The sequence below is a fragment of the Pseudomonas putida genome (assembly GCF_002741075.1).
In the GTDB taxonomy this organism is placed as follows: domain Bacteria; phylum Pseudomonadota; class Gammaproteobacteria; order Pseudomonadales; family Pseudomonadaceae; genus Aquipseudomonas; species Aquipseudomonas putida_T.
On sequence record NZ_CP016634.1, the window covers coordinates 56,778 to 170,652 of the forward strand.

The 113,875-nt window shown below is 62.2% G+C and carries 102 protein-coding genes and 2 pseudogenes (2 of these 104 only partly in view); 53 read left to right on the top strand and 51 right to left on the bottom strand.

What is annotated here, in order from left to right; all coding sequences use genetic code 11:
* On the top strand, nt 1-892 hold the 3' portion of the coding sequence (locus IEC33019_RS00610; RefSeq protein WP_011953109.1) for a hypothetical protein. The gene continues 134 nt to the left of window position 1, outside the view; only the last 892 of its 1,026 coding nucleotides appear in the window; its start codon lies beyond the left edge, outside the window; the stop codon is at nt 890-892.
* Nucleotides 893-1,019: 127 nt separating this feature from the next.
* A complete protein-coding gene (locus tag IEC33019_RS00615; RefSeq protein ID WP_010951451.1) occupies nt 1,020-1,244 on the top strand; it encodes a hypothetical protein in 225 nt (74 codons plus the stop codon).
* Nucleotides 1,245-1,336: 92 nt separating this feature from the next.
* Here the strand turns inward: IEC33019_RS00615 and IEC33019_RS00620 are convergent, their stop codons facing one another.
* From IEC33019_RS00620 to IEC33019_RS00640, 5 genes are all read right to left on the bottom strand, one after another.
* Complete coding sequence (locus IEC33019_RS00620) at nt 1,337-3,334, bottom strand: heavy metal translocating P-type ATPase (protein WP_010951452.1); 1,998 nt, start codon at nt 3,332-3,334, stop codon at nt 1,337-1,339.
* 202 nt (nt 3,335-3,536) lie between these two features.
* Nucleotides 3,537-3,860: a DUF2790 domain-containing protein gene (locus IEC33019_RS00625; RefSeq protein WP_003253432.1), complete on the bottom strand. Its 324-nt coding sequence runs from the start codon at nt 3,858-3,860 to the stop codon at nt 3,537-3,539.
* 162 nt (nt 3,861-4,022) lie between these two features.
* The gene (locus tag IEC33019_RS00630) at nt 4,023-7,184 is read right to left on the bottom strand and encodes a CusA/CzcA family heavy metal efflux RND transporter (RefSeq protein WP_010951454.1); all 3,162 of its coding nucleotides are present in this window, start codon (nt 7,182-7,184) and stop codon (nt 4,023-4,025) included.
* 24 nt (nt 7,185-7,208) lie between these two features.
* The gene (locus tag IEC33019_RS00635) at nt 7,209-8,459 is read right to left on the bottom strand and encodes an efflux RND transporter periplasmic adaptor subunit (protein WP_010951455.1); all 1,251 of its coding nucleotides are present in this window, start codon (nt 8,457-8,459) and stop codon (nt 7,209-7,211) included.
* Nucleotides 8,460-8,527: 68 nt separating this feature from the next.
* The gene (locus tag IEC33019_RS00640; protein WP_010951456.1) at nt 8,528-9,799 is read right to left on the bottom strand and encodes a TolC family protein; all 1,272 of its coding nucleotides are present in this window, start codon (nt 9,797-9,799) and stop codon (nt 8,528-8,530) included.
* Between the two features lie 403 nt (nt 9,800-10,202).
* Between IEC33019_RS00640 and IEC33019_RS00645 the strand changes: the two genes are divergently transcribed.
* Both IEC33019_RS00645 and IEC33019_RS00650 read left to right on the top strand, forming a co-directional pair.
* Nucleotides 10,203-11,546: an OprD family porin gene (locus IEC33019_RS00645; RefSeq protein ID WP_003253422.1), complete on the top strand. Its 1,344-nt coding sequence runs from the start codon at nt 10,203-10,205 to the stop codon at nt 11,544-11,546.
* A 488-nt stretch (nt 11,547-12,034) separates the two neighbouring features.
* A pseudogene (locus tag IEC33019_RS00650) lies at nt 12,035-12,169 on the top strand (DNA-binding response regulator); the annotation flags it as partial.
* Nucleotides 12,170-12,188: 19 nt separating this feature from the next.
* Here IEC33019_RS00650 and IEC33019_RS00655 read toward each other — a convergent pair.
* A protein-coding gene (locus IEC33019_RS00655; RefSeq protein WP_087535084.1) for an IS3 family transposase occupies nt 12,189-13,339 on the bottom strand; the annotation gives its coding sequence in 2 pieces (ribosomal slippage) (nt 12,189-13,105 and nt 13,105-13,339; 1,152 coding nt in all).
* Here IEC33019_RS00655 and IEC33019_RS00660 point away from each other — a divergent pair.
* Nucleotides 13,312-13,944 (top strand): heavy metal response regulator transcription factor, encoded by a 633-nt coding sequence (locus IEC33019_RS00660; RefSeq protein ID WP_437436783.1) that lies wholly within the window; start codon nt 13,312-13,314, stop codon nt 13,942-13,944. The genes IEC33019_RS00655 and IEC33019_RS00660 overlap by 28 nt on opposite strands.
* Before the next feature lie 117 nt (nt 13,945-14,061).
* Entirely contained in the window at nt 14,062-14,385 is a 324-nt protein-coding gene (locus IEC33019_RS00665) for a hypothetical protein (RefSeq protein WP_010951457.1), read from the top strand.
* A gap of 101 nt (nt 14,386-14,486) precedes the next feature.
* On the opposite strand, the gene IEC33019_RS00670 is transcribed toward IEC33019_RS00665, so the two are convergent.
* Nucleotides 14,487-15,014 (bottom strand): hypothetical protein, encoded by a 528-nt coding sequence (locus tag IEC33019_RS00670; RefSeq protein ID WP_012269855.1) that lies wholly within the window; start codon nt 15,012-15,014, stop codon nt 14,487-14,489.
* 1,683 nt (nt 15,015-16,697) lie between these two features.
* Nucleotides 16,698-18,002, bottom strand: coding sequence for a sigma-54 interaction domain-containing protein (locus IEC33019_RS00680; RefSeq protein ID WP_250169334.1), 1,305 nt, complete (start codon nt 18,000-18,002; stop codon nt 16,698-16,700).
* 338 nt (nt 18,003-18,340) lie between these two features.
* On the opposite strand from IEC33019_RS00680, the gene IEC33019_RS00685 reads away from it, so the two are divergent.
* Genes IEC33019_RS00685 through IEC33019_RS00695 form a run of 3 tightly spaced genes read left to right on the top strand, consistent with a single transcriptional unit; the run spans nt 18,341 to nt 21,354 of the window.
* Nucleotides 18,341-19,225, top strand: coding sequence for an MBL fold metallo-hydrolase (locus tag IEC33019_RS00685; protein ID WP_070091304.1), 885 nt, complete (start codon nt 18,341-18,343; stop codon nt 19,223-19,225).
* A gap of 33 nt (nt 19,226-19,258) precedes the next feature.
* Nucleotides 19,259-20,539 carry an NAD(P)/FAD-dependent oxidoreductase gene (locus IEC33019_RS00690; RefSeq protein WP_070091305.1) on the top strand — a complete coding sequence of 427 codons (1,281 nt, stop codon included), beginning with the start codon at nt 19,259-19,261 and terminating at the stop codon, nt 20,537-20,539.
* Nucleotides 20,536-21,354, top strand: coding sequence for a sulfite exporter TauE/SafE family protein (locus IEC33019_RS00695; protein ID WP_070091306.1), 819 nt, complete (start codon nt 20,536-20,538; stop codon nt 21,352-21,354). Before IEC33019_RS00690 ends, IEC33019_RS00695 begins: the two co-directional genes overlap by 4 nt.
* On the opposite strand, the gene IEC33019_RS00700 is transcribed toward IEC33019_RS00695, so the two are convergent.
* Complete coding sequence (locus IEC33019_RS00700) at nt 21,343-22,230, bottom strand: LysR family transcriptional regulator (RefSeq protein ID WP_070091307.1); 888 nt, start codon at nt 22,228-22,230, stop codon at nt 21,343-21,345. The genes IEC33019_RS00695 and IEC33019_RS00700 overlap by 12 nt on opposite strands.
* Nucleotides 22,231-22,468: 238 nt before the next feature.
* On the opposite strand from IEC33019_RS00700, the gene IEC33019_RS00705 reads away from it, so the two are divergent.
* Both IEC33019_RS00705 and IEC33019_RS00710 read left to right on the top strand, forming a co-directional pair.
* Nucleotides 22,469-24,115, top strand: coding sequence for a GMC family oxidoreductase (locus IEC33019_RS00705; protein WP_070091308.1), 1,647 nt, complete (start codon nt 22,469-22,471; stop codon nt 24,113-24,115).
* 96 nt (nt 24,116-24,211) lie between these two features.
* The gene (locus IEC33019_RS00710; protein WP_070091309.1) at nt 24,212-25,834 is read left to right on the top strand and encodes an MFS transporter; all 1,623 of its coding nucleotides are present in this window, start codon (nt 24,212-24,214) and stop codon (nt 25,832-25,834) included.
* 231 nt (nt 25,835-26,065) lie between these two features.
* On the opposite strand, the gene IEC33019_RS00715 is transcribed toward IEC33019_RS00710, so the two are convergent.
* From IEC33019_RS00715 to glyQ, 4 genes are all read right to left on the bottom strand, one after another.
* Nucleotides 26,066-26,836: a lysophospholipid acyltransferase family protein gene (locus tag IEC33019_RS00715; protein ID WP_070091310.1), complete on the bottom strand. Its 771-nt coding sequence runs from the start codon at nt 26,834-26,836 to the stop codon at nt 26,066-26,068.
* Nucleotides 26,837-26,900: 64 nt separating this feature from the next.
* Nucleotides 26,901-27,428 (bottom strand): D-glycero-beta-D-manno-heptose 1,7-bisphosphate 7-phosphatase, encoded by a 528-nt coding sequence (gene gmhB / locus IEC33019_RS00720; protein ID WP_070091311.1) that lies wholly within the window; start codon nt 27,426-27,428, stop codon nt 26,901-26,903.
* Nucleotides 27,429-27,431: 3 nt separating this feature from the next.
* Nucleotides 27,432-29,486, bottom strand: coding sequence for a glycine--tRNA ligase subunit beta (gene glyS / locus IEC33019_RS00725; RefSeq protein ID WP_070091312.1), 2,055 nt, complete (start codon nt 29,484-29,486; stop codon nt 27,432-27,434).
* A complete protein-coding gene (gene glyQ, locus IEC33019_RS00730; protein WP_070091313.1) occupies nt 29,483-30,430 on the bottom strand; it encodes a glycine--tRNA ligase subunit alpha in 948 nt (315 codons plus the stop codon). Before glyQ ends, glyS begins: the two co-directional genes overlap by 4 nt.
* Nucleotides 30,431-30,517: 87 nt before the next feature.
* Between glyQ and IEC33019_RS00735 the strand changes: the two genes are divergently transcribed.
* Together IEC33019_RS00735 and IEC33019_RS00740 are read left to right on the top strand one after the other, a co-directional pair.
* On the top strand, nt 30,518-31,069 hold the full coding sequence (locus IEC33019_RS00735) for a DNA-3-methyladenine glycosylase I (RefSeq protein ID WP_070091314.1): 552 nt from the start codon (nt 30,518-30,520) through the stop codon (nt 31,067-31,069).
* A 41-nt stretch (nt 31,070-31,110) separates the two neighbouring features.
* Entirely contained in the window at nt 31,111-31,998 is an 888-nt protein-coding gene (locus IEC33019_RS00740; RefSeq protein ID WP_070091315.1) for a lysophospholipid acyltransferase, read from the top strand.
* Nucleotides 31,999-32,095: 97 nt separating this feature from the next.
* Here the strand turns inward: IEC33019_RS00740 and IEC33019_RS00745 are convergent, their stop codons facing one another.
* The 5 genes from IEC33019_RS00745 to def are packed head-to-tail and all read right to left on the bottom strand — an operon-like array spanning nt 32,096 to nt 36,625.
* The gene (locus IEC33019_RS00745; protein WP_070091316.1) at nt 32,096-32,410 is read right to left on the bottom strand and encodes a tetratricopeptide repeat protein; all 315 of its coding nucleotides are present in this window, start codon (nt 32,408-32,410) and stop codon (nt 32,096-32,098) included.
* 12 nt (nt 32,411-32,422) lie between these two features.
* The gene (trkA, locus tag IEC33019_RS00750; protein WP_070091317.1) at nt 32,423-33,796 is read right to left on the bottom strand and encodes a Trk system potassium transporter TrkA; all 1,374 of its coding nucleotides are present in this window, start codon (nt 33,794-33,796) and stop codon (nt 32,423-32,425) included.
* A 22-nt stretch (nt 33,797-33,818) separates the two neighbouring features.
* Nucleotides 33,819-35,129: a 16S rRNA (cytosine(967)-C(5))-methyltransferase RsmB gene (gene rsmB, locus IEC33019_RS00755; protein WP_070091318.1), complete on the bottom strand. Its 1,311-nt coding sequence runs from the start codon at nt 35,127-35,129 to the stop codon at nt 33,819-33,821.
* The gene (gene fmt / locus IEC33019_RS00760; RefSeq protein WP_070091319.1) at nt 35,126-36,058 is read right to left on the bottom strand and encodes a methionyl-tRNA formyltransferase; all 933 of its coding nucleotides are present in this window, start codon (nt 36,056-36,058) and stop codon (nt 35,126-35,128) included. The genes rsmB and fmt overlap by 4 nt, the downstream gene beginning before the upstream one ends.
* Before the next feature lie 60 nt (nt 36,059-36,118).
* Nucleotides 36,119-36,625: a peptide deformylase gene (def, locus tag IEC33019_RS00765; RefSeq protein ID WP_003253111.1), complete on the bottom strand. Its 507-nt coding sequence runs from the start codon at nt 36,623-36,625 to the stop codon at nt 36,119-36,121.
* 208 nt (nt 36,626-36,833) lie between these two features.
* Here def and dprA point away from each other — a divergent pair, with 208 nt between their 5' ends.
* The 3 genes from dprA (at nt 36,834) to IEC33019_RS00780 (ending at nt 39,189) form a co-directional block, all read left to right on the top strand.
* Nucleotides 36,834-37,931, top strand: coding sequence for a DNA-processing protein DprA (dprA, locus tag IEC33019_RS00770; protein ID WP_070091320.1), 1,098 nt, complete (start codon nt 36,834-36,836; stop codon nt 37,929-37,931).
* Nucleotides 37,932-37,968: 37 nt separating this feature from the next.
* On the top strand, nt 37,969-38,526 hold the full coding sequence (locus tag IEC33019_RS00775; RefSeq protein WP_070091321.1) for an L-threonylcarbamoyladenylate synthase: 558 nt from the start codon (nt 37,969-37,971) through the stop codon (nt 38,524-38,526).
* Nucleotides 38,527-38,880: 354 nt separating this feature from the next.
* On the top strand, nt 38,881-39,189 hold the full coding sequence (locus IEC33019_RS00780; protein ID WP_070091322.1) for a hypothetical protein: 309 nt from the start codon (nt 38,881-38,883) through the stop codon (nt 39,187-39,189).
* Between the two features lie 126 nt (nt 39,190-39,315).
* On the opposite strand, the gene IEC33019_RS00785 is transcribed toward IEC33019_RS00780, so the two are convergent.
* Nucleotides 39,316-40,293, bottom strand: coding sequence for an NADPH:quinone reductase (locus IEC33019_RS00785; protein ID WP_070091323.1), 978 nt, complete (start codon nt 40,291-40,293; stop codon nt 39,316-39,318).
* A gap of 133 nt (nt 40,294-40,426) precedes the next feature.
* On the opposite strand from IEC33019_RS00785, the gene hemF reads away from it, so the two are divergent.
* Both hemF and aroE read left to right on the top strand, forming a co-directional pair.
* Complete coding sequence (gene hemF, locus IEC33019_RS00790) at nt 40,427-41,338, top strand: oxygen-dependent coproporphyrinogen oxidase (RefSeq protein WP_070091324.1); 912 nt, start codon at nt 40,427-40,429, stop codon at nt 41,336-41,338.
* Between the two features lie 24 nt (nt 41,339-41,362).
* Nucleotides 41,363-42,187: a shikimate dehydrogenase gene (gene aroE / locus IEC33019_RS00795; RefSeq protein WP_070091325.1), complete on the top strand. Its 825-nt coding sequence runs from the start codon at nt 41,363-41,365 to the stop codon at nt 42,185-42,187.
* 87 nt (nt 42,188-42,274) lie between these two features.
* Here aroE and IEC33019_RS00800 read toward each other — a convergent pair whose 3' ends face one another.
* The 3 genes from IEC33019_RS00800 to betC all read right to left on the bottom strand — a co-directional run bounded on the left by IEC33019_RS00800 (nt 42,275) and on the right by betC (nt 46,424).
* Nucleotides 42,275-43,840: a SulP family inorganic anion transporter gene (locus tag IEC33019_RS00800; RefSeq protein WP_070091326.1), complete on the bottom strand. Its 1,566-nt coding sequence runs from the start codon at nt 43,838-43,840 to the stop codon at nt 42,275-42,277.
* Nucleotides 43,841-43,965: 125 nt separating this feature from the next.
* Nucleotides 43,966-44,892 carry a choline ABC transporter substrate-binding protein gene (gene choX / locus IEC33019_RS00805; protein WP_099592762.1) on the bottom strand — a complete coding sequence of 309 codons (927 nt, stop codon included), beginning with the start codon at nt 44,890-44,892 and terminating at the stop codon, nt 43,966-43,968.
* Nucleotides 44,893-44,906: 14 nt separating this feature from the next.
* Nucleotides 44,907-46,424 carry a choline-sulfatase gene (gene betC / locus IEC33019_RS00810; protein ID WP_070091328.1) on the bottom strand — a complete coding sequence of 506 codons (1,518 nt, stop codon included), beginning with the start codon at nt 46,422-46,424 and terminating at the stop codon, nt 44,907-44,909.
* 109 nt (nt 46,425-46,533) lie between these two features.
* Here betC and IEC33019_RS00815 point away from each other — a divergent pair.
* Nucleotides 46,534-47,432 (top strand): annotated as a pseudogene (locus IEC33019_RS00815) (choline sulfate utilization transcriptional regulator).
* Nucleotides 47,433-47,445: 13 nt separating this feature from the next.
* Here IEC33019_RS00815 and IEC33019_RS00820 read toward each other — a convergent pair.
* Nucleotides 47,446-48,063, bottom strand: coding sequence for an NAD(P)-dependent oxidoreductase (locus IEC33019_RS00820; RefSeq protein ID WP_070091330.1), 618 nt, complete (start codon nt 48,061-48,063; stop codon nt 47,446-47,448).
* A 54-nt stretch (nt 48,064-48,117) separates the two neighbouring features.
* Here IEC33019_RS00820 and IEC33019_RS00825 point away from each other — a divergent pair, with 54 nt between their 5' ends.
* Nucleotides 48,118-48,447: a DOPA 4,5-dioxygenase family protein gene (locus IEC33019_RS00825; protein WP_070091331.1), complete on the top strand. Its 330-nt coding sequence runs from the start codon at nt 48,118-48,120 to the stop codon at nt 48,445-48,447.
* Between the two features lie 81 nt (nt 48,448-48,528).
* Here IEC33019_RS00825 and trpA read toward each other — a convergent pair whose 3' ends face one another.
* Together trpA and trpB are read right to left on the bottom strand one after the other, a co-directional pair.
* Complete coding sequence (gene trpA, locus IEC33019_RS00830; RefSeq protein ID WP_070091332.1) at nt 48,529-49,338, bottom strand: tryptophan synthase subunit alpha; 810 nt, start codon at nt 49,336-49,338, stop codon at nt 48,529-48,531.
* Complete coding sequence (gene trpB / locus IEC33019_RS00835) at nt 49,335-50,552, bottom strand: tryptophan synthase subunit beta (RefSeq protein WP_070091333.1); 1,218 nt, start codon at nt 50,550-50,552, stop codon at nt 49,335-49,337. The genes trpA and trpB overlap by 4 nt, the downstream gene beginning before the upstream one ends.
* A 210-nt stretch (nt 50,553-50,762) precedes the next feature.
* Between trpB and IEC33019_RS00840 the strand changes: the two genes are divergently transcribed.
* Complete coding sequence (locus IEC33019_RS00840; protein ID WP_070091334.1) at nt 50,763-51,659, top strand: LysR family transcriptional regulator; 897 nt, start codon at nt 50,763-50,765, stop codon at nt 51,657-51,659.
* Here IEC33019_RS00840 and IEC33019_RS00845 read toward each other — a convergent pair.
* On the bottom strand, nt 51,656-51,979 hold the full coding sequence (locus tag IEC33019_RS00845; RefSeq protein WP_070091335.1) for a DUF883 family protein: 324 nt from the start codon (nt 51,977-51,979) through the stop codon (nt 51,656-51,658). The genes IEC33019_RS00840 and IEC33019_RS00845 overlap by 4 nt on opposite strands.
* 155 nt (nt 51,980-52,134) lie before the next feature.
* On the opposite strand from IEC33019_RS00845, the gene IEC33019_RS00850 reads away from it, so the two are divergent.
* The gene (locus IEC33019_RS00850; RefSeq protein ID WP_070091336.1) at nt 52,135-52,350 is read left to right on the top strand and encodes a dodecin; all 216 of its coding nucleotides are present in this window, start codon (nt 52,135-52,137) and stop codon (nt 52,348-52,350) included.
* Between the two features lie 106 nt (nt 52,351-52,456).
* A complete protein-coding gene (locus tag IEC33019_RS00855; RefSeq protein ID WP_070091337.1) occupies nt 52,457-52,678 on the top strand; it encodes a DUF1161 domain-containing protein in 222 nt (73 codons plus the stop codon).
* A gap of 78 nt (nt 52,679-52,756) precedes the next feature.
* Here IEC33019_RS00855 and IEC33019_RS00860 read toward each other — a convergent pair whose 3' ends face one another.
* Nucleotides 52,757-53,761: an LLM class flavin-dependent oxidoreductase gene (locus IEC33019_RS00860; protein ID WP_070091338.1), complete on the bottom strand. Its 1,005-nt coding sequence runs from the start codon at nt 53,759-53,761 to the stop codon at nt 52,757-52,759.
* Nucleotides 53,762-53,911: 150 nt separating this feature from the next.
* Here IEC33019_RS00860 and IEC33019_RS00865 point away from each other — a divergent pair, with 150 nt between their 5' ends.
* Together IEC33019_RS00865 and IEC33019_RS00870 are read left to right on the top strand one after the other, a co-directional pair.
* Nucleotides 53,912-54,337, top strand: a complete 426-nt coding sequence (locus IEC33019_RS00865; RefSeq protein WP_070091339.1) for an OsmC family protein — start codon at nt 53,912-53,914, stop codon at nt 54,335-54,337.
* Between the two features lie 70 nt (nt 54,338-54,407).
* Nucleotides 54,408-54,641: a DUF1161 domain-containing protein gene (locus IEC33019_RS00870; RefSeq protein WP_070091340.1), complete on the top strand. Its 234-nt coding sequence runs from the start codon at nt 54,408-54,410 to the stop codon at nt 54,639-54,641.
* A 94-nt stretch (nt 54,642-54,735) separates the two neighbouring features.
* Here IEC33019_RS00870 and IEC33019_RS00875 read toward each other — a convergent pair whose 3' ends face one another.
* Nucleotides 54,736-55,149: a hypothetical protein gene (locus tag IEC33019_RS00875; RefSeq protein ID WP_070091341.1), complete on the bottom strand. Its 414-nt coding sequence runs from the start codon at nt 55,147-55,149 to the stop codon at nt 54,736-54,738.
* Nucleotides 55,150-55,227: 78 nt separating this feature from the next.
* Entirely contained in the window at nt 55,228-55,644 is a 417-nt protein-coding gene (locus IEC33019_RS00880) for a hypothetical protein (protein WP_070091342.1), read from the bottom strand.
* An 84-nt stretch (nt 55,645-55,728) separates the two neighbouring features.
* Here IEC33019_RS00880 and IEC33019_RS00885 point away from each other — a divergent pair, with 84 nt between their 5' ends.
* On the top strand, nt 55,729-56,802 hold the full coding sequence (locus tag IEC33019_RS00885) for an aminopeptidase (protein WP_070091403.1): 1,074 nt from the start codon (nt 55,729-55,731) through the stop codon (nt 56,800-56,802).
* A 28-nt stretch (nt 56,803-56,830) separates the two neighbouring features.
* On the opposite strand, the gene IEC33019_RS00890 is transcribed toward IEC33019_RS00885, so the two are convergent.
* Together IEC33019_RS00890 and IEC33019_RS00895 are read right to left on the bottom strand one after the other, a co-directional pair.
* Nucleotides 56,831-57,481, bottom strand: coding sequence for an HAD family hydrolase (locus IEC33019_RS00890; protein ID WP_070091343.1), 651 nt, complete (start codon nt 57,479-57,481; stop codon nt 56,831-56,833).
* Between the two features lie 89 nt (nt 57,482-57,570).
* A complete protein-coding gene (locus IEC33019_RS00895) occupies nt 57,571-58,119 on the bottom strand; it encodes a gamma carbonic anhydrase family protein (RefSeq protein ID WP_070091344.1) in 549 nt (182 codons plus the stop codon).
* 103 nt (nt 58,120-58,222) lie between these two features.
* On the opposite strand from IEC33019_RS00895, the gene prlC reads away from it, so the two are divergent.
* The 4 genes from prlC to IEC33019_RS00915 all read left to right on the top strand — a co-directional run bounded on the left by prlC (nt 58,223) and on the right by IEC33019_RS00915 (nt 63,820).
* Nucleotides 58,223-60,274, top strand: coding sequence for an oligopeptidase A (gene prlC, locus IEC33019_RS00900; protein WP_070091345.1), 2,052 nt, complete (start codon nt 58,223-58,225; stop codon nt 60,272-60,274).
* A complete protein-coding gene (locus IEC33019_RS00905; protein WP_043207663.1) occupies nt 60,271-60,552 on the top strand; it encodes a YheV family putative zinc ribbon protein in 282 nt (93 codons plus the stop codon). Before prlC ends, IEC33019_RS00905 begins: the two co-directional genes overlap by 4 nt.
* A 127-nt stretch (nt 60,553-60,679) precedes the next feature.
* Complete coding sequence (locus IEC33019_RS00910) at nt 60,680-62,695, top strand: M3 family metallopeptidase (RefSeq protein WP_099592764.1); 2,016 nt, start codon at nt 60,680-60,682, stop codon at nt 62,693-62,695.
* A gap of 66 nt (nt 62,696-62,761) precedes the next feature.
* Nucleotides 62,762-63,820: a PA0069 family radical SAM protein gene (locus IEC33019_RS00915; protein ID WP_070091347.1), complete on the top strand. Its 1,059-nt coding sequence runs from the start codon at nt 62,762-62,764 to the stop codon at nt 63,818-63,820.
* Between the two features lie 124 nt (nt 63,821-63,944).
* Here IEC33019_RS00915 and IEC33019_RS00920 read toward each other — a convergent pair whose 3' ends face one another.
* Nucleotides 63,945-69,950, bottom strand: a complete 6,006-nt coding sequence (locus tag IEC33019_RS00920) for a S8 family serine peptidase (protein WP_157765859.1) — start codon at nt 69,948-69,950, stop codon at nt 63,945-63,947.
* A 204-nt stretch (nt 69,951-70,154) separates the two neighbouring features.
* Between IEC33019_RS00920 and IEC33019_RS27245 the strand changes: the two genes are divergently transcribed.
* Entirely contained in the window at nt 70,155-70,445 is a 291-nt protein-coding gene (locus tag IEC33019_RS27245; protein ID WP_139139861.1) for a hypothetical protein, read from the top strand.
* A 95-nt stretch (nt 70,446-70,540) separates the two neighbouring features.
* Here IEC33019_RS27245 and IEC33019_RS00925 read toward each other — a convergent pair whose 3' ends face one another.
* The 5 genes from IEC33019_RS00925 to IEC33019_RS00940 all read right to left on the bottom strand — a co-directional run bounded on the left by IEC33019_RS00925 (nt 70,541) and on the right by IEC33019_RS00940 (nt 76,733).
* On the bottom strand, nt 70,541-71,062 hold the full coding sequence (locus IEC33019_RS00925; protein WP_070091348.1) for a hypothetical protein: 522 nt from the start codon (nt 71,060-71,062) through the stop codon (nt 70,541-70,543).
* A gap of 389 nt (nt 71,063-71,451) precedes the next feature.
* Nucleotides 71,452-71,613: a hypothetical protein gene (locus tag IEC33019_RS27250; RefSeq protein WP_157765860.1), complete on the bottom strand. Its 162-nt coding sequence runs from the start codon at nt 71,611-71,613 to the stop codon at nt 71,452-71,454.
* A 24-nt stretch (nt 71,614-71,637) separates the two neighbouring features.
* A complete protein-coding gene (locus IEC33019_RS00930; RefSeq protein WP_070091349.1) occupies nt 71,638-73,053 on the bottom strand; it encodes an HlyD family type I secretion periplasmic adaptor subunit in 1,416 nt (471 codons plus the stop codon).
* A 31-nt stretch (nt 73,054-73,084) separates the two neighbouring features.
* Complete coding sequence (locus IEC33019_RS00935) at nt 73,085-75,211, bottom strand: type I secretion system permease/ATPase (protein WP_070091350.1); 2,127 nt, start codon at nt 75,209-75,211, stop codon at nt 73,085-73,087.
* Between the two features lie 115 nt (nt 75,212-75,326).
* Nucleotides 75,327-76,733 carry a TolC family outer membrane protein gene (locus IEC33019_RS00940; RefSeq protein WP_070091351.1) on the bottom strand — a complete coding sequence of 469 codons (1,407 nt, stop codon included), beginning with the start codon at nt 76,731-76,733 and terminating at the stop codon, nt 75,327-75,329.
* A 438-nt stretch (nt 76,734-77,171) separates the two neighbouring features.
* Between IEC33019_RS00940 and IEC33019_RS00945 the strand changes: the two genes are divergently transcribed.
* Both IEC33019_RS00945 and IEC33019_RS00950 read left to right on the top strand, forming a co-directional pair.
* The gene (locus IEC33019_RS00945) at nt 77,172-77,891 is read left to right on the top strand and encodes a carbonic anhydrase (protein ID WP_070091352.1); all 720 of its coding nucleotides are present in this window, start codon (nt 77,172-77,174) and stop codon (nt 77,889-77,891) included.
* A gap of 186 nt (nt 77,892-78,077) precedes the next feature.
* On the top strand, nt 78,078-79,613 hold the full coding sequence (locus tag IEC33019_RS00950) for a SulP family inorganic anion transporter (RefSeq protein WP_170831719.1): 1,536 nt from the start codon (nt 78,078-78,080) through the stop codon (nt 79,611-79,613).
* A 41-nt stretch (nt 79,614-79,654) separates the two neighbouring features.
* On the opposite strand, the gene IEC33019_RS00955 is transcribed toward IEC33019_RS00950, so the two are convergent.
* On the bottom strand, nt 79,655-80,296 hold the full coding sequence (locus IEC33019_RS00955; protein ID WP_070091353.1) for a hypothetical protein: 642 nt from the start codon (nt 80,294-80,296) through the stop codon (nt 79,655-79,657).
* Nucleotides 80,297-80,672: 376 nt separating this feature from the next.
* Between IEC33019_RS00955 and coxB the strand changes: the two genes are divergently transcribed.
* Genes coxB through IEC33019_RS00975 form a run of 4 tightly spaced genes read left to right on the top strand, consistent with a single transcriptional unit; the run spans nt 80,673 to nt 84,914 of the window.
* On the top strand, nt 80,673-81,800 hold the full coding sequence (gene coxB / locus IEC33019_RS00960; RefSeq protein WP_070091354.1) for a cytochrome c oxidase subunit II: 1,128 nt from the start codon (nt 80,673-80,675) through the stop codon (nt 81,798-81,800).
* Between the two features lie 43 nt (nt 81,801-81,843).
* Nucleotides 81,844-83,433 (top strand): cytochrome c oxidase subunit I, encoded by a 1,590-nt coding sequence (ctaD, locus tag IEC33019_RS00965; RefSeq protein WP_070091355.1) that lies wholly within the window; start codon nt 81,844-81,846, stop codon nt 83,431-83,433.
* Between the two features lie 10 nt (nt 83,434-83,443).
* Nucleotides 83,444-84,010, top strand: a complete 567-nt coding sequence (locus IEC33019_RS00970) for a cytochrome c oxidase assembly protein (protein WP_070091356.1) — start codon at nt 83,444-83,446, stop codon at nt 84,008-84,010.
* Nucleotides 84,011-84,026: 16 nt separating this feature from the next.
* Nucleotides 84,027-84,914 (top strand): cytochrome c oxidase subunit 3, encoded by an 888-nt coding sequence (locus IEC33019_RS00975; protein WP_070091357.1) that lies wholly within the window; start codon nt 84,027-84,029, stop codon nt 84,912-84,914.
* 66 nt (nt 84,915-84,980) lie between these two features.
* Here the strand turns inward: IEC33019_RS00975 and IEC33019_RS00980 are convergent, their stop codons facing one another.
* The gene (locus IEC33019_RS00980) at nt 84,981-85,184 is read right to left on the bottom strand and encodes a twin transmembrane helix small protein (RefSeq protein ID WP_070091358.1); all 204 of its coding nucleotides are present in this window, start codon (nt 85,182-85,184) and stop codon (nt 84,981-84,983) included.
* 63 nt (nt 85,185-85,247) lie between these two features.
* Between IEC33019_RS00980 and IEC33019_RS00985 the strand changes: the two genes are divergently transcribed.
* Genes IEC33019_RS00985 through IEC33019_RS01005 form a run of 5 tightly spaced genes read left to right on the top strand, consistent with a single transcriptional unit; the run spans nt 85,248 to nt 89,134 of the window.
* Nucleotides 85,248-85,988: an SURF1 family protein gene (locus IEC33019_RS00985; protein WP_070091359.1), complete on the top strand. Its 741-nt coding sequence runs from the start codon at nt 85,248-85,250 to the stop codon at nt 85,986-85,988.
* Entirely contained in the window at nt 85,954-86,538 is a 585-nt protein-coding gene (locus tag IEC33019_RS00990; protein WP_070091360.1) for a hypothetical protein, read from the top strand. The genes IEC33019_RS00985 and IEC33019_RS00990 overlap by 35 nt, the downstream gene beginning before the upstream one ends.
* A gap of 9 nt (nt 86,539-86,547) precedes the next feature.
* Nucleotides 86,548-87,621 (top strand): COX15/CtaA family protein, encoded by a 1,074-nt coding sequence (locus IEC33019_RS00995; RefSeq protein ID WP_070091361.1) that lies wholly within the window; start codon nt 86,548-86,550, stop codon nt 87,619-87,621.
* Nucleotides 87,606-88,505 carry a heme o synthase gene (cyoE, locus tag IEC33019_RS01000; protein ID WP_070091362.1) on the top strand — a complete coding sequence of 300 codons (900 nt, stop codon included), beginning with the start codon at nt 87,606-87,608 and terminating at the stop codon, nt 88,503-88,505. The genes IEC33019_RS00995 and cyoE overlap by 16 nt, the downstream gene beginning before the upstream one ends.
* Nucleotides 88,502-89,134: an SCO family protein gene (locus IEC33019_RS01005; RefSeq protein WP_070091363.1), complete on the top strand. Its 633-nt coding sequence runs from the start codon at nt 88,502-88,504 to the stop codon at nt 89,132-89,134. The genes cyoE and IEC33019_RS01005 overlap by 4 nt, the downstream gene beginning before the upstream one ends.
* A 120-nt stretch (nt 89,135-89,254) precedes the next feature.
* Here IEC33019_RS01005 and IEC33019_RS01010 read toward each other — a convergent pair whose 3' ends face one another.
* From IEC33019_RS01010 to IEC33019_RS01020, 3 genes are all read right to left on the bottom strand, one after another.
* Nucleotides 89,255-90,025, bottom strand: a complete 771-nt coding sequence (locus tag IEC33019_RS01010) for a MetQ/NlpA family ABC transporter substrate-binding protein (protein WP_070091364.1) — start codon at nt 90,023-90,025, stop codon at nt 89,255-89,257.
* Nucleotides 90,026-90,089: 64 nt separating this feature from the next.
* Nucleotides 90,090-90,761: a methionine ABC transporter permease gene (locus IEC33019_RS01015; RefSeq protein ID WP_070091365.1), complete on the bottom strand. Its 672-nt coding sequence runs from the start codon at nt 90,759-90,761 to the stop codon at nt 90,090-90,092.
* The gene (locus tag IEC33019_RS01020) at nt 90,761-91,768 is read right to left on the bottom strand and encodes a methionine ABC transporter ATP-binding protein (RefSeq protein WP_070091366.1); all 1,008 of its coding nucleotides are present in this window, start codon (nt 91,766-91,768) and stop codon (nt 90,761-90,763) included. The genes IEC33019_RS01015 and IEC33019_RS01020 overlap by 1 nt, the downstream gene beginning before the upstream one ends.
* 206 nt (nt 91,769-91,974) lie before the next feature.
* Here IEC33019_RS01020 and katE point away from each other — a divergent pair, with 206 nt between their 5' ends.
* Nucleotides 91,975-94,137, top strand: coding sequence for a catalase HPII (gene katE / locus IEC33019_RS01025; RefSeq protein WP_256815322.1), 2,163 nt, complete (start codon nt 91,975-91,977; stop codon nt 94,135-94,137).
* Nucleotides 94,138-94,252: 115 nt separating this feature from the next.
* Here katE and IEC33019_RS01030 read toward each other — a convergent pair whose 3' ends face one another.
* The 4 genes from IEC33019_RS01030 to zur form a co-directional block, all read right to left on the bottom strand.
* On the bottom strand, nt 94,253-94,960 hold the full coding sequence (locus tag IEC33019_RS01030) for a PA5502 family lipoprotein (protein ID WP_070091368.1): 708 nt from the start codon (nt 94,958-94,960) through the stop codon (nt 94,253-94,255).
* A 129-nt stretch (nt 94,961-95,089) separates the two neighbouring features.
* Nucleotides 95,090-95,872 (bottom strand): zinc ABC transporter permease subunit ZnuB, encoded by a 783-nt coding sequence (gene znuB / locus IEC33019_RS01035; protein WP_070091369.1) that lies wholly within the window; start codon nt 95,870-95,872, stop codon nt 95,090-95,092.
* The gene (gene znuC / locus IEC33019_RS01040; protein WP_070091370.1) at nt 95,865-96,638 is read right to left on the bottom strand and encodes a zinc ABC transporter ATP-binding protein ZnuC; all 774 of its coding nucleotides are present in this window, start codon (nt 96,636-96,638) and stop codon (nt 95,865-95,867) included. Before znuC ends, znuB begins: the two co-directional genes overlap by 8 nt.
* Nucleotides 96,635-97,120, bottom strand: coding sequence for a zinc uptake transcriptional repressor Zur (zur, locus tag IEC33019_RS01045; RefSeq protein WP_070091371.1), 486 nt, complete (start codon nt 97,118-97,120; stop codon nt 96,635-96,637). The genes znuC and zur overlap by 4 nt, the downstream gene beginning before the upstream one ends.
* 66 nt (nt 97,121-97,186) lie before the next feature.
* On the opposite strand from zur, the gene IEC33019_RS01050 reads away from it, so the two are divergent.
* Nucleotides 97,187-98,092, top strand: a complete 906-nt coding sequence (locus IEC33019_RS01050) for a zinc ABC transporter substrate-binding protein (RefSeq protein WP_070091372.1) — start codon at nt 97,187-97,189, stop codon at nt 98,090-98,092.
* A gap of 110 nt (nt 98,093-98,202) precedes the next feature.
* On the opposite strand, the gene IEC33019_RS01055 is transcribed toward IEC33019_RS01050, so the two are convergent.
* Nucleotides 98,203-99,153, bottom strand: a complete 951-nt coding sequence (locus IEC33019_RS01055; protein ID WP_070091373.1) for a homoserine kinase — start codon at nt 99,151-99,153, stop codon at nt 98,203-98,205.
* Between the two features lie 69 nt (nt 99,154-99,222).
* Entirely contained in the window at nt 99,223-99,510 is a 288-nt protein-coding gene (locus tag IEC33019_RS01060) for a DUF2782 domain-containing protein (RefSeq protein WP_043207720.1), read from the bottom strand.
* A 75-nt stretch (nt 99,511-99,585) separates the two neighbouring features.
* On the opposite strand from IEC33019_RS01060, the gene polA reads away from it, so the two are divergent.
* The gene (polA, locus tag IEC33019_RS01065; protein WP_070091374.1) at nt 99,586-102,351 is read left to right on the top strand and encodes a DNA polymerase I; all 2,766 of its coding nucleotides are present in this window, start codon (nt 99,586-99,588) and stop codon (nt 102,349-102,351) included.
* A gap of 420 nt (nt 102,352-102,771) precedes the next feature.
* On the opposite strand, the gene yihA is transcribed toward polA, so the two are convergent.
* A complete protein-coding gene (yihA, locus tag IEC33019_RS01070) occupies nt 102,772-103,404 on the bottom strand; it encodes a ribosome biogenesis GTP-binding protein YihA/YsxC (RefSeq protein ID WP_070091405.1) in 633 nt (210 codons plus the stop codon).
* 208 nt (nt 103,405-103,612) lie between these two features.
* On the opposite strand from yihA, the gene IEC33019_RS01075 reads away from it, so the two are divergent.
* The 8 genes from IEC33019_RS01075 (at nt 103,613) to IEC33019_RS01110 (ending at nt 111,312) form a co-directional block, all read left to right on the top strand.
* On the top strand, nt 103,613-103,915 hold the full coding sequence (locus IEC33019_RS01075; protein WP_070091375.1) for a c-type cytochrome: 303 nt from the start codon (nt 103,613-103,615) through the stop codon (nt 103,913-103,915).
* A gap of 31 nt (nt 103,916-103,946) precedes the next feature.
* On the top strand, nt 103,947-104,564 hold the full coding sequence (locus IEC33019_RS01080; RefSeq protein ID WP_070091376.1) for a c-type cytochrome: 618 nt from the start codon (nt 103,947-103,949) through the stop codon (nt 104,562-104,564).
* A gap of 195 nt (nt 104,565-104,759) precedes the next feature.
* Nucleotides 104,760-105,392: a thiol:disulfide interchange protein DsbA gene (gene dsbA / locus IEC33019_RS01085; protein WP_070091377.1), complete on the top strand. Its 633-nt coding sequence runs from the start codon at nt 104,760-104,762 to the stop codon at nt 105,390-105,392.
* Nucleotides 105,393-105,404: 12 nt separating this feature from the next.
* Nucleotides 105,405-106,259: an endonuclease/exonuclease/phosphatase family protein gene (locus tag IEC33019_RS01090; protein ID WP_070091378.1), complete on the top strand. Its 855-nt coding sequence runs from the start codon at nt 105,405-105,407 to the stop codon at nt 106,257-106,259.
* 28 nt (nt 106,260-106,287) lie between these two features.
* Nucleotides 106,288-108,258 (top strand): GGDEF domain-containing protein, encoded by a 1,971-nt coding sequence (locus IEC33019_RS01095; RefSeq protein ID WP_070091379.1) that lies wholly within the window; start codon nt 106,288-106,290, stop codon nt 108,256-108,258.
* Between the two features lie 97 nt (nt 108,259-108,355).
* Nucleotides 108,356-108,751 (top strand): hypothetical protein, encoded by a 396-nt coding sequence (locus tag IEC33019_RS01100; RefSeq protein WP_070091380.1) that lies wholly within the window; start codon nt 108,356-108,358, stop codon nt 108,749-108,751.
* A gap of 81 nt (nt 108,752-108,832) precedes the next feature.
* On the top strand, nt 108,833-109,609 hold the full coding sequence (locus IEC33019_RS01105) for an N-acetylmuramoyl-L-alanine amidase (protein WP_070091381.1): 777 nt from the start codon (nt 108,833-108,835) through the stop codon (nt 109,607-109,609).
* A gap of 101 nt (nt 109,610-109,710) precedes the next feature.
* Nucleotides 109,711-111,312, top strand: coding sequence for an EAL domain-containing protein (locus tag IEC33019_RS01110; RefSeq protein ID WP_070091382.1), 1,602 nt, complete (start codon nt 109,711-109,713; stop codon nt 111,310-111,312).
* A gap of 94 nt (nt 111,313-111,406) precedes the next feature.
* Here the strand turns inward: IEC33019_RS01110 and IEC33019_RS01115 are convergent, their stop codons facing one another.
* Both IEC33019_RS01115 and algB read right to left on the bottom strand, forming a co-directional pair.
* Nucleotides 111,407-113,185, bottom strand: coding sequence for a KinB sensor domain-containing domain (locus IEC33019_RS01115; RefSeq protein ID WP_099592769.1), 1,779 nt, complete (start codon nt 113,183-113,185; stop codon nt 111,407-111,409).
* Nucleotides 113,182-113,875 carry the 3' portion of a sigma-54-dependent response regulator transcription factor AlgB gene (gene algB, locus IEC33019_RS01120; protein ID WP_070091384.1) on the bottom strand. 653 nt of this gene lie beyond the right edge of the window, so only the last 694 of its 1,347 coding nucleotides appear in the window; the start codon falls outside the window, past its right edge; its stop codon occupies nt 113,182-113,184. The genes IEC33019_RS01115 and algB overlap by 4 nt, the downstream gene beginning before the upstream one ends.

The window sequence follows — 113,875 nt, forward strand, 5'->3', positions numbered from 1 at the left end:
TGCCATCCAAGACAAGCTGCCAATTCAGGTCTGTCGTGACAACGAGACACGGCAGTACAACCTCTACGCGGCGGTCGAGCGGGCGAAAACGTGCTTAGGATTGACCGATCTTCAAGCAGTCGGTGTGGCTGAAGAAGTCATTGAGGTGCTACGAACTGCGGGAATCGGCGTGAACCAGGTTCGCCTGCTCCTTGACCCCTCCTTCAGCTCGAAGACTCGCAAAAAGGCCTTCAAGGCTCTCTGCAAGAACCTGGATCTGAACGAGCTAGGCGATCGCTTCGTCCCCAAGACTGCCACGTTGGCCATCGCTGCTGGTATTGCGCCGCCTCCCAAAATGTCGTGGAAGGATCGCTTCGCCCTGGCTGCAAATTCCCCCATGCGGGGGCCAAGCGAGCTCATCAGCATGGTCAACCGGGATGAGTGTTATCTGTGGGTATTCCCACCGACTGACCATCATGCGACGGCTCCAGCGACGCATGACCGTTTCTTTGGTGAAAAGACCCACCCGAGCGCAGAAATGGGCATGGGGTTCAGCATCATCGATTCCGGCTGGACCCGCCCCAAGTACCCGCTATCCAGGCAGTCACAAGAGACCTTCATCCAGTATTCGCTTTCTGCGCCGATGTGGTCCTGGCGCGCACAAAGTGACACCTGGCGCCTGGGAAACATCCTGCGTTCAAGAATCCTTGACGGGGCTCCTTGGCATAACGAGCCTCTGAGTGACGTGCTTCCGAGCGGCCTTAAATCCCTGCCCCGGATCTATGGGTGCGAAACCTGCCGAACGCTGTTCATTGAGAATCACAGCGACTACCCGGATGTACCCACTCAGTGCCAATGCGGTGAGGCGAGCAGCACGGGTGACCAAAACGAGTCATCTGCTCTCAATAGCTGATTTTCCTTACGGTGGCGGGCTGAGCCCCCCGTTAGGGATTGGCTATGGGAGCGGGATTCGCTCACCCCAAACCTGAAGGCGCCGCCACCTAACCGAGCGATATGAGCTGAATGCTCGCGGAGTAGATATGCAAAAGAGTAAAAACAAACAGGACACCCTGGCGGCGATCAATGCGCTTGTCGAGATTGCGTATGATCAGGGATTTGCGGACGGACACGGAGTCGGCAATCAAGTCGGTTTCGTAGCCGGTGTCATGAGCCTCAAAGCTGCATTGGCCTGCGGCTTACGGCATGGCTCACCTGAGTGCGGAAAGGCCCTTGAAAGCCTCAAGCGCATCGGGATCGACGAGTGAGAGAAAAGTACGGGTCGTGCGCTGATCGCGCACGACCCGTACTTCTACTTCAGGTCATTTCCCTGCTTAGCTTCATGATTGAAGCTCAGGGATCAGGTGCTTCTGCGGTAGGCCAACAGGCGCAAGGCGTTGAAGACGACCAACAGTGTGGAGCCCTCATGGATCGCAACAGCGGCACCAATGCTCAAGCCCATGATGGTGGACGGAACCAGGATGGCCACAATCCCCAAGCTGACGAACAGATTCTGGTGGATGATCGATCGCGTGTGACGGCTCAGCCCCACCGCAAATGGGAGTTGCCTGATGTCGTCAGCCATAAGCGCGATATCAGCCGTTTCCAGGGCAACATCAGATCCAGCAGCCCCCATTGCGATACCAACGCTCGAACTGGCCATGGCAGGGGCATCATTGACGCCGTCACCCACCATGGCCACCTTGGCGCTAAGGCGCAGGTTTTTGATGGCCTTGACCTTGTCTTCCGGCATCAGGTCTCCCCACGCTTCATCTAAGCCAACTTGTTTGGCTACAGCCTCTGCAACGCGGTTGTGGTCTCCAGAAATCATGACCATGCGTTCGATGCCCATCTCTCTAAGCTTCTGGAGTGCCTCTTTGGCCCCCTCCCGGGGTGTGTCCAATAGCCCGATAGCGCCCAGATCCTTGTCAGCACGCCGTACCACCATGGTGGTACGGCCTGACTGACGTAGACGCTCCGCAGCCTCCAGGGCTGCCTTGCTGAGTGCGGGAATACCATTGGTACCGAACATCTCGACCTTGCCAATCCAGACGAACTGCCCATCAAGCTCAGCACGCACGCCGCGGCCAATCATGTTGCTCATGTTCTTGGCTTGGAATCGGCGCCGTGTGCCAATCATCTCTTCACCGTCACGCACAATTGCCGCAGCCAGCGGATGGTCGCTCATCGACTCCACAGCGATGGCGACGTTTAGCAGATCCTCGATCTGCGTGCCGCCTATGGGTATTACATCGGTGATACGTGGGCGCCCTTCGGTCAGGGTACCGGTCTTGTCGAATGCCATGGCATTCAATGATCCAAGCTCTTCAAGTGGCGCACCGCCCTTGATCAGCACGCCACCTCGGGCTGCCCTGGCGATGCCAGAGAGAATGGCGCTTGGTGTAGCGATCGCGAGCGCGCAGGGGCTGGCTGCAACCAGTACGGCCATCGCCCGGTAGAACGAGTCACGGAACGGCTCGTCAAGGAAAATGCCGGCAAATAGCAGCCCGACTACCAGCAGTAAAACCAACGGGACGAATATGCGTTGGAAGCGGTCCGTGAATCGCTGGGTCGGTGACTTCCTGACTTCGGCTTCACTGACCATCTTGATGACCCGCGCCAAGGTACTCTCCGTAGAGCGCCGTGTTACCTCAACCTCGATGAGCGTTTCGCCATTGATGGTACCGGCGAAGACTTTCGAGGCTGCATCCACTGCATCTGGCTTGCTGCGTGCGAGTTCGGCATCAGGAACAGGTTGCTTGTCCACGGGGACGCTCTCACCGGTTACTGGCGCCTGGTTGATACTTGAGGAGCCTACGACTACAAAACCATCGGCCGGCAGGCGGTCATTGGGGCGCACGATGACAACGTCACCGGGAACCAGCAGCTCCACGGGCATCTCCACCGTGCCATTTGCTCTGCGTACGATCGCGGTGGCTGGTGCGAGCTTGGACAGTGCCTCAATCGCTTTCTTGGCCCGCCCCATCGCGTAGCTTTCAAGGGAATGCCCCAGACTGAACAGGAACAGCAGCAGAGCCCCCTCCGCCCAGGCGCCGATGCTCGCGGCACCGACTGCGGCGAGAAGCATCAGCGAGTCGATCTCGAAGCGTTTCTGACGGATGTTGGTAACCGCTTCCTTAGTGGTGAACCATCCACCGAACACGTAGGCCGACACGTACAGAATCAGAGGCAGACGATCAATCAGGCCAAGTTTTCCTGCGAGAGCTCCGGCACCCAGGAGAGCACCACAGATCAGCGCGAAAATCAGCTCTGTGTTCATTCCAAAAATGCCGCCATGCTCATGGCTATGACCTTCATGCCCCGCTTGGTCATCAGGGCGTTCAAGCAAACTCTTCATAACTCGTCCCTTCTGGGGTCAAGGCTTCCAATTGCCCTCTGCAGTTGGGGAGCCGTCTCTGTTGGTTGGCTAAGATCTATTGCACGGTTTGCCCGAGCCCAGGCGTTAACATTTCGAAGCTATGGGGTATCGGGCGTAATAAAAAATGCCAGGCACTGCCTGGCATTTATGAATTCTCTAATTGTTCTGTTCAAATCGTTTACTACTTGTTGTTGATGCATTGCGAATACATCGAGTAACGAACAGTCTTGAGCGTGCCCTGGGAGTCCTCGAAGGTCATCAACCGTGGATAGACCTGGCAGGTACGGGGGTCCTGCGACTGACGTACGAATTTCGCAACGTCTATCTTCATGCCATATTTGTAATCCTGAATCTCTGGCATTGGCTTGCCATTTTTCTCCGCGTACTTGGCCACTGCGGTCTGGTGTTCCTTGGTGTATTGAAGCTGCTTGCTCTCGGAGAAAGTGTTGGCCTGCGAAGCCACCGAGAAAACAACAAGTGCAGCAGCGATAATTAGCTTTTTCATAAAACCCTCTCAATTTCAAAACTTCTCGGGCGTAACCTTAGCAATGCATAGGCATCACCGGCATGACGAGAAACTTACAATTTTGAAAGGTAAGTGCATCTACTTCACTTTAAACAAAAAAGCCCACAACACGTGTTGTGGGCTTCTCTTTAGCGGAGGCTGTTAGCTAACCACTTCGGCCTCGTCGCCGTCTTCATCCTTGCGGTGTGCCCAGTGATACAGGGCAGGCAGTACCAGCAAGGTCAGTGCGGTGGAGGACAGGATCCCGCCAATCACCACCGTCGCCAATGGCCGCTGAACTTCGGCACCGGTGCCGGTGGCCAAAGCCATCGGGATGAAGCCCAGGGACGCTACCAAGGCTGTCATCAGAACAGGTCGCAGACGGGTCAATGCACCTTCATCGACTGCCTGTCTGAGCGTTCGTCCCTCCTCCCTTAGCCCGCGGATGAAGGCAATCATCACCAGGCCGTTCAGTACTGCAACGCCGGACAGTGCAATGAAGCCGACACCTGCCGAGATCGACAGTGGGATGTCCCGCAGCCACAACGCCACAACACCACCGGTGAGTGCGAATGGAATACCGGTGAAGACCAGCATGCCGTCCTTCAGGTTGTTGAACATCAGGAACAACAAGGTCATGACCAGCAGCAAGGCGACTGGAACAACGATCTGCAGGCGTTTGGCAGCCGACTGCAGCTGCTCGAACTGGCCCCCCCAAGTCGTCCAGTAGCCCGCAGGGATTTGCACCTTCTTGTCCAGCGATGCGGTCGCCTCCTCAACGAAGGACCCCAGATCGCGGCCTCGAACGTTGGCGCTGACGATAACCAGACGTTTGCCGTTCTCGCGGCTGATTTGGTTCGGGCCCAGTTGCAGGTCCAGATTGGCGACCTGGGACAGCGGGATGAAGCCGATCTGATTGGCACCCTGTGCCGCATTGGCAGGTACCGGGATCAGCAAGCTGGACATACCCGCTACGTCGGTGCGAACGGTCTCTGGTAGGCGTACTACCATGTCGAACCGACGGTCGCCCTCATACAGCGTGCCGGCCTGACGGCCACCCACGGCGATAGCGATCGAGTTCTGAACATCCGCGATGTTCAGGCCGTAGCGTGCTGCTTTTTCGCGGTCAATGTTGATGGTCAGCACCGGCAGGCCGGATGTCTGCTCAACTTTCACTTCCGATGAGCCCGGGACCGCTTTGAGCGCTGCCGCGATCTTGTTGGCGGTGTTGTTGAGCACGTCCATGTCATCGCCGAAGACTTTCACAGCGACGTCACTACGCACGCCCGAAATCAGCTCGTTGAAACGCAGTTGGATTGGCTGCGACAACTCGTAGTTGCTTCCTGGAACACCCGCTGCGGCCTTCTGCACTTCAGCAATCAGCTCATCACGAGGCTTCTTCGGGTTAGGCCACTGATCCTGAGGCTTGAGCATGATGTAGGCGTCAGAGGCGTTCGGCGGCATCGGGTCAGATGCAATTTCTGCGGTACCCGAGCGTGCGAACATCCGCTCAACTTCAGGCACCTGCGCAATCACCGCTTTCTCCAGACGCTGCTGCATCTCGACAGATTGAGTGAGGCTCGTTCCAGGCACACGCATGGCCTGCATCGCAAAGTCACCCTCACTGAGGCTTGGGATGAACTCGCTACCCATACGACTTGCCAGCAAACCACTGAGCACGACCAAGGCTACTGCGGCCGAGAAAGCGATGTTCCGATGTCCCAGCACCCATTGCAGAACCGGTTCATAGCGCAGTCGAGCTGTGCGCATGACCACGCCTTCCTCTTCCTTCACCTTGCCAGTGACGAACATGGCAATAGCTGCAGGAACAAAGGTAACGGACAGGACCATTGCACCCAGCAGCGCCATCACAACGGTGAAGGCCATCGGGTGGAACATTTTGCCTTCGACGCCGGTGAGGGCGAAGATCGGCAGGTACACCACCATGATGATCAGCTGACCGAAGATCAGCGGCCGGCGAGCTTCTCGCGCCGCGGCAAAGACCTCGTGGAAGCGTTCGGTTTTGGTGAGCATGCGGCCATGCTTATGTTGCGCATGAGCCAGTCGACGGATCGCGTTTTCTACAATAACCACGGCACCGTCGACGATGATGCCGAAGTCGAGTGCCCCCAAACTCATTAAGTTGGCACTGACCTTGTTGTTGAACATGCCTGTGAAGGTGAACAGCATGGACAGCGGAATCACCATCGCGGTGATCAGAGCCGCACGGATGTTGCCGAGGAACAGGAACAGAATGGCGATAACCAGGATCGCGCCTTCCACCAGGTTCTTCTTCACCGTCGCGATGGCTTTTTCAACCAGGTTGGTACGGTCGTAAACAGTCACAGCCACCACGCCCTTTGGCAGGGTGCGGTTGATGTCCGCCAATTTGGCGGCGACAGCTTGAGATACGGTGCGGCTGTTTTCACCAATCAGCATGAACACGGTACCGAGCACGACTTCGCGGCCGTTCTCAGTAGCAGCACCTGTACGGAGCTCTTTACCGATGCTGACGTCAGCAACGCTGCTGATGCGAATCGGTGCACCATCCACACTGGTGATCACGATGTTGGCGATGTCTTCGATATTGCCTACCTGACCCGGTGCACGGATGAGCAACTGTTCACCATTACGCTCGATGTAGCCGGCACCGACGTTGGCGTTGTTACTTTCCAACGCTGCGACCAGGTCATTGAGTGTCAGCTTGTAGGTAGCCAGGCGCTTTGGATCCGGCGCAACCAGGAACTGCTTGGCATAACCGCCGATGGTATTGATCTCGGCCACACCCGGGACGTTACGCAGCTGAGGCTTGATGATCCAGTCCTGGATCACGCGCAGGTCGGTCGGGGTGTACGGCGTACCGTCCTCTTTGACCGCGCCATCTTCGGCTTCAACAGTCCACAGGAAGATCTCGCCGAGGCCGGTAGATACCGGACCCATGACGGCCTCTACACCTTCTGGCAGCTGTTCCTTCGCAACCTGCAGCCGCTCGTTGATCAACTGGCGGGCAAAGAAGATGTCAGTGCCATCCTTGAAGATCACGGTGACCTGAGACAGGCCAGAGCGAGACAGGGAACGGGTCTGCTGAAGGCCCGGGAGACCGGCCATGGCCGTTTCAACTGGAAACGTGATCCGTTGTTCGGTTTCCAAGGGCGAGTAACCAGGCGCTGCAGTGTTGATCTGCACCTGGACGTTGGTGATATCGGGTACCGCATCGATGGGCAGCTTTTGATAGCTGTAGATACCGATACCCGCCATGATCAGAACGGCGATCATTACTACGATGCGCTGCTCGATGGCGAATCTGATGATACGTTCAAACATGAGAAATCATCCTGTCAGTTCGCATCAGTGACCGTGTTCGGCAGAAGCTTTGCCGAGCTCGGACTTGAGTGTGAAGCTGCCACTGGTTGCTACCTGGGCGCCGGCTTCAATACCGTCGATGATTTCCACGTACCCATTGTCGCGGCGACCCAGTTTTACCGGGCGGGTGTCAAAGCCATCTGGGGTGCGTACGAATACCGAAGGTTTGTCTTCAACGGTCTGCACAGCGTGCTCAGGGACCGCTACGGCAACTCGATCGGTCTGGGAGGTGACCGCAATGTTTACGAACAGGCCTGGACGCCAGGCGCCGTTGGGGTTGGTCAAGGTGACGCGGACAGTAGCTGCACGGTTTTGCTCGCCCAGCAGGCTGCCGACATAACCCACCTTCCCTTCGACCTCGACGTTCATGTCAGGCGAAGAGACTTTCACTGCACGGCCAGTCGTGACCTTGCCCAGATCTGTCGGCGGAACTGCGAAGGTCGCCCAGACCTGATTCAGGTCGGAAAGGATGAAGGCGTTGGTCGCCTCGCTGACGACTTCGCCGACGGTCAGGTGTTTCTCCACTACCACGGCGTCGAAGGGAGCGCGGAGCTCGTAACGATTACCGCCAACGGAGTTAACCGAGGCACCGATTGCGCCGACCTTCTGCTTGGCGTTGGCCAAGGAGATCTCCGCTTCTTGCAGCGCTTGGCGTGCTTGGAGGTAGTCTTGCTCTGCAGAGATCTTGTCCTGCCACAGTTGCTTCTCACGTTCGAAGGTCACACGCGCCAGTTCGACGCGACGCTGTGCGGCCTGTTGTTCGCTGCGCAGGTCAGAGATCTGCTGGCTGGCGATTACCGCGAGGACTTGCCCTTTCTTGACCGTCTCGCCCAGGTTGGCCTGGACAGCCTCAACAACGCCAGGAACACGAGGAACCACGTGGGCAGTACGATCTTCGTCGAAGCGAATTTCGCCAGGGAAGCTCACGACGGTACCGAGGTCACGAGGCGCTGCAGCTTCCAGGGCAACACCAGCGGCCTTGATCTGTTCAGCGCTGAGCGTCAGCTTGCCCTCTTCTTCACCGCCCTCTTCGCTGTGGCCTTCTTCACCATGGCCCTCATCACCTTCCTCTTTGGCGGCAGATGCGGCTTTCTTTTCGTCGCCATGGCCATCGTTAGCGCCATGCTCGGCAGTACTGGCGGCCTGCTGTCCGGAACTGTTGTTCCAGGCAAGGCTGCCAAATCCGAGGGCTGCCACAGCGGCTACCGCGAGGGCGATCTTGCGTTTGTTATCCATTGCTACTCCTGCTGATCGTAGGCACCGGCTTGTTCAAGGCTGTGTGCCGAAGAAAATGTTTGGCCCGTTCAGCGAGTGCCGGCGGTTGAGCCGACTTCGCCATAAACCCTTTCCACCTGCGCACGCGCATTGGTCGCCGCTGCCAACGATTCGAGGTATTGGCCACGAGCGACGATCAAGGTGCGCTGGGCATCCAGCACTTCGATGAAACCGAATTTGCCCATCTCGAAGCCGCGGGTTGCGGTCTCTACGGCTTGTTGGGCTGAAGGCAGAATGGTCTTGTCGTAGGACTCGACCTCCTGCATGGCGGTGGACCATTGGTTCAACGCGGTTTGGGTTTCGGTGCGCAGGCGCAGCTCAACAGCATTGCGCTGGTCCCGGGCCTGATCTGCACGACGAGAAGCGGAAAGAATGTTGCCCTGGTTACGATCGAACAGCGGCAAAGGCATAGACAGGCCCACAGTGTTGACCCGCTCGCGCACAGAGCGGTCGTACTGGCTACCTACACTGACAGTAAGGTTCGGGATACGCTGAGCTTTCTCTGAGCCGAGCGAGGCATCGCTCTTGTCTATCTGCACCACGGCCTGACGCATTTCTGCTGTTTGGTCGAGCTTAGCCAGCAGATCTTCAGTGCGAGGTGGCAAGCCCGGGGAGAGGGTTGGCGATTCGAGTCGATCAAACACGGTGACTGAGCTCCCGGTAATTTGAGCGAGCTGTTGGTAAGCGGTCGCTTTTTCCGTTTCTGCACGTCGAACTTGCAGCTGGGCTTCGGCCAGTTGCACTTGAGCGCGGGTCGCCTCCACTGGGGACGACTTACCTGCGCGAACACGGCCATCGACGATGCGAAGACCGCGCTCAGTCAGTTCGAGAGATTGCTTGGCCAGGTCGAGACCTGTCTGGGCCCGCAACGCGGCGTAAAAGGCTTGGACGACATCTGCACGCAGGCCGTTAACGCGACGGTCTAACTCAAGCTGTGCGGCGGTCTGCCCGTATGTGGCGACGTCAACACGAGCCCCCCGCTTACCGCCCAGCTCAAGGGTCTGGCTGAGAGAGACAGTCGTCTGGCTGGTGTTACGACGGGTGTCTTCCACGTCATACGAGATTGTGGGGTTGGGGATAAGCCCGGCCTGCTTGCGAGCACCATCAGCGATCCCAATTTCTTGCCTGGCCGCGGCCAGGTCTGGGTTGGCATCCATGGCCGTCGAAAGCGCCTGGGGCAAGCTGATGCTTTGGGCAAGGGCTGCAGGCGCCATCAACCCAGAGATGACTGCACAGAGTGCAGCGATCTTCCAGGGCGAGACGGGGGTCTTGGGTAAGACATTGCGGTTATACCGGGGCACTTTGATGGTCCTCGTGCACAAACTTCGATAAAGCTTGGCGAGAACGCCGAAACAGCTGCCAAGCCCCACTTGATTAGGTGATGGCACTCTAATGAGCGGTAGCTATCAGAGGGGTGGCTAGAAAATTACAATTCCGTAAGAATGTCCTGTAATGCCCGAAAATACTGGGAAACCAAACCCGACACGATGATTTCGTTACAAGCAACGGAGATGGCAAACACGCGGTGCGAAGGCCCGAACAACAGGTAGATGACGAAATTGTAATTTTCCTATCACCCCCCCGTTATCTTCGGCCTGCAAATATGAGCTCGCGCTACGCTAGGCGCGCCGCCTGGTCAGAACAATTAACGACACCCGCGCCGGTAAACATAATAAAAACTGCCGTGAATCAAAGGAGCATCGGATGAAAATCAAAGTACCACTGTATTTGGCGGCAGTTTCTGCGCTGTCTGGAAGCTATGCTATTTCGGCACAGGCAGAAGACAAGCCAGAAGGCTTCATTGAAGGCAGCAGCCTTACAGTGCTGAACCGTAACTTCTACTTCAACCGTGATAACCGCGACAGCACTGCCCCCACTTATAACAGTGGCAAGGGCAACACCAACGGCTACTCCGAAGCCTGGGCGCACGCGATCATCAGCAAATTCAACTCTGGGTTTACCCAGGGAACCGTTGGCTTTGGCGTTGATGCCTTCGCCATGATCGGCCTCAAGCTCGACACCGGTGATGGGCGCAACGGCGGCCGTAGCTCCTTCGACGTGCTACCCGTTGATAACAAGGGCGAAGCTCGCGACGAATACACCAAGGTCGGCGGCGCAGCCAAAGTCCGCTTGTTCGATACCATCGTGAAAGTAGGTGATGTTTTCCCATCGACTCCGGTCGTTGCATCCGGCGACTCTCGCCTGCTGCCAGAAAGCTTCCGCGGCGTGACCGTTGAGAACACCAGCATCCAAGGCCTCACCCTGCAGGGTGGTCGTCTGCATGCGATGAGCCAGCCGGTCTCAAGCAACCTGAACGACAACTTCGTGACGTTCTACGGCGGCCCGGTCAACTCGCCATGGATCGGTTACGGTGGCGGTGACTACTCGATCAACGACAACTGGACTGTGAGCGTCTACGCCAGCCAGCTGAAAGACGTCTGGAATCAGTACTACGCCGGCACCAGCGTGGTTTACCCGCTGAGCGACGATCTGGCGCTGATCGGTGGCTTCAACTACTACAAAGCCGTAGATGAAGGTAAGAAGCGCCTGGGTGAATTCGACAACAACATCTGGAGTGCCAAGGTCGGCGTGCGTTACGGTGCCCATACCCTAGCCCTGTCGCACCAGCGCAACAACGGCGACGACGATTTTGACTACCTGCGTCAGTCGGACTCGATTTTCGTCGACAACTCCATCCAGTACAGCGACTTCAACTCGCCGAAAGAGCGTTCCTGGATGCTGCGCTATGACCTGAACTTCACCAGCTACGGCATTCCAGGCCTGACGTTCATGACCCGCTACGCCAGAGGCTCGGGCGCGGATTACTCGAACGCTAACCAGTTCTACATGCGCACTGATGACAACGGCAACCCGCTCGACAATCAGAAGCGTTGGGAGCGTGACGTCGAAGTCAAATACGTTGTCCAAACCGGTCCAGCAAAAGATCTGTCCTTCCGGTTGCGCCAGGCAACCACACGTGCCACTGCATTCGAATCGGATCTGGATGAAACCCGTGTGATCATTGAGTACCCGCTTTCGATTCTGTAATTCGCTAACTGGACCAGTTATTCATTAACTGGTCCTATTAGTAAAACGAGCATTACGAATTCACCTTGAGTGGCTTAAGTGCTCCTTTGGTAAAAGGTGGATATTTGGCGCCCATTGGGCGCCTTTTTTTGCCTAAAATTCAAGTAGGCGTTCGATTGTACGCATCGCATGCCGGTGAAGTTCATGACTACACCAATGACCAGTCTCTTCAATGTGAGCGACCTCGCCGTCATCTGAGCGGAACGAAGCCAGCACAAAGAAGAAAATAACCCAATACTTCATAAGGTCAAATCACCTGCTGGAGAGAGGGCCCGCAACTGTCAAACCCAAACCGCGACAAGATATACCGCCAGACTATCAACTGTATTACCTAGAAATTACAAATCCGTCATTTGAGCCCCGGCACGCTCATTTTGATTTACCATCCCTTTCAATAATGCCGGCGCGCGTGCGCGGTTAATTGCTCAGTGATATCGAGACAAAATCCCATGCGAATTCTGGTAATTGAGGATGAAGTAAAAACTGCGGAGTATGTGCGTCAAGGTCTGACGGAATGTGGCTATGTCGTAGATTGCGTCCACACCGGGTCAGATGGATTATTCTTGGCTAAGCAGCACGAATATGTGAATCGCCCCTGGTTTTCTAGACACTCTCCAAGCTCAGGAAATAGCGTTTCTCATACTCTACTGGAGACAGCTGCATAGCACTGCTGTGTCGGCGTTTAGGGTTATAGAACATCTCGATGTAATCGAAAATATCACTTCGGGCTTCTTCACGGGTTGTGTAGATCTTTCGTCGGATTCGCTCTCGCTTCAAAAGCTGGAAAAAGCTCTCGGCTACAGCATTGTCGTGGCAGTTTCCCCGCCGGCTCATGCTGCTGATTACATTGTTGGCCTTCAAAAAGCTTTTCCAATCCGAGCTACTGAACTGACTGCCTTGATCTGAGTGAATCATAACTTGCTGCTGAGGCTTGCGTCGCCAAACAGCCATCAACATCGCGTCGATAGCCAGGTCGCTGCACATCCTTGGCTTCATTGACCAACCAATTACTTGGCGTGAGAACAGATCCAGCACTACCGCGAGGTAGAGCCACCCTTCATAGGTGCGGATGTAAGTGATATCTGTCACCCAGACCTTGTTCGGCTCACTTACCTTGAACTGCCGCGCGAGGTGGTTGGGCGAGGCCACTGTTGGTTTTCCACCATAGAACCCTGGACGCCGCCGATAGCCCGTTTGAGAACGCAGCCCCTCCGCCTGCATCAAGCGCCTGACTCGATTTCGGCCGCATTCCTCTCCCAGCTCACGCAGGTCATCGTGAATTTTGCGGTAGCCGTATACACCTCCGCTTTCCAGCCAAGCGTGTTTGATCAAGCCAAGCAGACGTTGATCTTCTTTTGCTCGGGCAGATTGAGGCTCGGCCAGCCAGGCGTAATAGCCGCTGGGGTGCACCTTGAGGGTTTGGCAAAGGCGCCGCACCGGGTAATCAGTCGAGTGCTTCTTGATGAAGGCGTACTTCAGCCGCACTCCTTGGCAAAGTACGCGGCGGCCTTTTTTAAGATGTCTCGCTCTTCCGTCACGCGCTTGAGTTCAGCGCGTAGCTTGCGCAGTTCGGCCTGCTGATCGTCGTCTTGCTGACGCTGCTCTTGGGGCTTGCTGTAGACCTTGATCCAGGCGTAAAGACTGTGCACGGACATGCCCAGGCGCTGGGCGACATCGGCGACAGGTTTGCCTTTCTCGGTCACTTGCTTGACCGCTTCGATCTTGAATTCTTCGGGGTAACGCTGACGACTCATGGCACCTCCTATTTGGGCCTCATTATGAGGCTTGGAGGTGTCTACGAAACCAGGGGCGATTCAATGAGCTGATTATCCTGGATATAAATCTGCCAGAGATGGACGGTTGGCAGGTCCTTGAGTTGTTGCGTCGTAAAAACTGCCCTTCCCGTATCATGATGCTGACGGCGAGAAGCCGGCTGGCGGATAAGGTCCGGGGGCTGGAGAACGGAGCAGATGACTACCTGATCAAGCCATTTGAGTTCCCTGAGCTGCTGGCCCGGGTTCGCGCCTTGATGCGCAGGTCAGATCACCCTGCATCCGTAGAGGTCATTCGCGTCGCTGACCTGGAGCTTGATCAGAGCCGGCACAGGGCATTCAGGGACGGTCAGCGCATTGACCTGACCACGAAAGAATTCGCGTTACTGCATTACCTGATGCGTAATACCGGTGTGGTGCTGAGCCGCACCCAAATTATTTCGCAGGTTTGGGATATGAATTTTGACTGCGACACAAACGTTGTAGAGGTGTCGATTCGAAGACTCAGAGCCAAGATAGATGACCCTTTCGAGACCAAACTGATACATACGCTTCGGGGCGTAGGGTATGTGCTTGAAAAACGATAGTTGCCAAGCTCTCTAGTACCGAAAATCCGCTACATGCTCCCGTCGCTTGCGAACTTGAGGTTTCTGTTTACGATCCGCGGCGCTGATTCCTCACTCAACAAATGAGGTAGGCTGTACATGAGGTATAGCATTGATTATCAGCAGGTTTCGCAAGGACAATCCGATGCCAGCATTGATGCCTGTCCAGCTGACATTGTCTTCAACAGCGACCATGGCCTAGCTCTTATCCCGTGCGTTGGCGATGTTATCAACCTCCCCTCTACGGCGGTCAAAGAAGGGGTTTGCGGCATCGTTAGATCAAGGATTTTCAATTATCTCAGAGGTCCTGAAGAGCTGTACTGTCACGTCAATATTCTCGTTGAGGAGGCGGACATCAATTTCGAAAGTCTCATCTCGGAATACATGCGCAATCAGTCACGTGCTCGCTCGCCTTCTTCATAAAGTCGAAGGCGGGCCAGTCCATTAATGGTTGTGTATGGGTGAGGGTTCAGCAGAGCGAGCGCCTACTGAGCACCAGAGATGAATAGTCACAGCCTAGTGGTTTAACGCGGTACTGCTGGTGTACGCAGGGCCGGACTCATTGTTTTTTGAATGGCGCATTGCAGCACATAGAAATATAAAACCCCGGAAGCAAATACGATTGCGGACAGATAAGCAAACTCAGAGTCTAAAACCCCGGAAACCATATACAATTTAATCGTGATAGAACCCATAATAATTCCGGTACAGTACATGACGCCTGTGAACTGATTGCCCAAAAAACTCAGTATGCCGCTGAAGGCATTGTTCGCACTCAACAGCATTGCTTTCAGTATCGTCCAGCCGAGAACTGGCAGAAAAGCCTTGATCATGAAGGCGAATAACATCGACGATGCAAACAGTTTTATCGGGGTTTCTGCCCACGGCTTGATGGTGCCGTCTACTTCAACGCCGGTATACAAGATGATATTCAGAATAATCGCCATAAGGGTGCATATGCCGAGGCGTATCATTTCCCGCTTAAGCGGGGCCATCATTATCACTGCGTGAATCTTGTTTCCAAAGTATCGTTTTAGTCCTTGGATCGACATTTTTCTTCCTATGCTCTCGGGTATGACGCTGTTGTAGCGTTGTATGACGGTCATGCTTTTACCCGAAGAGAGGTGACGCTTCAACGGTCCTGAATTGCGCAGGGGATCTCATGTCCTTCCCCTGGCTGGGTAGCTTGCTGAGAAATTCTCATCTACCTGCGTGGCAACGATGCGGCCACCCCGCCGCCGTCAGAGCTCTGGAGGACTGGCTGCTGTCAGCAACTCATCGAGTGACGGAACCTTAGCGTTTGCACTGAGGACGAGTGTTCTGGATCGGAGTATGGATACATCAAAGAAAGATTCGCACTCGACTCTTCCGTTTACTTCTCTCCAGTGGGTGACTTCTGGTATCAACTCATTAGGCACCGGGTATAGTGCCATAGGGTTATGGAATACCTCCACTTCAGCAGACCACGGCTCGTAGCCATATTGCGGCCAGAGCTGACCGTAGTCGCTGGACGCTACATCCAACAGAAATGGGATACCTCGTGATGCTCCCGGAGAACGGTCGAAAAACTCACCAAACCGCAAGTATCGGTACCCGTCTAGATGAGCTCCACCTGAGATCGGCACTCGGCTGAGCTTTGGCACTGTGCAGGCATTGGTGAAAATGACCGCTGAAAGATGGGCATTTTCCATTAGCGTAAATAGGCCGTTGGGGCGCCCTGATAGCAGAGATGTCTCTTCCTCCACAGTTATCAGGTGCGTACCACGATGCGCAGATGAGTGAACTGCAAAGCCATAGAGATAGCTGATGAGCGACTCCCTGCTCCACAGCATTGAACTGGGCGCATGGAAATCGGCTAAGGCCAGAATGAGCGGCTTACCCTCCACGTGCGGTAGGGATTCGTAACGCTTGTCCAATTTGTTTTGGATGGTCCTCGCAAACCTTTCTGCAGCCGCTCCTAAGAAACGCTCATGTCGGTCAGCGGGTGGGGGGACCGGCGAGGCGCCAAAATGCTCATACCGCTCTTCCGGGTTGGCTGTCACTGCTTCAACCCAGGCCTCATCTCCCAGCCTATTCTCGATGTGAAAATCGGGTGATTTGAATCGCCCCGAAACCTGTAGATACAAAATGACCGCTTCTCGCCGTTAGCTGCCTTTCTTGAAGGACAGCTTTGGGTCGATAGCGGCCTTCGTGGAGGTTGGTGTCTACGGGGTCGGTTTAGTCAATCTGAATCTCCGGTTTCACCTCCGTGAGGCCGGCCATCGTCATGCATCAGATCTTGATTGACACGCGTGCCGCTTTGGATAGCCTTGCAATTGAGGGCTGCAACTGCGCATTTGTCGGGCCTGGGTACCAGCATGAGCCCCCCGCAATTTTGGCAGCAGAGGAAGCTGGTTCCTCTGAAGTAGTGACGGCGGGCATTGCCAGTCGGATTCTGAACCCAAGGTCGCCAGACTAGGAGCTAAAGGATCGCTGCGACTACTCCTCATCCCTTACCGAAAAGTCACGCGTCGGTCGTAAACGGCCCTTTCCAGGCCAATCAACTTTTGTGATTGGTGAGTAGGGATTTCTCGGCTTTTCTGTGAAAAGCACCCCTTCATTTCACAAAAAAAATGGCGAAGATTCCAATTTCACGGGGTCTGGCCTATCACCTATTTTGTGAACCTACATCAGGAAGCACCGCACAAACAAAAAGCCCCGGCATTGCCGGGGCTTTTTGTTTTTACACGTCTAAGTCACAGGCCCAGTTCCCGCAGGCGTCGATACAGCGTCCTCTCACTCATGCCGAGATGGCGTGCCAGCTCACTGCGAGACCCCCGAAAGTTTTCCAAGGCCTGCGCCAGATCGCCCAGCTCACTGCGACCACGATGACGTGTGCCCTGGAGAGCCGATGGCTCGATGTCTTCAGGCAGGTGCTCCGGGCGAATCACACCTTCATCGGCAAACAGGCGTGCCCGCTCGAGGATGTTGCGCAGCTCGCGGATGTTCCCCGGGAAAGGATGCAAACTTAGTTGGTCTAGGGTTTCGGGTAGCAGTTTAGGTGCTTGCTTGCCCATGCGCTGCAGCAGGCTCTCGGCCAGCAACGGCAAGTCTTCTATTCGCTCCCGCAGTGCGGGCAAGCGGATCGGGAAGCCACTGATGCGGTAGTACAGGTCCTCGCGGAAGGTACCGGCGGCGGCCATTTCCTTCAGCGGCTTATGGGTCGCCGAGACCAGACGGAAATCGGAGTGGACTGTACGGGTACTGCCCACAGGCCGGAAGCTGCCGGACTCGATCAGGCGCAACAGTTTCACCTGCATCGTCAGCGGCACTTCGCCAATTTCGTCGAGGAACAAGGTACCGCCATGGGCTGCTTCAGCCAGGCCGATCTTGCGCTGGGTGGCGCCGGTGAAGGCGCCCTTCTCGTAACCGAACAGCTCGCTCTCGAACAGCGATTCGGTGAGGCCCGTGCAATCGACCACCACCAGCGGCCCATTGGCCCGGGGGCTGCCCAGGTGCAAGGCACGGGCGAACAGCTCCTTGCCGGTACCGGATTCGCCCTGCAGCAGTACCGGGATCTGCGCTGGTGCCGCTCGCTGCAGGCTTGCCAGGGCTGTCTTGAATGCTGCGCAGCGGCCGACAAGCCCTTGCTGCTGAGGTTGCGCGGAGGCGAGTGTCACGCTGGTGAGCCGTTCGACGAAGGCCACTACCCTGCCCTCGTCATCGAGGATCGGTCGCAGCTCCACATCCACATGCTCAGGCCCGCGTGGAGTGTGATGGATGTGCAGCACGCGCTCCGGCACCTTGCTGTCCCAAGCCTTGCGTAGGGGGCAATGCTCACCGGCCTGGTCACACGGCACCGCATAGTGGTGGGACACCCGGTGACATTTCTCACCCACGGGGGCGTGATCATCCGTGCCGAACTGGCGGCGGTATGCGGCATTGGCAGCCAGGATGTTGTAGTCGGTGTCCAGGATGATGCTGGGTAGCACATCGTGTTCCAGATAGGACACCAGGGCGACGATGGCGGGATGCTGGAGTGACACACAAAGCGCGGACATGACGGTGACCGATGGAAAGTACCCGGCGAGGTTAACAGGGACTGCCAAACACTGCCATTGACTGACAGTCGACTGCCAGGTCGTGCTGCCAGAGAAGCCTTTGGCAGCGCCAGTGAGGATGGTATTGAAGCGGCGCTGCGCCGCAGGGCCAAGCCGTTGGCGCGGCCAAACCTCAATAAAACCAGGCCCTAGAAGTCGCAGCTTGCATCGCGGAGGAGGTAATGGGGCGCTACGCAATGGCAGCCGTTTGGATGAAGAACGCTGGCATGCATCTTGATAAACCTCCAAACACTGCCTACGCCTCTAGGAGGCGCGGTGGATAAATCTGGAGACGCGAAATGATCATTGGCAGCAACCTTCACGTGGAAGCCTTGTACGACAAGGTGACCTCGACCATCAGTTACCTCGTCCTGGACCGAAGCTCAGGCCAGTGCGCGCTGATCGACAGCGTATTGGATTATGACCCCAAGTCGGGCCGCACCAGTACTGAATCGGCCGATGCCTTGATCGCCCGGGTACAGGCGTTGGGTGCCAAGGTCCAGTGGATTCTGGAAACCCACGTTCACGCCGACCATCTCTCGGCAGCGGCCTACCTCAAGGAAAAACTGGGCGGTCATGTGGCCATCGGCTCGCTCATCACCCAGGTGCAGAAAACCTTCGGCGAACTGTTCAACGAAGCGCCGGGCTTTGCCCGGGACGGCAGCCAGTTCGACGTACTGCTCGAAGATGAAGAGATCTTCCTGATCGGCAACCTGCGCGCCCGCGCCTTGCACACGCCGGGTCATACCCCGGCCTGCATGAGCTACGTGGTCGAGGACAGCGGTGAAATGGCGGTGTTCGTGGGCGACACGCTGTTCATGCCGGACTATGGCACCGCGCGCTGTGACTTCCCCGGTGCCGATGCGCGCATGCTGTATCGCTCGATTCGCCGCCTGCTGGCCTTCCCGGACCAGACCCAGCTGTTCATGTGCCACGACTACCTGCCTGGTGGTCGGGAGATGCGCTTCGTCACGACCGTGGCCGAACAGCGCGCTCACAACATTCATATCCATCAGGGCATCAGTGAGGATGACTTCGTGGCCATGCGCGAAGCCCGCGACGCCACCCTCGACATGCCCGTGCTGATCCTGCCCTCGGTGCAGGTCAACATGCGCAGCGGCCATTTCCCAGAGCCTGAGGAAAATGGCGTGAGCTACCTGAAGATTCCGCTGAACGCGCTCTGAACACATAACGATTATTTCCAAGGAAACACCGCCATGCCTGCCTTGCAGTCCTCTGCCGATTCTTCATGCGCCGATCACCATAAGGTGGTCATCATCGGTGCCGGCGCCGCCGGTATCGCAACCGCTTCCAGCCTGACCAGCCGCGACCCCTCCCTGGACGTTGTCGTGATCGATCCGGCCGATGTGCATTACTACCAGCCCGGCTGGACCATGGTCGGGGCTGGCGTGTTCAATGCGCCGAGCACGGCCCGTACCATGGCCTCGACCATTCCGCGCGGCGTACGTTGGATCAAGGCGCGGGTCGAGGGTTTTGATCCCCAGGCACAACTGGTCACGCTCGAGGACGGTCGCGCTGTCAGCTATGAGCAACTGGTGGTTTGCCCGGGGCTCAAGCTCGACTGGAACGCCATCGAAGGCCTCAGCGACACCCTGGGTCGGAACGGCGTCACCTCCAACTACCGCTATGACCTGGCCCCCTACACCTGGCAGCTTGTGCAGAATCTGAAGCAAGGCCGCGCCCTTTTCACCCAGCCGCCGATGCCCATCAAATGTGCCGGTGCGCCGCAGAAGGCGTTATACCTGTCCTGCGACCACTGGTTGCGCCAAGGCCACCTTGGAGCGATCAGGGCCAGTTTCTTCAATGCGGGCGCGGTGCTGTTCGGCGTGCCCGACTATGTTCCGGCGCTGATGGCTTACATCGACAAGTACGGCGTGGACCTCAACTACGCCCATCGCCTGGTGGCAGTGGACGGCCCCAACAAGCGTGCGACCTTCGTGCGCACACTGCCCGATGGCAGCACCGAAACCCGCGTCGAAGCCTTCGACATGTTGCATGTGGTGCCCCCGCAAATCGCGCCGGATTTCATTCGTCAGAGCCCGCTGGTCGATGGCGCCGGGTGGGTCGATGTGGACCCTGCCACCCTGCGTCATCGCCATTTCCCCAACATCCATGCGCTGGGCGATGTAACCAACACCACCAATGCCAAGACCGCCGCCGCGGCGCGAAAGCAGGCACCGGTGGTAGCCAATAATGTGCTGGTGGCGCTGGGGCGCCTGCCAACGCTTGCCCAGTACGATGGCTACGGCTCCTGCCCGCTGACTGTCGAGCGCGGCAAAATCGTCCTCGCTGAGTTCACCTACGGCGGCAAGGTGGCGCCGAGTTTCCCGCGCTGGTTGCTCGACGGCCGTCAGCCCACTCGCCTGGCCTGGTTGCTCAAGGCGCAGATACTTCCGCCGCTGTACTGGAAAGGCATGCTCAAAGGCCGTGAATGGCTGGCGCGTCCCCAACCGTTGGTGGCCGAGGTCGGGCAGTGATCGAACATCAACTGATCGGAGCAGGGCTCGGTGCGATCATTGGTGCCGTGCTGGCGCTCACCGGCGCCGGCGGGGGCATTCTTGCCGTGCCCCTGCTGGTGTTCGGCCTCGGCTTGTCGATGGTCGAAGCGGCGCCCATCGGCTTGCTCGCCGTGGGCTTGGCAGCCGGGGTCGGTGCCGTGCTGGGATTGCGCAAGGGGGTGGTACGTTACCGCGCGGCGTTGTTCATCGCGGCCATCGGTGTGGCTGCGGCGCCCTTGGGTCTGATGTTGGCGCACCGTCTGCCCAATACACCATTGTCGTTGGTGTTCGCTGCTGTGCTGGTCTATGCCTGCCTGCGCATCTGGCGCAAGGCCCGCCGTGAACTGCGCGGCGAGCCGGCCTGCGGTGATCGCCAGATCATGCCCTGCGTGCTCAATCCATTGCAGGGGCGGCTGCGCTGGACCCTGCCCTGCGCTCGCGCGCTGGCGTTCACCGGCATGCTGTCGGGGTTGCTGTCCGGGCTACTGGGCGTTGGGGGTGGGTTCGTCATCATCCCGGCCTTGAACCGCTATACCAACTTGGACATGAAGAGCATCGTCGCCACGTCCCTGGCGGTGATTGCCCTGGTGTCCACTGGCAGTGTGGTCAGCGCCAGCCTGGCCGGTGTCATGCACTGGACGGTAGGCGCACCGTTTGCCGTCGGTGCCGTGCTCGGTCTGCTACTGGCCCGCCCCCTGGCGAGCAAGCTGGCCGGGCCGCGCCTGCAGCAATTGTTTGCCGTGACAGGAATGGGGGCTGCGCTGCTGTTGGCGGGCAAGGTGCTACTCAGCTAGCAGCTCGGCCTGCTCCGCGTTGCACAGGGCCAGCAGGTAGTCCCAGACCACCCGCAGGCGCACCGACTTGTGCAATTCTCGGCGTGTGCAGATCCAGTAGCTGCGCTGGATGGTTTCGCTGGGCAGCACCCGCACCAAGGATCGATCGTGACGGGCCATGTAGTTAGGCAGCACGGCAATGCCAAGCCCGGCGCGGGCTGCATGCTGCTGGGCAATCACGCTGGTGCTGCGAAACACCACATTGGGTGCCCGGCAGAAACTGTTGAGAAACAGCAGTTCCTGGCTGAACAGCAGGTCGTCGACATAGCCAATCCAGCTGTGCCGCGCCAGGTCTTCGCGGCTGCGCAACGGCGGTGACCGATCCAGATACTCCTGGCTTGCGTAGAGCGCCAGGCGGTAGTCGGTGAGCTTGCGAGTGATCAGCAGGTCGGCGCTGGGCCGCTCCAGGTGGATGCTGATTTCCGCCTCGCGGTTGAGGATGCTGACGAACCGCGGCACCGCCACCAACTCCACCTCCAGCCCCGGGTAGCGCTCGAACAGGGCGTTCATGCGGGGGGTGAAGAACATGATGCCGATGCCCTCGGTGACCCCCAGGCGGATCTTGCCCAACGGGGTGATGGCCTGGGTGATCTCTTCCTGAGCAAGCAAGGCCACGTTCTCCATGGCCTCGGCGTGCTTGAGCAGGGCCTGCCCGGAGGGTGTGAGTTCATAACCTTGGGCGTGCTGGACGAACAACGCCGTACCCAGGCTCTGTTCGATGCTCTCGATGTGCCGGGCGACGGTGCTGTGGGTGGTGTTGAGGCGTTTGGCGGCGCTGAGCAAGCGCCCGCTGCGCTGCAACTCGAGGAAAAACCGCAGATCGTTCCAGTCGAACATGCTGATCCTTTTGGCTGTTCGCGCTGGCCCTTTCGCGGGTAAACCCGCTCCCACAGGTTCACCGCCGATCCTGAGCTCGGCGATAACCTATGGGAGCGGGTTTACCCGCGAAGGGGCCGGCTCAGGTATAGCGCTGTGCTAAAACGCACAGCGGCTGCGCGAAATCTCGTGTTTCGTCCTCGAAATTAATCAATAAGATGGTCAGGGACAAGAATAAAAATCAGGCGCGAGGTTTCACATGCCATCAGCCGATTCAGTCTTCGACTATGTGGTTGTCGGTGCCGGTCCCGCCGGTTGCCTGCTGGCCAATCGCTTGTCCGCCGACCCTTCGTGTCGCGTATTGCTGCTCGAAGCAGGTGGTCGCGACAACTATCCCTGGATTCACATTCCCGTTGGTTACCTCTACTGCATCGGCAATCCGCGCACCGATTGGTGCTTCAAGACCGAGGCGCAGCCAGGCCTGGGTGGACGCAGTCTGGGCTATCCACGGGGCAAGGTGCTGGGTGGGTGTTCCTCGATCAACGGCATGATCTACATGCGCGGCCAGGCGGCCGACTACGATCGTTGGGCCGATCAAGGCAATGACGGTTGGGCGTGGAAGGATGTACTGCCGTTGTTCAAGGCCAGTGAGCGTCACTTCGCCGGTGCCAGCGACAGCCACGGCGCCGAAGGTGAGTGGCGAGTTGAACAGCAGCGTTATAGCTGGCCGATCCTCGATGCCTTCCGCGATGCCGCCGAGCAGACTGGCATCGCCAAGGTGGCGGATTTCAATACCGGCGATAACGCCGGCTGTGGATATTTTCAGGTCAACCAACGCAGTGGCGTACGCTGGAATGCCTCCAAGGCATTCCTGCGACCTGTGCAAGATCGCCCCAACCTGACGGTGCTCACCGGTGTGCAGGTCGATCAAATCCTTCTTGAGAACGCCCGCGCCACGGCGGTCAAAGCCCGCTGGCAAGGCGCCTGGCATGCGTTCAAGGCGCAGCGGGAGATCATTCTCTGCGCCGGTGCGATCGGCTCGCCGGGCATCCTGCAGCGCTCCGGCATCGGCCCGCGCACATTGCTCGAGGGGTTAGGCATCGGGGTGCGCCATGAGCTGCCGGGCGTGGGCGGCAACTTGCAGGATCATCTACAACTGCGCCTGATCTATCAGATCCGCAACACCCGCACGCTCAACCAGATGGCCAACAGCCTGTGGGGCAAGATGGGCATGGGCCTGCGCTACCTTTACGACCGCAGTGGCCCGCTGGCCATGGCGCCGAGCCAGTTGGGCGCTTTCGTGCGCTCGGGCCCCGAGCAGGCCACCGCCAATCTGCAGTACCACGTACAGCCCCTGTCGCTGGAGCGCTTCGGCGAGCCGCTGCACCGCTTCCCGGCATTCACCGCTTCGGTGTGCAACCTGCGCCCGGCCAGTCGCGGGCGCATCGATATCCGCAGCGCCGACATGCTTGCAGCGCCATCGATCGACCCCAACTACCTGAGTGATCCGCAGGACCTCAAAGTCGCCGCCGATGCCATCCGCATCACCCGGCGAATCGTGCAGGCCCCTGCCCTGGCGGCGTTCGATCCGCGCGAGTACCTGCCCGGCCCTGCCCTGCAGACCGAGGCGCAATTGCACGAAGCCGCCGGCAAGATCGGCACCACCATCTTCCACCCCGTGGGTACCTGCCGCATGGGCAGCGGTCCGCTGGACGTTGTGGATAACCAGCTGCGTGTGCAGGGTGTGCCGGGCCTTCGGGTGGCCGATGCCTCGATCATGCCGCAGATCGTTTCAGGCAATACCTGCTCACCCACATTGATGATCGCCGAGAAGGCGGCGCAATTGATCTTCAAGGGAGCCTTGACCCAAACCAACCTCAGCGACACTGCGATACCGACGCCCTGACCCGGGTGCGTGCAACACCGGTGGCCTGCGGTCAGAGGTCACCGACAGTGGAAAACAACAATAATCACTGTGGCCTTCGGGCCGAGGACAGCAACGATGTCGGACTACATCCAAGAGCAAGGCACGGCTGCCAGCACGGTCAGCCGACGTGAGGAACGCAAGATCATTTTCGCGTCATCCCTCGGGACGGTGTTCGAGTGGTATGACTTTTTTCTCTATGGCGCACTGGCGGCGGTGATCAGCACGCAGTTCTTCGCTGGCGTCAACGACACCACGGCGTTCATCTTCGCCTTGATGGCCTTTGCCGCAGGCTTTCTGGTCCGCCCGTTCGGCGCACTGGTGTTCGGCCGCTTGGGCGATATGATCGGGCGCAAGTACACCTTTCTGGTGACCATCGTGCTGATGGGCTTGTCGACCTTCGCCGTGGGGCTGCTGCCCACCTACGCCAGCATTGGCATCGCCGCGCCCATCATCCTGGTGCTGCTTCGCATGCTCCAGGGCCTGGCGCTGGGCGGTGAGTATGGCGGCGCGGCGACCTACGTGGCCGAACACGCACCGCCCGGTAAGCGTGGCTTTCATACCGGGTTCATCCAGTCCACTGCAACGCTTGGCTTGCTGCTTTCGCTGGTCGTCGTGCTGGGCAGCCGCTACATCAGTGGTGATGAGTTCGAGGCCTGGGGTTGGCGCTTGCCGTTCTTGCTGTCGATCTTCCTGCTGGCAATCTCCACCTGGATCCGCATGAGCATGGAAGAGTCGCCCGCTTTCGTGAAGATGAAGGCCCAGGGCAAGGTCAGCAAATCGCCAATCCGTGAATCCTTCACTTCCTGGCCGAACCTCAAGGTCGTGCTGACAGCACTGTTCAGCATCAACGCCGGCCAAGCCGTGACCTTCTATACGGCCCAGTTCTATGTCCTGTTCTTCCTGACCCAGATGCTCAAGATGGATCCGGCCCAGGCCAATACCCTGCTGATCATCAGCGTGGTGATCGGTGCGCCGTTCTTCGTGTTCTTCGGCTGGTTGTCCGATCGGGTCGGACGCAAGCCGATCCTGATGATCGGCCTGCTGCTCGCGACGGTGCTGTACTTCCCGATGTTCAAGGCCCTGAGCCATTACGCCAATCCGCAGATCGACGCTGCCAGCCAGCAGGCGCCGATCGTGGTCACTGCCGATCCACAAGGCTGCACCTTCCAGTTCGACCCGGTGGGCAAGGCACGCTTCGATAGCCCGTGTGACAAGGTCAAGACGTTCCTGGTCAAACAAGGCCTGCCATACAGTGCGGTGGATGCGCCAGCGGGCTCTGCGGTGCTGGTCACGATCGGCGAGCAGCGCATCGACGGGTTCGACGAGGCGGCCATGCGCACAGCAATCGAGCAAGCCGGGTACCCGGCCAAGGCAGATCCGGCGAGCGTCAACCAAGTGATGGTGGTGGTGTTGATCGTCGCCATGATCCTGATCGCCACCATGACCTACGGGCCTTTGGCGGCGGTGATGGTGGAGTTGTTCCCGACCCGCATTCGCTACACTTCCATGTCCTTGCCCTATCACATCGGCAATGGCTGGTTCGGTGGCTTCCTGCCGACCGTCTCGTTCGCGTTGGTGGTGTACACCGGGGATATCTTCTACGGGCTCTGGTACCCGGTGCTGATTACCGGGGTGAGTCTCGTGGTGGGGTTGTTCTGCCTGAAAGAAACCAAGGATGTGGATATCGACAAGGTGTGAAGGCTGACGTGTAGCAGGGTAAACCCACAGGGCCGTGCAAGATCAGACAGTGTGGATCGATCCTGCGGACATGAAAAAACCGGCGTAAAAGCCGGTTTTTTTATGCTGCGAAAAAACTTATGCACGATTTTCAAGAAAAGGTCATACAGAGAAATAAGCTTTAAAATCAATAAGTTATATAGAGTTTGCAGGTGATGATCCAAAACTTGCTCACAAGTTATCCACAGATCGTCACGCGTTGTGTTCTGCCTGGTTTTCCGCCACCGGTGGTAGCGAACCCAAGGCCCGCTGGGTCGCTTCGTTCCAGGCTTGGGCGCGGTCGTTAAGCTCAGCGATCGCACGTGGGCCGGTGCCCACGGGGTACATCGGTTCGCCGATCACCACCTCGATGGTTCCCGGGCGCTTGCCCCAGCCTTCACGTGGCCAGAACTTGCCGGCATTGTGCGCGATCGGCAGCACTGGCAGCCCGGCATTCACCGCCAGGGCTGTGCCGCCTCGGGAAAACTTGCCGATCTGGCCGTGAGGCACCCGCGTGCCTTCCGGGAAGATCAGCACCCACACGCCCTGCTTGAGCAGCTCGTCGCCCTTGCTGGCGACCTGGCGCAAGGCTTCCTTCGGGTTTTTCCGGTCGATGGCGATCGGGCGCAACATCGCCATCGCCCAGCCGAAGAACGGCACGTACAGCAGCTCACGCTTGAGCACCTGGCTCAGCGGCGAGAAGTACGCCGACAGGAAGAACGTCTCCCAGGTGCTCTGGTGGTTGGACAGAATCACACAGGGCTCCTTGGGCACATTCTCGGCGCCTGTGACCTTGTAGCGAATGCCCAGGACCACCCGTGCCAGGAACACGGCGCAGCGGCACCAGTACACGTTGATGAACCGGTAGCGCTTGTGGAACGGCAGAAACGGTGCGACGAAGAAACTCAGCGAGCACCACAGCAGCGAACTGGTGCCCAACAGCAGGTAAAAAAGAAAGATTCTGATCGCCTGCAGGATCGACATAGTGGCATGTACCGTTGCGGGGCTTGCCCGCCTAAGGAAAAGTGCGCCACATGGGGCGCACTGCTTAAATGAGTGCTCTGGCGATGGCTGCCAGATCGTCGAAAATCAAAGTGCTTTGCGGAACGCCTTTTTCCAGCGTCCCCTGACCTTTGCCGGTTTTCACCAGCACAGGTTGTGCATCGACGGCCAGGGCGGCCTCCAGGTCACCTTTGCTGTCGCCGACGAACCAGACGCCAGCCAGATCGACCTGATAATGCTCGGCAATCGCCCGCAGCATGCCGGGCTTGGGTTTGCGGCAATCGCAACCTTCGTCCGGGCCGTGCGGGCAATGCACGATGTAACCCACCTCGCCCCCCAGCTCGGCCACCAGCGCGCGCAGGCGCGCATGCATGGCCTCCAGGGTCGCCAGCGGGTAGTAACCGCGGGCGATGCCGGACTGGTTGGTGGCCACCGCCACCGTCCAGCCCGCCTTGCTCAACTGCGCGATGGCCTCGATCGAGCCGGGAATGGGGATCCACTCTTCCAGCGACTTGATGTAGGCGTCGGAGTCGTGGTTGATCACTCCGTCTCGATCAAGAATCAGCAGTTTCAAGGCTTACCCCAGCAGCGAGATGTCGGCCACGCCCAGGAACAGGCCGCGCAGGCGGCTGAGCAGGGCATAACGGTTGGCGCGGACCTTGGCATCCTCGGCGTTGACCATCACCGCCTCGAAGAAGGCGTCGACCGGATCACGCAGGGCGGCCAGGCGGGCCAGAGACTCACTGTACTGACGTGCGGCCGCCATCGGTTGCACGGCCTGGTCGGCCTGCTGGATGGCCGAGTACAGGGAGAACTCGTTGGCGTTGTCGAAGTACTTCGGCTCGACATGGTCGGCGATGGCGCCTTCTGCCTTGCTCAGCAGGTTCGACACGCGCTTGTTCACCGCGGCCAGGGCCTCGGCTTCCGGCAGCTTGCGGAAGGCCTGCACAGCCTGTACGCGCTGGTCGAAGTCCAGGGCCGAACCTGGCTTGAGGGCACGTACCGAGAGGTAGGTGGCGACGTCGATGCCTTCGTCTTCGTAGCGCGCACGCAGACGGTCGAAGACAAACTCCAGCACCTGCTCGCACAGGCCGGCGGCCTTGACCTTGGCACCGTACTGCTTGACGGCGAACTCGACCGCGGTGGTCAGGTCCAGGTCCAGCTGCTTCTCGATCAGGATGCGCAACACGCCCAGAGCGGCGCGGCGCAGGGCGTACGGGTCCTTGCTGCCGGTCGGCAGCATGCCGATGCCGAAGATGCCGACCAGGGTGTCGAGCTTGTCGGCGATGGCCACGGCAGCACCGGTCAGGGTCTGCGGCAGTTCGGCACCTGCGCCACGTGGCATGTACTGCTCGTTCAGCGCCAGGGCGACGTCTTCCGGCTCGCCGTCGTTCTGGGCGTAGTAGTAGCCGGCCACGCCTTGCATTTCAGGGAACTCGCCGACCATCTCGGTGGCCAGGTCGCACTTGGACAGCAGGCCCGCACGGGCTGCGCGCTGGGCGTCGCCGCCGATCAGCGGGGCGATGAATGCCGCCAGCCTGGAGACACGCTCGGCCTTGTCGTAGACCGTGCCCAGCTGAGCCTGGAAGACCACGTTCTTCAGGCGCTCGTTGAAGGTCTCCAGCGGCTGCTTCTTGTCTTGCTTGAAGAAGAACTCGGCGTCGGTCAGGCGCGGACGCACAACCTTCTCGTTACCCTGCACGATCTGCTTCGGATCACGGCTCTCGACGTTGGCCACGGTGATGAAGCGCGGCAGCAGCTTGCCTTCGCTGTCCAGCAGGCAGAAGTACTTTTGGTTGTCCTGCATGGTGGTGATCAGTGCTTCCTGTGGCACTTCCAGGAAGCGCTCCTCGAAGGAGCACACCAACGGCACCGGCCATTCGACCAGGGCGGTCACTTCGTCCAGCAATGCCGGCGGCACGACAGCGGTGCCTTCCTGTTGCATGGCCAGCTCCGCAGTGCGTTTGGCGATCAGCTCGCGACGCTCGGCGAAGTCGGCCAGCACGTAGGCCTTGCGCAGGTCTTCGACGTAGTTGGCCGGGGTGGTGATCACCACGTTCTCCGGGTGGTGGAAGCGGTGGCCACGGGACTCGCGACCGGCCTGCTGGGCCAGGAGGGTGCACTCGACGACCTGGTCGCCGAGCAGCATCACCAGCCACTGGGTCGGACGCACGAACTCTTCACGGCTGGCGCCCCAGTGCATGCGCTTGGGGATTGGCAGATCGTTGAGCGAATCCTCGACGATGGTCGGCAGCAGGCTGGCGGTGGCCTTGCCCGGAATGTGCTGGGAGAAGCGCAGCTTGGCGCCGCTCTGGTCGATCTCGGCCAGATCCACGCCGCATTTCTTGGCGAAGCCCAGGGCAGCCTGGGTCGGGTTGCCCTCGGCGTCGAAGGCGGCCTGGCGGGGAGGACCGTCGATGTTGATGCTGCGGTCAGGCTGCTGCACGTCCAGCTGGCGGATCAGCACGGCCAGACGGCGTGGGGCGGCATAGACCTGCTTGCCGGTGTAGTTCAGGCCAGCGGCCTGCAGGCCTTTCTCGATGCCGGCCAGGAACGCATCGCCGAGGCTGGCGAGGGCCTTCGGTGGCAGCTCTTCGGTGCCCAGTTCGACCAGAAAATCTTGAGCACTCATTGTGCAGCCTCCAGCTTAGCCAACACTTCGTCACGCAGTTCGGGGGTCGCCATCGGGAAGCCCAGGCGTGCGCGGGCTTGCAGATAGCTTTGCGCCACGTCCCGGGCCAGGGTACGCACGCGCAGGATGTAACGCTGACGCTCGGTCACCGAGATGGCGCGGCGGGCGTCCAGCAGGTTGAAGGTGTGGGACGCCTTCAGGACCATTTCGTAGGTCGGCAGCGGCAGGTCCAACTTGATCAGGCGGTTGGCTTCGCTTTCGTAGAAGTCGAACAGCTCGAACAGCTTCTCGACGTTGGCGTGTTCGAAGTTGTAGGTCGACTGCTCCACTTCGTTTTGGTGGAACACATCGCCATAGGTGACCTTGCCGAACGGGCCGTCGGCCCAGATCAGGTCGTAGACCGAGTCCACGCCCTGGATGTACATGGCCAGGCGCTCCAGGCCATAGGTGATTTCACCGGTGACCGGGAAGCATTCGATGCCGCCGACTTGCTGGAAGTAGGTGAACTGGGTCACTTCCATGCCGTTGAGCCAGATTTCCCAGCCCAGGCCCCAGGCGCCGAGGGTCGGCGATTCCCAGTTGTCTTCGACGAAACGGATGTCGTGGACCAGCGGGTCCAGGCCGATCGCCTTCAGCGAGCCCAGGTACAGCTCCTGGAAGTTGGCTGGGTTCGGCTTGAGCACCACCTGGAACTGGTAATAGTGCTGCAGGCGGTTGGGGTTTTCGCCATACCGTCCGTCGGTTGGGCGACGGCTAGGCTGCACATAGGCGGCGTTCCAGGTTTCCGGGCCGACGGCGCGCAGGAAAGTGGCGGTATGGAAAGTGCCGGCGCCTACTTCCATATCGTAGGGCTGAAGCACCACACAACCTTGCTCCGCCCAGTATTGCTGCAGGGCGAGGATGAGGTCTTGGAAGGTACGCACGGCTGGCGTAGGCTGGCTCACGAAATTCACCTGTATCTGGGGATGCGGATGTAAAGAGCGGGAGTATAACCCGATTCGCCTCGCCCTCTACCCATGGAATGGAGCCTTATGCCACGCTGTTTCTGGTGTACCGACGATCCGTTGTACCAGGCCTATCACGACCAGGAGTGGGGAACGCCGCAGCGTGACCCGGCGTTGCTCTTCGAGATGCTTTTGCTCGAAGGGTTCCAGGCCGGGCTTTCCTGGATCACGGTATTGAAAAAGCGCGAGCGCTACCGCGAGGTATTGCACGGCTTCGACCCGGTGAAACTGTCGCAGATGAGTGACGAGCGGATCGAAGAACTGATGCTAGACACCGGCATCATCCGCAATCGCCTCAAGCTCAAGGCTGTACGGCGCAACGCCCAGGCCTGGCTGGCTGTGGATAACCCGGCCGAGTGGCTATGGTCGTTCGTCGGTGGCGTGCCCAAGATCAACCACTTCAAGGCGCGCGGCGACGTGCCGGCGGCCACCGACGAAGCCAGGGCCATGAGCAAGGCCCTGCAAAAGGCTGGCTTCACATTCGTCGGCCCGACCATCTGCTATGCCTTCATGCAGGCCACTGGCATGGTCATGGACCACACCACCGACTGTGATCGTTACGCCGCGTTGCTGCGCTGAAGCGTTACAATGCCCGCCTTGCAGAAATAAGGAATCCGGCTGTGGAAAAATTCAAAGGCGCCCTGATGGTCGGGGTGCTGCGACTGTTCGCCAAGCTGCCCTGGAGCGCGGTGCAGCGGGTCGGCGCGGGTATCGGCTGGCTCATGTGGAAGATCCCCAACGGTTCGCGCAATGTGGTGCGCATCAACCTGGCCAAGTGCTTCCCGGAGATGAACCCGGCCGAGCGCGAGCAACTCGTGGGCCGTGCGTTGAAGGACATCGGTAAGTCCTTCGTCGAAAGCGCCTGCGCCTGGATCTGGCCACCACAACGTTCGCTGGAACTGGTCAAGGAAGTACACGGCCTGGAAGTGCTGGAGAAGGCCCTGGCCTCGGGCAAGGGCGTGGTGGGCATCACCAGCCATCTGGGCAACTGGGAAGTGCTGAACCACTTTTATTGCAGCCAGTGCAAACCGATCATCTTCTACCGCCCGCCCAAGCTGAAGGCTGTGGATGACCTGCTGCGCGAGCAGCGTGTGCAGATGGGTAACCGCGTGGCGCCTTCGACCAAGGAAGGCATCCTCAGCGTGATCAAAGAGGTGCGCCGTGGTGGCCAGGTGGGTATTCCTGCCGACCCGGAGCCAGCGGAGTCGGCGGGGGTGTTCGTGCCATTCCTGGGCACCCAGGCGCTGACCAGCAAGTTCGTGCCGAACATGCTGGCCGGAGGCAAGGCGGTGGGGGTGTTCCTGCATGCCCTGCGGCTGCCGGATGGCTCGGGCTTCAAGGTGTTCCTCGAAGCGGCGCCGGAAGAGATGTACAGCACCGACGTGACTGTGTCGGCGGCGGCGATGAGCAAGGTGGTCGAGCGTTATGTGCGCGAGTACCCGAGCCAGTACATGTGGAGCATGAAACGCTTCAAGAAACGCCCGGCCGGCGAGCCGCGCTGGTATTGAGATTTTCACTGTCCCCTGTGGGAGCGGGTTTACCCGCGAATGTGTCGGTGAATCCAACATCGCATTCGCGGGTGAACCCGCTCCCACAGGGACCGCGTTAACCTGATGTCTTGTTGAGCTTCTTCAGGAACACCGCCATTTCCTTCTCGGCCTGCTTGTCGCCATGGGCCTGCGCCGCCGCGATCCCCTCTTCCCATGCCTTGCGCGCCGCCGTCAGGTCGCCCTGCAACTGGTGGGCCTTGCCCAGCAGCTTCCACGCCGCCGAGTACTTCGGGTCATGTTCCACGCACCGAGCCAGGTGCAGCGCCGCCTCGGCGCCGTTGCCTTCGTCGAGCCAGGCCTTGCCCAGGCCAAAGCGCAGCAGGGCGTTATCCACCCCCTTGGCCAGCATCTTTTCCAGTGATTCGCGCATGCCGTTTTCTCCTTAGAAGAAACTCAGGCCCACGTGGAACAGCTTCTCCACATCGCGGATGTGCTTTTTATCCACAACGAACAGGATCACATGATCGCCCGCTTCGATCACCGTGTCGTCGTGGGCAATCAGCACTTCCTCGTCGCGGATGATCGCGCCGATGGTGGTGCCTGGCGGCAAGGCGATGTCTTCGATGGCCTTGCCGATCACCTTGCTCGACTTGGCATCGCCATGCGCGACCGCCTCGATGGCCTCCGCCGCGCCCCGACGCAGCGAATGCACGCTGACGATGTCGCCACGGCGCACGTGGGCCAGCAAGGTACCGATGGTGGCCAGCTGAGGGCTGATGGCGATGTCGATATCGCCACCCTGGACCAGGTCCACATACGCCGGGTTGTTGATGATGGTCATCACCTTGCGCGCACCCAGGCGCTTGGCCAGCAGCGAGGACATGATGTTGGCTTCGTCGTCGTTGGTCAGGGCCAGGAAGATGTCGGCGTCGGCAATGTTCTCCTCGAGCATCAGGTCCTTGTCCGAGGCGCTGCCCTGGAGCACCACGGTGCTCTCCAGGGTGTCGGAGAGATGGCGGCAGCGGGCCTGGCTCATCTCGATGATCTTGACCTGGTAGCGGCTCTCGATGGCCTCGGCAAGGCGTTCGCCGATCTGCCCGCCCCCGGCGATGACCACGCGCTTGTTGGTCTCGTCGATACGGCGCAGCTCGCCCATCACCGCGCGGATGTCCTTGCGTGCGGCAATGAAGAAGACCTCGTCGTCGGCCTCGATCACGGTGTCGCCCCGTGGCGTGATGGGCCGGTCGCGGCGGAAGATCGCCGCCACGCGGGTATCGACATTGGGCATATGGGCGCGGATCTGGCGCAATTGCTGGCCCACCAGGGGACCACCGTAGTAGGCCTTGACCGCCACCAGTTGTGCCTTGCCATCGGCGAAGTCGATCACCTGCAGGGAGCCGGGGTGCTCGATCAGGCGCTTGATGTAGTTGGTCACCACCTGTTCCGGGCTGATCAGTACGTCCACCGGGATGTGGTCGTTGTCGAACAGCTCTTCGCGGGTGAGATACGCCGACTCGCGTACCCGGGCGATCTTGGTGGGCGTGTGGAACAGCGAGTAGGCGACCTGGCAGGCCACCATGTTGGTCTCGTCGCTGTTGGTCACCGCCACCAGCATGTCGGCGTCGTCGGCGCCGGCCTGGCGCAGCACCGTGGGCAGCGAGCCGCGGCCCTGCACGGTGCGGATATCCAGGCGGTCGCCCAGGTCGCGCAGGCGGTCGCCGTCGGTGTCGACCACGGTGATATCGTTGGCTTCGCTGGCCAGGTGCTCTGCCAGCGTGCCGCCCACTTGCCCTGCGCCGAGGATGATGATCTTCATCCGCTACTCCTAGTCCTTGTGCTTATCCGCGCGAGGCGGCGATCTTGATCAGCTTGGCATAGTAGAAACCGTCGTGGCCGCCTTCCTGGGCCAGCAGTTGGCGGCCGTGGGGCTGGCGCACACCGGCATCGAGCGCCAGGTCCAGTTCGCGGGCGCCAGGGGTGCGAGCGAGGAAGGCATCGATCACGTCGGTGTTTTCCGTCGGCAGGCTCGAACAGGTGGCATAGACCAGCATGCCGCCGACTTCGAGGGTTGGCCACAGCGCATCGAGCAGCTCGCCTTGCAGCGCCGCCAGGGCCGGGATGTCGTCGGCCTGGCGGGTCAGCTTGATGTCCGGGTGGCGGCGGATGACGCCGGTCGCCGAGCACGGCGCATCGAGCAGGATGCGCTGGAACGGCTTGCCGTCCCACCAGCTGGTAGTGTCGCGGGCGTCGCAGGCGATCAGCTGGGCGTCCAGTTTCAGACGATCGAGGTTCTCACGTACTCGCGCCAGACGCTTGGCCTCCAGGTCGATGGCGACCACTTCTCCTAGCCCGGCTTCGGCTTCGAGCAGGTGGCAGGTCTTGCCGCCCGGGGCGCAGCAAGCATCCAGCACGCGTTGGCCGGGCGCCAGTTCCATGAGGTCGGCGGCCAGTTGCGCGGCCTCGTCCTGCACACTGACCCAGCCCTCGGCGAAACCTGGCAGGCCGCGCACGTCGCAGGCCTCGGCCAGCAGAATGCCGTCGCGACTGTACTGGCAAGGGCTGGCGCTGATGCCGGCTTCGGCCAGCAGAGCCAGGTAAGCGTCACGGCTGTGGTGGCGGCGATTGACCCGCAAGATCATCGGCGGATGGGCGTTGTTGGCAGCGCAAATCGCTTCCCACTGCTCCGGCCAGAAGGCCTTGAGCGCCTTTTGCAGCCAGCGCGGGTGAGCGGTGCGCACTACCGGGTCGCGCTCCATGTCGGCGAGCAGTGCCTCGCCTTCGCGTTGGGCGCGACGCAGCACCGCATTGAGCAAGCCCTTGGCCCACGGCTTCTTGAGCTTGTCGGCGCAACCGACGGTTTCGCCGATGGCCGCGTGGGCTGGAATGCGGGTGTAGAACAGTTGGTACAGGCCGACCAGCAGCAAAGCCTGAACGTCGGCATCGGCGGCCTTGAAGGGCTTTTGCAGCAACTGTGCGGCCAGCAGGTCCAGGCGCGGCTGCCAGCGGGCAGTGCCGAAGGCCAGGTCCTGGACCAGGCCACGGTCACGCTCCTCGACCTTGTCCAGTTGCGCTGGCAACGAGCTGTTGAGCGAGGCCTTGCCGCTGAGCACAGCGGCAAGGGCGCGGGCGGCGGCCAGACGTGGGTTCATTGGCCGAGCACCTTGGCGCTTGCGAACTTCTCGCGACGGCTGTTGAACAGGTCGCTGAAGGCCAGGGCCTTGCCGCCTGGCAACTGCAGACGGGTCAGGCTCAGGGCGCCTTCGCCGCAGGCGACCACCAGGCCGTCCTTGCTGGCGGAAAGGATCTCGCCGGGGGTGCCTTTGCCTGTGGACAACTGCGCCGCCAGGACCTTCACGCTCTCGCCGTCCAGGGTGCTGTGGCAAACCGGCCAAGGGTTGAAGGCGCGGATCAGGCGCTCCAGCTCGATGGCTGGACGATTCCAGTCGATGCGGGCTTCGTCCTTGTTCAGCTTGTGTGCGTAGGTGGCCAGGGCGTCGTCCTGAACCTCGCCTTGCAGGCTGCCGTCGGCCAGGCCCGCGATGGCCTGCACCACGGCGCCTGGGCCCATCTGGGCGAGGCGGTCGTGCAGAGTGCCGCCGGTGTCCTCGGCGCTGATCGGGGTGACGACCTTGAGCAGCATGGGGCCGGTGTCCAGGCCAGCTTCCATGCGCATCACGGTCACGCCGCTCTCGGCATCGCCGGCTTCGACGGCACGCTGGATGGGCGCAGCACCGCGCCAGCGCGGCAGCAGAGAGGCGTGGCTGTTGATGCAGCCCAGGCGCGGGATATCCAGCACTACCTGGGGCAGGATCAGGCCGTAGGCGACCACCACCATCAGGTCTGGCTCTAGCGCGGCAAGTTCCGCCTGGGCCTCGGCGTTGCGCAGGGTCTGTGGCTGGAACACCGGGATGCCGTGTTCGACGGCCAGTTGCTTGACCGCAGAGGGCATGAGTTTCTGGCCGCGGCCAGCCGGGCGGTCGGGCTGGGTGTAGACGGCCACCACGTCATAGGGGCTGTCGAGCAGGGCTTTGAGGTGTTCGGCGGCAAACTCTGGGGTGCCTGCGAAGACGATGCGCATGGAGTTCTCGCTTTGAAAAAGAAAAAGGCTTGCCGAAGCAAGCCTTCTGGAAGGTGGGGATCAGGCTTGCTGGCGGTGCTGTTTTTCCAGCTTCTTCTTGATCCGGTCGCGTTTGAGCTGTGACAGATAGTCGACGAACAGCTTGCCGTTGAGGTGGTCGAACTCGTGCTGCACGCACACTGCCAGCAGGCCTTCGCATTCCAGCTCGAACGGCTTGCCGTCGCGGTCCTGGGCCTTGACCCGCACACGCAGAGGGCGGTCGACGTTCTCGTAGAAGCCCGGCACCGACAGGCAGCCTTCCTGATACTGGCCCATGTCGTGGGTCAGCTCTTCGACGCTGGGGTTGATGAAGACGCGCGGTTCGCTGCGGTCTTCGCTGAGGTCCATGACCACGACCTGCTTGTGCACGTTGACCTGGGTGGCGGCCAGGCCGATGCCAGGGGCTTCGTACATGGTTTCAAACATGTCGTCGATCAGCTGACGCAGGGCGTCGTCGAACTCCGTCACCGGTTTGGCGAGGGTGCGCAGGCGCGGGTCCGGGAATTCGAGAATGTTCAAGATGGCCATAAGGTCAGGCAGTCACTGTGCGTTCGGTTGAAAACTGAGCACACATAATAAAGGGAATCGGGGCATTCGGCACCTGGCAAAGCTCGGCTAGGGTGTGAAAGGACGGCATCGGGTCCATTCCATGGACAGCTTGTCAAAGTATTATCAACAAAGTTATCCACAGGTTGTGCCACGTGGATGACCCCTCGCCGATCAAGGATGATCCGCCATGAACATGTCTGTTGTGCCCGCCTGTCCACCTGCCGAACTCGAGGCGCGTTTGCGTTTGCATCGACTGCCCGAGGTAGGCCCGCGACGTTTCCACACCCTGATCGATGCCTTCGGCGATGCCGCTTCGGCGCTCAGTGCCCCGGCCAGCGCCTGGCGCGCATTGGGTTTGCCGGCGGCTTGCGCCGAGGCCCGTCGCAGTGCCGAAGTCCGTGACGGCGCTGGCGTCGCAATGGCTTGGCTAGAGCGTCCGGGCCAGCATTTACTGATGTGGGATTCACCTGCCTACCCCGCTCTGCTCGCCGAAACGGACGCTGCCCCGCCCCTGCTTTTCGTGGCCGGAGACCCCACGTTGCTCGAGCGGCCGCAGTTGGCGGTGGTCGGCAGCCGCCGTGCAACCCCCCCGGCCCTGGACACCGCGAAGGCGTTTTCCAGGTGTCTGGCCCAGGCGGGTTTCACCATCACCAGCGGGTTGGCCCTGGGGGTCGACGGTGCCGCTCATCGGGCGGCGCTGCAGGCAGGTGGGCACACCATTGGCGTGCTCGGCACGGGTCTGCAAAAACTTTATCCACAGCGCCACCGTGACCTGGCTCGGGCCATGATCGAAGGGGGCAGCGCGCTGGTGTCGGAGTTTCCCCTCGATGCCAATCCGCATGCTGCGAATTTTCCGCGACGTAACCGGATCATCAGCGGTCTGTCGCTGGGGGTATTGGTGGTCGAGGCGAGCCTGGCAAGCGGATCGCTGATCACCGCGCGCTTGGCCGCCGAACAAGGCCGGGAGGTGTATGCCATTCCGGGCTCGATCCATCACCCGGGTTCCAAGGGGTGCCACCAGCTGATTCGCGATGGCGCGTTGCTGGTGGAAAGCGTGGAGCAGATCCTCGACAGCCTGCGCGGCTGGCAGAACTTGCCCCCGGCGCCTGTGGAAAAACCCGCCCACCCGTTGCTCGCCTTGCTACATGCCGCGCCCCAGACCAGCGAAGCCCTGGCCCACAGCAGTGGGCAGCCGCTGGCCCAGGTGCTGGCCAGCCTTACCGAGCTGGAGCTCGAAGGCCGGGTCACCAACGAAGCCGGGCGTTGGTTTGCCCGAAGCAGCTAAGTACACTGCGCATCAGGCTTAAATGCGGAGAGACAAAATGGTGAGCAGTTGGCGTGTGCAACAAGCCGCACGTGAGATTCGGGCAGGCGCGGTTATCGCCTATCCGACGGAAGCGGTCTGGGGCCTGGGCTGCGACCCGTGGAACGAGGATGCGGTGTACCGCCTGCTGGCGCTCAAGTCGCGTCCTGTGGACAAGGGGTTGATCCTGGTTGCCGACAACATCCGCCAGTTCGATTTCCTGTTCGAGGATTTCCCCCAAGACTGGATCGACCGCATGGGCAGCACCTGGCCTGGTCCGAACACTTGGCTGGTACCGCACCAGGACCTGTTGCCCGAGTGGGTGACCGGCGAACATGACACCGTGGCCCTGCGGGTCAGCGATCACCCCCTGGTGCGTGAATTGTGCGCGCTGGTCGGGCCGCTGATTTCCACCTCGTGCAACCCAGGCGGACGCCCGGCGGCCAAGAGCCGGCTGCGGGTGGAGCAGTATTTCCATGGCCAATTGGACCTGGTGCTCGGCGGGGCGCTGGGTGGGCGCAAGAATCCGAGCGTGATTCGCAACCTGGTGACGGGTGAGGTCGTTCGGGCCGGCTGACCCAGAGTGGGCTCGGCGATGGGCCGCCACGCGGCCCCTAGGTATTGCAGGACTTTTCTGATTTCCCTCGAGCGGCTGTCCAGCTGGCATTTAGGGAAATACCCTACCCATCCGTCAGCTGCCGTCACCTTCCGGCAGGGAACCCATGCCTCTAGGCTCCAGCCCGTCGCCAAATAACTTGGTGATCGGGTGTGGTAACCCGCCAATTCTGGAGCATTTGCAGCCTATGGCGGCTGTGCGCGGGAGGCTTTTGCCTGCCGGGAGTGCCTCCAGTCCGGTTTACCACTCCGCGTACAGCTGCCACCCAAACCGTGTGGTAACGGACGGGTGTCAGCTCCAACTCTGGAGCAAACGATGAAAAAGCTTGTCCCTGATCCACCTCTACCCAACACCACATCTCGCCCTTTCGGCCGCTGCGACGCCGGCCATCCTCCCCTCTTCTCCACAAACCCCGACATCTCTGCCCACGACGCCCTCGTCCACGTAGCGCTCTACCTGCGCTGCGCCTACGAGACTGGCGTGAAGGCACTCGATCGCCTGCACGAGTCAGGGCGCGGCATGTACTGGTCGAACCTGCACGCGATTGAAATGGCAGAGGGCTTGGTGGAGGCGATGCTCGATGGCATCGAGTCGGCGCCAGCAACTATCAGGACCGCTGGCTAAGCAGAGTGAGCGCTGTGGGAGCGGATTCACCCGCGAAGGCCTGGGTGAATTCACCGCCGCGTTTGCGGGTAAAACCCGCTCCCACAGGTGGCGTGCTGAGTCAAACAGTCGCGTAACGATCTCGGATCAGGGCAGCAGCACAGTCGAGCCAACGGTTCTGCGCGCCGACAGCTCCGTCTGGGCCTTGGCCGCTTCGCTCAGCGGATACCGCTGCTGGATATCCACAACCAGCTTGCCGCTGGTGATCATGCCGAACAGGTCATCGGCCATGGCCTGGGTGTTCTCTGCGTTGTTGGCGTAGTTGCCCAAGGTCGGACGGGTGACGTACAGCGAGCCCTTCTGCGACAGGATCCCAAGGTTCACGCCGGTCACCGCGCCGGAGGCATTGCCGAAACTCACCATCAGCCCGCGCGGGCGCAGGCAGTCCAGCGAGGTCAGCCAGGTATCGGCGCCCACGCCGTCGTAGACCACCGCGCATTTCTTCCCATCGGTCAGTTCCAGCACGCGCTTGGCCACGTCCTCGTGGCTGTAGTCGATGGTCGCCCAGGCGCCCAGGGCCTTGGCGCGCTCGGCTTTCTCGGCCGAGCCGACGGTGCCGATCAGCCTGGCGTCCAGCGCCTTGGCCCACTGGCAGGCCAGCGAGCCGACGCCACCGGCAGCGGCATGGAACAGGATGAAATCGCCCGGTTGCACGGCGTAGGTCTGCTTGAGCAGGTACTGGGTGGTCAGGCCCTTGAGCATCACTGCGGCGGCCTGCTCGAAGCTGATGGCCTCCGGCAACTTGACCAGGTTGGCCTCTGGCAGGGTATGCACTTCACTGTAGGCGCCCAGCGGCCCACCGGCATAAGCCACGCGATCGCCCACCTTCAGGCGGCTGACGCCTTCGCCAACTGCCTCGACCACGCCCGCGGCCTCCGTCCCGAGGCCCGACGGTAGCGCGGGCGGTGCGTACAGGCCGCTGCGAAAATAGGTGTCGATGAAGTTCAGGCCGATCGCGTGGTTGCGTACGCGGACCTGCTGCGGCCCTGGCGGGGTCGGTTCGAACTCGACCAGTTGCAGAACTTCCGGGCCGCCGTGCTGGCTGAACTGGATACGCTTGGCCATCTTACACTCCGTTGTCATGGGGATCGGGAGGGCCTTCTATCGGACGCCTTTGCTTGATCGCCGTCAACTGCGGCGTGGCCGCCGCCGATGGTATGCTAGCCGGCAAATTTTTCCGCTCCTTCCAGGTGACCCGATGACCAGCCGCACCGAGGCCGTGAAAGCCTACCTGCTCGACCTGCAAGACCGCATCTGCTCTGCCCTCGAAAACGAAGACGGCGGCGCCCGCTTCGTCGAGGATGCCTGGGTGCGCGAAGCCGGGGGCGGTGGCCGCACGCGGGTGATCGGCGAAGGCAAGGTGATCGAAAAGGGTGGTGTGAACTTCTCCCACGTGTTCGGCGCCGGCCTGCCGCCATCGGCCAGTGCGCACCGCCCGGAGCTGGCGGGCCGTGGTTTCGAGGCGCTGGGCGTGTCGCTGGTGATCCACCCGCACAACCCGCATGTGCCGACGTCCCATGCCAACGTACGGTTCTTCATCGCCGAGAAGGAAGGCGAAGAGCCGGTCTGGTGGTTCGGCGGCGGTTTCGACCTGACGCCCTACTACGGCAACGAGGAAGACTGCATCCACTGGCACCGGGTCGCCGAGCAGGCCTGCGCGCCGTTCGGGGCTGATGTCTATCCGCGCTACAAGGCCTGGTGCGACCGTTACTTCCACCTCAAGCACCGGGGCGAGCCGCGTGGCATTGGCGGGCTGTTCTTCGACGACCTGAACGAGTGGGACTTCGACACCTGCTTCGCCTTCCTGCGCGCCATCGGCGATGCCTACATCGAGGCCTACCTGCCGATCGTCCAGCGCCGCAAGGCCACGCCTTACACGCCCGAGCAGCGCGAGTTCCAGGAGTTCCGCCGTGGGCGCTATGTGGAGTTCAATCTGGTCTACGACCGCGGCACCTTGTTCGGCCTGCAATCGGGCGGGCGCACCGAGTCGATCCTCATGTCGCTGCCGCCGCAGGTCCGCTGGGGCTACGACTGGAAACCCGCGCCGGGCAGCGAGGAAGCGCGCCTGACCGAGTACTTCCTGCAGGACCGCGACTGGCTCAACCAGTAAGCCTGTGGATAACGAGGAGCTCCCATGGACCAGTACGTCGTTTTCGGTAACCCCATCGGCCACAGCAAGTCGCCGTTGATCCACCGCCTGTTCGCTGACCAGACCGGCCAGGACCTGGAATACAGCACCCTGCTGGCGCCGCTGGATGATTTCAGCGACTGTGCGCGAGGTTTCTTCAAGCAAGGGGCTGGTGCCAATGTCACTGTGCCGTTCAAGGAAGAAGCCTTCCGCCTGTGCGACAGCCTCACGCCACGGGCCCAGCGGGCGGGTGCCGTGAATACCCTGAGCAAGCTGCCTGATGGCACCCTGCAGGGTGACAACACCGATGGCGCGGGCCTGGTGCGGGACCTGACCGTCAATGCCGGGGTGGAACTCACCGGCAAGCGCATTCTGATTCTCGGTGCCGGTGGTGCGGTGCGGGGAGTGTTGCAGCCGATCCTGGCGCATCGTCCGCAATCGCTGGTGATCGCCAACCGCACGGTGGAAAAGGCCGAGCAACTGGCCCGTGAGTTCGATGACCTGGGGCCGGTGGTCGCCAGCGGTTTTGCCTGGTTGCAGGAGCCGGTGGACCTCATCATCAATGCCACCTCGGCGAGCCTGGCCGGCGAGCTGCCGCCGATTGCCGACAGCCTGGTCGAGCCGGGGCGCACGGTCTGCTACGACATGATGTACGGCAAGGAGCCGACGCCGTTCTGTCAGTGGGCCACCCGGCTGGGGGCGGCCAAGGTGCTGGATGGGTTGGGGATGCTGGCCGAGCAGGCTGCCGAGGCGTTCTTCACCTGGCGGGGTGTACGGCCGGACACGGCACCTGTGCTGGATGAGCTGCGCCGGCAGTTGGCGCGGGGCTGACCTTGAGATTTTGGGGCCGCTATGCGGCCCTTTCGCGGCACAAGGCCGCTCAGGGACCGTGCCGCGAAAGGGCCAGGTTCTGAAGCATCACTCCTCGAACCGGATCGGGCACAACGCGGCCCCTTCGAGCTTCTGCAACTCTTCGATCACCTGCGGCCGGGCCCGATGCAACGTCAGGCTCCCGCCACTGCGCTTCAGGCGCCGCGCCTCGCGGTGCAGCATGTCCACCCCTGAATAGTCGATGAAGTTGATCTGCCGTGCGTCGATCACGACCTGCGGCCCTTGGCAGCGTTGCAGGCGCACCTGCAGATAATGCGCGGCGCCGAAGAAGATCGACCCGCCCACTCGCAGCACATCGGTCTCCCCTTCCCGGCTCTGCTGCACCCGAGGGCGCGAGGTACGCTTCAAGTAGAAGAACAGCGACGCCAGCACCCCGGCATAGATCGCCGTCTGCAACTCCAGCAGCAGGGTCGCGGCGGCTGTCAGTGCCATGACCAGGAACTCCGAGCGGCTGACTCGGAACAGTGAACGGATAGCCCGGTGGTCCACCAACCCCCAACAGATGAGCAGGATGCTGCCGGCCATGGCCGGAATCGGCAGGTGTGCGATCAGCCCGGCGCCAGCCACGGCGAACAGGGCCACCCACAATGCCGAGAACACCCCGGCCATTGGCGAGCGGGCACCCGCGTCGTAGCTCAAGCCCGAGCGGGTGAACGAGCCCGATGACAGGTAACCGGAGAACAGTGCGCCGACCATGTTCGACAGGCCCTGGGCGCGGATCTCTTGGTTAGCGTCGATCAACTGCTCAGAACGCGCCGACAATGACCGGGCGATCGACAGGCTGGTCACCAGCCCGAGCATGCCCACCGCCACGGCGCTGGGCAGCAGGCGCAGGATCAGTTCCAGATCCAGCAGTGGTAAGGGACTCACGGGCGGAAGCTGACCCAAGAAGGCGGGCACCCTGGGCACATGGCCAAAGGCGCTCGGCAGTAGCCAGGCGATCACGCTGACCACTACCAGACTTATCAACAGGCTAGGCCAGCGCGGGCGCCAGAGCTTGAGCGACACGCCGATCAGCAGGGTCGCCAGGCCCAGGGCCAGCGACGGCAGGTCGACCTCGCCGACATGATCGATCAGGTCCCGCAGGGTGCGCAGGGCCGTGGCCTGGCTGGGCAGGTCTACGCCCATCAGATTGGGCAATTGGCCCAGGGCAATGACTACGGCGGCGCCGAGGGTGAAGCCGAGCACCACGGAATGGGAGACGAAATTGACCAGCGCCCCGAAACGCAGCATCCCCAGCAGCAGCTGGAACACGCCGCCGAGGAAGGTCAGCAGCAGCACCAGGGTGATGTAATCGTCGCTGCCTGCCATCGCCAGGGGGCTGACGCTGGCGTAGAGCACGATGGAGATGGCCGCGGTCGGGCCGCAGATCAGGTGCCAGGAGGAACCCCATAAGCACGCCACCAGCACGGGCACAATGGCGGCGTACAGGCCGTACTCGGCGGGCAACCCGGCGATCAGGGCATAGGCGATCGATTGCGGAAGGGCGAGGATGGCGCCGCTCAGGCCGACCAGCAGGTCCTGGCGCAGGCTGCGGCCCGATTGACGGGGGAGCCAGGTGAGGAAGGGCAGCAGGTGGGTCAGGCGAGGCATGGGAAATACGAATTCCTGAAGATTTCACCAGCCCTGTGGGAGTGGGTATCGAGGCGTCGAAGCGCCGCGAACACTGGCACAGCGGGTAAGCCCGCTCCCACAGGGGTTATGTGTGGTTGTGCGGATTAAAGTTTAGCTTTTATGACCTCCTGGGCGTTCCCACCCTCTTTGGTGGTCACCCCGGCCAACCAGCCATCGAGCGATTCCGGATGCGCTTTGACCCACGCCTTGGCTGCCTCATCGAAGCTCACCTTCTTATCCACAACCTCGGCCATGATGCTGTTTTCCATCTCCAGACTGAAGCTCAGATTGCCCAGCAGTTTCGCGGCATTCGGGCAGGCTTGTGGATAACCCTTGCGCACCAGGGTGTACACATCGCCGTTGTCGCCGAACCACTGCTCGCCCCCGGTGAGGTAATGCATCTTGAGCTTCACGTTCATCGGGTGCGGCGTCCAGCCGAGGAAGGTGATGAACTGCTTTTTCTGCACGGCCCGATGGACCTGGGCCAGCATTGCCTGCTCACTGGACTCGACCAGCTTCCACTGCCCCAGGTCGAAGGCGTTCTTGTCGATGATCTCTTTGAGCGACAGGTTGGCCGGTGCACCGGAACCAATGCCGTATAGCTTCTTGCCGAAGGCGTCGGCATGTTTTGACAGGTCGGCGAAGTCTTTGACACCGGCCTCCCAGACATAGTCCGGCACCGCGAGGGTGAATTGCGTGCCTTCAAGGTTGCGGGCCAGGCGCTGTACATCGCCGTTGGCCACGAACTTGTCGTGAAAGCCCTGTTGCGCGGGCATCCAGTTGCCCAGGAAGGCGTCTACCTGACCGTCCTTGAGGCCGCCGAAGATGATCGGTACGGCCAGGTTGTCGATTTTCACCTGGTAGCCAAGGCTTTCCAAAAGCAGGCGGGCGACGGCGTTGGTGGAGGCGATGTCGCTCCAGCCGGGGTCGGCCATCTTCACGGTGGTGCATCGGGCATCGCTGTCGGCGTGGGCTGTGATGGCAGTCAGGCCCAGGGCCAGGGCGATCACGGCTGTGGTGTACTTCTTCATGGCGGCCTCTCTACTCAATCCAGGGGTGCGGGCTGTGGATAACGTGCCTTGCGCTCGAGGTCGTCGAGATCGATGTGGTTGCGCATGTACTGTTGGCTGGCATCCACCCAGGGTTGGTGGTCCCAGCTTTTCAGCTTGCCGATGGACAGTGCCTCGGCCACCAGGCGACGGCGTCGCTGGCTCGCCAGCACTTGCTGGCGCAGGGCGGGAATGTCCCAGCGTTGGCGGGCTTGATCGACAAATGCCTGCAGCAGCGCCTGATGGTCCTGGCTGCCGGTGAGGTTCTCCCGCTCGTGCGGGTCGCGGCTCAGGTCATAGAGTAGACACGGGTCGTCCTCGCTGTACACGAACTTGTACGGGCCGCGACGGATCATCATCAATGGGCCGACGGTGCCCTCGGCCATGTATTCGCCGATCACCTCGTCATGCCCGCCCTGCCCTTGCAGATGCCCGACCAGGGAGCGGCCATCCAGATGCAGGGCCGGCTCGACCCCGCCCCCGGCCAGTTCCACCAGGGTAGGCAGTAAATCGCAGGTGGAGACGTTGGCGCTGACCCGCGCCGCGGCAAAGCGTTTGGGGGCATGTATCAGCAGCGGCACCCGGGCCGACATCTCGAACCAGTGCATCTTGTACCAAAGCCCACGCTCGCCAAGCATGTCGCCGTGGTCGCCCGAGAACACGATCAAGGTGTCGTCGGCCAGGTCGCACTCCTCCAAGGTCTGCAGGAGCTTGCCGATGTTGTCGTCGATGTAGCTGCAGGCACCGAAATAGGCGCGACGGGCGTCGCGGATCTTGTACGCGGGCAAGGGCTTGTCCCACAGGTCATAGACCTTGAGCAGGCGTTGGGAGTGCGGGTCCTGGTGTTCTTGGTCGATGGTTTCAAGCGGCATGGGGATATCCACACCTTCGTACAGATCCCAGTAGTGCTTGGGAATCGTGTACGGGTCGTGGGGGTGCGTCATGGAGACGGTCAGGCAGAACGGCCGACCATCGTTCTCGCGGACGTGGTCGTAGAGATACTGGCGGGCCTTGAACACCACTTCTTCGTCGAAATCCAGCTGATTGGTCCGAACGCAAGGCCCGGCCTGCAGCACCGAGGACATGTTGTGATACCAGCTCGGGCGCTGGTCGGGCGCATCCCAGTTCACGGCCCAGCCATAGTCGGCCGGGTAGATATCGCTGGTCAGGCGTTCCTCGTAACCGTGCAGTTGGTCCGGGCCGCAGAAATGCATCTTGCCCGACAGTGCCGTGCGATAGCCCAGGCGGCGCAGGTAGTGGGCGTAGGTGGGGACGTCGGCGGGGAAGTCCGCGGCGTTGTCGTAGGCACCGATGCGGCTGGGCAGCTGGCCGCTGACCAGGGTGAAGCGCGAGGGCGCACACAGCGGGCTGTTGCAGTAGGCGGCGTCGAACACCACGGCCTGCTCGGCCAGGCGGCTCAGATGCGGCATCTGGATGGGAGAGGGGTTGTAGATCGGCAGCATGGGCGCGGCCATCTGGTCGGCCATGATGAACAGGATGTTGGGTCGCTTCATGGGTGCCTTCCATCGTTGAAGGTTATGGGAACCGCTTGCGATCGAGGATGCGACTGTGGATAACATGGGTAAAGCCCACGCCGGGCAATGAGTGGGATTAGCTGAACTTATGTTTGACCACCTTGCTGACGTTTCCCTGGACACCTTGCGGGTCTTCGAGGCCGCCGCCCGGCTGCGGGGCTTTACCGCCGCTGCACTGGAGCTGGGCACTACGCAGCCGGCAGTGAGCCAGCAGGTCAAGCGCCTGGAGGCCCAGTTGGGCACGCGCCTGTTCGACCGGATCTACCGGGGGATCGAGTTGACCGAGGCGGGGCAAGCGCTGTTCGAGCAGATTCATCCAGCGTTGCTGGCCATGAACGACGGCATCGCCCAGGCCAGCGGACGTGGCCAGCGCGAAGTACTGCAGGTGGCTACCGACTTTGCCTTTGCGGCTTTTTGGCTGATGCCACGGTTGCCGCGCTTCCATGAGGCTTATCCACAGGTGGATGTCAGCCTGGTGACCGGTGAGCGTAGCCAGGCCATGCTGCGCCCGGACATCGACGTGGCGGTGCTGTTCGGCGATGGGCGCTTCCATCAGGGCGAGAGCCGCTGGCTGTTCGATGAGGAAGTCTTCCCGGTCTGCAGCCCCAACCTGATTCGTGGCAAACCCGCGTCAGCCGAGGCTTTGCAACGATTGCCCCTGCTTCATCTGAGGGGGAGCAGGCCAGCCGCTGGTTCGATTGGGGCGGGGTGTTTCGTGGGTTTGGACTGCACATCCCGCCGCCTGCAGGGCAACTGCGTTTCGACAACTACACGTTGCTGATCCAGGCGGCGATCGCGGGACAGGGGGTGGCGATCGGATGGCGGCACCTGGTCGATGGCTTGGTGGACCAGGGGTTGTTGTGCCGCCCGCTCGAGGGCAGTTTGCGCTCGGCACGGGGGTATTACGTGGTCCTGCCCCCGCGCAAACGACGGGGGGCGTTGATCGAGCGGTTCGTGGACTGGCTGGAACAGGAGCGTGGCGCGTGAATTCACTGGGGCTCTAGAGCACGAAGTTCACATGCTCGCCTTGATGCAGGTTCAGCTCAAGGGTATCGACCATTCCTGCGGCAATCCGCGCCAATCGCTGCAAGGGCCCGGCCAGTCCGGGCTCCAGCGTTCCATCGAGGTTGCGAAAATGCTCGATGCCCAGGCCAGGCCTGTCTTCAGGGGCATTGATCAGCGTCCAGCGCAGGGCGCTGCGTTGCAGGCCATCGACGATCTGGTCGGCACAGTTGCGCTGCGCTTCGTTATGCCTGGATGGCGTGTCCAGCACGTCAAAATCGCCCACCAGTAACAGCCGGCGTATAGTCGTACGGGAAAGACCTGCCACCAGGGCCTCGGTCATTTGCCGCTGCGCGGGCAAGTCGCCGGGGGCGAGCGCCGAGAGCAAGGCGATCACCGCCGACCCACCGGCCACGCTCTGTTCGGCCTGATGCTTGTCACCTAGCGCACCTCGTTTGAAGTGCAGGCCAGGGCGCGGCGCGTGACGGTTGAGGTCATCGACCACCGCCGTGACTTCATGCTGACGCGACAGCAGCTCGACGATCAGGGCACTGCCCAGGCTGCTTTCGGCACCGAACAGGACCAGTTTGAACACGGGGGTCTCGGCATTTTTCACAGGATCGCTCCCCTTTGCGGGCCAGTGATCGTTTGACCTCATTTGGGAGTAATCGTGCAAAGGATCAAGGGTTATCACGCCCACGTGTACTACGACGCATCGACGATGGAGCAGGCCCGGGCGCTGTGCGAGGAAGCGGCGCGGCTGTTTCCCGTGACCATGGGGCGCATGCACCAGAAACCGGTCGGGCCGCATCCGGACTGGAGCTGCCAGCTGGCTTTCGGGCCGGAGGTGGTGGGGGTGGTATTGCCGTGGCTGGCGCTGTATCGCAAGGGGTTGGTGGTGTTCCTGCACCCGCTGACGGGGGATGAACTGGCGGATCACCGGGATCATGCGATCTGGATGGGAGCTGTCAGGCCGTTGGACCTGTCGATATTCGAATGAATGGAGCCGCTTTGCGGCCCATCGCAGGCTGTCGCCAGCTCCCACGAGTGATTCCGTGGGGCTGGCGTAGCCCTCGCGATATTACCGGCGGGCGCCGCGCACGCCTTCAGCCAGCGCCGAGCACAGGCTCAGCACATCCGCTACCGCCTGGTCGGCACTCTTGGCCTGGGCGATCTTGTCGACCAGCGCCGAACCCACCACCACGCCTTCGGACAGCTTGGCGATCGCCGCGGCCTGCTCCGGTGTGCGGATACCGAAACCAACGCTGATCGGCAGATCGGTGTGGCGGCGCAGGCGGGCGATGGCCTGCTGCACGTGTTCGGTGGTGGCCGAACCGGCGCCGGTCACGCCAGCCACCGAGACGTAGTAGACGAAACCGGAGCTGCGCTCCAGTACCCGTGGCAGGCGGGCGTCGTCGGTGGTCGGCGTGGTCAGGCGGATGAAGTCGATGCCGGCGGCCTGGGCTGGGGTGGCCAGCTCGGCGTCGTGCTCAGGCGGCAGGTCGACGATGATCAGGCCATCGACGCCAGCGTCCTTGGCCTCTGCCACGAAGCGCTCCACGCCAAAGCGGTGGATCGGGTTGTAGTAGCCCATCAGCACGATCGGCGTGGTCTGGTTGCCGACGCGGAACTCGCGGACCATCTGCAAGGTTTTCGCCAGGGTCTGGCCGGCTTCCAGGGCACGCAGGGTCGCCAGCTGGATGGCCACGCCATCGGCCATCGGGTCGGTGAACGGCATGCCCAGCTCGATCACGTCGGCACCGGCTTCAGGCAGGCCCTTGAGGATCGCCAGGGAGGCGTCGTAGCCAGGGTCGCCGGCGGTGATGAAGGTGACCAGCGCGGAGCGGCCTTCGGCCTTCAGCTCGGCGAAGCGGTGTTCAAGACGGCTCATGGCTGTTTCTCCTGGGCGGCCATATGGTTCATCACGGTTTGCATGTCTTTGTCGCCACGGCCGGACAGGCACACGACCATCAGGTGGTCCTTGGGCAGGTTGGGTGCGCGCTTGATCGCCTCGGCCAGGGCGTGGGAGCTCTCCAGGGCCGGGATGATGCCTTCCAGGCGACAGCAGGTGTGGAAGGCGTCGAGCGCTTCGTCGTCGGTGATGCTGACGTATTCGACGCGCTTCACTTCGTGCAGGTAGGCGTGCTCGGGGCCGATGCCGGGGTAGTCCAGGCCGGCAGAGATCGAGTGGGCATCGGTGATCTGGCCGTCCTCGTCCTGCAGCAGGTAAGTGCGGTTGCCGTGCAGCACGCCCGGGACGCCGCCGTTGAGGCTGGCGGCATGCTTGTCGGTGTTCACGCCATGACCACCGGCTTCGACGCCGATGATCTGCACGCTGGCGTCATCGAGGAAATCGTGGAACAGGCCCATGGCGTTGGAGCCACCGCCAACGCAGGCGATCAGGCTGTCAGGCAGGCGGCCTTCCTTCTCGTGCAGTTGGGCGCGGGTTTCCTTGCCGATGATCGACTGGAAGTCGCGGACCATCGCCGGGTACGGGTGGGGGCCGGCCACGGTGCCGATCAGGTAGAAGGTGTCGTCGACGTTGGTGACCCAGTCGCGCAGGGCCTCGTTCATGGCGTCCTTGAGGGTGCCGGTGCCAGCGGTGACCGGAACGATCTCGGCGCCCAGCAGCTTCATGCGGAACACGTTGGCCTGCTGGCGCTCGATGTCGGTGGCACCCATGTAGATCACGCAGGGCAGGCCGAAGCGTGCGGCAACGGTGGCAGTGGCCACGCCGTGCATGCCGGCACCGGTTTCGGCGATCAGGCGTTTCTTGCCCATGCGCTTGGCCAGCAGCACCTGACCGATGCAGTTGTTCACCTTGTGCGCGCCGGTGTGGTTGAGCTCTTCACGTTTGAAGAAGATCTTCGCACCGCCGCAGTGTTCGGTCAGGCGTTCGGCGAAGTACAGCGGGTTGGGCCGGCCGATGTAGTCGCGCTGGAAGTAGGCCAGTTCTTCGAGGAACTTCGGATCGGCCTTGGCCGCTTCGTACTCGCGGGCCAGGTCCAGGACCAGTGGCATCAGGGTTTCGGCCACGTAGCGGCCGCCGAACGAGCCGAACAGGCCGTTGGCATCGGGGCCGGTACGGTATTGGGTCTGGGTCATGGGACGCTCCATAGGCGATGTGATCAGTGAAATCGTGTGGGCTTGTCCGTGGGTGAACGTGTTCCCACAGATCCGGGCGATGCTGAACCTGTGGGAGCGGGTTTACCCATGAACAGGCCTGCATCGGTCGATGGGCCTACTCTAACCACGACATGGCTGGCTGAAAACCGATAAGATTGCGATAACTTGTCAGAAAATCTCACATATCAAATGCGCCAGGATCTCCCTCCCCTCAACGCGTTGCGCGCCTTCGAGGCCACTGCGAGGCTCAACAGCGTCAGCCAGGCCGCCGAGCTTTTGCACGTCACCCATGGTGCTGTCAGTCGTCAGATCAAGGTGCTCGAAGAGCATCTGGGCGTGGCGCTGTTCGTCAAGGACGGGCGAGGCATCAAACTCACAGATGCCGGTGTTCGCCTGCGCGATGCGAGTTTCGATGCATTCGACCGGTTGCGCACGGTCTGCTCGGAACTCAGCCGCGACGTCAACGAGGCGCCGTTCGTGCTGGGGTGCTCCGGCAGTCTGCTGGCGCGCTGGTTCATCCCTCGCCTGGGGCGGCTGAAGGCCGATCTGCCGGAGCTGCGCCTGCACCTGTCCGCGGGTGAAGGCGATCTGGACCCCCGCCGCCCTGGCCTGGATGCCTTGTTGGTATACGCCGAGCCGCCATGGCCTGCGGACATGCAGGTCCATGTGCTGGCGCAGGAACGCATCGGACCAGTGGTGAGCCCTCACTTCGCGGGATTCGAGCGTTTGCGTGAAGCGCCGGCCACGGCCCTGCTCGATGAAGCCCTGCTGCACACCACTTCGCGACCGCAGGCCTGGCCGACCTGGGCCGAGCAGCAAGGATTGGACCCGGCAGCGCTGACGTTCGGCCAGGCCTTCGAGCATCTGTATTACCTGTTGGAGGCGGCGGTTGCCGGTCTGGGCGTGGCCATCGCGCCGCAACCGCTGGTGGCGGATGACCTGCGGGCCGGGCGGCTGAGCGCACCGTGGGGGTTCTCGCCTACCCGCGCGGCATTGGCACTGTGGGTGCCGCGACGCGCCGCGGATGGGCGCGCCGAACAGTTGGCGCAGTGGCTGCACAATGAATTGGAACTGCAGATGGCCTAGTTGCGCTTGCACATCAGCCAGGCGGCCAGCAGGCCAAGGGCACCGATGGCGATGCCTGCGGTGGTCCAGGGGTGTTCCTGGGCGTAATCGCGGGTGGCGATGCCGGTCTGGCGGGTGCGGGCTTTTACTTCTTCATAGGCCTCGCCCATCAGGGTGCGTGACTGCCTGAGCGCGTTTTCGGCGTTGCTGCGGATCGCTTTCATGGATTTCTGCGACTCTTCCGAGGCGTCGTGCTTGAGGTGTTCGAGGGTCTTGAGCAGGCTTTCGATCTCCGCCTCCATGCTTTCCAGCGACGCTTTACGCAGCGAGTTGTAGGCCATGATGACTCTCCTTCGCGGTGGGTTGGGTTGTAAGGGTTGCGACTGTGCAGCGCAGCGAAAGTGCGATCGAACTTTCGTTTGCCGTGCGAGTTCGCAGGTAAAGCGGGCCTGCGCTGCTAGGCTCAAATCTCACACGCCAACCAAGGAGAGCGCTCATGTCCGATCATCGCACCTACAAGAAGATCGAGCTGGTCGGGTCCTCACCCACCAGCATCGAGGACGCGATCAACAATGCCCTGGCCGAAGCCGGCAAGAGCATCAAGCACCTGGAGTGGTTCGAGGTCGTCGATACCCGCGGTCATATCCGCGATAACCAGGCTGCGCACTTCCAGGTCACGCTGAAGGTTGGTTTCCGCATCGCCAATAGCTGAAACGTGCCCAGGCTGGCATCGACCGGCCAGATGGGGTAAAGGTTGCAGGGTGCCATTTCGATAGTGGCACCCTGTCCTTTTTTGATCTGTACAAGGAAAGCGATCGATGAAGAAACTGATTCTGGCGGTGGGATTGATGGCGTTGGCAGGCGGTGCGTTTGCGGCTGGGAAACCGTGCGAAGAGCTCAAGGCCGAAATCGCGGCGAAGCTCGATGCCAAGGGCGTGAAAGGCTACACGCTGGAGATCGTCAACAAGGGCGAGCCGGCCGGCAAGGTGGTCGGCAGTTGTGAGGGCGGCACCAAGGAAATCGTCTATCGACGGGGCTGAGGTGGTGAAAGCTTCGTGGGTGAGCCCGCTCCCCTGACCGCACTGAACCGGTGGGAGCGGGTTTGTCCGCGAAAAGCGCTACTCGGTCTTGAGCGCCTGGGCCATCAGCTCGTACGCGCGTAACCGATCCGCATGCTCGTACAGATCACAGGTGAAGATCAGCTCATCGGCGCCGGTCTGCTCCAGCAGCACTTGCACCTTGGCTCGCACCTTCTGCGCACTGCCGATCATCGCCAGGCCCAGGAAACTGCCCACCGCATCGCGCTCGTGGGGCAGCCACAAGCCGTCCATGCTCGGCACCGGTGGGCGCTGCATCAGGCTCTGGCCACGTATCAGCGCGAGGATGCGCTGGTACACGGACGTGGCCAGGTACTGGGCGTGTTCATCGGTGTCGGCCACGACCATCGGCACACCTAGCATCACGTAGGGTTTTTCGAGCACGGTCGAGGGCTTGAAATGGTCGCGATAGATGCGGATCGCCTCGTGCATGTAGCGCGGGGCGAAGTGCGAGGCGAAGGCATAGGGTAGCCCGCGCATTCCGGCGAGCTGGGCGCTGAACAGGCTGGAACCCAGGAGCCAGATCGGTACCTCGGTGTCATGGCCGGGTACGGCGATGACTTTCTGATCCGGCGTGCGAGGGCCCAGATAGCGCGACAATTCCTCGACATCATCCGGGAAGTCGTCGGCGCTGCCGGAACGCTCGCGACGCAAGGCGCGGGCGGTCATCTGGTCGGAGCCGGGCGCGCGGCCAAGGCCCAAGTCGATACGGCCTGGGTACAGGCTCGCCAAGGTGCCGAACTGCTCGGCGATCACCAGGGGCGCATGGTTGGGGAGCATCACGCCGCCAGAACCGATGCGGATGCGCGAGGTTCCGCCGGCCAGATAGCCGATCAGCACCGAAGTGGCGGAGCTGGCGATGCCGTCCATATTGTGGTGTTCGGCCACCCAGAAGCGGTTGTAGCCCCAGCGCTCGACGTGCTGCGCCAGATCCAGCGAGTTGCGCAGCGACTGCGCCGGCCCGCCGTCGGCGCGCACCGGTACCAGGTCGAGGGTGGAAATCTTCAGGTCACGCAGGTGCGTCATTGGAGCCTCCGCAGAAAGTTGGCCAAGGGCCTTGAGGACTCTGTATGGGCAGTTTCCGAGGTTTCAATGTTGAGCATCAGATTGATCTGAACTTGCTCTGAGTGCCGTCCTCAGAATCCATAGGTACTCATCCCATGACCAGGAGGCAGCATGAAAAAGACAGCATCGGCGATCTGGCAAGGCGGGCTCAAGGACGGCAAGGGCTCACTCTCTACCGAGAGCGGGGCGCTCAAGCAGAATCCCTATGGCTTCAACACCCGTTTCGAAGGCTCGCCAGGGACCAACCCGGAGGAACTGATCGGTGCGGCGCATGCGGGGTGCTTCTCGATGGCCCTGTCGATGATGCTGGGCGAGGCGGGATTGACCGCGCAGCGCATCGACACCATTGCCGAGGTGAGTCTGGACAAACAGCCGGACGGCTTTGCTATCACCGCCGTACACCTGATCCTCAAGGCCAAGGTGCCTGGCGCGAGCGAGGTGCAGTTCCAGGAGATCGCCAACAAGGCCAAGGCCGGCTGCCCGGTGTCCAAGGTGCTCAAAGCCACGATCAGCCTGGACGCGACGTTGGTTGCCTAGGCGCAACGGGGACGGTTTCCTGTAGTCTAAACAGCGTTGGCAGCCCGACTGCCTCTACAGGAGCCGTCCCATGATCCGCGTTGCAACCGCCATGCTGGTTTCCCTGCTGGCTACGACCGCCTTGGCCGCGCCCAAGCCGTGCGAAGAACTCAAAGCCGAGATCGAAGCGAAGATCCAGGCTGCGGGCGTGACGTCCTATACCTTGGAAATCGTGCCCAATGGCGAGGTCCGCGACCAGAACATGATCGTCGGCAGCTGCGATGGGGGTACCAAGAAGATCATCTATCAGAAGAATGACCGTTAGCTTCCAGACACGAGGCTACCGCACAAGGCCGCTCCTACCGGTATGGTGTAGGAGCGGCCTTGTGCCGCGAAGGGCCGCAACGAGGCCCCAAGGCTCACGGAATGCAGAAGACGTTGCTGGGCTCGTCCACCACCACCGTGCGTTCTGCATCGAACAACAGCACCTGCGGCTGCATCACTGGCGCCCGGGCTTCCAGACGGTAGCGTTCGCCGGCCTTGAAGTCGGCATAGCGCACGGTCAGGTAGCAGGTGCGTTCGGTCGGGTCGGTCGAAAAGCCGCCTGAGTACACCTCGTAGTCGAAGCGCACCACCAGCTCGTGCCGGCCAGGCGTGACCTGGAAGTAGCGGCCATCATCGAGCCGCTTGCCGTCCAGGCGGTCGGCCATGATGGTCTTGCCGGGGGTGATGGTGTAGAGATCGACCCAGGCCTGCTTGGGGTCGACGGGCGGCAAGGGGCTGGCGCAGGCCCCTAGCGCACTGAGGGCGATCAGCATCATGGGCTGGCGCATGGCGAAACTCCCGCTTGCGATTCACAAGCTACAAGCATAGCGCCGACACGCCTGCGCTGTCGTGAAAGTCTTGGCCGTTCAGGTGCGCTGGCAGCCTGCTGGTAGGCCTTGGCTCACGAGATTTCGCTGTTGGTCATACAGCTTGATCCAGGGGCGGAACCCGATACTGCCGGCTTGCAGTTGGTAACGCTGGCCAGCGCTGAAATCCTTGAAGGTCAGGTTGAGCTGGCAGTCGCGCCACAAGGGCTCCTCGACCGGGCCGATATTGCTCGGTGCCACGGCGAACTGATAGCGCACGGTCAGCTCATGGTTGCCAGGCTGGACTTCGAAGTAGCGGGTATCGGCCCAGTCGCGCTCGTCTACCTGCAGCGCATGCAGGGACGTGTTGTTGAGGGGGGCCAGGTCGACCCAGGCTTGGTTAGGGTCTGGCGCCGGCAAGGTGGAGCATCCGGACAGCAGCACGAGCGTGCCGGCGATGACAATCATTGAACGCATGGCGAAACGCCCCCCTGGCGAGATAGTCTTGGACCGCACCGGCCGTGAGCGAGATAGACAGCCCTGATGTTTCGACTTTTTCTTTTGCAGCGCTCAAGCCTTGGGCCTCTCGACCGCGTTTTCATCCGTTTGGTTCCCCTCCTGGCCGCCGTCCTGCTGAACGGTTGCAGCAGCCTTGGCTATTACGGGCAATTGGCCGAGGGGCAATGGCAGCTGTTGCGCGCACGCCAGCCGGTGGAGCGCCTGCTTGATGACCCCGCCACCCCTGTCCGGTTACGCCAGCGGCTGACGCACGCCGAGCAGGCCCGGCGGTTCGCCAGCGAGCATCTGGAACTGCCGGACAACCGCAGCTACCGCGTCTATGCCGATCTGGGCCGGCCCTATGTGGTCTGGAACGTGTTCGCCACGCCGGAGCTTTCCTTGCAGCCGGTGACCCATTGCTTCCCGATTGCCGGTTGCGTGGCCTATCGGGGCTACTACCGGCAAGGCGCCGCCCGGGGCGCTGCGGCGTTGTTGCGTCAGCAGGGGCTGGACACCTACATAGGCGGCGTCGAAGCGTATTCGACCCTGGGCTGGTTCGACGATCCGATCCTTTCCTCGATGGTCGGCTGGGGCGACGAGCGCTTGGCCGCAGTGATCTTCCACGAGCTGGCGCACCAGCGTTTCTATGTGCAGGACGACACTGAATTCAACGAGTCTTTTGCCTCCTTCGTCGAGCAGGAGGGATCGCGGCAATGGCGCGTGGCGCGTGGGCTTCCAGCGATTCAGGAGCATGCGCTGCGCCAGCGTGAGCAGTTCATTCAGCTGGTGCTGGACAGCCGGGCGCGGCTTGAGGCGATCTATGCGAGCCCACGCAACGCGGCGGGCAAGCGGGCGGCCAAGCAGGCGGAGTTCGAACGGCTACGCCAGGCCTATCGGCAGGTGCGTGATGAGCAGTGGAAGGGAGACAAGCGCTATGACGCCTGGATGTACGGGCCGATGAACAACGCCAAGCTGTTGCCGTTCGGGCTGTATGACCAGTGGGTGCCGGCGTTTGCGGCGCTGTTTGGGCAAGTGGGCGGCGACTGGACGCTGTTCTATCAGCGGGTCGAGGCCTTGGGGCAGTTGCCGGTCGAACAGCGCAAGGCAGCGCTGGGTCGGCTGGCTGAGAGGCGGTGAAGGGAGGCGGCACAGCCGCCCCATGCGATCAACGGCTGATAAACGCTTGGTGCATCTGCGCCACGGTCTGGAAGTGGAACGCCGGCGCTTCGGCCGTCAGCTCTTCATGGCTGCCGAAGCCATACCCCACCGCCACCGCCTGCAGCCCGTTGCTGCGCGCGCCGATCAGGTCGTGCTTGCGGTCACCGATCATCAGCGTCTGGTCCGGGTCCAGCCCTTCTTCGTCCAGCAGGTGGCGAATCAGCTCGACCTTGTTGGTGCGGGTGCCGTCCAGTTCGCTGCCGTAGATCACCTTGAAGTGATGGTCGAAGGCGAAGTGCCGGGCGATCTCGCGGGCGAACTCCCAGGGCTTCGAGGTGGCGATGTACAGCGTGCGGCCTTGGCTGTTGAGGGCTTCGAGCAGCTCTGGCACGCCGTCGAACACCAGGTTTTCGTACAAGCCGGTGACGCGGAAGCGCTCACGGTAGAAGTTCACCGCCTCCCAGGCCTTGGCTTCGTCGAAGCCATAGAACTGCATGAAGGCCTGCAGCAAGGGTGGGCCGATGAAGTGTTCGAGACGGGTCAGGTCCGGCTCGTCGATGCCTAGCTTGGCCAGGGCGTATTGGATCGAGCGGGTGATACCCAGGCGCGGGTCGGTCAGTGTGCCGTCGAGGTCGAAGAGGATGTTCTGCTGCTGCATGCGATGCGTTCCACTGAAGTCGTTCGTTGACTGCTGCGCGGGTAAACCGGCTCCACAAGTCCTGCGGGAGCGGTTATCCACGACCAGGATCATTCCGGTTGGTCGTAGCCTTCGGCCAGGTGCTGGTCCTTGAGCTTGACGTAGTTGGCGGCGCTGTAGGGGAAGAAGGCGCGCTCCTTGTCGGTCAGCGGACGGGCCTGTTTTGCCGGGCTGCCGACATACAGGTAGCCGCTCTCCAGGCGTTTTCCGGGAGGGACCAGGCTGCCGGCACCGATGATCACCTCGTCTTCCACCACGGCGCCATCCATGATCGTGCAACCCATGCCGACCAGGATGCGATTACCCAGGGTACAGCCATGCAGCATGACTTTGTGACCGATGGTCACATCATCGCCGATCAACAGCGGGAAACCGTCCGGATTGAACGGGCCGGCATGGGTGATGTGCAGTACGCTGCCGTCCTGCACGCTGGTGCGCGCGCCGATGCGGATGTGGTGCATGTCGCCGCGAACGACCGTCAGCGGCCAGACCGAGCTGTCCTCACCGATCTCCACGTCCCCCAGCACCACCGCCGAACGGTCGACGAAAACCCGGGGTCCAACTTTCGGAGTGTGTTGTGCAAAGCGTCGGATGGCCATGATAGCGCCCCTCTTGAATGCCGATAGGCGGGCTGCCTGCTGCGGTCGGCGTCGATTGTAATTAAGATGGTCCCGTGTTTCCTCCTGCCAAGGTATCTAAACCGTGAGTGCGAACAACCCGCTTCTGCAGTCCTACGATCTGCCGCCCTTCTCGGCGATCCGTGCCGAACACGTGCTGCCGGCGATCGAGCAAATCCTGGCCGACAACCGAAAAGCCATTGCCCAGATCCTCGAACAGCAAGGCCAGAACCCCACCTGGGCCGGCCTGGTGCTGGCGATGGACGAACTCAACGACCGCCTGGGCGCCGCCTGGAGCCCGGTCAGCCACCTCAATGCGGTGTGCAACAGCAAAGAGCTGCGCGAGGCCTACGAGTCCTGCCTGCCCGCGCTGAGCGCCTACTCCACCGAACTGGGGCAGAACCGCGCCCTGTTCGAGGCCTATGAAGCCCTGGCCAAGAGCCCGGAAGCCGCAGGCTTCGACGTGGCGCAGAAGACCATCATCGACCATGCCCTGCGTGATTTCCGTCTGTCGGGTATCGACCTGCCGGCCGACAAGCAGCAGCGTTACGCCGAGGTACAAAGCCGCCTCAGCGAGCTGGGCAGCCGCTTCTCCAACCAGTTGTTGGACGCTACCCAGGCCTGGACCAAGCACGTCACCGACGAAGCGCAGCTCGCCGGCCTGACCGACTCGGCCAAGGCGCAGATGGCCGCCGCTGCCCAGGCCAAAGATCTGGACGGCTGGCTGATCACCCTGGAGTTCCCCAGCTACTACGCGGTGATGACCTACGCCAATGACCGCGCCCTGCGCGAAGAGCTCTACGCCGCCTATTGCACCCGCGCCTCCGACCAAGGCCCGAATGCCGGCCAGTTCGACAACGGCCCGGTGATGAGCGAAATCCTCGACCTGCGCCAGGAACTCGCCGAGCTGCTGGGCTACAAGAACTACGCCGAGCTGAGCCTGGCCACCAAAATGGCTGAGTCCAGTGACCAGGTGCTGAGCTTCCTGCGGGACCTGGCCAAGCGCAGTAAACCATTCGCCGCCCAGGATCTGGAGCAGCTCAAGGCCTACGCCGCCGAGCAGGGCTGCCCCGAGCTGTCGAGCTGGGACGCCGGCTACTACGGCGAGAAACTGCGTGAGCAGCGCTACAGCGTCTCCCAGGAGGCCCTGCGCGCCTACTTCCCGATCGACAAGGTCCTCTCGGGCCTGTTCACCATCGTGCAGCGTCTGTACGGCATCGAGATTGCCGAACTCAAGGGCTTCGACACCTGGCACCCGGATGTGCGTCTGTTCGAGATCAAGGAAAACGGCCAGCACGTGGGCCGCTTCTTCTTCGACCTGTACGCCCGCGCCAACAAGCGTGGCGGTGCCTGGATGGACGGCGCCCGTGACCGTCGCCGTACCGCGGCCGGCAGCTTGCAGAGCCCAGTGGCGAACCTGGTGTGCAACTTCACCCCGGCCGCGCCCGGCAAGCCGGCGCTGCTGACCCATGACGAAGTCACCACCTTGTTCCACGAGTTCGGCCATGGCCTGCACCACCTGCTCACCCGTATCGAGCATGCGGGCGTTTCCGGCATCAACGGTGTTGCCTGGGACGCGGTGGAGCTGCCGAGCCAGTTCATGGAGAACTGGTGCTGGGAGCCTGAAGGCCTGGCCTTGATTTCCGGCCACTACGAGACCGGCAAGCCCCTGCCCCAGGACCTGCTGGACAAGATGCTGGCTGCCAAGAACTTCCAGTCGGGCATGATGATGGTGCGCCAGCTGGAGTTCTCGCTGTTCGATTTCGAGCTGCACGCCAACCACGGCGATGGCCGCAGCGTATTGCAGGTGCTCGAGGGCGTGCGCGACGAGGTGTCGGTGATGCGACCGCCTGCCTACAACCGCTTCCCCAACAGCTTCGCCCACATCTTCGCGGGCGGTTACGCAGCCGGTTACTACAGCTACAAATGGGCTGAAGTGCTCTCGGCTGATGCATTCTCGCGTTTTGAGGAAGAAGGTGTGCTCAATGCCGAGACCGGTCGTGCCTTCCGCGAGGCGATCCTGGCCCGTGGCGGTTCCCGTGAGCCGATGGTGCTGTTCGTCGACTTCCGTGGCCGCGAGCCGTCCATCGATGCGCTGCTGCGCCATAGTGGTCTGACCGAGGACGCGGCGGCATGAGCGAGGTTCCAGTGAGCAAAACCAAGAAGCGCTTCATCGCCGGGGCGGTCTGCCCGGCGTGCAGCGAGCCTGACAAGCTGATGATGTGGAACGAAGACGGCGTACCGCACCGCGAGTGCGTGGCCTGTGGGTTCACCGACACCCTGAACGAACAGGGCCTGTCGGTACCTACCGAGCTGGGCACCCGGGTCAATCACCTGGCGCCCAAGGCGGCACCGGCCAAGGTGCAGACCGTGCAGTTCTTCCCCAATCCGAAGCTGAAGAAACCGGCCGAATAAGGCCGTCGCGCCACCGAGCCCTGGCCGGTGGCGCGCCTCTATGAACACAGGTGGTAGTTATGCAGCCACCTGTGTCGCAGCTTGCGTTCCATGCTCGCATTGATCATCAACCGAGCAGGAACCCTCCATGCAAGCCCCCAATCCCCTATTGAACGAAAACCGCTCGCCCATCGATTACGACAGGATCACGCTCGAGCACGTGAAGACGGCCCTCGACAGTGTGGCGCGTGCCTACGAGGCAGGGCTGGCGCAGGTCCTGGACAGTCAGCAGACGCAACCCAGTTGGTATGGCCTGGTGTTGGCGATGGATGAGGTGATCGCTGAGCTACAGGCAGTCATCTTTGCAACCTTGCCACTGACTGGCCGGGGCGAGGCGTGGAGTGCGGCGTTTGGCGAAGGGTACAGCCGCGCGCAGCGCCTGTTCATGGAAAGCCGCCAAAACCAGCCGCTGCATGCCCTCTATGAGCGGCTGGCGGCAAGTGAGCCCAGCCTGGACGTCTATGAACAGGCCACGTTACGCAGGATCTTGTTGGAGTTCCGTTTGGCCGGTGTGCATCTGGATACCCAGCAAAGCGCCACGTTGGCGCAGTTGGAGGATGACATCAACGATCAGATCGGTGGCTTTTATCAGACGCTTGATGAAACGCGTGAACGATCGAGCATTCATATCGAGGACCAGACGCGCCTGGAAGGCATTCCCCAGCGTCTGCGCGATCAGATGGCCCGGCAAGCCAGGGACGCTGGGCTGGAGGGCTGGCAGATCCTCTGCAATGAACGGCACGCCAATATCATTCTCGAGTTCGCCGAGGATCGGAGCCTGCGTGAGGCTGTCTACAAGGCCTATCACAGTCGAGGCGCTCATGCCGATGAGCAGCAGGACAATGGTACTCGCCTGCAACAGCTGGCGCTGTTGCGTGAGCAGAAAGGGCAACTGATCGGAAACGCCAGCTACGCGCAGTTGATGTTGCAGGGCAAGGCCGCAGGTGGCGTCGAGCCTGTGCGTCGGTTGCTCCAGACGCTGGCGCAGCAGCTGCGGCCGGCCATGCTCAAGGCCCGCTCCGGGCTTCAGCAGCTGGCCGTGGAGCACGCTCTGGGTGACGCCCAGCCTTGGGATATCAAGTACCTGCGGGCTCGCAAGCAGGTGATGAGCAGTGAAGCGCTGCGCGGCTACTTCACCCTGGACAAGGCGATACAAGCTTTAGTCGATCTGGCCGGACGGGTCTTCGACCTGAAGCTTGCGCCCTGCTCTACCTCGGCGTGGCATCCCAGCGTGCGCACCTTTACCGTGCAACAAGATGGCGTAGAGATCGGCGTGCTGTACCTGGATGTCCTCACCTATTCGGACAAGCAAGGCGGTGTTCACACCATTGCCGTGCGCCATCGGCGTCGGGATGCGCAGGGACGTGCCCATGGCGCTTCGGCGATGGTCGTCAGCGATGGCGAGCCAGGCCAGGACGCCCAGCCGCCCCTGCTCGATCATCTGGCGCTGCGCAAACTGTTCCACGAGTTCGGCCATGGGCTGCATATCCTGCTGATGCCCACCATCAATCATGTGTTGTCCGATCCGAACCGGGCAGGCTCCGACAGCCAGGAGTTCTTCGGTAAGTTCCTTGAGCGATGGCTGTGGGACGCGCAGTACTTGGCGGACCTCTCCGGTCACTACCAGACCGGTGAATCGCTCACCCTGGAACAGGCTCAATCGGTACTGGCCGACCTGCGCGAGGCGCAGCTGGAGAAGTGTGCCTTCGATGTGAGCATGGCGCTGTTCGATCTGGAGCTGCACAGCACCCCCGGCGATGGCAAGACCGTGCAGGAGCGGCTGTCTGAATGCCGCGACCGCTGCGGCTGCTGGCCGCTGGCGAGCTTCGAGAAGCCGGCACACGCGTTCGACTATCTGGTGGCAGGCTACGAGGCCGGCTATTACAGCTACGTCTGGGGCGAAGCGCATGCCATCGATGTGTTCACCCATTTCGAGCAATGGGGTGTGCTCGACAACAGGGCGGGCAAGCGCTTTCGGGCCGCATTCGCCAACTGGGCCAATGCCAAGCCGATGACCCAGGCTTGCGAGGATTTTCTGGGGCGGCCCATGCGCATCGAGGCGATGCTGGGTTGGTATGGTCTGGACAACGGCGCTGCTGGCTGACGTAAGGCGCTGGAACAGATGAATATCCGGCTGTACTGTATATGGATACAGTAAATGGAGCCTGCGATGTTCTCTCCAGCGCCGCAAAAAGGTCGAGGCACGACCCACAATCCGCTCAATCGCTTTTCGCCCAGCCATTCGACGGTCGAAGACGATGGTTGGTATCAGGACGTGCCGCCGACCCAAGGTACCGAAATCCGGATCGAGACCGCCAAGACCATCATCACCCGCAACACTTCGCCCGACCTGCCCTTCGATCGCTCGATCAATCCCTACCGGGGTTGCGAGCATGGCTGCATCTACTGCTACGCCCGCCCCAGCCATGCCTACTGGGACCTCTCTCCCGGCCTGGACTTCGAGACCAAGCTGATCGCCAAGACCAACGCCGCCGAGGTGCTCGAGCAACAGCTGAGCAAACCGGGCTACGTCTGTGCCCCGATCAACCTGGGCTCCAATACCGACCCCTACCAACCGATCGAACGAGAGCAGCAACTGACCCGGCGCCTGCTGCAGGTGCTGCTGCGCTATCGTCATCCGGTAACCATCGTCACCAAGGGCGCATTGGTGCTGCGCGACCTCGACCTGCTGGCCGAACTCGCCAGCCAGCGCCTGGTGCGAGTCATGATCAGTCTCACGACCCTCGATGACGCGCTCAAGCGCATCCTCGAACCGCGCGCTGCGGCGCCCAAGGCTCGCCTGCGGGCGATCCGCGTGCTGCGCGAGGCCGGGGTACCGGTGGGGGTGCTGTGCTCGCCGATGATTCCGATGGTCAATGACAGCGAACTGGAACACCTGCTGGAGGCGGCGAAGGAAGCGGGCGCCCAGAGCGCGGCCTACATGATGTTGCGCCTGCCATTGGAAGTCGCGCCGCTGTTCGAGCAGTGGCTGCAGGACCAGTACCCGCAGCGCGCTGCCCACGTATTGAGCCTGATCCGCCAGAGCCGCGGGGGTGAGCTTTACGACAGCCGCTTCGGCACGCGCATGCGTGGCGAAGGGGTGTTCGCCGAGTTGCTGGCGCAGCGGTTTCGCAAGGCGGCCAGGCGGCTGGAGTTCGAGGGGCGTGAGGCGCAGGCGCTCGATTGCACGGCTTTTTGCCCGCCGGGCGGGCAGATGGCGTTGTTTTGATGGAGTAGGTAGTCGTTTTTTTCACATCCGTAGGAGCCGGCCTTGGCGGCGAACACCGGCGTAGCCGGTGCCATCCATAACGGTGCCGTCCCCTGCGGTGTTTGGGTAAATTCAACCGTTCGCGTCAGCGCCAGTTGGCGGCCAGCACCGGCTGCAAGGCTTGCGCCTGTGCCGCGTCAAAGCTGCTGGCTGCCACGCCGGGCGGTGCGAACGCCGCCATGGCTTGGACTAGTTGCTCGACATTGCGTTCCGACAGGTGCTGGCCATTACCGGCAACGATGTCGCGCATTCGGGCTGGGTTGCTGGCATACCAGTCATGCACGGTGACCTGCTGCTCGCTGCCGATATGACTGATCAACAGGTCGTCGCCTTGGTGCTGGAACCACAGTTGCTCGGGTAGCACGGGCTTGCCGAAGGTCAGGGTACCCTTGGAGCCCCTGAACGTAACGTCGGTACGGCCTTCGCCGACTTCCACTTTGCTCATTTCTCCCATCACCAACAGGTTGTTATGGCCCTTGCCCAAGGTGATGCTGGCAAAACGGGACGAAGACTCGATGCGGTTGTCGCCGTCGCCGACCACCAGTTTTCGGGCCTGTCCGGTGACCGTGTTGCGACCATTCCCCAGGGTGATTTCGGCGAACGAGCCTGAGCTTTCGACCAGGTTGTCGCCATGGCCTGCCACCAGCTTGTCGACACCGCCCTTGACCCTGTTGTTGCCGTCGCCCAGGGTTACTTCGGCGCGGGAGCCTGTTGCGAACACCTGCTGGTCTTCCTTACCCAGGAGGGTGGCCTTCGCGCCGCTGCCGAGCAACGCCAGGTGACGTCCACCGCTGGCGGTTACCTCGGTGAACGCGTTGCCCAGGTTCACGGCATACTGGTCGTCGGCCAAGGTGAGTTTGTCGAACATCGGCACGGTCAGCAGCATGGGCTCGACCATCAGGTGCAGCACCGCGCTGGCCTCGGTGCCGGCATCTACCTTGATGGTGTAGTTGGCGCTGAGGCCTATCTGCGGGGTGCCGACGAGCGAGGCCTGGGTCGGGTCGAAGTTCATCCAGGCGGGCAGTGGCGAGCCATCCGCCAGGCTGACCTGGTAAACCGGGGTCTGCTCCTTCAGAGGCTGGCTGAACAACCCGCCCAGGGAGCCTGCACTCCAGGTCTGGCCTGCGGCAATTAGTTGGTAGGCCTGGGCCGGCGCGCTCGGCTGGTCATCGAAGCGCTTGCGCCAGTCGTCCTTGCCGCGATTGAGCAGGTCGTTCAGGTCCGGGATGCGATGATCCGGAATGCTGAAGGGCGGCACCCGCACATCGGGAATCTTGATGTCGGGACGCTCGACGCTCGGCGTGAGCCGGTCGGGGATCTCGATGGGCTTGACCCGGTCCGGTAATGACAGTTCGAACCCTGGCAAGCGGATTGGCGGTAGCGCGGGCTGGCCGGTTTCCACCGGCAGGTGGGCGCTGGCGAAGATAAAGTCGTTGGCGTCGATCTGGGCCACTTCGATGGCGTCGAGGTAGACCAGGTTGACCGGCTGGCTGGCGCCACGCAGCACGTTGGTGCTCAGTTCAACCCCGTGGATCTGCGACAGGCCATTGATGGTGCCGCGGTTCTTCTGGACGATATTGAGCTCGTCGAAGCAGGTGACGCCGACCTGACTCAGGTCGATCTTGTCGATGCCATGGCGGAAGCCGCGCAAGGCGTTGCGGTAGTCACTGGCATTGAACTGGTGGCTGATGACGAAGCGGTCCGAGGTGGCGCTGTCGTGGCTGTAGACCTTGCCTGCCAGCGCGGCGACCAATTGCCCGTCGGCACCACTGCTCATGCTCACGCCCTGGGCGCCACCGTTGAGCACCACGGTGCCGGTGACGCTACCGCTGTCCACGTTGGGCTGGCTGCTGCTGACATAGCTGGCCGGGGCGATGAAGCGATCCTGGAACTGGAAGTTCGCGGCGCCGATATTGCCCAGCGACTGTCCGCTCAGCAGGATGTGCTGGCCATTGCCCAGGCCGACCCGGACATCCGCGCCCTGTTGCAGCAGGGCCAGGTCGGCGAAGGTCTTGCTGGTGAAGCCGACCAGGTCGATGACCTCCCCTTTCGCCGCTTCGAAGCGGTGCAGGGTGTTCTGGCCGGCGTCGCGACGGTGGACCACGAAGAAGTCCTTGCCGCTGCCGCCGGTCAAGCTGTTGTTACCCCGGCCACCATCGAGCAGGGCATCGGCGTTGCCGGCCACCAGGGTGTCGTTGCCGTCACCACTGATGAGGTTGTGCACGCTGCTCGGGTTGCGCAGGGTAAGCGCCGCGCCGCCGAGGCTGGCCACGCCAGTGGCCAGGTTGACCTGGACATCGCCGCTGACCGCTGCGGCATTGAGGGTATTGCGTCCGCCCGCTGTGCCGTTGCCGGCATCATCCAGCACTCTGCGGCTGGCCTGGCCCTGCACCGCTTTGAGGTACTCATCGGTGTAGAAGTAGGTGTCGTCCGCGCTGGCCTTGCTGCCATACAGGCGCAGGGCCCAGTTGTTGAGGGTCAGCGGCTGGCCGTTGCTGGCGTCCTTGACCTCGAGGGTCCATGTGCCGGCTGATCGTTCGCCCCAGTCGCGGGTGCTCATGAAACTATACTTGAAGGCCCCGGAGCGCGTGCTGCCCATGTCGGCGTCGCTGGCGCCGGCCATCCCCTGCGGCACCTTGCCGGTGCGGTCGAGCAGGATGCTGCGGGTGCCGTCGGGCGATACCAGGGTGACCGTGAGGTCGCCAAGGCGGCCGACGCTGGCATCCAGGTCGATCTCCACGTGCTCGACGTTAAGCCCGGCATCCATCTGCACCGAGCTGCTCAGGCTGTCGCCACCGACCAGGGTTTTGCCCAAGGCGCCACTGCTGGCGCTGAATACGCTTTCGTCGGCGCCGGTGGTGCGGGTCATCCAGCTTTCGGCCAGGCGCACTGCGGCGCGGGCGTCCACTTCGCCAAAACCGTAGTCGTGGCTGGTGTGCATGCCGCCGCCGTTCCAGTTGCGCGCGCCGTTGTCGTCCCAGCGGGTAGCACTGTCGTTGACCCGGCGGGCCGACAGCGCAAGGATCTGCTGCACATCGCGGTAGCCCAGGTTGGGGTTGGCTTCGAGCATCAGTGCGGCCACGCCGGAGACGATCGGCGCGGCGAAGCTGGTGCCTTGCATGCTGGTGTAGTCGTTGCCGAAGGTCGAGCCGCGCTCGGTCTCCACCAGGCGGCTGGTGGATAGCACGTTGCTGCCAGGGGCCGAAACCAGCAGGCTGGCGCCGGGGTTGGAGAACGGCGTCGAACCGATCTGCAGGGTCGACAGGTCGCCCTGGGCGTTGATCGCGCCCACTTCGATCGAGAAGCGGTTGTTGCTGGTCAGCGAGCCTTGGGCGCTACCGCCGAGGGCGCGCTGGTTGCCGCCTGCGGTGACAATCACTGTGCCAAGGCCGCCGCGACCGTTGTGCGCGGCATAGCGGGCGTTGGCCGCCAGGGCGCTGGCGGTGTCGATGGCGCCGTTCTGCAGGTTGCTGATGGCGAAGTCGTTCTGGAAGCCCCAGCTGTGGTTGGCGACGTCGTAGTTGACCATGTTGCCCAGGCCGGTCAGGTCGTCGCCCTTGTTGGCCAGGTAGAAGCCGCTGAGCTTGGCGTCATAGGCCACGCCCACGCCGCCCTGGTCGTTGTACCCGGCCACCATCACCCCGGCGACCATGGTCGCGTGGTTGGAGGCCAGCTCTGGCAGCACGCCCTTGTCGCGCTGGGTCTTGAGCCAGGCCTGGTCGACGTTGGCGGCGAGGTCCGGGTGCTGGATGTCGAAGATTTCCGGCGCCGTGGCGAACTCGCCACCGGGCTCGAACATGGCGATTCGCACGCCCTTGCCGGTGTAGTCGTGCCACACCGGTAGCACGTTGGTGTCGCTCAGGTACCACTGCTGGGCGGCCAGCGGGTCGTCTGGCATGCCGGCATCGAGCAGGGTCACGCTGGCGCGCATCGGCGCGGTCTGGCCGCTGCCCAGGTCGACCACCGAGGCTGACTTGTTGCCCTGGGCATCGATGATGCCGTACTTGAAGCCCATCATGCCGGTGTAACCGGCCAGCGGGGTGAACAGCACGTCACCTTGGGCGGTGAGGCTGACCGAGCCGCCAGTAGCGTCGCCAATGTTGTCGATGCGTAGGCCACCCTGGCTGGCGAGCAGCAGGTCGTTGGCCAGCAGGCTGCTGGCGGCTATCAGGTGGGTGCGGTTGCGGTCGAAGCGCTGGCCGTCCTTGTCCTGGCGCAGCACGTCGGCCACCGGCATGGCGTTGAGTTGCGACAGGTCCACGGCGGAAATGTCGGAGAAGTTGAGCTTGTGGATGTTGCGCAGTTGCACGGCGCCGTCGCGCCCGGCCACGTTGTCGGCCACCTGGTAGCCGTTGCTGGTGTGGGTGATGCGGTACTCGCCGTACTTGCCGTGCAGGCTGACCAGGTTGGTGCCGGCGCCGCCGTCGATCCGAGCGTTGCCGTGGCCGACCTCGATCACATCGTCACCGGCTCCGCCGTGGATCACATCGTTGCCGCCACCGGCATGGATGATGCTGCCCCCTGCCGAGGCGTAGATCAGGTCGCCGTTGGGCCCGGCGTAGATCACCGCCTTGCCGCTGCCCCCGATCAAGGTGTTATGGCCGCTGCCGCCGACCAGCACATCGTTGCCGGCGCCGCCGATCAGGGTGGCATTGCCTTCCCCGCCCTTGATGAACACACCGGCGCCACCGCCACTGCGGATTACGTCGTCGCCGCGGCCGCCCTGGGCGATGGTCAGCCCAGCCTTGGCCATGTTCAGCTCGACGCCCTGGTCGCCGACGATCAGCACTGTGTCGCGGCCGCCGTTGCCCTGGATGTTCTGTGGGTTGTCGCTGGCGCTGATGACGAAGACATCGTCGCCAGCAGCCCCGACGTACGTATTGCTACCGCCACCGCCGACCAGCCAACTGCCGCTGGCGCTCGCGGAGAGGCGGTCATCGCCGCTGCCGCCGTACAGGTTGTTCACCCCCAGCGCCGTGGCGTCCAGGTGTTCGCCTTGGGTGCTGGTGCTGCTGTAGGCCGTGGTCGTGGCGCCGTCGCTGCTGGAGGTCACGCGCAGGCCATTGCCTTGGCGGGTGGTGGTGCTGCTCACCGGGTCGCCGAGGAAGTCCACCGCCAGCGCTTCGCGGGTATTGCCGCCAATGACGAACGAACCCCGGGCCAGCACGCGGCTGCCATCGCGGGTCTCGCCAGGTGTGCCGGCGGCGCGCACGTTGATCTGGGTGATGCCTAGCTCGGTCAGGGTCTTCAGTTCGCCGCCGTCGACGCGGGCGTCATGGCTGGCATCTACCCAGACGCGCAGCTGGTTCCAGATCGGGTCGCGGGCATCGATGATGCCATCGCCGTTGCCATCCTCGCTGGCCAGCGCGGCGAAGCCGTCCTTGAAGCGGGCCTCGCCCGCCGCGCCGTTCACCCCGGCCTTGCCCTTGTAGTACTCGGAGAACATCTGGCTGACGTCCTTGACCTGGCCGCTGCCGTCGTCGATCACCAGCATGCCGGTCTTGCGGTCGGCCCAGGCACTGCGCTTGAGGGTGCCGCTGTGGTCGGTGTCGAACAGCACGGCGTCGCTCAGGTCGGTCATGCGCACGCCTTCGCCGCCCAGGTCGAGCAGCAGTGGGTCGACGTAGGTGTTGCGGGTGGTCATGGCCGACAGGCCGTTGAGGGTCACCGCGTTGCGCAGGCTGAAATCGAAGCCGCTGGTGCTTGGCTGGTCGAGGTAGAACTTCGACAGGTGGCTGTTGGGACGGACGTTCGGGTCCAGTTGCATTTCGCCAGGGCGGATACCGCCAGAGGTCAGGCTGGCCATTTGCGTAGAGGCGAAGTCGGTCTTGTTGAGAATGCCGCCGAGAGCGAACACATTGTGGGTCGCGGCGTTCTGCACATAGCCGTTGCTCACGTCCTGGCGTGCCTGATCCTCGCCCTGGACGCGCTGTTGCGGCTTGGGCGAGGCGTCGATGTGGATCTGGATCGACTGGTTGGCGTCAGGCTGGGTGGGAGTGTCTTCGCCGGCGCCGAACCACTGGAAGACTTTATAGCGATTATCGGCGGCGTAGCGCTCCAGCTCTCGGGCGTACTTCCAGGTGGGAAGCATGTCCAACTCCGTGAAACTGGACAGAAACCGGCTGAGGCCTGCGGCATTCTGCATGACGGCAATGGTGATGTTTTTCGCATACTCCGTGCCCTCGCCTGGAATTTGCACGAAGTCGCGGCCTAGGCCGAATGCTTTAATGGGGAGTAGGTCAGCTATGGTACCGGCCCAGTTCCAGTCTTTGAGTTTCAGGCTGTGAACTGCCGATTGGACGTCAGCCTGAATGATCTGATTGACCTCGGGAAATCCGCGCTCTTTGATAATGTGTGCGGCTACATCAATTGCCAATTGATCGGATGCTTTTTGGAAGTCGGCATCTGTCAGTGGCCGACCGTTGGTCGCGGCAGCAAAGGCCATGGAACCACGTACCATCTCATTGAGCATGGAGCCATCATTAGAATTTATCTGACTCGCGGTTTTCAGCCAATTGGCGGCGATTGTAAAATCCTGTTTAAGTTGCAGGTCACTCGTGGCTGCCTTCGCCTGATCGACAATTGACTTCAGGTAGAGGTACATGGCGGGAAAATTACCCATATCCCTTAGGCGTTGTACCTCGGCCAACTGGCTCGCGGAAAGATTGATTGCGCTCATGCTCAGTCCTTATGTATGAGGATGCGTTCCACGAAAACTCGAACGAATTCGTCGATTTCCTTGAAATTGGAAAACCTTTCATCGTACTGGTACATAATCAATACGCCGTTCTGCATTCGATGCGCTAGCCATGTATAGCCCCGCTTTCGAACTATTACCCTTGATTTGTCACTGCCGTTGAAGACGTAGTTATCTTCGTTGGCGATGTTATATACATCGTAATCTTTATCGCTTCTGTGATAACTGTTGCTGTCAATCAGCGCATTGAAATCGTACCGCTCGGTCACGTAATAGAGCCGCACATCAATAATTTCCCCTTTCCATCCAGAGCCCACCGGCTGCCCCTGTGGATAGCTCAGCTGGATAGGAATTATGAGCCCGCTGATATACGAGATCGTGCGGCACTCAGCATCGCTCAAATTTAATCTGTAGACAGCCTCTGATCGCGAATCGTGTAGCGCGCAGCCCAAGCTGGCCTGGCTGCAAATAAGCGTTAGAAGAAACAGTGGCAGACGACTGATCATTTTGCAGGCTCTGGTGGTTGATATATGCCGTTGATGTGCAGTTGGGCAATTTAGTGATCCTGTACAGCAGGACTTCCGTCGCCTATCAATAAGCTTTCAAGGAATCTCAATACGTTGGCATCCTGCGTTTTGAAATCTGAGCATTCGCTTGAGTACTGATAACTGACGGCGTATTCATGGAAACGCCGATACGCTATTCGATTGTGTTCGTTTACTTTGACCTGCACCGTATTTCCGTCGGAGCCTGTAAATCGGTCAGGGCCAATCCCATCAAGTGCTTTCAACGGTCTATCGTCGGAGTCGGCCTGTACAATTCTCACCCTGACATCGGGGTGACCCACGATTTCTGGTGCTTCCCACGCCAAGGAAGAGTTTGTGGTCATTGCGATTCACGGGCGTCTGCAGCGTTCGCTGCGTCGGTATTGTTCATTTTCGTCGTTACGCTGCAGCGCCCGCGAAGAGCGGGCATCACTCTCCAGTGCCCATGCGGATTCCACGGATTGAAACAGGAAACTCACTAACGTGGCTGACAGTTGCTTCATCAACTTCATGTTGTTCACTCCTTTTCGATGTCATTACCGTTCCCGCAAACTCTCTTGCGCATGCTGTTGCAACGGACTCAGGAAGTAATCAATAACCGTCCGCTGATCGGTCTTGATCTCGGCGCTCACCGCCATGCCTGGCGTCAGCGCCACGGCCTGGCCGTTGACCTGCAGGTGGTCGCCGGCCAGGCGGATGCGGCTGCTGTACACCAGCCCGCGGCGTTCGTCCTCGATGGCGTCGCGCGACACGCTCAGCACTTCGCCCTGCACCGTGCCGTAGCGGGTGTAGGTGAAGGTCTCGACCTTGACCGTCACGGCTTGGCCGACCTGGACGAAGCCGACGTCCTTGTTCTCCAGCAGCGCCTCGACTTCCACTGGCTGGTCAGCGGGCACGATGACCATCAAGGCCTGGGCCGGAGTGACCACGCCACCGACGGTGTGCACCGCCAATTGCTGGACGGTGCCGTCGACCGGGGCCAGCAGTTGCGTGCGAGCCTCCTGGTAGCGCGCCTTGGCCAGTTCCTGGCGCAGGCGGGCGACCTTCTGCCCTGCGGTCTGCTGCAGGTCGAGCAGGCTGCGCCGGGCCTGGGCCACCACGCCTTCGCGGCGGCGGAGGGCCTCCGACTGCGCGGCGGTCGATTGCAGCACGCTGGCTTGCTGCACCTGCAGCTGGCGCTCCAGGTCGAGCCGGGCCTGTTCCTTGTCGAGGTACTCGTGGCGGGCCACGTACTGCTGCTCCAGCAGGCTCTGGTAGTCCTGGGCCAGTTGCGTGGCGATGGGCAGGGTCTTGCGCAGGCTCGCCACCTGCACCTGGGCGGCCTGGATCTCGGCACCGCGCTGCTGGATCTCGGCATCGACCTGCTCGAGGCTGTTGCGGTATTCCTGGTACTGCCCCTGCAGCCAGCATTCGGCATCCTGCACCTGCTGCGCGTCGGCCTGCTCGATGTCGCCTTGCAACTCGTGCGGTGGCTGGCTGCTGGCGATGGCCTGGAGCATCGCGCTGCTGCGCGCCACATCGATGCGCGCGGCGAGCAGTTCGCTTTCGCTGCGGCGCACCTCGGCGTCGGCGGTGGTCGGGTCGAGCTCGAGCAACAGCTCGCCGGCCTTCACTCGTTGGCCATCGCTGACGCGGATCGCCTTGACCACCGCCGTCTCGCTGGGCTGTACCAGTTTGCTGCGCCCGCTCGGCACCACCTTGCCCGTGGCCACTGCGACCACGTCGATATGACCGAGGCAGGCCCACAGCAGGGCCAGGGCGGCAAAGCCCATGATGCTCCAGACGAACACCCGCGGCGCCGGATGTGGTGGACGCTCTTGCAAGGCCAGGGCGGCGGGCAGGAACTCGATTTCGTGGGCGGCACGCGCAGGCGCGTCAAGCGCCTTGCGTTGGCGCCAGGCATGCTGCCAGGCCTTGCGGTAGCGCTGCCAGAGGCTGGAATGGGCGGACATGGCCTCTCCTTGGTATGAGGTGGTGAGAGGATCAGCCCTGTTGCAGGCGGTGCAGCCTGGCGTAGTGCCCGGCCTGGTGCGCGAGCAGTTCGGCGTGGCTGCCTTGTTCGACGATCTGGCCCCGGTCCACCACGACGATGCGGTTGGCATCGCGCACGGCAGATAGCCGGTGGGCGATGATGATCACCGTGCGGCCTTGGCAGATCGAACGCATGTTCTGCTGGATGATGCGTTCGGACTCGTAGTCCAGCGCGCTGGTGGCTTCGTCGAAGATCAGGATGCGTGGGTCGCCGATCAGCGCGCGGGCTATGGCGATGCGCTGGCGTTGTCCACCCGAGAGCGAGGCGCCGTGCTCGCCCACCATGGTGTCGTAGCCTTCGGCGAGCTCAAGGATGAAGTCGTGGGCACCGGCCAGGCGCGCGGCCTGCATGACCGTCTCCAGCGGGGTGCCGGGGTCAGCCAGGGCGATGTTCTCGCGGATGCTGCGGTTGAACAGCAGGTTATCCTGCTGCACCACGCCGATCTGCCGGCGCAGCGAGGAGGCATCGGCCAGGGCCAGGTCCATGCCGTCGACTAGTACCCGCCCGCGCTCGGGCACGTAGAGCCGCTGCAGCAAGCGGGTCAGGGTGCTTTTGCCGGAACCTGAGCGCCCGACCACGCCGATCACTTCGCCGGGCTCGATGCACAAGTTGACCCCGCGCAGGATTTCCGAGCCATCGGCGCGATAGCGAAAACGCACCTGATCGAACTCGATACGGCCTCGCAGGGGCGGCAAGGCGCTGCGTGCCGAACTGCCAAGCTCGGTGCGGGTGTTGAGGATGTCGCCCAGGCGCTGCACCGACACGCCGGTCTGCTGGAAGCTGGTCCACAGCTGGGCCAGGCGCATGATCGGCTGGGCCACGCGCCCGGCCAGCATGTTGAAGGCGATCAGCTCGCCGACCGTGAGCTGGCCATCGATCACCAGGCGCGCGCCGAGCCAGAGGGTGGCGACAGTCACCAGCTTGCCGATCAGGCCGACGCTTTCGTTGGCCAGGGTCGACAGGGTCTGGGTCTTGAAGCCGGCGGCGACGTAGGCCGCCAGCTGGTTGTCCCAACGCCGCAGGACCTGCGGCTCGACGGCCATCGACTTGAGGGTGTCGATGCCGTTGACCGTCTCGACCAGGAACGCCTGGTTCTCGGCCCCACGGTTGAAGCTGTCCTGCAGGCGCTGGCGCAGCACCGGGGTAATCAGCAGCGACACCAGCGCGTACAGCGGCAGCGAAGCCACCACCACGAGGGTCAGCCAGCCGCTGTAATAGAACATCACGGCGATGAACACCACCGAAAACAGCACATCCATCACCAGGGTGATGGCGTTGCCGGTGAGGAAGTTGCGGATGTTCTCTAGTTCGCGCACCCGCGCCACCGAATCGCCGACCCGGCGTGCCTGGAAGTAGGCCAGCGGCAGGTGGATCAGGTGATGGAACAGCCGTGAGCCGAGCTCGACGTCGATACGGCTGGCGGTGTGGGCGAAGACGAAGCTGCGCAGGCCGCTCAGGGCCGACTCGAACAGCATGATGCCCAACAGGCCGATGGCGATTACATCCAGGGTAGTCAGGCCGTGGTGCACCAGGACCTTGTCCATCACCACCTGGAAGAACAACGGCGTGAGCAGGGCGAAGATCTGCAGCACGAAGGACACCAGGGTCACTTCGCCGAGCAGTTTGCGGTGCTTGACGATGGCCGGGATGAACCAAGTGAAGTCGAAGCGCGAGGATTCGCCGGGGGCCAGTGCTTCGCTGCGCACCAGCAACAACTCGCCGCTCCAGCGTTGCTCGAGGGTGGCCAGGTCGATCACCTCGGGTCGCTCGTCACGCGGATCCTGGATCAGCACCCTGCCCTGGTCCATGCGGGCGATGATGAAGAAGCCGCCCTCACGGTCGGCGGCAATTGCCGGCAGTGGCGTCTGCGCCAGGCGCTCGGGGCGGGTCTCGACGCGTTTGGCCTTGAGGCCGAGCTTGCGCGACGCCAGCAGCAGTTGCGGGGCGGCGAAGGCTTGCTGGCCATCGGTGAATTCGTGGGCCAGCTGTTCGCCGGAGGCTGCCACATTGTGGAAACGGGCCAGGATCAGCAGGCAGATCAGCCCGGTGTCTGGGCTATCTGGTTGGTGTTCACTCATAACGCATCCATGCAGGTCGTAACGACCTAATAAGGCTAACTATTTCAATGGGTTAACTTGGCTTGCAAAAGGCGGCACCCATCTCGCTGGCATAGAATGATTAATATTCATCCAATCATTTAATGTTGGGCAGGCTACCTGGCCTCGGGGGCAGAAAGTCGCGGTCAGGGTCGTAGTCGCGGCTCAGGTAGTGGGACAACTCGAGCAGGTCCTGGGAGGCCAGGCTGCCGACGGCCTGCTTGAGCTTCAGTGAATCGATGATGTAATCGTAACGAGCATCGTTGTATTCACGGACAGCGCGGTACAGCTGGCGCTCGGCATTGAGCACATCCGCGGTGTTGCGTGATCCCAGTGCACGGCCTGCATGGGTACCCTGCAACGCTGCCTGGCTGGAGTGGATGCTTTGCCGACGAGCCTGGACCTGTTCCACGCCGGCATGTATGGCGCGGTGCAGACTTCGGGTTTGCAACGTCACTGCGCGGCGACGGTCTTCATACTCGTCTTCGCGCTGGGCCAGGCGTTGGTTGGCTTCACGCACCTGCGAACTGTGCAGGCCGCCGGCATACAGCGGGACCTTGAGCTCCAGGGCCAGGGAGCTTTGGCTGACCCTGTCGCGATAGCCGCCATGCGCGGAATTGGCAGTGGTGCTATAGCCGAAACGGTCATTGTCTCCCTTGCGATAGGACGCCACGGCGTCGAGCGTTGGCGCATGGCCTGCCTTGCGCTGCCGGTTGGTGTGCTCGGCTGCGTCCCTGGCGTGCTCGCTGGCCAACAATGAAAGATTGCCTTGCAGGGCCAGGGAAACCCATGTGTCGGCTTGCGCGGGTACCGGTGTGCGTATTGTCAACTGGTGGGTAACGCCAGCAATCTGGGTATATTTCTGGCGGGTGAGGCGGTGGAGCACTTCGAAAGTGTCTTCGACCTTGCGTTGCAACCGCTTACGGTTGGCGCTGGCAATGTCATGGGCGGCCTGTGCATCCAGCACATCCGTGATGCTGGACGCGCCATTGGCCAACCGTTCCCGAGCCTGCTGCTGTTGGCGCCTGAGTGCTGCTTCTTCAGCCTTGGCGGCGGCCAGGGCATCGCGTGCGCGCAAGGTATCGAAATAAGCCTCGGCGGTCTGCAGTATCAGCGCCTGCTCTTTTTCGGCCAGTTGCAGTGCAGCCTGGGCTGTGCCGGCCTCGGCGGCCTTGAGTGCGTGCCAACGGTCCAGGCGGAACAGGGGCTGGGTGAGGCTGGCCTGGTGGAGAGTGCCGCTGCGTATGCGATCACCGTTGGTCTCGTCGGTTTGCAGGCGACTGCCCTCGATACTGATGCCGGCATCGAGGGTCGGTAGCAGTCCGGCCATGGCTTGGGGGATTCGCTCTTGCAGCGCTTGGTATTCGTGGCGAGCGGCGCTGAGTTGGGCATCGTGTTCGACTGCAAAGCGATAGACATCCAGCAGTTCGGCGCGTTGTGCCTGGGCGAGTAGGGGATGGCAGAAAATCAGGCAGCTCAGGAGCGTGAGGTGGCGACGGGGCATGGACGGTCCGTGTCTTCGCAGTTAAGAACGGAGCGAATCCTACTATCGGCAAATACTGGCGATATATGGGATGAAGGGTGTGTGTTTCGTAGGAAAGCGCGCCCGGCAACGTAAGGGTGTGGCGCGACGGTTGCAGGCGCTCAAGGCCTCTATTCAGGGGTATACAGGGCGAAAGGTTCAATCCAACTAATGTGATGCATTATTTTCACTCATAGATCTTGGCGATTGATGTTTTTTTGCTATTATCAAAATCCTTTCTGGAAACCTAGAACGCCCGTTCTAGAGCCTCCGAATTCAGTTTCAGTTAAGTTTTCTCCCGTAGCGTAAGTCGACAAGAGATTGTGATTTATCGCCTGTGCGTGTCATCTAACGCCCTGCATAGCCAGAATCTTTCCCCGGTAAAATGGACCTTACCTACAACCGCCAAGAGGATGAATCATGCCCGTCAAGGACCCAAACAAGGTCGTCCCGGCTGCACCTGCCGAAAGCGCCGATGCCGCCCTGAAGCATATCGTCGACGGCTTCCTGCGTTTTCACCATGACGTCTTTCCCGAACAGCAAGAGCTGTTCAAGAAACTCGCCACCGCGCAAAAGCCACGCGCCATGTTCATCACTTGTGCCGACTCACGCATCGTTCCGGAGCTGATCACCCAGAGCTCGCCGGGCGATCTGTTCGTGACTCGCAACGTCGGCAACGTCGTTCCGCCCTATGGGCAGATGAACGGGGGTGTCTCCACTGCCATCGAATACGCCGTGATGGCGCTGGGCGTGCACCACATCATCGTTTGCGGTCACTCCGACTGCGGCGCCATGCGCGCGGTGCTCAACCCCAACTCGCTGGAGAAGATGCCCACGGTCAAGGCCTGGCTGCGCCATGCCGAAGTGGCCCGCACCGTAGTCGAGGACAACTGCTCCTGCGGCAGCGAGCACGAAAGCATGCAGGTGCTGACCAAGGAAAACGTCATCGCCCAGTTGCACCACCTGCGTACCCATCCTTCGGTCGCCTCGCGCCTGGCAGCCGGCCAGCTGTTCATCCATGGCTGGGTCTACGACATCGAGACCAGCCGGATCGAAGCCTACGACGCTGCGACCGACAGCTTCCTGCCGCTCACTGCCGGTGAGCCAATTCCCTGCGCTACGCCGAGAGGTCGCTACTAAGCGATCCGAACACCTGCATTGTTCTTGATGGCCGGTCGCACCCCAGCGGGGTGTGGCCTGGCTGTCGGCTGCCTTGAATTTCCCTGACTGCCCTGCCGGCTTGCTGGCGGCCCGCGCCTGCGCGCGTGTCAGGGTTCCCCGTGCCTGCGGCCTTGGATTGGCCGCCAAACTTGAGAAAGGAGCTTCATGGTGAACAAGACACAGATCAAAGCGGCGATGCCGCGAGAGTTGTTGGCCTCAGTGGTTGTCTTCCTGGTGGCGCTGCCCCTGTGCATGGGTATCGCGATCGCCTCGGGCATGCCGCCGGCCAAGGGTCTGATCACAGGCATCATCGGCGGTATCGTCGTGGGCTTTCTGGCCGGCTCGCCCTTGCAGGTCAGTGGTCCTGCCGCGGGCCTGGCGGTGTTGGTGTTCGAACTGGTGCGTCAGCATGGCATGGCCATGCTGGGGCCGATTTTGTTGCTGGCGGGGTTGTTGCAGTTGCTGGCAGGACGCCTACGCCTGGGCTGCTGGTTCCGGGTCACAGCGCCTGCGGTGGTGTATGGGATGCTCGCGGGGATCGGCGTGCTGATCGTGCTGTCCCAGGTGCACGTGATGTTCGACAGTGCGCCACAGCCCTCGGGTGTGGATAACCTGCTGGGCTTCCCGGCGACCCTGGCCTCGGCGCTGCCCCTGGAGCGCGCGGGCAATGGCTGGCAGGCCGGCGTCCTGGGCCTGGGCACCATTGCCTTGATGTGGGCATGGGAGCGTTGGCGACCTCAGCGCTTGCGCTTTGTGCCTGGCGCGCTGTTGGGTGTGGCGGCGATGACCGCTGTCAGCCTGTGGCTGGCCTTGCCGGTAAACCGGGTGCAGGTGCCAGCGGATTTATCCGAAGCCATCGACTGGCTGCGCCCGGATGATCTGCTCAAGCTGGCCGACCCTGCCCTGCTGGTCGCAGCCTTCGCCCTGGCCTTCATCGCCAGTGCCGAAACCCTGCTTTCGGCCGCCGCGGTGGACCGCATGCACAGCGGTCAGCGCTCGGACTTCGATCGGGAGTTGTCGGCGCAGGGCTTGGGCAACATGCTGTGCGGTGTGCTCGGGGCGCTGCCGATGACCGGCGTGATCGTGCGCAGCTCGGCCAACGTCCAGGCCGGTGCGCAGACGCGATGGTCGGCGATTTTCCATGGCTTGTGGCTGCTGGCTTTCGTGGTGGCACTCAGTAGCGTGCTGCAGCAGATCCCGGTCGCCAGCCTGGCCGGTGTGCTGGTGTACACCGGTATCAAGCTGGTGGACTTCAAGGCCTTCCGGGGACTGGGCCGCTATGGCCGCATGCCCATGTTCACCTATGTTGCGACGGCGCTGGCGATCATCGTCACCGATCTGCTGACCGGCGTATTGCTGGGCTTTGCCCTGACCCTGCTCAAGCTGGCGCTCAAGGCGGCGCGGCTGAAGATCGGGCTGGTCACCCTTGCGAAGGCGGGGCACATGGAATTGCGTCTGAGCGGCGCGGCGACCTTCCTCAAGGTCCCGGCGCTGACCCAGGTGCTGGAGAGCGTTCCGGAAGGGACCACGCTGCATGTGCCGTTGGGCAACCTGAGCTATATCGACCACTCCTGCCTCGAACTGCTGGAGGACTGGGGGCGCAGCAACGCGGCCAAGGGCTCGCGGCTGTTGATCGAGCAGCGACGGCTCAAGCGGCGTATCGAGGGGCGGTTGCGTACGACGGCGGGTCTTGGGGCCTGAGGCAAGAGGGGCCGCTTGGCGGCCCATTCGCGGGTGGTTGATCACACCGGTTGGCCGAGCTCCACGCCCAATTGGCGGGACAGGCACGGCCAGCGTTTCCAAGCCGCGCCGGTTTCAGGGCTGCAGAGTTTTTCCCGGTAGGCTTCCACCGATTCCACGGCGAAACTCTCGTCATTGAGCATTTCGTCCACCGAATGGTGCACCACCTCATCCAGCTGGTTGGCGAAGGTTTCGCCGATCAATTGATGGGCGATCAGGTTGGCCACGGTGGTGTCCACCGGAATCAGCGGCTGCTGGAAATGGCGGATGTACAGGTCATTGACCTCTTCGACCAGGCGATGGGCCAGGTAGGCTTCGTCCAGCAGGCAGTCCAGGCCGACGTGGCCTTGCATGACGCTGGGTGGTTGCAGGAAATAGGCCTCGGCGATTTTCAGCACCGGCTTGATCTGCGACTCGATCCCGGCTTCGCGGGCCACTTCATGAGCGGCCTCCAGCAGTTCTGGAACCTGGGCGATGTAGGCGCTGACGAAGCGCGCCAAAGTACCCTGGGCATCCTGCTCGGGCAGTTGGATCAAGGGATGCAGGTGCGGCAGTTGTTGTTCGAGGCGCTGTTTCAATTGGCCGGTCTGGCCCTCGTGGTGGTGGGCGTGGGTGATCTGCTCGCGGACAGCAGCGATGTTCATGACAACTCCAGGGACAAGGCGTTACAAACGGAAGACACTAAGTTAGCTTGCTTACGAGAATGCCTAAGACGCTTTTGTTATAACCCCGAGACACGTTTGTTCGAGCGGCTATATCAATGTGCCATCATTTTGCTCCGACCCATTAAGCCCAAGGCTTTCAAGCGATTACGTCGAGGCGTGAAGTTGTTTTCATGGCCTTCGTTGCGTGCCGTTGGTCGCTGTCTATACTCGGGTTGAACGTGATTCGTTGATGAGGCCCGACTGCCATTTGCAGGGGCTCGGTCGTCGAAGCCAGGCAGTCTTGGCCGCCATCCCCTCCTTAGCCGTACGGTCGTCCACGCCTCCGGGACAACAAGAACGATAAGGGGAACCCGCAATGATGCGACATCCACATGTCTGGATGGGCCTCCTGCTGTGGTTGGTGTTTGGCCAGGCACACGCCGCCTGGACCGTGAACATGGCACCGGGGGCGACGGAAGTCTCCAACGCCGTGTTCGACCTGCACATGACCATTTTCTGGATCTGCGTGGTCATCGGCATCGTGGTGTTCGGCGCGATGTTCTGGTCGATGGTCATCCACCGCCGTTCCACCGGCCAGGAGCCTGCGCACTTCCACGAGCACACCTGGGTCGAGATCCTCTGGACCGTCGTCCCCTTCCTGATTCTCGTGGCCATGGCCATCCCGGCCACCAAGACCCTGATCGACATCTACGACGCCAGCGAGTCGGACCTCGACATCCAGGTCACCGGCTACCAGTGGAAGTGGCACTACAAGTACCTGGGCCAGGACGTCGAGTTCTTCAGCAACCTGGCCACGCCCGCCGACCAGATCCACAACAAGGCCCCCAAGGACGAGCACTACCTGCTCGAAGTCGACCAGCCGCTGGTGCTGCCGGTCGGGGCCAAGGTGCGCTTCCTGGTGACCGCCGCCGACGTCATCCATTCCTGGTGGGTGCCGGCTTTCGCGGTCAAGCGTGACGCCATTCCGGGCTTCGTCAACGAGGCTTGGACGCGTATCGAGAAGCCAGGCATCTACCGCGGCCAGTGCACCGAGCTGTGCGGCAAGGACCACGGCTTCATGCCGGTGGTGGTCGAGGTCAAGTCCAAGGCTGATTACGACACTTGGCTAGGCGAGCGCAAAGCCGAGGCTGCCAAGCTCAAGGAGCTGACCAGCAAGGAGTGGACGCTCGAGGAACTGGTGTCGCGTGGCGACAAGGTCTACCACACCACATGCGTGGCCTGTCACCAGGCCGAAGGCCAGGGCCTGCCGCCGATGTTCCCGGCGCTCAAGGGCTCGAAGGTCGCCACCGGGCCTAAAGAGGAGCACTTGAACGTGGTGTTCCACGGTCGTCCCGGCACCGCGATGGCCGCCTTCGGCAAGCAGCTGTCGGAAGTCGATATCGCCGCAGTGGTGACCTACGAGCGCAACGCCTGGGGCAACAACAAGGGTGACATGGTCACGCCGAAGGATGTGCTGGCGCTCAAGCAGGCAGACGCGCAATGAACCGGGTTACTCGCGGCAATCAATGGATTGCAGGAGACAGGACATGAGTGCAGTGATCGACGACCACGCCCAAGGCCATGACCACGCCCACGGCCCGGCCAAGGGCCTGATGCGCTGGGTGCTGACCACCAACCACAAGGACATCGGCACGATGTACCTGTGGTTCGCCTTCACCATGTTCCTGCTCGGCGGCTCCTTCGCCATGGTGATCCGCGCCGAGCTGTTCCAGCCTGGCTTGCAGATCGTGGAACCGGCGTTCTTCAACCAGATGACCACCATGCATGGGCTGATCATGGTATTCGGCGCGGTGATGCCGGCCTTCGTCGGCTTGGCCAACTGGATGATCCCGCTGATGATCGGCGCGCCAGACATGGCCCTGCCTCGGATGAACAACTTCAGCTTCTGGCTGTTGCCGGCGGCCTTCCTGCTGCTGGTCTCGACCTTGTTCAGCCCAGGCGGTGGCCCCAACTTCGGCTGGACCTTCTATGCCCCGCTGTCCACCACCTATGCGCCGGCCAGCGTGACGTTCTTCATCTTTGCCATCCACCTGATGGGGATCAGCTCGATCATGGGCGCGATCAACGTGATCGCCACCATCCTCAACCTGCGAGCCCCAGGCATGACGCTCATGAAAATGCCGTTGTTCGTCTGGACCTGGCTGATCACCGCGTTCTTGTTGATCGCGGTGATGCCGGTGCTGGCAGGCGTGGTGACCATGATGCTGATGGACATCCACTTCGGCACCAGCTTCTTCAGTGCCGCTGGCGGCGGTGACCCGGTGCTGTTCCAGCATGTGTTCTGGTTCTTCGGGCACCCTGAGGTGTACATCATGATCCTGCCGGCCTTCGGCGCGGTCAGCTCGATCATTCCGGCTTTCTCGCGCAAGCCGTTGTTCGGCTACACCTCGATGGTCTACGCCACCGGTGCGATCGCCTTCCTGTCGTTCATCGTCTGGGCCCACCACATGTTCGTGGTCGGGATTCCGGTGGTCGGCGAGCTGTTCTTCATGTACGCCACCATGCTGATCGCCGTCCCTACCGGGGTGAAGGTGTTCAACTGGGTCAGCACCATGTGGCAGGGCGCCCTGACCTTCGAAGCGCCGATGCTGTTCGCCATCGCGTTCGTCATCCTGTTCACCATCGGGGGGTTCTCCGGCTTGATGCTGGCCATCGCCCCGGCGGACTTCCAGTACCACGACACCTACTTCGTCGTGGCCCACTTCCACTACGTGCTGGTGCCCGGCGCAATCTTCGGCATCTTCGCCTCGGCCTACTACTGGTTGCCGAAATGGACCGGCCACATGTACGACGAAACCTTGGCCAAACTGCACTTCTGGCTCTCGTTCGTGGGCATGAACATGGCCTTCTTCCCCATGCACTTCGTGGGGCTGGCCGGCATGCCGCGGCGGATTCCGGACTACAACCTGCAGTTCGCCGATTTCAACATGGTCTCGTCGATCGGCGCCTTCACCTTCGGCGCGACGCAGATCCTGTTCCTGTTCATCGTCATCAAGTGCATCCGCGGCGGCGCGCCGGCACCGGCCAAGCCTTGGGATGGCGCCGATGGCCTGGAGTGGACGGTGCCTTCACCAGCGCCTTACCACACGTTCCAGACGCCACCGGACGTGAAGTAGGACACCGGGCATGAATGGCCTTTCGCTCAGACGCCTGGTCACGCGCCTGTTGATGCTGACGGTGGTGATGTTCGCCTTCGGTTTTGCCCTGGTGCCGATCTACGACGTGATGTGCAAGGCGTTCGGCATCAATGGCAAGACCGGCGGGCAATACGAGGGCAGCCAGGTCAGCGACCCGTCGCGCACGGTGCGGGTGCAGTTCATGTCCACCAACGCCAGCGACATGGTCTGGGACTTCTACTCCACGGCCGACCAGTTGGAGGTCAATCCGGGCGCGGTCAACCAGATGATCTTCATCGCCCGCAACCCCACCGACCGGCCCATGAGCGCCCAGGCGATACCCAGCATCACGCCGGCCGAGGCCGCAGCGTATTTTCACAAGACCGAGTGCTTCTGCTTTACCCAGCAGGTGCTGCAGCCCGGTGAGCGCATCGAAATGCCGGTGCGCTTCATCGTCGATCGCGACCTGCCGGCCAATGTGAAGCACCTGACACTGGCCTACACCTTGTTCGACATCACCGCTCGCCACCCACCGGTCGCCCATGTCGCGGCCCAGGACGTTCAGGGCGCCCGTTAAGGGAAGGAGAACAGCAATGGCAAGTCATGAGCACTACTACGTCCCGGCGCAGAGCAAGTGGCCGATCATCGCGACCATCGGGATGTTCATCACGGTGTTCGGCCTGGGGACCTGGTTCAACGACCTCAAGGCCGGGCACCCCGAGTCCCATGGGCCGCTGATCTTCTTCGTCGGCGCGTTGTTTCTGGCCTATATGCTGTTCGGCTGGTTCGGTGCGGTGGTCAGGGAAAGCCATGCCGGGCTCTATAGCGCACAGATGGACCGCTCGTTCCGCTGGGGCATGAGCTGGTTCATTTTCTCGGAGGTGATGTTCTTTCTGGCGTTTTTCGGCGCGCTGTTCTACGTGCGGGTGCTGGCCGGCCCCTGGCTCGGTGGCGAGGGGCACAAAGGCATCGCCCACATGCTCTGGCCGACGTTCGAATTCGCCTGGCCGCTGCTGCATACACCGGATCCGAAGCTGTTTCCGCCGCCCAAGGAAGTCATCGACCCGTGGCACCTGCCGCTGATCAACACCATTTTGTTGGTCAGTTCCAGTGTGACGGTCACCATCGCCCACCATGCCCTGCGCAAGAACCATCGGGGGCCGCTCAAGCTGTGGCTGGGGCTGACCATCCTGCTGGGCTTGTCGTTCCTGGCGCTGCAGGCCTACGAGTATCACGAGGCCTATACCCAGCTGGGCCTGACGCTGGGCTCGGGGATCTACGGCGCGACCTTCTTCATGCTCACGGGGTTTCACGGTGCCCACGTGACCTTGGGCACGCTGATCCTGATCGTGATGTTCTGCCGCGTGCTGCGCGGGCATTTCAATCCAGACAAGCATTTTGGTTTCGAGGCGGCCAGCTGGTACTGGCACTTCGTCGATGTGGTGTGGGTGGGGCTGTTCATCTTCGTGTACGTGCTCTGAACCTTGTGAAGGCAACTGTCTTTAAAGAGCACCGACGGGCCAGGTAGGAGCGGGTCAGGTGAGAACCTAGAAGGGGGCGTGGGAGACCAGTTGGCCGCTGATCAGGCCCCAGGCCACCAGGGCAATGGTCAGGGAGGCCAGGGTGACCCGCACAGTCAGGGCCTTGAGCAAGCGGGTCGAGTGTTCGTCGTCCTTGACCAGAAACACCAGCCCGCTGAACAGGCTGGCGATGGTGGCCAACAGCATCAGGACAATCGCGGCCTTGAGCATGGCGAAACTCCGGGGGAATGCGGTGATGATTCTAAGTATAGCGATCGACCTGGCGAGGCCGCGGTGAAGCCGTTTCGCCCAGGCCTGGTACCGACCCTGGTGGTGCTCGCGCTGCTGCCGGGCCTGATTGCGCTCGGCTGCTGGCAACTGGGTCGTGCCGATGAAAAGCGTACGCTGCTGGCAAGCTACGCCGAACGCCGGATCGAGGCGCCACTGGCCAGCGCCCAGCTGCCGCAGGTGGCTGATCCGGCCTATCGTCGCGTGCACCTGTATGGCCGCTTCGATGGGGAGCACAGCTTGCTGCTGGACAACAGCATCCGCGATGGACGGGTCGGCGTGGAGCTGCTGCAGCCTTTCCATGACCAGGCCAGCGGCCTGTGGCTGCTGGTCAATCGGGGTTGGCTGCCTTGGCCAGATCGTCGCGACCCCGTCCGTTTCGATACCCCCGCGCAGGCCCTGGCCCTCGAAGCCTCGGTCTATGTCGCGCCCGGCGCCACCTTCCAGTTGCACCCCGACCCGGTCGGCGGCCAGTGGCCGCACCTGCTGACCGCCGTCGCCCCAGCCCAACTGTGGCAACAGCTGGGGCGTGAAGGCTTCGCCCATGAGCTGCGTCTTGAGGATGGCCCAGCCAGCTACCGGCTGGACTGGCCGGTGGTCGCCATGGGCCCGGAAAAACACCTGGGCTACGCCGTGCAATGGTTCGCCCTGGCCACGGCGTTGGTGCTGCTCTACCTCTACTTCGGTTGGCATGACAAAAAGGAGAACACCCATGGGCGGCGTAACGAGTCCACTGGACATGCCTGAACGTGGCAAAGCCAGAAGCCGCGGGCGTTTGCAACTGATCCTGATCCTGCTGGTGGTGTTGGGGCCGATGATTCTGGCCACCAGCATGTACAAGCTGCAGTTCTGGGTGCCCGAGGGTCGCAGCTATCACGGCGAGATGATCGGCAACGGCGAAAGCCGCGCCGACATCGGCATCGATGCCCAGGAGGCGCGCTGGCAATTGCTGGTCAGTGCCCCGGCAGCCTGCGCCAAGGACTGCCAAGCGCTGGTATACCTGGCGCGGCAGATCCAGATCGGCCTGGGCCGCGATGCAAGCCGTGCCAGCCATGCCTTGGCCACCGCCCAGCCACTCCCTGGCGATTACCAAGGCACCCTTGAGCGTGAGTACCCGCAGTTGCAACGTTACCCGCTGGATACCCAGCGCTATGGCCAGAAGGTCGAGGCGCCTGGTCCGCAGTTGTGGATCGTCGACCCCCACGGCAACCTGGTGCTGCGCTACGACGCCAAGGTCAACGGCAAACAGGTGCTCGACGACCTGCGCCATCTGCTCAAGCTGTCCAACATCGGCTAGGAGGCCGCCATGGCCAGACCCGGATATCGCCTTGCTGTGTTCGCCACCGTGCTGGCGCTGCTGGTCGTGCTGCTCGGTGCCTATACTCGCCTGACCCACGCCGGCCTGGGCTGTCCCGACTGGCCAGGCTGCTATGGCTTCATCGGTGTGCCCAAGACCGAAGCCCAGCTGGCTCACGCCGAACTGCGCTTCCCGGACCACCCAGTGGAAGAGGCCAAGGGCTGGGCCGAAATGGTCCATCGTTACTTCGCCGGCACCCTGGCGACGGTGATCGCGCTGTTGGCCTTCCAGGCTGTACGTCGTCATGCCCGGGATGGCCAGCCCTACCGTCTACCGGTGCTGTTGCTGGGGGTGGTGCTCGCCCAGGCGGCGTTCGGCATGTGGACGGTCACCCTCAAGCTTTGGCCGCAGGTGGTCACCGCCCATTTGCTGGGTGGCTTCACCACGCTCAGTTTGTTGTTCCTGTTATCCCTGCGTCTATCGCGCGCCTTTGCGCCGTTGCCCAAGCTACCGTTGAGTCTGCGTCGGGTGGCTGCGCTGGCGCTGTTGGTGGTGATCGGGCAGATCGCCCTGGGGGGTTGGGTCAGTGCCAACTATGCCGCGGTGGCTTGCATCGATCTGCCCACCTGCCACGGTCAATGGTGGCCGTCGGCGGACTTCAGCAACGGCTTTCACCTGACCCAGCACGTGGGGCCCAACTACCTGGGTGGGCAGTTGGACAGCGATGCCCGCACGGCCATCCACATCAGTCACCGGCTTGGGGCGTTGATGGTTGTCGGGGTGCTGCTGATGCTGAGCTGGAAGCTGCATCGCAACGGCCTCACTGGCCTGGCTCGGCTGGTGCTGCTGGTGCTTGGTCTGCAGGTCTGCCTGGGGATCAGCAATGTGCTGTTCCATCTGCCGCTGGGCGTGGCCGTGGCGCATAACGCGGGCGGAGCCCTGCTGCTGCTGAGCATGGTGCTGGTGAACTATCGGATTCGCGTGGTGGACAAGGTCCGCGTCGGCCATGGCTGGCGCCTGACACCGGTCACCAGCGCGGGTGGCTCTGTGCACACGAGGGCTGACGCGTGGCGACGCTTCTGAGTGAACGCCGGACGCGGGCCGGTTGGCGCGACTACCTGGAGCTGACCAAGCCGAAAGTGGTTGTGCTGATGCTGATCACTTCGTTGGCGGGCATGTTCCTGGCCACCCGGGCGGGGGTGCCCTGGCCCATCCTGGTGTTCGGAAACCTGGGAATTGCCCTGTGCGCCGGGGGCGCGGCGGTGGTCAATCATGTGGTGGACCGGCGCATCGATGCACTGATGGCCCGCACCCACAAGCGCCCTCTGGCCGAAGGCCGGGTCGCGCCCTTGCCGGCGCTGGGCTTCGCACTGGCCTTGTCGCTGACGGGCATGGCTGTGCTGCTGGTGTTCACCAACCCCCTCACCGCCTGGCTGACCCTGGCTTCGTTGCTGGGTTATGCCGTGGTCTACACCGGTTTTCTCAAGCGTGCCACGCCGCAGAACATCGTCATTGGTGGCCTGGCTGGCGCGACGCCGCCGCTACTGGGCTGGGTGGCGGTGAGTGGGCACATGAGCGCCGAGCCGTTGCTGCTGGTGCTGATCATCTTCGCCTGGACCCCACCGCACTTCTGGGCCCTGGCGATCCATCGCAAGCAGGAGTACGCCAAGGCGGACATTCCCATGCTGCCGGTGACCCATGGCGAGCGCTACACCAAGCTGCACATCCTGCTCTATACCTTCGTGCTGCTGGCGGTCAGCCTGCTGCCGTATGTCATCCACATGAGCGGCCCGCTCTACCTGGCTTGTGCCCTCGTCCTGGGCCTGCGCTTTCTCCACTGGGCCTGGGTGTTGTACCGTGGCACCAGGCCGCACGCTGCGATCAGGACCTTCAAGTACTCTATCGGGTACTTGTTCCTGCTGTTCATCGCACTGCTTTTGGACCACTACCTGTTGCCGACCTTATGACCCGAACCCAGAAAACCGTCTTCATCCTCGTCGCCGTCGTTGCCTTGATCCTCGGCCTGACCGTCAACAAGGTGCTCAATGGCCGCAACGAGGCGAACCCGGCCGAGCTGATCGATGCCGGCATCATCCTCCTGCCCCAGAGCCGCACGGTGCCGGATGTGACCATGACCGACCAGGACGGCCGTCCTGTGGAACTGGACCAGCTCAAGGGCAAGTGGTCGCTGCTGTTCTTCGGCTACACCTACTGCCCCGACATCTGCCCGACCACCCTGGCCCAGTTGCGCCAGGTCAAGAGCGAGCTGCCCAAGGAAGCACTCGAGCATTTGCAGGTGGTACTAGTGAGCGTGGACCCGAACCGGGACACGCCGAACCAGCTCAAGCAGTACCTGGGCTATTTCGACAAGGACTTCGTGGGCCTGACGGGGTCGATCGAGGACACCCAGGCGTTGGCCAATGGCCTGAGCATACCGTTCATTCCGGCCGATACCAGCAAGCCGGGGTACACGGTCGATCACAGCGGCAACCTGGCGGTGGTCGGGCCGGACGGGCGTCAGCGCGGTTTCATCCGTGCACCGTTGAACAACCAGAAGCTGGTGGCGCAGTTGCCGGGGTTGGTCAAACGGGATTGACCTCGCGGCTGAAAAGCTTCGCGGGTAAACCCGCTCCCACAGATTCATCGAGGCTCCTTGGCCTGTGGTGTCTCTGTGGAAGCGGGTTTACCCGCGAAAGGCTTAGTGCGATCTGACCGCTTAGAACGCCGGAATCACTGCACCTTTGTACTTCTCGGTGATGAACTGCTTCACCTGCGGCGAGTGCAGGGCGGCGGCCAGTTTCTTGATGGCGTCGGCGTCCTTGTTGTCCGGACGGGCAACCAGGATGTTCACGTACGGCGAGTCGCTGCCTTCGATGACCAGGGCGTCCTTCTCAGGGTTGAGCTTGGCTTCGAGGGCGTAGTTGGTGTTGATCAGCGCCAGGTCGACCTGGGTCAGCACGCGTGGAATGGTGGCCGCTTCCAGCTCGCGGAACTTCAGGCCCTTGACGTTGGCGGTGATGTCCTTGACGGTCGACAGGATGTTCTTGTTGTCCTTGAGCTTGATCACACCGGCCTTGTCCAGCAGCAGCAGGGCGCGGCCGCCGTTAGTGGCGTCGTTGGGGATGACCACGGTGGCGCCGGACGACAGCTCGTCGAGCTTCTTGATCTTGCTCGAGTAGGCGCCCAGCGGCTCCAGGTGTACGCCGGCAACGCTGACCAGGTTGGTGCCCTTGGCCTTGTTGAACTCATCCAGGTACGGTTGGTGCTGGAAGAAGTTGGCGTCCAGGCGCTTTTCGGCCACCTGCACGTTCGGCTGGATGTAGTCAGTGAATTCCTTGACCTTCAGTTCCACCCCTTCCTTGGCCAGTTGCGGCTTCACGAAGTTGAGGATCTCGGCGTGCGGAACCGGGGTGGCCGCGACAGTGAGGGACTCGGCGTTGGCCGAGAAGGCCGCGACAGCGGCGACAACAGCAAGCAGCTTCTTCATTGATCACTCCTTGTGAGGGCCGCGACGGCCCCCGAACGGGTCGGCTGGGCCGACCCCATTGGGGTTACTTACGGGAAAAATGCACGACCAGTTTGTCGCCGACGCTCTGCAGAACTTGAACCAGGATCAGCAGCAGGATCACCGTGACCACCATCACGTCGGTCTGGAAACGCTGGTAGCCGAAGCGGATGGCCAGGTCGCCCAGGCCACCGGCACCGACCACACCGGCCATGGCGGTGTAGGACACCAGGGTGATGGCGGTGACGGTGATGGCAGCGAAGATGCCCGGACGGGCCTCTGGCAGCAGGGCGCTGGTGATGATCTGGCGGGTGGTGGCGCCCATCGACTGGGTGGCCTCGATGATGCCGCGGTCCACTTCACGCAGGGCGGTTTCTACCAGACGCGCGAAGAATGGCGTGGCACCTACCACCAACGGCGGGATGGCGCCGGCGACGCCCAGCGAGGTGCCGGTGATCAGCACGGTGATCGGAATCATGACGATCAGCAGGATGATGAACGGCAGCGAACGCAGCACGTTGACCACCAGCGACAGCAGCGCGTACACGCCCTTTTGTTCGAACATCTGGCGCGGGCCGCACAGGAACAGCAATACGCCCAGTGGTAGGCCCAGCAGCACGGTGAAGAACAGTGAGCCGAACAACATGATCATGGTGTCGATCGTGGCGAGCCAGATTTCGGCCCAATCGACGTTGGCGAAGAAATTTAGGGCGTCCATCAACGCAGTACCTCCATATGAACATCAGCTGCCTTGAAGCGGGCGAACGCCGCTTCCATGTCACCGCCGGTGACGGCGAGCGTGAGCTGTCCATAGGGGACGTCCTTGATGCGGTCGATACGCCCGACCAGGATGCTGTAGTCCACGCCGGTCTCGCGGGCCACGGTGCCCAGCAGCGGCGCGTAGGTGGCATCGCCCTGGAAGGTCAGGCGCACGATACGCCCTGGCACGTGGGCGAAGTCGTCGCGCTGCTCGCTTTCGTCCACCTGCTCGTCTTCCTGGACGAAACGCTTGGTGGTCGGGTGCTGCGGGTGCAGGAACACATCGGCTACCGCGCCTTGTTCGACGATCTGTCCGGCGTCCATCACCGCCACGCGGTCGCAGACCCGGCGGATCACGTCCATCTCGTGAGTGATCAGCACGATGGTCAGCTTCAGCTCACGGTTGATCTCGGCCAGCAGCTGCAGGACCTGGGCCGTGGTTTGCGGGTCGAGGGCGCTGGTGGCCTCGTCGCACAGCAGGATCTTGGGGCTGGTGGACAGGGCACGGGCGATGCCCACGCGCTGTTTCTGGCCACCGGAAAGCTGGGCGGGGTACTTCTTGGCGTGGTCCGACAACCCGACGCGGGCCAGCAGTTCGGTCACGCGTTTGTCGATCTCGCTGCGCGACAGCTCACCGGCCAGGGTCAACGGCAGGGCGACGTTGTCGGCGACAGTCTTGGAAGCCAGCAGGTTGAAGTGCTGGAAGATCATGCCGACCTGCTGGCGGAAGCGGCGCAGCTGGTTGGCGTCGAACGCGGTGACATCTTCACCGTCGACGATGATCTTGCCGCCACTTGGGGCTTCCAGGCGGTTGATCAGGCGCAGCAAGGTGCTCTTGCCGGCGCCGGAGTGCCCGATCAGGCCGAACACCTGGCCATTCTCAATGGTCAGGCTGGTCGGGTTCAGGGCAGGAATATCCCTACCGGCGACGCGGTAGGTCTTGTGGACATTTTGAAACTCGATCACTGAGCGAACCTTGTGGGGCGCATGGAATTTGGGTCAGCGGTTAGCCGGGGTCGCGCATTTTAGCCTTTTCCCATAGTTGTTCTTAGCATTTATTTCGCCTTCAACCAATCCGCTGGGCATAACGCGACAACCGGTAATCCGATTGAACGCTCAAGGGCCGGCTTCAGTCACTACAGGAACGACCCCGAACGGGGCGCCTAAATGCCATGACGAGGAGAGCCGACATGCCCAGCAAGACTCCGGATTCGCCCAGGGACAGCCAATTGGCGGGAACCCACACGCCTGATCGGGCCAACACCAATGCCAAGGTACAGAGCCTGGAGAACATGCGCAGCGATGCCACCGGCCAGGCCTTGCGCACCAACCAGGGCGTGAAGATCGCCGACAACCAGAACACCCTCAAGTCCAGCATGCGTGGGCCTTCGTTGCTCGAAGACTTCATCATGCGCGAGAAGATCACCCACTTCGACCATGAGCGGATTCCCGAGCGTATCGTCCATGCTCGCGGCACGGGTGCCCATGGCTACTTCCAGAGCTACGGCTGCCACGAGGCGTTGACCAAGGCGAGCTTCCTGCAGGATCCCCAGAAAATCACCCCGGTCTTCGTGCGGTTTTCCACCGTGCAAGGCCCGCGTGGCTCGGGCGACACCGTGCGCGACGTGCGCGGCTTTGCCGTGAAGTTCTACACCGATGAAGGCAATTTCGACCTGGTTGGCAACAACATGCCGGTATTTTTCATCCAGGATGCGATCAAGTTCCCGGACTTCGTTCACGCAGTGAAGCCCGAGCCGCACAACGAGGTGCCTACCGGTGGCTCGGCCCACGACACCTTCTGGGACTTCGTTTCGCTGGTGCCGGAGTCGGCGCACATGGTCATGTGGGCGATGTCCGATCGGGCCATTCCGCGCAGCCTGCGGATGATGGAAGGCTTTGGCGTGCACACCTTCCGCCTGGTCAACGCCCAGGGCGAGGCCTCGTTCGTGAAGTTCCACTGGAAGCCGCGCCAGGGCGTGCACTCGGTGCTTTGGGACGAGGCGCAGAAGCTTGGCGGCAAGGACCCGGACTTCCACCGCCGCGACCTGTGGGAGGCCATCGAGACCGGCGATTACCCTGAATGGGAACTGGGCGTGCAGATCGTCCCGGAGGCTGACGAGCACAACTTCGACTTCGATCTGCTCGACCCGACCAAGATCATTCCTGAAGAGTTGGTCCCAGTGACGCCGCTGGGCAAGATGGTGCTCAATCGCAATCCGGACAACTTCTTCGCCGAAGTCGAACAGATCGCCTTCTGTCCTGGGCATATCGTGCCGGGAATCGACTTCACCAACGACCCGTTGCTGCAGGGGCGTCTGTTCTCCTACACCGATACCCAGCTCAGCCGCCTGGGTGGCCCGAACTTCCATGAAATCCCGATCAACCGACCGATCGTGCCCAACCACAGCAGCCAGCGCGATGCGATGCACCGTATGACCATCGACAAGGGGCGTGCCTCCTATGAGCCCAACTCCATCGATGGCGGCTGGCCCAAGGAGACGCCGCCCGCCCCCCATGGCGGGGGCTTCGAGAGCTATCAGGAGCGCATCGACGGGCACAAGATCCGCCAGCGTAGCGACTCCTTCAGCGATCACTTTTCTCAGGCGCGTTTGTTCTTCCAGAGCATGAGCCCGACCGAACAGCAGCACATCATCAAGGCCTACAGCTTCGAGCTGGGCAAGGTCGAGCGTGAGGCGATCCGGGCGCGCGAGGTGAACGAGATCCTGGCCAACATCGACCTGGGCCTCGCGGCGGCCGTGGCGGCCAACCTGGGCTTGCCGGCGCCGAAGGCTGGAACGGTCCAGGCCAAGGGCGCGAGGCCTGCGCAGTCACCGGCGTTGAGCCAGATGAACCACCCCGGCAGCGTGGGCATCAAGGGGCGCAAGATCGCCTTGTTGGTGGCCGACGGCGTAGATGGCGCCAGTGTCGACCGGCTGGTGAAGGCTTTCGAGGCAAAAAGCGCGCGCATCCTGGTGCTGGGGCCGACGTCGGCACCGGTCAAGACTGCTGAGGGCAAGGCGTTGGCTGTGGATGCTTCGATGGAGGGAATGCCGTCGGTGATGATCGACGGGCTTTGGGTGCCGGCCGGCAAGGCAGCGCTCGGAGCTTTGGGTCAGAGCGGCGTGGCCAAGCATTACCTGCTCGAAGCCTACAAGCACCTCAAGCCCATGGGGCTGGCCAGTGAGGGCAAGGCTTTGCTGGATGCGTTGGGGCTCAAGGAGGATGCGGGGTTGCTGCTGGGAGATGATCAGCAGTCGGTGGATGCCTTCGTGAAAGCGCTGGAACAACACCGGGTGTGGGCGCGGGAGGGGGTGGCCGAGGCGATTCCGGCGTGAGGTTCGGGGCTGCTTTGCTGCCCTTTCGCGGGGCAAGCCCGCTCCTGCAGTAACAGTGGGGCCCCAGTAGGAGCGGGCTTGTCCCGCGAAAGGGGCGCAGAGCGCCCCCAATATCTCAAGGCTGGCGCGGTACCAGAACGACCTGCGCCGGCAACGTTCGCTGGATTTCGTGGCGCTGGTTCAGCTCGAAGGCGCCATCGAGCTTGCGCACGCGTTTTTCGAGCAGGGTCTTGAGCCAAGGCGCGTCTTCAGTGCGCGGCACCTGGAACACCACGTCGCATTGGTAGTTCACCACATCGGCGGCGATGTCATCGAGCTGGCGGCGCATGGCGCGAATGTCTGTAGTCTTCAGCGCAACCACGGTGTTGGGTGCACTGGGGTCGATGACGCGGGCCTTGGGCTTGGCCTCGGCGGCCTTGAGCGCGGCCTCGGCTTTTTCAAGTTCGGCCTTGCGCGCCTGGGCCACGGCGTCGCCGCCGGTGACGGCCGGAGCCTGGGGCATCAGGGCGCGGGCGCGGGCCAGTGCGGTGGCAGCGGCATTGACGTCGCCCTTCTGCAGCACGATCTGGCTGCGTCGAAGGTAGGCTTCGGCCAATTGGCGTTGGTATTGCTCGAGGCGCGCATCGTCCGGCGATTGCGTCTGCAACGCGGCCAACTGGTCTTCGGCGGTGGCCAGCTCATTGCTGGCGATGCTTTGTTGCAGCCCTTGCCAGGCATCGGCCTGGTCAGGCGCGCTCGCCTGTTCCGACGGAGTGCTGGAGCAGGCCGCCAGGAACAGGGATAGAACGGCAACAAGCAGAAAACGGGAGGCGAACGGCTTCATTCCTGCGACTCTCTATTTGCGCAAAAAGCGAGCAAGTCTACACCCTGGTGCGCACGCTCGAAAATAAGTCTTACAGACCCTTTACCTGACAAAAGGTTGCAGGGTGCGCCTGCGCGCATTCTGAAATTTTCAGCGCTTGGGCAACGCCAGGCTCAGTAAGAATAGCACTGCGGCGCAGACCACGATCGATGGGCCGGCCGGGGTGTCCTTGAACCAGGACATGGCCAGCCCGCCACAGACCGCGACCACACCCAGCAGACTGGCGCCAAGGGCCATCTGCTCGGGCGAGCGAGCGTGACGTTGGGCTGCAGCGGCGGGAATGATCAGCAGCGAGGTGATCAGCAGCACGCCGACGATCTTCATGGCCACCGCGATGACCACGGCGATCAACAGCATCAAGGCCAGGCGCAGGCCTGCCACTGGCAGACCCTCGACCATCGCCAGTTCCTCATGCACGGTCACTGCCAGCAGTGGTCGCCACAAGGCCGCGAGCAACAGCAGGACCACGACGCTGCCGCCGAGGATCCAAGCCAGGTCGGTGGGGCTGATGGCCAGCAGATCACCGAACAGGTAGGCCATCAGGTCGATGCGCACGTCGTGCATGAAGCTCAGTGCTACCAGGCCCAGCGACAAGGTGCTGGGCGCCAGGATGCCGAGCAGGGTGTCGGAGGCCAGCGGCTGGCGTTGTTGCAGGGTCACCAGCAGGATCGCCAGCAGCAGGCAGCCGACGGTCACCGCCAGGGCGGGGCTGACATCCAGCGCCAACCCCAGGGCGACGCCGAGCAATGCCGCGTGGGACAGGGTATCGCCGAAGTAGGCCATGCGCCGCCAGACCACGAACGATCCCAGCGGACCGGCCACCAAGGCCAGGGACAAGCCTGCGAGCAGGGCGTAGAGAAGAAAATCAGCCATGCTTGCAGTGCTCTCCATGAACGTGGGCGCCAGGGGCGATCACCGAGCCGTGCAAGTCATGGCGGTGATCGTGATGGTGATGGTAAATCGCAAGGCTCGGGGCGTTCTGGCCGAACAGCTCGACGAACGCCGGGTCGCCGCTGACCTGCTCTGGATGCCCCGAGCAGCACACATGACGGTTCAGGCATACCACCTGGTCGGTGGTGCTCATCACCAGGTGCAGATCGTGGGAGACCATCAGCACGCCGCAGCCGTGGCGGTCGCGCAGGCGAGTGATCAGGCTGTACAGCTCGGCCTGGCCGGCCACATCCACGCCCTGCACGGGCTCATCGAGCACCAGCAATTCCGGCTCGCGCAGCAGTGCACGGGCCAGCAGCACGCGCTGCATTTCGCCGCCGGAGATGGTCTGGATCGGGCTGTCGATGACTTGCTCGGCGCCGACTTCCTGCAAGGCCGACAGTGCCGCGGCGCGGTCCACGCCTGGGACCAGGCGCAGGAAGCGCAGCACCGACAGCGGCAGGGTGGGGTCGACCTGGATCTTTTGCGGCATGTAGCCGATGCGCAGCCGGGGCTTGCGCCAGACCTTGCCGCGGTGCGGCTTGAGCAGGCCGAGCACGGCGCGCACCAGGGTGGTCTTGCCGGCGCCGTTGGGGCCAATCAGGGTAACGATCTGGCGGGGTGCCACCGACAGGTCGATGCTGTCGAGCACCGACTCGCCGGCAAAGGTGACGCCGACCTGTTCGAGGCGGATCAGCGCGTCGCTCATGCCTGCCCCCGGCAATTGCCGCACAGGCCGACCACTTCGACGGTCTGTGTTTCGACGGTGAAGCCTACGCCCTTGGCGCTGGTGATGATGGCCTGGCTGATGCAGTCCTGCTCGAGCTCGATGGCCACATGGCAGGCGCGGCAGATCAGGAACTGGCCCTGGTGCACGTGTTCGGGGTGGCTGCAGCCGATGAAGGCGTTGAGCGATGCGATGCGGTGGACCAGGCCGTTTTCCAGGAGGAAGTCCAGGGCGCGGTAGACGGTCGGCGGCGCGGCGCGGCGACCATCCTGCTCGCTCAGCACGGCCAGGATATCGTAGGCGCCCAGCGGTTTGTGGCTCTGCCAGACCAGCTCCAGCACCCGACGGCGCAAGGCGGTCAGGCGCAGGCCCTGGCGTGTGCATAGGGCGTCGGCCTCGGCCAGTGCACTGTGCACGCAGTGGGAGTGATCGTGGGGACGGTTGGCCAGCGGCGTGATGGACATGGGCGGCGACGGTTCCGGATAGAGACGTTATTATGTTACCTCTTTCTGGCCCGTCGAGTACTCACCGTGTCCCGATTGCTTGCCCTTTTTGTCGCTTTCATCGCCCTCTCGGCCCACGCCGAGGTGCGCGTGTTGACCAGTATCAAACCCTTGCAGCAGATTGCCGCGGCGGTCCAGGACGGCGTTGGTAGCCCGGACGTACTGTTGCCACCAGGCGCCTCGCCGCATAACTATGCCCTGCGCCCTTCCGATGTGCGGCGCGTGGCCACCGCCGATCTGTTGTACTGGATCGGCCCGGACATGGAGAGCTTCCTGCCTCGCGTGATCAATGGCCGCACCAAGCCGAGCGTCGCTGTGCAGTCGGTCGAAGGCATGCATCTGCGCCATTTTGGCGAGGACAGCCACGCCCATGAGGATGACGGCGACGATCACGATCATGACCATCGCCCTGGCAGTCTGGATGCGCACCTGTGGCTGTCATCGGCCAATGCCCGAGTGATCGCGGCAAAAATGGCCAGCGACCTGGCCGCCACCGACCCGGCCAATGCCGCCCGTTACCAGGCCAACCTGAAGGCGTTCGTCGCGCGTCTGGATGCCCTGGACCTGCGCATCAAGGCGCGAGTGGCGGGTGTCGAAGGCAAGCCTTACTTCGTGTTCCACGAGGCATTCGATTACTTCGAGGCGGCGTACGGCCTCAAGCACACCGGCGTGTTCAATGTGGCCGCAGAGGTACAGCCGGGCGCGCAGCATGTCGCTGCCATGCGCAAGCGCCTGCAGGAAGTGGGTAAGACTTGTGTGTTCAGCGAGCCGCCACTGCGTCCGCGTCTGGCCGAAACGCTGACGGCGGGCTTGCCGGTGCGGTTGGCCGAGCTCGATGCCCTGGGTGGAAACGACCCTGTGGATGCCCGAGGGTATGAGCGGTTGCTGGAGAAGCTGGGCAATGAGCTGACGGGGTGTCTGGAACCGCTGTAAATCGACCGAGGGCTTTTCGGGGGTGAACCCGCGCCCACAGGGATAGCGCAAATTTCACAGTTGGCGCTGTCGCTGTGGGCGCGGGTTCACCCGCGAACAAGCAGACGAGGTCAGAGGGCGAACGGCAGGCTCAAGGCCACGTGCTGACGCTGCGCCAGGCGCACCTCGAACTCGCTTGGGTCGTGGATCATCACGTCCATCCCGGCAAACGCCTGGGCTGCGATCAGGCGCGACAGCCAGAACCGCACGCACGCCACGCGCAGCATGACCGGCCACAGCTCGGCTTCAGCAGCGGTGAAGGGGCGCAGTGCGGCGTAGGCAGCCAGCAGTGCCTGTGCGTGCGGTACGTCGATGCCGCCGGTTTCATCCAGGCACCAGTCATTCACGGTGATGGCGATGTCATACAGCATCGGCCCCGAGCAGGCGTTGTAGAAGTCGATCACGCCGGTCAGGTGCGTGCCTTCGAACATCACGTTGTCGCGGAACAGGTCGGCATGCAGGTTGGCCCGAGGCAAGGCCAGAATCTGCGCCTTGTGCGCGTCGATCTCGTTCAGCGCGGCCTGTAGCATCTGACCCTGACGGGCATCCAGGCCGGGCATCAGCTCGGCCCCGGCCTCGAGCATCCAGATCAGGCCACGGTCGGTGCGGCGCTCGATGATCTGCTCGCGGGTGGCCAGGTGGATGTGCGCCAGCAGCTCGCCCACTTGGGCACAGTGCTGATTGTTCGGTGCCTTGATGTGCTTGCCCGACAGCCGTGGCTGCAGCAGCGCAGGCTTGCCGCACAGCTCGCGCAGGCCATTGCCGTCGCGGTCACGCAGGGCGTAGGGCACTGGCATGTCGGCATCGTGCAGCACATCGAGCAGTTCGATGAAGAACGGCATGTCCTCGGCGGGCCCGCGCTCGATCAGCGTCAGGACGAATTCCCCCTGCTCCAGGCTGACGAAGAAATTGCTGTTCTCGGTGCCAGCGGCGATGCCCTGGAAGTCGAGCAGGCGGCCCAGCTCATACGGCGCCAGAAAGGTTTCCAGCTCAGGCCGGGTCACGGGGGTGAAGACTGACATGATGAAAAGAAGCCCATGCGGGCACTTCCACCCGGAAGTGCCTGGTTGATGTGAACGATACGCCTCAGATTACCACTCGAAGATCTTCCAGGACGGAATCAGCATGTCCGGCTGGTCGGATCGAATGAAGTTACCTTCGGAGCCATCGGCGCGTACCAGGAAATAAGGCTTGCCGTGCTTGGGCGTCACCTTGATCGCATACAGGAAACCGTTCTGCCGGTACTCCTGGATGGTTTTGTCGCCTTCCGTGCGAATGGTTACATCGGGATCTGCCGATGGAGCGTCTTCCGCCGCCAGGGTGACGACCGGCATGGTGGCCAACAGACCGAGCAGTAACAGGCGATTGAGTGTACGCATGATAACCTTGTCCCTTTGTCGTCAATTGTTCCCGCTATTCTAGCGCCGGACCTGCCGAAAAGGTTGATTCTCCTCATGAGCCAAGCGCCCCTCGTCCTGGTGGACGGTTCCTCCTACCTCTACCGCGCCTTCCATGCGCTGCCGCCGCTGACCACCTCCAAGGGCATGCCCACCGGTGCGGTCAAGGGCGTACTGAACATGCTCAAGAGCCTGCGCAAGCAGTACCCGGACAGCCTCTTCGCGGTGGTCTTCGACGCCAAGGGCGGCACTTTTCGCGACGCCATGTTCGCCGCATACAAGGCCAACCGCCCGAGCATGCCTGACGACCTGCGCGTGCAGATAGAGCCGTTGCACGCCAGCGTCAGGGCCTTGGGCTACCCGTTACTGTGTGTCGACGGGGTCGAGGCCGACGATGTCATCGGTACGCTGGCACGCAGCAGTGCAGCCCTGGGGCGACCGGTGGTCATCTCGACCGGTGACAAGGACATGGCACAATTGGTGGACGGGCACATTACGCTGGTCAACACCATGACCGGTAGCGTGCTGGACGTAGCTGGCGTGCACGAGAAATTTGGCGTCGGTCCCGAACACATCATCGATTTCCTCGCCCTGATGGGCGACAAGGTCGACAACATCCCGGGCGTACCGGGCGTGGGCGAGAAGACCGCCGTCGGCTTGCTGACGGGCATCGGTGGCGGCCTGAGCGACCTGTACGCCAACCTCGACAAGGTTCCGGAGCTGCCTATTCGTGGCGCCAAGGGCCTGCCGGCCAAGCTCGAGGAGCACCGCGATGCGGCGTTCCTTTCCTATGAACTGGCGACCATCAAGATCGACGTGCCGCTGGACATCGAAGTCGATGCACTGGTGTGTGGCGAGCCGGACCGCGAAGCCTTGCTGGCGTTGTATACGGAAATGGAATTCAAGAGCTGGATCGCTGAAGTCCAGCGCGATGCGGCTCAGGCCGGTGACATGGTCGCCCCGCTGCAAGCGCCTGCGGCCAAGGTCGAGCCCAAATACGAGACCCTTCTCGATCAGGCGCGTTTCGACGCCTGGCTCGACAAGCTGCGCCAGGCACCGTTGTTCGCCTTCGACACCGAGACCACCAGCCTGGACGCCCAGCAGGCGAAGCTGGTCGGCCTGTCGTTCGCGGTCGAGCCTCATGAGGCCGCCTATGTGCCGCTGGCCCACGATTACGAGGGCGCCCCGGCACAGCTGGACCGCGACCGCGTGCTGCTGGCACTCAAGCCGCTGCTGGAAGACCCGGCCAAGGGCAAGATCGGTCAAAACGCCAAGTACGACATCAATATCCTGGCCAACTGCGCCTTGGGCGGCGACCCGTCCCAGGGCATCCAGATGCGCGGCGTGACCTACGACACCATGCTCGAATCCTACGTGCTGGATTCGACCGCCACCCGCCACGACATGGACAGCCTGGCGCTCAAATACCTGGATCACAGCACCATCGCGTTCGAGGACATCGCCGGCAAAGGCGCCAAGCAATTGACCTTCAACCAGATCCCGCTGGAAAAGGCCGGCCCCTACGCCGCCGAGGACGCCGATATCACCCTGCGCCTGCACCATGCTTTGCAAGAGCGCCTGGCCAGGACCCCGAGCGTGCAGCCGGTGTTGATGGACATCGAGATGCCACTGGTGCCGGTGCTGGCCAAGATCGAGCGCCAGGGCGCGTTGGTCGATGCCGAGCTGCTCAAGGTGCAGAGCGGTGAGCTGGGCGTGAAAATGGCCGAGCTTGAGCGTGAGGCTTTCGCGCTGGCGGGCGAGGAGTTCAACCTGGGCTCGCCTAAGCAGTTGGGCGTGATCCTCTACGACAAGCTGGGCATGCCGGTGCTGAGCAAGACCGCCAAGGGCCAGCCCTCCACGGCCGAAGCGGTGCTGGCCGAGCTCGCCGAGCAGGATTACCCGCTGCCCACGGTGCTGATGGAGTACCGCTCCCTGAGCAAGCTCAAGAGTACCTACACCGACAAGCTGCCGGAGCAGATCAACCCGCGCACCGGGCGTATCCACACCTCCTACCAGCAGGCCGTGGCAGCCACCGGGCGCCTGTCGTCCAGCGACCCGAACCTGCAGAACATTCCGGTGCGCACCGCCGAAGGGCGTCGGATTCGCCAGGCATTCGTTGCCAGCCCCGGCTACAAGCTGCTGGCGGCCGACTATTCACAGATCGAGCTGCGCATCATGGCTCACCTGGCCAAGGATGAAGGCCTGTTGCACGCTTTTCGCAATGACCTGGATGTGCACCGCGCGACCGCCGCGGAGGTCTTCGGTGTGCCGCTGGAGCAGGTCACCCACGACCAGCGCCGCAGCGCCAAAGCGATCAACTTTGGCCTGATCTATGGCATGAGTGCCTTTGGCCTGGCCAAACAGATTGGCGTCGATCGCAAGCAGTCCCAGGATTACATCGACCGCTATTTCGCCCGTTACCCCGGTGTGCTGGCCTACATGGAGCGCACCCGCGCCCAGGCCGCCGAGCAGGGCTTCGTCGAGACCTTGTTTGGCCGTCGGCTGTACCTGCCGGACATCAACGCGAAGAACCCGGCGCTGCGCAAGGGCGCCGAGCGCACCGCGATCAACGCGCCGATGCAGGGCACTGCGGCGGACATCATCAAGCGCGCCATGGTGGCTGTAGATAACTGGCTGACCGAGAGCGGTCTGGATGCGCGCGTGATCTTGCAGGTACATGACGAACTGGTGCTGGAGGTGCGTGAGGACCTGGTCGAGCAGGTGCGGGAGCAGATCCGCCCGTATATGAGCAATGCCGCGCAGTTGGATGTGCCGTTGCTGGTGGAAGTGGGCATTGGCTCGAATTGGGACGAAGCTCACTGAATCGAGCAAAGGAAGCAGGATAGGATCTGCTGCGAGGGTCGTGGATCCGCTGCTGGCTCAGCGCTGGCGGTTCTGAGGTTTCATGAAACTATCGCAAATAGTTTTCAGGGCCTCGGAACTAAACCGGTGAACCGGGACTCAGAGTAACTGAATGGCTGGTGAAGCCTTTCGATGCTCCTATGTTGTGTTAAGTGTTGGCAGATACCCGGACCCCGCCCTAGCGGTCCGGACTTGAACCCCGAACTTCCCCCTCCCCATACGAAGTCCGGGGTTTTTTTTGCCCGCGATTCCTGTTTACGCCCCTGTGGGAGCGGCCTTGCGCCGCGAAAGGCGGCATCGGAGTTTCAGCGTCATTGCATAAGTTGCCGGGCTGCTATGCAGCCCTTTCGCGACCAAGGCCGCTCCTGCGCAGGGGCAGTTTTACGCGACAGGCTTGTCTTTCAGTTCCATCCATTCGGCCAGCACGCCATAGGCTTCCTCGAGGCCCTGGCGCTTGGGTGCCGAGAACAGTTGGATGGTCACGCCCTCACCCCAACCCTTGCGGATTTCCGACTGCACCTTGAGCAGCGTGTTCTTGGCCGCGCCGAAGGTGAGCTTGTCGGCTTTGGTGAGCAGGATGTGCATCGGCATGGTGCTGGCCTTGGACCAGTCGAGCATCATCTTGTCGAAGTCGGTCATCGGGTGGCGCACATCCATCAGCAGGATCACCCCGCGCAGACATTCTCGGCTGCCCAGGTAGGCTTCCAGGTGATGCTGCCAGTGCTGCTTGAGCGGAATCGGGACTTTTGCATATCCGTAGCCTGGCAGGTCGACCAAACGCCGTTCATCGTCCAGACTGAAGAAATTCAACAGTTGGGTGCGCCCGGGGGTCTTCGAGGTACGCGCCAGGCTGGCATGGGTCAGGGTATTGAGGGCGCTGGATTTGCCAGCGTTGGAACGACCGGCGAAAGCCACCTCGTAACCCTGGTCTTGAGGGCATTGTTCGACCTTGGCTGCGCTAAGGGCGAATTTGGCTTTCTGGCAGAGGCCGAGGATGGGGTTTTTGACTTGCATGGGATATCCGATATGGGTGTTGCCAAGGCCAGCCATTCAGGCGCTGGGCGCGGCAAGCTGTGTCGTTTCCGTTTGGATGGCGGAAGTATATAATGCCCCAGTTTTTGTGTGCGCATTATCCCGGCGTAGGATGATGTGCATGGGGTGTCGAACAATAGCTCGCGCATTAGAACGCAGCGCGGCCCCCAACCCTGAAAGGTCGTTGCGCATGGCGAAATGGCTGCTTGCTGTCGGTATGTTCCTGCCGTTTTTCAGCGCTCAGGCTACACAGGATCCCGAGGTGTTGTACAACCGCACGTGTGCGGCCTGTCACTCCGGGCAGTTGCCACAGGCCCCCCAACGGGGTGACCGGGCAGCGTGGGAACCGAGGCTTGCGCAAGGTATGGATGCACTGGTGGCGCATGTTACCCAGGGTTTCAAGGCTATGCCGCCGCGTGGATTGTGCATGGACTGCAGTACCGAGGACTACCGGTCTGTCATCCTCTGGATGAGCGAAAGTCCCGATACATAACATTTCACCCCTAGCCGTGTTGGATTAGCTGATGAACAAACTATTCGTGAGTCTGCTGTTGACCATGGGTGTCGCAGGTGCGGCCAATGCTGCGGAACCCATCAAAGGCGATGCTGCTGCCGGTCAGGCCAAGACAGCCGTCTGTGGAGCCTGCCACAACCCCGACGGCAACAGCTTGGCGCCGAACTTCCCCAAACTTGCCGGCCAAGGCCAGCGTTACCTCGAAAAACAGCTGCACGACATCAAGTCCGGCAAGCGTACCGTGCTGGAGATGACCGGCATGCTGGCCAACTTCAACGACCAGGACCTGGCTGACATTGCCGCCTACTTCTCCAGCCAGAAGGGCAGCGTCGGTGCGGCTGATCCCAAGCTGGTCGAGCGTGGCCGTGCGCTGTTCAATGGCGGCGACCTGGAAAAAGGCATGCCGGCGTGCACCGGTTGCCATTCGCCAAATGGCGCGGGTATTGCCCTGGCGGGCTTCCCGCACCTGGGTGGCCAGCACGCCCAGTACGTGGCCAAGCAGCTCACCGACTTCCGCGAGGGCAACCGTACCAACGACGGCGATGCCATGACCATGCGATCGGTCGCGGGCAAACTGAGCAACAAGGACATCGAGGCCTTGGCCAGTTACATCCAGGGTTTGCACTGAGGCCTGGACAGGCTCGTCGCGAGCACAGGCCCTGCGCATTAACGTTCGGTTAATGCTGTCTGGCAAAGATGAAAGGGCGGCCTGGACCGCCCTTTTTTCTGTCCATAGCCGTTACACTAGAGAACTTGAGCCCTTCCCGACCGGTCTGAGCTACCGGTCGCGTCGAGGCGACCAATGACTGCTTAGGAGTAAAGCATGCGTAAACTGATTCTCAGCGCTGCGCTGGTCGCCGCCAGCGTATTCGGGATGACTGCCGTACAGGCTGCGGAGCCTGTCGAAGGTCAGCAATATTTCGAGCTGAGCAACCCCGTTCCTGTTTCCGTACCCGGCAAGATCGAAGTCGTCGAGCTGTTCTGGTACGGCTGCCCGCACTGCTACCACTTCGAACCGACCATCAACCCGTGGGCTGAAAAACTGCCGGCCGACGTCAACTTCAAGCGTGTGCCTGCCATGTTCGGCGGCCCGTGGGACGCCCACGGCCAGATGTTCCTGACCCTCGAAGCCATGGGCGTCGAGCACAACGTCCATGCCGCAGTCTTCGATGCCATCCAGAACAAGCGCATGCGCCTGACCAAGCCTGAAGAAATGGCCGACTTCCTCGCTACCCAGGGCGTGGACAAGGAGAAGTTCCTTGCCACCTTCAATTCGTTCGCCATCAAAGGTCAGGTGCAGCAGGCCAAGGACCTGGCGAAGAAGTACGAAATCACCGGCGTACCGAGCATGGTCGTCAACGGCAAGTACCGCTTCGACCTGGGTACCGCCGGCGGGCCGGAAGGCGTGCTGGATGTCGCCGACCAGCTGATCGCCAAGGAGCGCGCCGCTAAGTAAGCGGCGTTGCCCATGAACCGCTTTCGCTCAACGCGCCTGGTTGGCCTGCGACAGCCGCAGGTCAACGAGCATCACCTGCAGGCCTCGGGCCTGCCGGCCGATGGGCGACTGCGGTTGCTCAGCTTCAATATCCAAGTCGGTATCAGCACCGAGCGCTATCGGCATTATCTAACCCGCAGCTGGCAGCACCTGCTGCCGCACACCGGGCGTGCCGGTAACCTGCAGCGTATCGGTGAACTGCTCGGCGATTTCGATCTCGTGGCCCTGCAGGAGGCCGATGGTGGTAGCCTGCGTTCGGGCTATGTCAATCAGGTCGAGCATCTGGCCCAACTCGGGGCCTTCCCGTACTGGTACCAGCAGCTCAATCGCAATCTGGGGCGTTTCGCGCAGCACAGCAATGGCGTGCTCAGCCGCCTCAAGCCCCAGCATCTTGAAGATCACCCCCTGCCCGGCCCGGCCGGTCGAGGTGCGATACTGGTGCGCTTCGGCGAAGGCGAAGACGCCTTGATCGTGGTGATGATGCACCTGGCCCTCGGTGCCAAGACCCGGGCCCGGCAACTGGCCTATGTCCGTGAGCTGATTGGCGGTTACCGCCACCAGGTGCTCATGGGCGACATGAACACCCACGCCAATGACTTGCTCGAGCACTCGCCTCTTCGCGATCTGGGCCTGATCGCGCCTCAGGTCGAGGCCACCTTCCCCAGCTGGCGCCCCCAGCGTTGCCTGGACCACATCCTGCTCAGCCCGAGCCTGACCCTGGAGCGGGTCGAGGTGCTGGCCCAGCCAATTTCCGACCACCTTCCGGTTGCTGTCGAGATTCGTTTGCCTGATGCACTGACTGTGGATACGCTGCCGGCTTTGGGCTGATTGCTATCACCGGTTTGCGGATCCAGGCATGACAGACGAAGGCGAGCGCTGGAAAGAGAAGTACCTCAAAAGCATCGAACAGCAAGAGAAGCTGGAGCGCCGTTGGGAGGCTCGTCTCGATTTGCTGCGTCGCGGCCTGGTGCGCAGCACCCTGGCGGCCGAAGGCAGCGACAAGACGGTCGATCAATGCATGAAGGAAATGCGCGAGGTCATCCGCAGCGACAACATGGACGCCGGCCTCGCCGGGCTGTTGCCGCGCCTGGAAAAAGCCGTGCTGGACTCCGAGCAGCGCCGCGAAACCCGCATGACACAGGTCAGCGAGGCCTTGACCTCTCTGGTCGAGCAGTTGCAGCGTTTGCCTTTGCCCGGTGATATCGCCCGGCCCCTGAAGAAACTCTCCAAGAAACTCGATGGTGGGGTGAGCCAGTCTCGCGAGCTGCCGCCGTTGTTGGGCGAGTTGAGCGGCCTGCAGGGGCGCGCCTTGAGCGTGCTGCAACGACCCGACGAAGAGCCACGACCAGGATTTCTCCAGCGGCTGTTCGGCGGCCGCGAGGCGGAGCTTGAGCCCGCTGCCGCACTTGCAGAGGCCAGTCCAGCCGAGGTTCACGAAAGGCCAATGGCCGAGCCTGTGGTATCGGCCGATGTGGATGAACTGCAGCCTTTGACGCAAGCACAGGCAGAGCCCGTGCAGGTTGCTCAGCAAGCGGTCGAGGCGTCGGCCCCTGCGTCTGACATCGAGGGGCCTGAGCTGGATGCTGCCGACGAGCCTTGCGCGCAAGAGGATACGTTGGAGTCGCTACCACTAGCGGAAAGCCCTGAGGCAGTTTCCTCGTCACCGACCGAGGCCGAATCTGCCGACGAGCCCGTCGCTGTCGCCGAGCCGGAGCCTGTCGACACTCAAAACGCACCAGAAGAAGACGGCCCGTATGCTCTGCCAGATGCTGTGGAGCCTCCCTACAGCACCGTTGCGGCGCACATCGAGCAGACCCTGATCGGCCTGCTCGATGACCTGAGCCTGCCGGAACGCCACAAGGCCCAGGCACTGGCCATGCGCGAGCGGGTGTCGCGTGGGCTGAACTGGTATGAGCTGATTCCGGTGCTCGATGACTTGGCCGTGCTCATGCTGGCCATCACCGACAGCGGCCAGCATGAGTTCGAGGCCTACCTGCAGCAGCTCAACGGGCGCCTGGAAACCTTCCAGAGCCACCTGCAAGAGGCCAGTGCCGGGCATGCCGACAACAGCTACGCCGCGCGTGAGCTTGACCACCAGTTGCGTGAGCAGGTCGACGGCCTGCAAAGCAGTGTGCAGGGCGCCGCTGACGTGGACAGCCTCAAGCACATCCTGGAGAAGCGCCTCGAAGGCTTGCTGAGCACCATGGACGAGCATCGGCATGAGCGCGACCGTCGCGAGCAGGAGCTGGCGGGCCGCTTGCAAGGTCTGGCCGATCGGGTGGCGAACATGGAGCAGGAAGCCCTCGGCTACCGCGAGCACCTTGAGGAGCAGCGCCAGAAAGCCCTGCTCGACCCTCTTACCGGGCTGCCCAACCGTGCAGCCTGGTCGGAGCGCGTCGAGCGTGAAGTCCAGCACTGGCAGGCCCATGGTGGGCATTTGCTGATGGCGATCCTCGACCTGGACCACTTCAAGCGGATCAACGACAACTATGGGCACCTGGCCGGCGACAAGGTGCTCAAGATCGTTGCCGATCAGTTGCGCAAGCGTCTGCGTGGACAGGATTTCATCGCCCGCTTCGGTGGCGAGGAGTTCGTCGTGCTGCTTCCGCAGACTCCACCTGCAGTCGGCCTCAAGCTGGCCGAGACCTTGCGGGCGGCTATCGAGGCCTGCCCGTTCCACTTCAAGGGTGAGCGGGTGGTGATCACCACCTCCATTGGCCTGAGCGCCTTCCGCACGGGCGAGCGAGGCGACCAGGTCCTCAAGCGCGCGGACGACGCGTTGTACCGGGCCAAGGATCAAGGCCGCAATCGCGTGGAACAGGCATAGCTATATTTACCGCATTCGCTGCGACCCTGACGCTGACAATGGTCCGCCGAAAACCTGAAGGACAGGTTTCGGCACCTTGATCAAACAGGAGTAGCGAATGAAAGCAATGAAAGGATTGGCCGTTTTTGCCATGGTGCTGGCCATGCAGACGACTGCAATGGCCAAAGAACGAGTGTTTACTGCCCATGTGGCGGCTGACGGCACGCTGTTGCGGCAGTCCCCGAACTGGATCACCGACATCAAGCATCAACCCCAGCCCAACTATTTCAGTTTGTACAAACTGACGTTGAACAAACAGGTTGTGCGCCAAGACCCGGGCTTTTGCACGGTCTCGGCCATCGATGCCAGCAGTTACGATCGCCAGCTGTATGGACAGGCCAAGGTAACCGGCAAGCCTTTGGCGGAGAAGGTCGGCGTGATGACTCAGCTGGTCGACAAGAAAGGGCCCAGTGGCGATAACGCCCTGGAGTTTCTCTTGATGTGCACGCGGTGATTGTGTTTCCCGAGCTGTAGCGAGACGTGCACGTTATACTGTAGCGCTGATGCCGATTACTTTACTGACGTGCCCTCTCTCATGAAAACGCTTTTCGCCGGGCTGATGTTGTTGATGCTGGCTGGCTGCTCAAGCGGCCTGCGGATCGACCGTAGCCATCCCTCCGTCAACCACGACAGCCGTATCCAGTTCGTCGTACTGCATTACACCAATGCATCCCTGGAGCGCTCCCTGGCCTTGCTGACCCATGGCGAAGTCAGCAGTCATTACCTGGTTGGTGATGGGCCGGCCACCGTTTATCAACTGGTGGATGAAAACCGTCGGGCCTGGCATGCCGGCGACAGTCAGTGGCAAGGGCGCACTTGGCTGAACTCCAGCTCCATCGGTATCGAGATCGTCAACCCAGGCTACACCGACACCCCCAACGGCCGCATCTGGCACCCCTACAGCGAGGCTCAGGTCCAGGCCTTGATCGCGTTGCTCAAGGATATCGTCAAGCGCAACCACATCGAGCCGCGTCACATCATTGGCCACAGTGACATCGCGCCGCTGCGCAAGCTCGATCCCGGGCCGCTGTTCCCGTGGAAACGTCTCGCTGATGCAGGCCTGGGCGTTTGGCCGCAGGCCAATGCCGTTGCGCGACAGCAAGCGTATTTCAGCGTCAATCCTCCGACAATCAGCTGGTATCAGCAGCAACTGGCGCGTTTCGGCTATGCCATCGAGCAGACCGGCGAGCTCGATGTGGCCACTCGTCATGTGATAGCGGCCTTCCAGATGCGTTTCCGCCCTCAGCGCTTCGACGGCATGCCGGATGCGCAGACCGCCGCAATGCTGCAGGTATTGAATCAGTCGCGCTGAGAAACGGTAACGAAACCTTTCTGATGGTGTCATACGCCAAACGGGCAGGCTGACTTCTCGCACAGTTGCTATACCTCTTGGTAATCAACTGGATGCCTGTGATGTCAGCCTTCCTTGTGACACTGCGTCAAATTTTACACCGTCCCTGGATGCTGGCTGGACTGGCCGCATTTTCCAGCGCAGTCGTACTGCTTGCTGGAAGCTTCGGTGTCGCGCTGCAACAGATGAAACAGAGCGAAAGCGCCCAGATGAACGCCCGGGGCGAGCGTTTTCTGGAGCGGCTGGAGCAGATCTTCGGCCAGTTGCGCGAGGGCGTAGACCAACTGCAGGCACAACCTCTGCGTGGGTGCGATGCCGCGATGGTCGCAGCCTTGCAGCAGATCGGCCTGAGTTCGCGATTCATCTACGAGGCTGCCTATGTGGACGGTGCGGTGGTCTGCTCCAGCCGTGGCGCCGAAAGCACCCTCGAACCCCTTCGTGCCCCGGACATCCAGGGCCCCACCTACAGTTATTGGCTCAATACCAGCACCGAGCCTAACGAGAACCTCGCCGCCTTGATGTTGGGGCGCGGCAAGTTCCTGGTATCCACCTCGCGGGGCCATCTTTCCGATGTGGTCGACTTGCCGCCTGGTAGCAGTGTGCTGGTCGTGCTCGACCACGGAACCCGAGCCATTCCCGTGCTCGGCCCGCCCCAACGTTGGCCCCCGCCAACGGTGGACTGGCCGCCGCCACCGAATCAGTCGTTGCTTGAGAAGAATGACTGGTTGCTCTATCACATGCCGACCAACTCGCCTGACTACCAACTGGTGCTGATAGCCCCCCGCGCCGGCCTGCCTCTGAAGATGAACGGGATGCTCTGGTTGCTGTTTCCGGGCAGCCTGGTACTGGCCTGTTGCGTCGGCTGGTTGGTGCTGCAACTGATCCTGCAACGGCGCTCGATGAGTTCGGAGCTGCAAAACGCCTTGCGCCGGGGTGAACTGCAGGTGCTCTACCAGCCGATATTCGAGCTCGACAGCCGGCGTTGCGTCGGTGCCGAGGCCCTGGTGCGCTGGCTGCGACCGGATGGTTCTTTGACCAGCCCGGACCTGTTCATTCCGTTGGCCGAGAACACCGGGCAGATCCGCCAGATCACGGATTTCGTGCTGCAACGGGTGCTGGAGCAACTGGGCCAGTTGCTGAGGGCCAATCCCTCGCTGTACATCTCGGTGAACCTGGCGGCCTGCGACGTGATGGTCCCGCGCATCGGGCGTGTCGCGGCCCGGTTGCTGGCGCATCATCGGGTGGCTGCGAGCCAGATCGCCTTCGAGGTGACCGAGCGGGGGCTGATCGATGTGGTGGTGGCACGTGACAATCTGCAGGCCTTGCGCGCGGTAGGGCATCAGGTGTTGATCGACGACTTCGGTACAGGCTATTGCAGCCTGGCTTATCTACAGACGCTCCCAGTCGATTGCCTGAAGATCGACAAGGCTTTCATCGATGCACTGGGTCACGATGCCGCGAGCAGTGGTGTGGCCCCGCATATCATTCGCATGGCCCACTCCCTGCATTTGCGGGTGATCGCCGAAGGGATCGAATGCGAGGACCAGGCGCAGTTGCTCAACAGTGAAGGCGTCAATTATGGGCAAGGCTGGCTGTTTGCCCATCCGCTCACTGCCCGGCAGTTCACCGAGCTGGTGACTCGCCAGCGGCGCAATAGCAAATAGAAGACGGTGACCGCTTCGCGGGTACAACGGTGTTATTGGGCGCGCCGAGAACCTGCGGGTTTATCCGCGAAAAGCACCCTGCGATGAAGGAGCCCTATATCGGCAGCGTCATGTAGAACTGCGTCCCCTGCCCCGGCCGGGAATACACGCCCATCCGGCCGCCATGCAGTTGGACGATCTCCTTGCACAGTGCCAGGCCCAACCCGGCCCCGCCTTTCTTGCGTCCGACCTGGACGAAGGGTTCGAAGATCCTGGCCTGCTGCCCATAGGCGATGCCTTCGCCGTTGTCCTCGACCCCAATGATCACCCGCTCGGCGTGCCGCCGTGCATGCAGACGAATGTTTCCGTCGCTGGCGGTGTGACGAATCGCGTTGTGCAACAGGTTGTCCAGCACCCGGTCCAGCTGCGCAGCGTCTGCCTGGATGCGCGGCAGAGGGGGCTGCAGGTCGATGAACAGTTCGATGTGTTTTTGTTCCGCCTGCTCGGCAAAGCGCGAGTGGGCCCGCTCGAGCAACTCCTCGATGCTACAGGGCGACAGCTCCAGCTTCTGCAGGCCGCTCTGGTAGCGGGAGAAATTCAGCAGGTCATTGATCAGCTGGGTCAGGCGCTGCATTTCTTCGCCGATGGTGTCGAGCAGGTCGTTTTCCCGCGCCTGAGGTGGAAACGTCACCCGCTCTCGCAGCAGGCCGAACGCCATGTGCATGCCGGTCACCGGCGTTCGCAGCTCATGGGAGGCACGCAGGACGAACTCACTGCGCACCCGTTCGAACGCCCGCTGTTCGGTGACGTCGTGCAGCACCATCACGGCGCCCAGGATCGGCCCTTGCGGGCGGCTGACGGGCGTCAGGCTGTAGGTCAGCAGCCGGGTTTCGTCGTCCACCTCGATGCTGAGGTCGTCCGGTGGCCGGTCCAGGTTGCCGCCGCGCAGAACCTGGCGCAGCTGTTGCTCAAGCTCCGGGCGCTGCAAGGCTTCGGCAAGGCCCGTCCCGACCCGGCTGGCGTCCCAGCCCAACTGGCGTTGCGCTACGGGGTTCAGGTGTTCCAGGCGGCCCTGACGGTCGATGATCAGCAGACCGTCGTCGATGCTATCCAGGACAGCCTGCAGGCGCTGCTGACCCGCCAGCAGTTCGTCGATGTTGGTGGCCTGATGCTTGCGCAGGGCATCGGCCATCAGCCCGAAGCGCCGGGTAAGCTGGTTGAGCTCGGTGGCCTGGGTGACCGGCAAGGTGACGTCGAAATTGCCTTGGCCGACTTGGTCGGCAGCCTTGGCCAAGGCCTCGATGGGTTGTCCGAAGCGTCGGGCGATGTTGTGCGCCGTGACGAACCCGAGCACCAGTACCACCAAGCCCATCAGGCCAAGAACGCCGCTGATCAGCAAGGCGCGGTCGCGCGCCTGTTCCTCGCTGCGCGTGACGTGCTCCAGGGCTTGCTTGTGCGAGTCGATCAGGTCGGTACGGACCTGGTTGAAGGCGGCGCCCAAGGGCTGCTCGGTGTCCATGCTGCGCGCAGGCGCCGCGCTGTCGCGGTAAGCCTGGAGGAAGGCCTGGTAGTTGCTGCTGGCCTTGCTGAAGGCGGTGCGTTCGCCGCCCTCGGCGAGGCCTTGGGTGAGCAGGCTCTGAAAGTCTTCCTGCAGCGTCACCAAATTGCGTGGGTCAGTGTCCGCGTCGAGGATGAGCGTCAACTGCTCGCCCAGGTTCTGGCGCAGCTTGAGCCCGATCTCCAGCGTATGGGTGGTATCGCGCACCAACCGCTGCTGCATAGTGGACATCTGCATCACGCTGACCAGCCCGAACAGCAGGCCGAGCAACGCCACGGTGACCAAGGCCGAGATGCTCAGGAAAAGCCGCGTGCGCAGCTTCATGGGCCATTTCATAGGTTGTACTGCTTACGCTTGCGATACAGGGTCGAGGCGTCGATACCCAGTGTCTTGGCCGCCTGGTCCAGGGTATCGCTGGCCGCCAGCACTGCGCCGATGTGCGCCCGTTCGAGCTCGTCCAGGCTCAGGGCTGCGCCGATGCGTGGTGCGTTGCTGGTAGGGGGCTCGGCCATGCCCAGGTGGCTGACTTCCACACGCTCCTGCGAGCAGATGATGCTTGCCCGCTCTACTACGTTGCGCAGTTCGCGGATGTTGCCCGGCCAGCGGTAATTGAGCAGTGCCGTGCGAGCTTCGTCGCTGAATACCCGTGCGGGCCGGGCATATTCCTTGACGAAGCGGGCCAGGAAGCGTTCGGCGAGCATGAGGATGTCCTCGCTGCGTTCGCGCAGGGGTGGCAAATGCAGGGTGATGACATTCAAGCGGTAGAGCAGGTCTTCGCGGAAGCGACTCTCACGGACCATTTCTTCGAGGTTGAGGTTGGTCGCCGCGAGGATGCGCACATCGGCGCGACGGGTGACAGGGTCACCGACCCGCTCGTATTCCTTGTCCTGGATGAACCGCAGCAACTTGGGCTGCAGGGTCAGGGGGAAGTCGCCGATTTCATCGAGGAACAACGTCCCGCCGTCCGCCTGGCTGACGCGGCCCAGGGTGCTTTCGCTGGCCCCGGTAAAGGCTCCGCGGGTATGG

Bases quoted from the DNA above. Each gene is read 5' to 3' on its own strand.
- IEC33019_RS00615 (WP_010951451.1), top strand. From the start codon at position 1,020: ATGCAAAAGAGTAAAAACAAACAGGACACCCTGGCGGCGATCAATGCG.
- IEC33019_RS00620 (WP_010951452.1), bottom strand. From the start codon at position 3,334: ATGAAGAGTTTGCTTGAACGCCCTGATGACCAAGCGGGGCATGAAGGT.
- IEC33019_RS00625 (WP_003253432.1), bottom strand. From the start codon at position 3,860: ATGAAAAAGCTAATTATCGCTGCTGCACTTGTTGTTTTCTCGGTGGCT.
- IEC33019_RS00630 (WP_010951454.1), bottom strand. From the start codon at position 7,184: ATGTTTGAACGTATCATCAGATTCGCCATCGAGCAGCGCATCGTAGTA.
- IEC33019_RS00635 (WP_010951455.1), bottom strand. From the start codon at position 8,459: ATGGATAACAAACGCAAGATCGCCCTCGCGGTAGCCGCTGTGGCAGCC.
- IEC33019_RS00645 (WP_003253422.1), top strand. From the start codon at position 10,203: ATGAAAATCAAAGTACCACTGTATTTGGCGGCAGTTTCTGCGCTGTCT.
- IEC33019_RS00665 (WP_010951457.1), top strand. From the start codon at position 14,062: ATGAGGTATAGCATTGATTATCAGCAGGTTTCGCAAGGACAATCCGAT.
- IEC33019_RS00670 (WP_012269855.1), bottom strand. From the start codon at position 15,014: ATGTCGATCCAAGGACTAAAACGATACTTTGGAAACAAGATTCACGCA.
- IEC33019_RS00680 (WP_250169334.1), bottom strand. From the start codon at position 18,002: ATGTCCGCGCTTTGTGTGTCACTCCAGCATCCCGCCATCGTCGCCCTG.
- IEC33019_RS00685 (WP_070091304.1), top strand. From the start codon at position 18,341: ATGATCATTGGCAGCAACCTTCACGTGGAAGCCTTGTACGACAAGGTG.
- IEC33019_RS00690 (WP_070091305.1), top strand. From the start codon at position 19,259: ATGCCTGCCTTGCAGTCCTCTGCCGATTCTTCATGCGCCGATCACCAT.
- IEC33019_RS00700 (WP_070091307.1), bottom strand. From the start codon at position 22,230: ATGTTCGACTGGAACGATCTGCGGTTTTTCCTCGAGTTGCAGCGCAGC.
- IEC33019_RS00705 (WP_070091308.1), top strand. From the start codon at position 22,469: ATGCCATCAGCCGATTCAGTCTTCGACTATGTGGTTGTCGGTGCCGGT.
- IEC33019_RS00710 (WP_070091309.1), top strand. From the start codon at position 24,212: ATGTCGGACTACATCCAAGAGCAAGGCACGGCTGCCAGCACGGTCAGC.
- IEC33019_RS00715 (WP_070091310.1), bottom strand. From the start codon at position 26,836: ATGTCGATCCTGCAGGCGATCAGAATCTTTCTTTTTTACCTGCTGTTG.
- glyS (WP_070091312.1), bottom strand. From the start codon at position 29,486: ATGAGTGCTCAAGATTTTCTGGTCGAACTGGGCACCGAAGAGCTGCCA.
- IEC33019_RS00735 (WP_070091314.1), top strand. From the start codon at position 30,518: ATGCCACGCTGTTTCTGGTGTACCGACGATCCGTTGTACCAGGCCTAT.
- IEC33019_RS00745 (WP_070091316.1), bottom strand. From the start codon at position 32,410: ATGCGCGAATCACTGGAAAAGATGCTGGCCAAGGGGGTGGATAACGCC.
- trkA (WP_070091317.1), bottom strand. From the start codon at position 33,796: ATGAAGATCATCATCCTCGGCGCAGGGCAAGTGGGCGGCACGCTGGCA.
- rsmB (WP_070091318.1), bottom strand. From the start codon at position 35,129: ATGAACCCACGTCTGGCCGCCGCCCGCGCCCTTGCCGCTGTGCTCAGC.
- fmt (WP_070091319.1), bottom strand. From the start codon at position 36,058: ATGCGCATCGTCTTCGCAGGCACCCCAGAGTTTGCCGCCGAACACCTC.
- def (WP_003253111.1), bottom strand. From the start codon at position 36,625: ATGGCCATCTTGAACATTCTCGAATTCCCGGACCCGCGCCTGCGCACC.
- dprA (WP_070091320.1), top strand. From the start codon at position 36,834: ATGAACATGTCTGTTGTGCCCGCCTGTCCACCTGCCGAACTCGAGGCG.
- IEC33019_RS00775 (WP_070091321.1), top strand. From the start codon at position 37,969: ATGGTGAGCAGTTGGCGTGTGCAACAAGCCGCACGTGAGATTCGGGCA.
- IEC33019_RS00780 (WP_070091322.1), top strand. From the start codon at position 38,881: ATGAAAAAGCTTGTCCCTGATCCACCTCTACCCAACACCACATCTCGC.
- IEC33019_RS00785 (WP_070091323.1), bottom strand. From the start codon at position 40,293: ATGGCCAAGCGTATCCAGTTCAGCCAGCACGGCGGCCCGGAAGTTCTG.
- hemF (WP_070091324.1), top strand. From the start codon at position 40,427: ATGACCAGCCGCACCGAGGCCGTGAAAGCCTACCTGCTCGACCTGCAA.
- aroE (WP_070091325.1), top strand. From the start codon at position 41,363: ATGGACCAGTACGTCGTTTTCGGTAACCCCATCGGCCACAGCAAGTCG.
- IEC33019_RS00800 (WP_070091326.1), bottom strand. From the start codon at position 43,840: ATGCCTCGCCTGACCCACCTGCTGCCCTTCCTCACCTGGCTCCCCCGT.
- choX (WP_099592762.1), bottom strand. From the start codon at position 44,892: ATGAAGAAGTACACCACAGCCGTGATCGCCCTGGCCCTGGGCCTGACT.
- betC (WP_070091328.1), bottom strand. From the start codon at position 46,424: ATGAAGCGACCCAACATCCTGTTCATCATGGCCGACCAGATGGCCGCG.
- trpA (WP_070091332.1), bottom strand. From the start codon at position 49,338: ATGAGCCGTCTTGAACACCGCTTCGCCGAGCTGAAGGCCGAAGGCCGC.
- trpB (WP_070091333.1), bottom strand. From the start codon at position 50,552: ATGACCCAGACCCAATACCGTACCGGCCCCGATGCCAACGGCCTGTTC.
- IEC33019_RS00840 (WP_070091334.1), top strand. From the start codon at position 50,763: ATGCGCCAGGATCTCCCTCCCCTCAACGCGTTGCGCGCCTTCGAGGCC.
- IEC33019_RS00845 (WP_070091335.1), bottom strand. From the start codon at position 51,979: ATGGCCTACAACTCGCTGCGTAAAGCGTCGCTGGAAAGCATGGAGGCG.
- IEC33019_RS00850 (WP_070091336.1), top strand. From the start codon at position 52,135: ATGTCCGATCATCGCACCTACAAGAAGATCGAGCTGGTCGGGTCCTCA.
- IEC33019_RS00855 (WP_070091337.1), top strand. From the start codon at position 52,457: ATGAAGAAACTGATTCTGGCGGTGGGATTGATGGCGTTGGCAGGCGGT.
- IEC33019_RS00860 (WP_070091338.1), bottom strand. From the start codon at position 53,761: ATGACGCACCTGCGTGACCTGAAGATTTCCACCCTCGACCTGGTACCG.
- IEC33019_RS00865 (WP_070091339.1), top strand. From the start codon at position 53,912: ATGAAAAAGACAGCATCGGCGATCTGGCAAGGCGGGCTCAAGGACGGC.
- IEC33019_RS00870 (WP_070091340.1), top strand. From the start codon at position 54,408: ATGATCCGCGTTGCAACCGCCATGCTGGTTTCCCTGCTGGCTACGACC.
- IEC33019_RS00875 (WP_070091341.1), bottom strand. From the start codon at position 55,149: ATGCGCCAGCCCATGATGCTGATCGCCCTCAGTGCGCTAGGGGCCTGC.
- IEC33019_RS00880 (WP_070091342.1), bottom strand. From the start codon at position 55,644: ATGCGTTCAATGATTGTCATCGCCGGCACGCTCGTGCTGCTGTCCGGA.
- IEC33019_RS00890 (WP_070091343.1), bottom strand. From the start codon at position 57,481: ATGCAGCAGCAGAACATCCTCTTCGACCTCGACGGCACACTGACCGAC.
- IEC33019_RS00895 (WP_070091344.1), bottom strand. From the start codon at position 58,119: ATGGCCATCCGACGCTTTGCACAACACACTCCGAAAGTTGGACCCCGG.
- IEC33019_RS00905 (WP_043207663.1), top strand. From the start codon at position 60,271: ATGAGCGAGGTTCCAGTGAGCAAAACCAAGAAGCGCTTCATCGCCGGG.
- IEC33019_RS00910 (WP_099592764.1), top strand. From the start codon at position 60,680: ATGCAAGCCCCCAATCCCCTATTGAACGAAAACCGCTCGCCCATCGAT.
- IEC33019_RS00915 (WP_070091347.1), top strand. From the start codon at position 62,762: ATGTTCTCTCCAGCGCCGCAAAAAGGTCGAGGCACGACCCACAATCCG.
- IEC33019_RS00920 (WP_157765859.1), bottom strand. From the start codon at position 69,950: ATGCTTCCCACCTGGAAGTACGCCCGAGAGCTGGAGCGCTACGCCGCC.
- IEC33019_RS00925 (WP_070091348.1), bottom strand. From the start codon at position 71,062: ATGATCAGTCGTCTGCCACTGTTTCTTCTAACGCTTATTTGCAGCCAG.
- IEC33019_RS27250 (WP_157765860.1), bottom strand. From the start codon at position 71,613: ATGAAGTTGATGAAGCAACTGTCAGCCACGTTAGTGAGTTTCCTGTTT.
- IEC33019_RS00930 (WP_070091349.1), bottom strand. From the start codon at position 73,053: ATGTCCGCCCATTCCAGCCTCTGGCAGCGCTACCGCAAGGCCTGGCAG.
- IEC33019_RS00935 (WP_070091350.1), bottom strand. From the start codon at position 75,211: ATGAGTGAACACCAACCAGATAGCCCAGACACCGGGCTGATCTGCCTG.
- IEC33019_RS00940 (WP_070091351.1), bottom strand. From the start codon at position 76,733: ATGCCCCGTCGCCACCTCACGCTCCTGAGCTGCCTGATTTTCTGCCAT.
- IEC33019_RS00945 (WP_070091352.1), top strand. From the start codon at position 77,172: ATGCCCGTCAAGGACCCAAACAAGGTCGTCCCGGCTGCACCTGCCGAA.
- IEC33019_RS00950 (WP_170831719.1), top strand. From the start codon at position 78,078: ATGGTGAACAAGACACAGATCAAAGCGGCGATGCCGCGAGAGTTGTTG.
- IEC33019_RS00955 (WP_070091353.1), bottom strand. From the start codon at position 80,296: ATGAACATCGCTGCTGTCCGCGAGCAGATCACCCACGCCCACCACCAC.
- coxB (WP_070091354.1), top strand. From the start codon at position 80,673: ATGATGCGACATCCACATGTCTGGATGGGCCTCCTGCTGTGGTTGGTG.
- ctaD (WP_070091355.1), top strand. From the start codon at position 81,844: ATGAGTGCAGTGATCGACGACCACGCCCAAGGCCATGACCACGCCCAC.
- IEC33019_RS00970 (WP_070091356.1), top strand. From the start codon at position 83,444: ATGAATGGCCTTTCGCTCAGACGCCTGGTCACGCGCCTGTTGATGCTG.
- IEC33019_RS00975 (WP_070091357.1), top strand. From the start codon at position 84,027: ATGGCAAGTCATGAGCACTACTACGTCCCGGCGCAGAGCAAGTGGCCG.
- IEC33019_RS00980 (WP_070091358.1), bottom strand. From the start codon at position 85,184: ATGCTCAAGGCCGCGATTGTCCTGATGCTGTTGGCCACCATCGCCAGC.
- IEC33019_RS00990 (WP_070091360.1), top strand. From the start codon at position 85,954: ATGGGCGGCGTAACGAGTCCACTGGACATGCCTGAACGTGGCAAAGCC.
- IEC33019_RS00995 (WP_070091361.1), top strand. From the start codon at position 86,548: ATGGCCAGACCCGGATATCGCCTTGCTGTGTTCGCCACCGTGCTGGCG.
- IEC33019_RS01005 (WP_070091363.1), top strand. From the start codon at position 88,502: ATGACCCGAACCCAGAAAACCGTCTTCATCCTCGTCGCCGTCGTTGCC.
- IEC33019_RS01010 (WP_070091364.1), bottom strand. From the start codon at position 90,025: ATGAAGAAGCTGCTTGCTGTTGTCGCCGCTGTCGCGGCCTTCTCGGCC.
- IEC33019_RS01015 (WP_070091365.1), bottom strand. From the start codon at position 90,761: ATGGACGCCCTAAATTTCTTCGCCAACGTCGATTGGGCCGAAATCTGG.
- katE (WP_256815322.1), top strand. From the start codon at position 91,975: ATGACGAGGAGAGCCGACATGCCCAGCAAGACTCCGGATTCGCCCAGG.
- IEC33019_RS01030 (WP_070091368.1), bottom strand. From the start codon at position 94,960: ATGAAGCCGTTCGCCTCCCGTTTTCTGCTTGTTGCCGTTCTATCCCTG.
- znuB (WP_070091369.1), bottom strand. From the start codon at position 95,872: ATGGCTGATTTTCTTCTCTACGCCCTGCTCGCAGGCTTGTCCCTGGCC.
- znuC (WP_070091370.1), bottom strand. From the start codon at position 96,638: ATGAGCGACGCGCTGATCCGCCTCGAACAGGTCGGCGTCACCTTTGCC.
- zur (WP_070091371.1), bottom strand. From the start codon at position 97,120: ATGTCCATCACGCCGCTGGCCAACCGTCCCCACGATCACTCCCACTGC.
- IEC33019_RS01055 (WP_070091373.1), bottom strand. From the start codon at position 99,153: ATGTCAGTCTTCACCCCCGTGACCCGGCCTGAGCTGGAAACCTTTCTG.
- IEC33019_RS01060 (WP_043207720.1), bottom strand. From the start codon at position 99,510: ATGCGTACACTCAATCGCCTGTTACTGCTCGGTCTGTTGGCCACCATG.
- polA (WP_070091374.1), top strand. From the start codon at position 99,586: ATGAGCCAAGCGCCCCTCGTCCTGGTGGACGGTTCCTCCTACCTCTAC.
- yihA (WP_070091405.1), bottom strand. From the start codon at position 103,404: ATGCAAGTCAAAAACCCCATCCTCGGCCTCTGCCAGAAAGCCAAATTC.
- IEC33019_RS01075 (WP_070091375.1), top strand. From the start codon at position 103,613: ATGGCGAAATGGCTGCTTGCTGTCGGTATGTTCCTGCCGTTTTTCAGC.
- IEC33019_RS01080 (WP_070091376.1), top strand. From the start codon at position 103,947: ATGAACAAACTATTCGTGAGTCTGCTGTTGACCATGGGTGTCGCAGGT.
- dsbA (WP_070091377.1), top strand. From the start codon at position 104,760: ATGCGTAAACTGATTCTCAGCGCTGCGCTGGTCGCCGCCAGCGTATTC.
- IEC33019_RS01090 (WP_070091378.1), top strand. From the start codon at position 105,405: ATGAACCGCTTTCGCTCAACGCGCCTGGTTGGCCTGCGACAGCCGCAG.
- IEC33019_RS01095 (WP_070091379.1), top strand. From the start codon at position 106,288: ATGACAGACGAAGGCGAGCGCTGGAAAGAGAAGTACCTCAAAAGCATC.
- IEC33019_RS01100 (WP_070091380.1), top strand. From the start codon at position 108,356: ATGAAAGCAATGAAAGGATTGGCCGTTTTTGCCATGGTGCTGGCCATG.
- IEC33019_RS01105 (WP_070091381.1), top strand. From the start codon at position 108,833: ATGAAAACGCTTTTCGCCGGGCTGATGTTGTTGATGCTGGCTGGCTGC.
- IEC33019_RS01110 (WP_070091382.1), top strand. From the start codon at position 109,711: ATGTCAGCCTTCCTTGTGACACTGCGTCAAATTTTACACCGTCCCTGG.
- IEC33019_RS01115 (WP_099592769.1), bottom strand. From the start codon at position 113,185: ATGAAATGGCCCATGAAGCTGCGCACGCGGCTTTTCCTGAGCATCTCG.